The following is a 115343-nucleotide window of genomic DNA, read 5'->3' on the forward strand; positions in this document are numbered from 1 at the left end:
GCTTAGGTCCGCCGTTTCATTGTAACTGTTACAATTTATCTCTATTGAGAGCACCCCGTCGAACTGATACCCGCATGATCACAGGTGTCATCCTGCCACCACGACATGCCGGGGCTACCGAAAGGGCCGCTCTGCTTTGCCGGACGTGAAAATGCCCGACTCCCCAGACAACCCATTTGTTCCGATACGATCATGACACCCGTACGATTCGCCTCCCTCCTGCTTTCCTCACTCCTCTTCTGCACCCCCCTTCCCGCGAAGGAGCGGAAGGGAGAACAAGTCGAGTCTCTGAACGGAAAATGGGATTTCACCACGGACAGCCAGGTAGCCACGAGCGCCTCTGGCACGTGGGACAAAATGGAGGTGCCAGGGAACTGGGATACCACCCCGCAGTACTCCACCTATCGCGGCACCGCCTGGTACCGGCGGGAGTTCACCGTCCCAGCCGAATGGAAGGGCAAACGCGTGCGACTGAAATTTGACTCCGTCTACCACATCGCCGAGGTCACCCTGAACGGCCAGGTGCTGGGCAAGCACGTCGGCGGGTATACGCCGTTCGCCTTTGACGTGACCGACACGGTCCGCTACGGCGGGTCAAATACCCTGCTCGTCAGCGCCGACAACTCCTACAAACGCGGAGCCTGGTGGGCCTGGGGCGGCATCAGCCGTGCTGTGTCGCTCATCGCCAACAACGATGCCCGTATCGTCTGGCAACATATCACAGCCGATCCCAATCTCGCCACGGGCGCAGCCCCGATCGTAATCCAGTACAAGGTCGCAAACTCGAGCGACAAACCACTCGCCGTCGAGTTGGTCTCCCAGATCACCGGCGTATCCATCGCTCCACTCTCCGTCAAAGGCATCGTCCCGGCCAAGGGCGAGACCATCCTCGAAGCACGCGCCGTATTGCCAAAGAAGGACGTGCGGCTCTGGCACTTTGACCATCCCAACCTCTACGCCTGCGAGACGACATTGAGCACCGGGACGACCGTGTTGAATTCCGCCTCGGATCGCTTCGGCATTCGCAAGGTCGAGGTGACCAAGGACGGACTCTTTCTGAACGGCGAGCAGATCCGCGCCGGCGGCTACAATCGCGTCAGCGACAGCAACAAGACCGGAAGCACGGAGCCGGATTCCCTGGTCAAGGGCGACGTCGATTTGATGAAAAAATCAGGAGCCGTGATAGCCCGACTGATGCACGTACCCCTCGCGCCCAACCTGCTCGATTACCTGGATGAAAAGGGCATGTTGATCTTTGGCGAGATCCCGGTGTGGGGAGACAACGATCCCCAAAAGGTCAAAGACAACCCTCGCACCAGGCAGTGGCTGAAGGAAATGATCGAGCGCGATTACAATCACCCATGTATCATCGGATGGAGTCCCGGCAACGAGCTCACCTGGCATATGGACTACATCGCCTCGATGAAGGACTACATCCTTAAGGAACTCGATCCCCACCGTCTCGTCTCCTATGCCAGCTTCACTGCTTCTCGCAAGGAGTACAATCCCACGAATGATCCCGTCTCCGTGGTGGACCTGGCCATGCTGAATACCTATAGCGGCAACCCGGCAAGCTTCGCCGGCGCCGCCGCGGCACTGCGCTCGAAATGGCCCGACAAAGCGCTTTTTTTCTCCGAGTACGGCGACGGCCAGATCGGAGGAGGCTTGGATGCCCGGATCAAGAACATCGATGGCATCTGGGCGGCCATCGCCAAAAACCCGTGGGTCATCGGGGGCGCTCTCTGGACCTTCAACGACTACCGCAGTGACTATAAAGGCACGCCCGCCTCAGGCAACCGGGAGTGGGGCGTCGTGACTGTGGACCGCGAACTCAAGGCCGCCTACTGGCAGATGCGCAGGCTCTACAGCCCGGTTCATTCCATCCGCGCAGACAATGGAGTCCTCACCATCGTTCCCCGGAAACGCTCCGAAATACCCAGCTACACTCTGCGCGGCTATACGGTGCAATGGAAACTGTTGGATGCGGCAGGACAGACGGCCTCACAGGGTTCCCTCCCCGTGCCCGATCTCGCTCCCGACACCCCAGCCTGGACCACTCCGATCCCCGGCGCAAAAAACGCTGCATCCCTCTCAGTCACCCTGGTCACGCCGACCGGATACGACGTCGCAGACTGGAACAGCGCCGAAACCAAACAACCCTAGATTCCAAAAAACGGAATGAAGTCATCCCTCCTGCCAAGTCTCCTTCTTTCGTCGCTCCTCCTGGCGGGCACCGTATTTGCCACAGACAGCGCGGGAGAAAACACCCAGTCCCTCGATGGAAAATGGGACTTCACCACTGATCCGGCCGTCGCGGAAAAGAACACCGGCTCATGGGATACTCTCGAGGTACCAGGGAACTGGGATACACAGCCCGCCTATGCCACTCACAAGGGGAAAGGCTGGTATCAGCGCGAATTCACCGTACCGGCCGATTGGAAAGGCCGTCCGGTGCGCCTTGTCTTCGACGCGGTCTATCATAAGGCCACGGTCACCCTGAACGGACAATCCCTGGGCAGCCACACAGGCGGGTATACTCCCTTTGAATTCGATGTCTCTGACACACTCCACTACGGAGCCGCCAATACACTCCAGGTTTGTGCCGACAACACCTACGCCCGCGGAGCCTGGTGGCCGTGGGGCGGCATCAGCCGGAGCGTTCATCTGGTGGCAGACTCCGATGCCCGCATCGTCTGGCAGCATATCGACGCGGTGCCGGATCTGGTCACGGGATCAGCTTTGCTTTCCATCCGGTACAAGCTTGCCAATACCAGCGATAGTCCGCTCTCCGTAAGCCTCTCCTCGACCGTCGCCGGGACCTCGATCCCGCCGCTGACAGCTTCAGCGACCATCCCGCCCAAGAGTGAAACCATCGTCGAGGCAAGCACAACCCTGCCCAGGGCGGACGTGCGGCTCTGGCACTTCGATCATCCCAACCTCTACACCTTGGGATCCACGCTGCAGGTCGACGACCGCATCCTCCACTCTCTCCGCGCCCGTTTTGGCATCCGCAAAGTCGAAGTCACCAGCGATAGTCTCCTTCTGAATGGGGAAAAAGTCCGGCTCACAGGATTTAACCGCGTCAGCGACAGCAACACGACCGGCAACACCGAGCCGGATGCCCTCGTGAAAAAGGATGTCGACCTGATGAAGCGCGCGGGCGCGACGATGACTCGCATCATGCACTCTCCGCAGGCTCCCAACCTCCTCGATTACCTGGATGAGAAAGGCATGCTGATCATCGCCGAGATCCCGGTGTGGGGGTGGGATGATCCCCAGGTCGTCAAAGACAACCCGCTCACCCGTCAATGGCTCAAGGAAATGATCGAGAGGGACTACAACCACCCTTGCATCATCGGCTGGAGTCCCGGCAACGAAATCAACAATCACTTCAACTACGTGGCCTCCATGAGCGACTATACCCGCCAAAACCTCGACCCTCATCGGCTCTTTGGCTACGTCAGCAACACGGCAAACCGCTCGGGATATACCCCGCAAAATGACCCGGTGACAGTCAGCGACATCGCCTGCATCAATATTTACAGCCGCGCCGGGAAGGATTTTGCAGCGGCAGCGGAATCCGTTCGCGGCAAATGGCCGGATAAACCGGTCTTTTTCACGGAGTACGGCGCGGACCAGATCGGAGGCAAGCTGAGTTCAAAGATTCCCAACCTCGCCGATATCTGGAAAGGCATCGAAAAAAATCCCTACGTCATTGGCGCCTCGCTCTGGACGTTCAACGACTATCGCAGCGGGTACAAAGGCACCCCGGCTTCCGGAAACCGCGAATGGGGCGTCGTCACAGTCGACCGGGAGATCAAGGATGCCTACTGGCAGATCCGCAAGACCTACAGCCCCGTCCGCTCCCTCGAGGTCACCGGCAACACCCTTACCGTCACCCCGCGCTCCAGCGCCGATATCCCCAGCTACACTCTGCGAGGTTACACCATCAAGTGGTCACTCTCGGATCACGCCGGAAAGGTCACCGCGGAAGGCACACTGGACCTGCCCGACCTCGCTCCCGACTCCGCGGCATGGACTGCTCCTCTCCCCGGCGCGGGGGCGGCTGCAAAGGTCACCATCACCTTGATCAGCCCGACCGGCTACGATGTCGATGACTGGACATCGCCCGTCCCTCCCGCCCAGAACTAACTCCCATCGTACCGTGAAAAAAATCCCATACCTGAGATGGTGGATCGCCGTGGCGCTGTTCCTGGCCGCGGTGTTGAATTACATCGACCGCAGCGTGCTCGGGATGCTCGCGCCGACGATTCAGAAAGATCTCGATATCTCGGACCAGGGCTATGCCACGGTGGTGAACTGGTTTCTCGTCGCGTACACCTTTGCCTACCTTTTCTCGGGGCGGCTGGTCGACAAACTTGGTGAGCGGGTCAGCCTCGCACTCTTCGTCGGCTGGTGGTCGATCTCCAATGCCCTCACCGGTTTCGCCCAATCCGTCACCTCGCTATCCATCTTTCGCTGCATGCTCGGGCTTGGTGAAGCCGGCGGCTTCACCGCCTCACCCAAGGCTGTCTCGGAGTGGTTCCCTCCTGCAGAACGCGGCATGGCCATCGGACTTTACAGCCTGGGTGGCGCGGCGGGCGCGACCATCGCGCCAATCCTCGTGGCCGTCGTGGCCACACACTTCGGGTGGCGCTGGGTGTTTGCCGTCACACCTCTCCTGGCTTTGCCCTGGATCGTGCTCTGGCTGTGGCTCTACCGGCGCCCAGCGGAACACCCCCGCATCACGGAGGAGGAGAAGGCGCTCATTACCTCGACGATATCTCCCGATCCCAAGCCAGCGGCGAATGCGCCCAAGTCCTCCATCTGGGGCGAGGTCCTGCGCGAGCCTTTCGTCTGGCGCCTCATGCTTGCCCGCATGCTTACAGACCCGGTCTGGTACTTCATCCAGTTCTGGTTTGCCAAGTATCTCCATGACGTGCGCGGCCTTGACCAGAAAGGCGTCGCCATTCTCTGGGTGGTCTTCCTTGCGGCCGACGCCGGGTTCCTCCTGGGCGGTTTTTTCTCCGGCCGGCTCATTCGCCGCAATGTCGCAGCTCCCGCCTCCCGAGTGTGGCTCATGCTGGTGAGCGCCTGTCTGATGCCGCTGATTTTTCTGATCCCGCAGGTATCCTCGCTCGGCCTGGTGCTGACCATCGCCGCGGTCGCGGCCTATGCTCACACCTCCTGGCTGAGCAATCTCACCTCCCTGGCGGTCGACATTTCGTCCAAGCGCTTCCTCGCCACGGCCTTTGGCGTCATCGCCTGCGGCAGCACGCTGGGCGGTATCATGATGAACCAGGTCGTCGCATGGCTGGTCGGGCATCGTTCCTACAACGACTGCTTTTACATCATGGCTTTCCTACATCCGCTGGCCTTCCTCCTCGTCTTCCAACTACGCAAGCGTCTCCCGGCCTGATTTTGTGAATCGCCTCTTCCTCCCGATACTCCTGGTCCCCGGCCTGCTTTCCCTGGCACCCGCCGTGGAACTCAAGAGTCCGGACGGGCATCTCGTGGCGACCATCGAGACCGACTCCGCCCAAGACCTCGTCTACACAATCAGCCGGGACGGCAAAGTCCTGCTCGCGCCGTCTCGCATCGGCGTCACTATAGAAGGCGTCGACTTGGGAAAGGACGCCACCCTCGGCCAGGAAAAACGCGCCAGCATTGACGATCAATACCCAGTATTTGGCCCCAAGAGCATAGCTCGCAATCGGGCGAATACTCTCGCTCTCAGCATCCGTCACGACGCCAGCGGCCAGAGTTGCACGCTGGAGGCCCGGGCTTTTGATGATGGTTTTGCGTGGAGGATTATCTCCCCAGGCTCGGGCAGCCGCACGGTCCTGGGTGAGGCTTCCTCCTGGGTGCTGCCGGAAAAGAGCATCATCTGGTTCGGAGAACGCAACTCCCCATGGAAGCTGCGCACCTACGCAGGTGAGTTTGTTTCTGCGCCCCTCTCGAAGCTCCCAACAGTCTCTTCACAGGGTCCGGTGCAATGCCCTCCCCTCCTGGCAGAGCTTCCAGACGGTCTCGGCTATATCCTGGTCACCGAGGCTGCCCTTGAGAACTACAGCGGCCTGCGGCTGCGAGCCATCGGTGAATCCACCTTGCAGGCGGACCTGGCCGATGGCCTCAAGGGCTTCCCGATCACGGGAGATCTCGTCACCCCATGGCGGGTGACGATTCTCGCCCGGGATCTCGATGGCCTTGTCAATACGGACATCATTTCCGCCCTGAATCCCCCGCCGGATGCCAGGCTCTTCCGCGACCTCAGCTACATCAAACCGGGCCGGAGCGTCTGGCGATGGTGGAGCAAGGGAACCGGCTCGCCCGATGAGGAACGTGCCATGATCGATGATGCCGCCGCCTTGGGCTTTGAGTATTCCCTCGTCGATGATGGCTGGGCCAAATGGCCGGATGCCTGGAAAAGGATCCGCGAGCTTGCCACCCATGGGAGCAGCCGCAAGGTCGGCCTGTTGATCTGGAAGGACAGCAACGAGATCAGCAATCCCGCCGGTGATTATGCGGCCATGAGGTCATTTCTCGATTCCGCTAAATCCGCCGGGGTGGCGGGAGTGAAGGTCGATTTCTTCAACTCCGAATCCCAGGCGAGCATCGCCTTCCAGCGCCGCCTCCTGGTTCTAGCTGCAGAGCGCAAACTGCTTGTGATCCTTCATGGCATCCAGAAACCCACGGGCGAGTCCCGCACTTTCCCCAATGAAATCACACGGGAAGGCGTGCGTGGCCTCGAGTTGAATCACATGACGGAAGGAATGATCCCGGCGAGCCACAATGCGGCGCTGCCTTTCATCCGTTATGTCGTCGGTCCCGGCGACTACACGCCGCTCGGCTACAGCACGCCTGGCGACACCACGTGGGCGCATCAGTTGACCACCGTCATCACCACCGGCTCGCCGCTCATGGTCATCGCGGAAAATCCCGCCATGCTTTTGCGCGATCCCGCGGTGAGACCAGCCCTCGATGTGCTCAAGGCCATTCCCACCACCTGGGATGAGACGCGAGTCCTGCCACAGAGCCGCATCGGCGAACTCGCCATCCTCGCCCGACGCAAGGGCAGCGACTGGTTCCTCGCCATCCTGGCCGGAGACAGACCCGCCTCTCTCGCCAACCTCGATCTTTCGTTCCTCGGCCATTCCTCCTATCAGGCGGTGATGATCACCAGCCCTTCACAAAAGGCTCTGGAGCGCAAGGAGTGGCAGACCGGCGCGGACACTTCTCCCCTGCCCGCACAACTCGCCTCCAATGACGGACTGGTAATCTGGTTTCGGAAACTCTGAAGCAATTGATCTGATACTCGGCACCGGAAAGCTCCTCACCTTGGGTGCCAGCGAACAGGCACGCCCAGGGTGCCACCATCGCGACCCAACCGGACCGTGCATTTACCAGTTCCTATTTATCCGACGTGTCCACGATCTGGATCGCTGCAAGCGGCGAACGAAAATCCCCACTTTTGTCGCCATTCCAGCCATGATTCACAGTCGTCAGATCAATGTCCCCCGCGAGACCATTGATGATGAGATAGGTGCCGCTGGCTTCTTCCGAAGGCTTCTCGCCATCCAGTTCCGTAGCCTGCTTCAGCCCGGTTTCTGACGGAGCCACGCAGATCGTGTGATTGATGTCATTCACCTTGTAGGTAGAGCGCGAGGGAACCTTCGGCTTTCCGGAAAAGTAAATATATAGATCGAAGGATTTGTACGGGATCCCCTTGAGCTTCACCGTGGCAGGTTTGCCTCCGGAACCGCCATCCAGATAGGTTTTGAGCAGGCGCTCGTCGACAGATTCATCACCGATGAACTTGCCCCAGGTATTGCCCGACGACCATTCCAGCGTCACCGGGATTTTCTTTCCCGCCGAGTCAGTCAGCTCAGTCACGCTGCCGGTAGGATTGGAGAGCGAGTTCCAGCGAATCTGCGGCACCGCACCCGCCGTCTCCTCGGGATAAAGTTCGCCGCGTTCCGAGCCAAACTTCAGACCGACTGAGTCGCCAGCCTGCAGAATTCCGGAAAATGCCACGATGGCGGCCAGGGGAAGAACATGCCGGATGCGCATAAACTACCCCTATACACATCGATATATAATTCAAGTATTTTAAGATCATCCGAAAATTTCCCAAGCCAGATATGACAGTGGTAATCCCGGGCAACCTTGCGACCACCGGCTCGCGTCACTTGCGAGCCATATGCTCACTCGCACAAGGCGATCGACTCGCCGCCTCGGATCGCGACGAGCTGGCCATCGACCTTCAGCCAGACTGTAAGGGCGCTCGGGTTGCTGGCGACCTTGCGATTTGCCGAGATGATGATGCGGCGACGAGCCTCCTCATAATCGAACAACTCGATATTCGTGCAGTACCACACGTCGGCGTGACCGGAGAGCGGCTTGAAGATTCGCTCCAGCCCCGCCCAGTCGTCCCGGTCATGAAACTCAAAGCCGTGCCCCCAGATGTAAAACACACCCGACCACCAAGGGTTGCCCAGCACGGCGGCGAAGCGGTCCGGCACCGAGGGATTCTCGGCGTACTGGTGCGCCGTGGTCGCCCAATCGAGAGGATCGGCGGGAGGGAAGCAGTTGGCATCGTTGCGACAGGTGCGCGAGTAAACAATACCCAGCCCGCGCAGCACCGCGATAACCCGATCATCATAGGTGCCAAAGGGATAAGCCATGCCGCGCACCGGATAGCCGACCAGGTCCTCCAGAGCGATCCGGTCATCCAGCACCTCCCGTGCGATTTGTGAAGCCTCGAGGCGCTCGAGCCAGGGATGAGTCACCGTATGAATCGCCACCTCGTGACCTTGAAACAGCTCGCGGATCTCCGACGCATCGAGATACACCCGTTCGCCCCGGCCTAGTGGCCCCTCCACCGCGGGCTTCCCCGTGCGCTGGAGTTTTCCGGAGTTGATATTGAAAGTCGCCTTCAACCCCCATTCATTGAACGCAGCGACTATCCGGCGATCAAAAGTCTGGCCATCATCAAAACTCGTCGTGAGGGCAATGCGCTTGCCCTCAGGAAATCTGGTTATCTCGACCCGTGCAGGAGGATTCATGGTAAGCGGCGATTCTCCAGCAAGCGCCCCTCGGGTCAACGGAATTCACCACCCGTTCAATAATGAAGATCCTCGCATCTCATGCATTGAGGCTTCCTGGAGAAGCATTGTCCATCCTGCCGCTTGTCTGCTAAGGGTTCGCTCGATCATGCAGCCCAGCACCTTGCCGATTCCGGAGGGTCTCGACATCATCCAGACTCCCCAGTCCGCCATCATTCGCCGCCCCTGGTTCTCCCACGTAGTGTGAATTCTCATCCCGTTCTGCATCTTCTGGAACGGCCTTCTGATTTTCATGTACTCGAGCATGTTGAAGCATGGGAGCGGCGCGTCCCTGCTGCCCATGCTCCTTTTTCGCTCTTTCATGTAGCGATAGGAGTGGGCCTCATGTACCTCGTGATCTGCACGTTCGTTAACAAGACCGACATCGTCCTCGAGTCCTCGTCTCTCACGGTGAAAACCCACCCGCTCCCGTGGCTGGGCAACAAATCTCTGCCAGCTTCCGCCATGACCCGCTTCCTCGTCCGCGAGCGTTTCACTCAGTCGGAGAATTCCACCCGCGTGTCCTACAGCATCTATTATGTCGACCAGACGAATCGCGAGCGGCGTCTTCTCACCGGACTGAAAACCCGCGAGCAGGCCGACTACATCGCCACATCGCTCACACGCTACTACCTGCCCGCGCAGGCAGCCTGAGTGAGAGTCCCTCAATCCGGCTCGCGTCCGGCGTAGCGCGACACCACCGCCAGCAACTCGGGCGGATCGACCGGCTTGGAAAGGAACATGTCAAAACCCGCCAGCATCGCCTTGCGCCGGTCCTCGGACCGGCTGAAAGCAGTCAGCGCGATGGCAGGAATGCGTTCAGCCACACGGTTGCCCGACTCCCGGATGGTCCGCACAAACTCGTAACCATCCATCTCCGGCATCGCGATATCGCTGATGAGCACGTGATACTTTGCCGAACCGAGCAGCGAAAGTGCCGTCGGCCCCGAATGCACCGCCGTCACCTCCGCTCCATACTGCGAGAGGATGCGGCTGACGACCTCGGCGGCATCGGGGTCGTCGTCCACGATCAGCACGTTTTTGCCCTTCAGGCTCGGGCCGTCCCAGGTCGTTCCATCCGGGAAGAAATCAGGAGCATGGCGCTCGTTGCGGGCGGAGCGCAGCTTCGTCATCACCGGAGGCAGGGGCAGCAGGACGCGGAACGTCGCGCCAAGACCCTCGCCCTCGCTTTCCGCGACGACGGAACCACCATGCAGCTCGACGAGGTTTTTCACGATGGCCAGACCGAGTCCCAATCCACCGTACCGCCGCGTGGTCGAGCTATCCTCCTGAGTGAATCTTTCAAAGACGCGGGGCAGGAACTCCGGCTTGATCCCCATGCCGGTATCCCGCACGGAAATCCGCGCATGATCCTGAAGGCAGTCGAGCATGACGTCGACACTTCCCTCCTTGGGGGTGAATTTGATGGCGTTCGTCAGCAGGTTCCAGATCACCTGCTGGAGCCGCGTCGGGTCCCCACGGATTTCCGGCACGTCGGGATCGATGGCCGTGGTGATGGTGATCTGCTTGAGATCGGCGGAAGGCGACACGGACTCGACCGCTGCTGAAATAACCTTCGCCAGATCGAGAATTTGCAGATCGAGCTTAACCCGCCCCATGAGGATGCGGTTCATGTCGAGCATGTCCTCGACCAGTTGGGTCAACGTGCGGGAATTGCGATAAATCACGTCCACGGCGCGCTCGATCGATTGGGCATCGTTCAAGCTGCCGCGCAGGATCTGCGACCAGCCGAGGATGGCGGTCAGCGGCGTGCGGAGTTCATGCGAGAGCGTGGTGAGGAAGTCGTTCTTGATCTGGTTGGCGCGTTCGGCCTCGGAGCGCAGGTGCTTCTCCCGCTCGAGCTGCTCCTCGCGCTCGCGCTCGTGCTGTTTGCGCTCCGAGATATTGCGCAGGATCGTCGAGGCTCCCGCGATACGCCCCGATCCATCGCGAATCGGAGAAATGGTCACCGAGACTTCAAGTAGCTCGCCTTCCTTGGTTCTCCGAATCGTCTCAAAATGGCTGACCTGCTCGCCCTGGCAGATCTTTGCTATGATCTCCTCCTCCTCGCCAATGCGATCCTCCGGGATAATCTTCTTGATCGTATCTCCCACCATCTCCCCCGCAGTGAAGCCCAGGATGCGTTCCGCCGCCGGGTTCCAGCTCGTCACGATGCTTTGCAGATTCTTTCCAATGATCGCGTCATCAGAGGAATTGACGATTGCGGCCAGATAAGCCGCCTGAATTTGCTGATCGCCGTAGTCGGGAATCATTATTCTCCTTGATATCTATGGCGCTTAACGGGCGGAATACAAGCCTGCGGCAGCCTCCTGGCGTCCTTCCAGCCATGAGCTCCCGGCGGCAATACCGGAGCCGTGCGCCATGAATTCCCTCTCCCTCAAGCGGAGCGCTCTCCGTCACCGTCGCTTTCCATCATGTCCTTGAACACCGCCAGATCGCGGGATAGCTGGCTTTCCGGCGACTCTCCGAGGATACCTGCGACCGTCGCACCTGCTCGCCCCGCGGGCGGGTGATACTGGAGCGTGACACGCAAGTGCGTGGATGCACCACCGTTGCGGGATTCAAAACGCACGGTCCCTGCGCTCTCCACCTCCGCCCCCGGCAGCGAACGCCATGCGATCATTTCGCCGGGATGTTCATTGATGATCTCGGCATCCCACTCGACCTTCGTGCCGCCCGGTCCCTCGACCACCCAGTGCGAGCCTTTCTCGCTCGTCTTCTCGACCGAGACGACATGGGGCATGAACTTCGGGAGATTCGAGAGCTTCTTCCAGAAATAGAACAGCTCGCCCGGCGGACGATTCACCTCGATCTCGCGCGTGACCTTGATCCCCTTGTTGCCCGGCACACCGTAGTCATTCATCCAACGGGTATCGACTCCCAACGCGTCATAAAGGTGACAATGCCCCGACGTACCGCGGTAAATCAGCAACCCGCCCACAAGGGCAAGCAGCGCACCCGGAAGCGAGCGTCGCCCGACACCGGCCACGACCAGCGCCGCTCCGCCTGCGATGGAGGCGAGACGTTCCGGCTTCCCGACATTGGCCGGGCATCTCTCGGGTTTGTGAAAAAGTTCCGTGAGTTGCGAGGAGAGACGGGAGAGCGCAGTCATTTCGGCAGGTATTCCGACGGGAATCGCACCTCGCATGGCGCGCGGGTGTGAGAAAAACGGAAATCTCCCGCGGAGGAGAAAAAGGAGGCGCACCGTCGTGTCCGCCCCCCCGGACTTTCACCGGCGGGGCTATCATCCCGTGGCTAATGTGCCGGAGCGGAAACGACGGTGCACCTCGTACAAAAAGGAGTGCCTTGCAGCAAGGCAGGCGGGCCGCTCGACCCGGGAAGGCTGGCAACCTATCACATGGCCCCGCCCATGGCAAGCGGCTTGTGAATTTCCCACTGCCCTGCGCTCCGCTCGATGGACTCTCCCGCTTCGAAATATCTAGAGATAGCCAAGCTCTTTCAGGGCGGCGGCCAGTCGCGTCAGCCGCTCACCGATCCGCTCGCCTTCCCTGGCGAGACAGTCGCGGAAGAGGGCTATGTCTTCATCAAGTTCTGGATTCTCGGTATCGACGGCGATCTCCATTTTTTCGCCCTGGAGGTCGATGCTTCCCACAGCGGGCGCTGCGGGATCGTAGAGTTTTTCAAACCGGTAGGCCTCGTTCATGTATTTCTGCGTTTTGCAGATGAGCAGGGTCAGATCGAGCACCCGATGGAGGGGCAGCTCCTCGGATTGACGGGACCATTTCTCACCTGTGTGCCTCCAGACCTTGGCGGAAATGTCGACTTTCCCCTTTTCATTCCACTGCGCGAGACCAAGCGAAAGACCCTGAGCATCAGTGTCTTTTGCGTACTGTCCGTCCAGGCGATCATAATCCTCCGCTACGAATACGGCTTTGTGCTTCAGGTGCGTCGGAATTTTCATGCCTTCAGTATTCAGTAATTTACTAATTTAGTAAACTACTAATTATTATCTCAGCCCCAAGGTTCCTTTTTCTGAGCTGGTCCAGCACCAGGTCCAGAGGCGACCCTTGGCCGCTTCGAGTCGCCTGACTCTGCTCTCAGGATGAGAGAAGGCCCAGCCAGACGTTTCCGCATTGCGGCGGTCCTCCCCCGTTTGCTACACCCTGCGGATGCGTCTCCTGATTACCGGCGGCTGCGGCTTTATCGGCAGCAACTTCGTTCGCTTCGTGCTGGATCATTACCAGCCCGAGTTTGTCACCAATGTGGACGCACTCACCTACGCGGGTAACCCGGACAATCTCGCCGGGGTCGCCGAGCAGTATAGCGACCGCTACGAGTTTCACCGCGCCGACATCGCCGACCGCGAGGCCGTGGAGGAGATCATGGCCCGGCACAAGTACTTCGCCGTCATCAACTTCGCTGCCGAGACGCACGTCGACCGCAGCATCTCGTCGCCCGGCAATTTCATTCACACCAACGTCGTCGGCACCGAGGTGCTCCTCGAAAGCGCCCGTCGCAATGGGGTGAAGCGCTTCGTCCAGATCTCGACCGACGAGGTCTACGGTTCGCTCGGCCCCGAGGGAGCCTTCACGGAACAGTCGCCCATCGACCCAAGCTCGCCCTACTCCGCCAGCAAGGCCGGGGCCGACCTGCTCGCCCTCGCAGCCTACAAGACCTTTGGCCAGGAGGTGGTCGTCACCCGCTGCTCGAATAACTACGGCCCCTACCAGTTCCCGGAGAAACTCATCCCGCTGATGATCACCAACGCCCTCGCGGACAAGAAGTTGCCCGTCTACGGCGATGGCCTGAACGTACGGGACTGGATCCACGTCGAGGACCATTGCCGCGCCGTCATGGCCGTGCTGCTCGATGGCACGCCGGGCGAGGTTTACAACGTCGGAGCCAGCGCCGAGATGCAGAACATTCAGGTCGTCGAGCTCATCCTCGAGGCCCTCGGCAAGCCCCACGAGCTCATCACTTACGTCGCCGACCGTCTCGGCCACGATCGCCGCTACGCCATCGACTCGTCGAAAATCCAGACCCAGCTCGGGTGGAAGCCCATTCACGCCCCCGAGGCCGGCCTGCGCGAGACCATCCAGTGGTACCTCGACAACCGCCCGTGGTGGGAAAAGCTCCTCGGCCACGCATGAGCCGCATCGCGATCCTCGGCGCCCGGGGTCGCATGGGCGCAGCCTTCGCCCGCCAGTGGGCGCAGCAGCATGACGTCACCGCCCTCGCCCGGCCCGAGCTCGACCTGAGCGATCTGGCCGCGCTGGAGCGGCTGGTGAAATCGCTGGACTACGACATCCTCGTCAACGCCGCCGCCTCGACCAATGTCGACCGCTGCGAGACCGAGCGCGACGAAGCGACCACGGTGAACGCCACCGCCGTCGGCCTCCTCGCCCGCCTCGCCGCCGAGCGGGACGCCCGCCTTATCCACATCAGCACCGATTACGTTTTTGACGGGGAAAAGGACACGCCCTACGTCGAGAGCGACGAGGCGCGGCCCCTCGGCCACTACGGCCAGACGAAGCTCGATGGCGAGCGCCTCGCCCTCGCCGCCTCGCCCCGCCATGTCGTCGCCCGCGTTTCCTGGGTCTTCGGGCCGGATAAGCCCAGTTTCGTCGACATGATCGTCGACCGGGCGCTGAAAAATCCCCGCGTCGAGGCCATCGCCGACAAGATTTCCAGCCCCACCTCCGCCGAGGACAGCGCGGAGTGGCTCGCAGCCTTCTTTGACCCCGCCACCCCCGGCGGGCTGTACCACGCCTGCAACTCCGGCCCCTGCACCTGGCAGGAGTACGGCCAGCATGCCCTTGATTGCGCCCTCCAGACCGGTGCGCCGATTCAGGCTCGCACCGTGGAACCCATTCCCCTAGCCTCCATGTCGGCATTCGTGGCTCCGCGGCCGCGGCAGACGGCCCTGCATACCGGCAAACTCACGTCGGTATTGGGTCGCCCGCCTCGTTCGTGGCAGGATGCGGTTGCCGATTTCATTCAACGAAAATTCCGCTAATGCACCGATTTTACCTTACACCGGATCAATGGAACGCCCCTGCGCCGCAGCTCGACCAGGGCGAATCTCACCACGCCGTCGACGTGCTGCGCCTCGGTGCGGGAGATCGCGTCGTCGTATTTGACGGCCTCGGCTCCGAAGCCACCGCGCAGATCGTCGCCCCCGAGGGCAAGACCATCAAGCTGCGCCTCCTGGCCAAGGCCAAGACCCAGCCGCTGCCCTGCGCCATCACGCTCGGCCAGGCCGTGCCCAAGGGCAAAAACATGGACTTCATCATCCAGAAGGCCGTGGAGCTCGGCGCCGCCCGCATCGCCCCGCTCTTCTCCGATCGCACGGTCGTGCAGCTCGACGCCGCCGACGCGGAAAAGAAGCGCACCAAGTGGCACGAGACCGCCATCGAGGCCTGCAAGCAGTGCGGCCAGAACCGCATCCCCGAGGTGCTCACCCCGCGCACGCCCAAGGCCTTCTTCGAATCCGGCGACAAGTACGACCTCATGCTCATCGCCTCGCTCCAGCCGGACGCGCGGCGAATCAAGGAAGTGCTCGCCGAGGTCAACAAGCCCGCCAACGTGCTCGTGCTCGTCGGCCCGGAGGGAGACTTCACCCCGGCGGAGATTTCCCTGGCCAAGAGCTTCGGCTGCCAGCCTATCACCCTCGGCCCCATCATCCTCCGCACCGAGACCGCCGCGCTCTACTGCCTGAGCGTCCTCGCGCACGAGTTGTTCTAAGGTTCTCAGAACCAAAGGGGGGGAGTGCTCCGGCGCTTCCCCCTTTTTTATTTCCCAGCCGGTCGCGGCTCGCCATAGGCAAACCCGGCCCCGGAGAAGGCAATATACACTTTGCCAAAGACATCCTTGTCGCCGTCCATCGCGTCGATCCAGTCAAAGATGCCCAATGGGTATTGGCCGATCCGGTCCCAGGTTTTCCCGCCATCCGTCGAGCGGTAAATCCCCGTCGCTCCCGCCGCCACGCCCGTCACATAGATCGTGGGATACCCGCCCTCGCTCTCCGGTTTCCCGAGGCCGACATTGAAGGCTTGCTCAATCCCCGGCAGCATCGCCCAGCTTTCCCCGCCATCCTCCGAGCGCCAGAGTCCGCCCACCGGCGGATTTCCCTGGCTGCCCTCGGCAAAGAGCAGATGCTCGGCGTGACCCGGTACGGATTTCAGGATGGAATTCACCCGCCCCATCGGCGGCGATTGCGCGGTCTTTGTGAACGTCGCGCCGCCATCCTCCGAGCGAAAGAACCCCTCGCGCGTGTGGTAGTAGTAAAAGCGATCCGCCGTCACGCGATCCGCGCAGAGCGGCTTCTGCGGGCCGAAGTACCCGCCCGTGCCGGACTCCTTTAGTCCGTCGCCGAGCCGCGCCTGCTGCCACGTCGCGCCGCGATCCTTCGTGAAATACGGCAGCACCTTTTGCACCGGAGCCCAGACCATGCGATCAGGACTCGTGGCGGAAATCGCAAGCGTCCCGTACTCCAGCCCGCTTGGTATCGCCTTTTCCTTCACCGCCGGGAAGAGCGTCCACGTGACGCCGCCATCGGTCGAGAATCCCGCCTCGTTCACATGAGGCTCGAAGCCGAGGTGATTGCGAAACACCGCCGCGATGAACTGCGGATCAGCCGGGCACCAGTCCAGCGACCACGCGCTCATGAAGTACGGCACTGCTCTCTTCGCCGTATACGCATCGGGTTCGTCGAAGCGAAACACGCCCACGTCCCACATCGCGCCGAGCGGCTTACCTCCGGGTGGGGCGATCACGTCATTGCCGCAGGTTTCCTCGATGCCCTCGCTAGCCGCCTGCCAGGCGATATTCGGCGTCGTGAGATCCCGCGCGTGCCACACGCCAAAGCCCTCCGCCAGCCACAGGTCGCCCGTCCCGTCAAAGGCGATCTCGCCCACGCTCAGCCAGTAATTCTCCTGCTTCCCGAGCCATTGGATCGTGGGGCTCTGGTATTGAAATCCATGCGCCGACCACGTCGCGCCCTGGTCCGTCGACGCAAAGAACTGGCCGCCGCTCACGATGAGCGCCAGCCGCTGCGCGTCCCTCGGATCGACCGCGATGCCGTAATACGCCTTGCTCCCGCCTTCCTTCGCCGTCGGAGTGATATCCGACCACGCGCCATCCGGCGACCGCTTCCACACCGCGCCCGCGCGACCGTCGGCATTGTCGTACACGACATAATACGCCCCATCCGGCCCGATCGACGCGTCGCGCACGTTGCCCGTCCCGGCTTGTTCCGCGCTCGCGACATTGGTCCACGTCGCCCCGCCATCCTCACTGCGGAAGACGCCCGCGCGGTTCGACGTGACATAAATCACCCGAGTCCGCTCCGCGCCATCATCCGTCTTCACCGTGCCGCCGGAGGGATCAAAGACGACGGTATTGACTCCATGCGGCTCCGTTCCTTTCGGAATCGCCTCGACCCGCTGCCACGTCGCCCCGGCATCGCTCGTGCGCCAGAGTCCGTCCGAGATCGAGCCAAAGAAAACCACCCGGCTGTCGCGCGGATCGACCGCCAACCGCTCGCCATCGAGCCGTCCCTCGCCATTCGGCTCCATGCCCGCGTGCTGGCTGGCAAAGTTCGTCGCAGCCCAGGTATCGCCGCGATTCGCGCTGCGATAAATCTGCCCGCGAAACGCCATGTACGCCACATCCGGCTCGCCCGGAGCTGCCACCAGGCTGTCCACCCCGCCGTGACATCCATAAGCCACCGCCTCCGCCGGCATGCTGGCATCGGTCACGATTTGCTTCCACGATGAACTCGTGGGTTCCCACCGGTAAGCTCCTGAAACATCCGTGCGCGCAAACACCGGCCCCGCCCCATCCGCCCGCACCTCGATCCCCGTCACCCACCCGCCGCCGCCGATTTTCAGCGGTTTCCAGTCGTACTTGAGATCATCTGCGCCAAGTCGGCCGGACAAAAAGACAAGGAGAAGGAGGACCTTTGCGAAGGAGGAAAAGAGGCGATTCATGGAGAGAGGACAGCGAACCCTGCTGCACCTCCACGGCACCAAACCACGCCGCCCGAGGCAAGAGGATTCCCCCCGGCGAGGGTTTCACGAGGACAGGCCGAGGTATCTCCGAAGAAACGCCAGCACCTCCGGCCGCAGGTCGCGCTGCTTTGGCTGAAGGTCGAAGGAATGCGGCGCATCGGGCACCTCGATATACTCGCACACAATCCCCTTCTCCTGGACGAGGCGGTAAAGATCCCGCGAAATGCCGATGGGAATCGTCCCATCCGCCGTGCCGTGGACAATGAGGATCGGCGGGGTGTGCTCCGAGAGGTGCGTCTTCGGCGAGGCGAGATCGAGATTGCGTGCGGTCTCCTCCGGCGTACCGCCGCGAAAGTGTTCGTGGCCAAACTGTCGCAGATCATGCGTACCGTAAAAGTCGACGATGCAGGCGATGGCATTGTCCTGGTCCCGGTAAAGTCCCGAGCCGTTGAGTTCGGCGACATCCGCCGTCGTGCCGAGCAGCAGCGCCAGATGACCACCCGCCGAGCCACCCATCACCCCGATACGGCGGGGATCGATCCGCCACTCGGCGGCGTGGGCCTTGAGATAGCGGAGGGCCGACTTGCAATCCTCCACGTTCTGCGGCCAGCCGAGCGCCACGGTGCGGGCCTTGCCGTCGGGAAGCTTCTCCACGCGATCGAGAAGGTAGTTGATCGAGAAGGCAGCGATGCCATTCTCCGCCAGGGTCCGGCAAAAGTTCTTTTCACGCGCATCGGCCTTGTCCCCGACCGCCCAGCCTCCGCCGTGAATCACCAGCACGGCCGGGCTATTCGCTGCCTCCCCCGCCGGGAGCCAGGCGTCCATTTTTTCCGCGCGATCCGGCCCCAGGTACGAAATATCGCGCTCGATGCGCACTTCAGAGCTTTGCAAGGAACTGCATGCGGCCCATATGGCGAATGGAGCCCAAGCCAGGAAAGGGAAACGGTTCATCGGCTAGCGACCAAAGTTCGTGACATACTCGGTAAGCATGGGATCAGTAGGTGACAAGAGCTGCACATGCCCGTCGAGGAAGAGCCCGTTGAACTTCCCGTCATGCCGCGCGTCCACCCAGTCAGTGATGCGAGGCCAGGAGGTCGCCCGGAAATAGGCAACCGTATCGCTGGCATCGTCCTGGTTGCTTTTGCCATCAATGAGCAGCAGCGTCGTCGCGGGGCGGCTGTTCCTCACCAACGGCACGGCGTCGGTCATGGAGAAACCTTCGGTATTTATCGCGTAGGTCCGCATCGGCTTGTGGCCGGGGAATGTCTTCACCGCCGCAGGACAGATGAAAAGTTTGTTCTTGCTGGCATTGCGGGCTTCATACGTCGGGTTTTCCATCAACCCCAGTCGGGTCCACCAGGAGGACGCTCCAGTCGGAGCAGGCAACACACCATTATTCTCCAGCGCATACCGCTGCAGGAGCTGAAAGAGATACTTCTGGTTGGCCACGCACCGGGTGACGTCTGCCTGGCCAAAGATACGAGGAGCGGCGGAAAGGATGACCGTCGCCAGGATCGCGACGATCGCGATGCTTCCGAGCAGCTCCAGCAAGGTGAATCCCGACTGCGATCCGCGTTTCATCGTCCGGCCTCCGTGATCACGATGCCCGCAACCGGGAGGTCCGCCTGCCCCGGCGAGGCTGCCAGCGTCCGGAGATGAGAGCCGGGCTGCTCGATGACATTTCCCTCCAGCGTCACTCCGGCGGGCGACTGCAGCCAGATGAGGGCCGAGGGATCGACCCCCTTGTCTTTCCCAAAATCGCTCGGGCGCGACATCGGGCGTACGAACCGGTTGTCCTTGATCAGGACACCCGAGGCTGCCGCCACGAGAATGTTGGGACCTGAGTTGTCCTCGAAGAGATTGTCCTCGACCACGATGTCGCGATGCCCGCCGGGCGCAGGCGTGTAGCCGTTCTCGCGATAGGCAAAGATCGTCAACGCACCAGGATGGCGTAGAGGCCCCGTCTTGCGGTTGGGCGATACGTCGCGAATCGTATTGCCGCGGATCACGACATTGCGGCAATAGTCCGACTCGCTCCACCACGTCATCTCCGGTAGCAACTCAATGGCCGCCCGCGCGGTACGCTCGATGAGATTCCCCTCGATCGTGCCATCGATTGACTTGGGCAGGATGCCTCGGGCGAAACAGTCGCGGATCGTGTTGCCACGGACGACAAAGCCCTTGCCGAGGGTATCCTGGTTCGAGGCGAGCCAGCCCTCCCCCGCAGCCACGGGCCGATCGAGCGTGTACTCGACAAAGAGGTTCTTCTCCATCTTCTGAAAGATCCGGTACATCGCATCGGGCCGGGTCGCAGGGACGAAGCCCGGCACAGGCCGCGCCTGCACCACCCGGGCCTCGCCGACGAACGCGCCCTGCCTGTCGTAAAAGCGATGCAGGTCGCCGGGATTGGCCCCGAGCGGATTGCTCGCCTCGGAGAACCTGCACACCACCATCCGCGTCCCATCGGCCTCGAGGACCAGCGAGTAGTTGCCATGGATCGCAATGGCGTCGTCATCCACTCCCTCAAACAAGCACCCCTCGATCACCGGGCCCTGCCGTACATCGCTACTGTGCAGGCCATCGGCATTGGTCGCGATCAGCGGAGCATCCATGGCTCCAGAAGGTTTCAGGCAATACGTCACCTTGCAATCGCGGTAGACATTCCCACCGTCGCCGCCCATCTCGTGCAGGGCCATTCCCGCCCCTCCCTGGATGGTCACGCCGAGGATCTTCATGCCCGCACAGCGGGAGAGGCGGATGTCGTCGAGCACCGCCCCTCGCCAGGCAAGCCGGTCTCCCGGCTGAATGCGCGGCACGGTCGTCGCGATCTCGCGGGTGTCGATCCGCACGAGGTCCGGCTCGATGTGCTTCATCACATAGGGCGTGGGAGCGCGAAGCTGCGTCTTCCACCGCCCCGTGTCCTTTTCAAACACATTGCTCCAGAAATGGGGGAAAAAGCGCACGTCGTCGATGTCGAGCGGATACCCCGCATCGATCCGCACATCGACATAGCCGCCCGCCGGGTCGATGGCCTCGATGCGCCCCTGGGAAAAACCCGGCGTCTCCCGGCGCAACGTCGCTCCGCGCAAGGTCACGTTGCGGCAGTTCCGGAAAATAATGGCGTGCTGCCCGCGCTCCGCGAAGATCAGCACCGCTCCGGTCGCGTCGATCTCGAGGTCCTTCAACCCGATCAACTCCCAATGGCAACCCTCCTTCCCCTCCGCTACAGGACCACCCGGGATGCGGTAAACGCCTGGCGGGATCACATACCTCGCCTGCCCCTCACCCGCCGCCTTGACGATCTCGCCCAGGATCGCAGACCCATCGCGTGTCACCATCTCCGACTGGCTCGGCGATGGTTCCCTTGCGCTCAGGAGCAAGCGTGGAACGGAGAACCCGGCCACCACCAAAAGGCCGAGAAGGAACAACCAGCCAACAATGCGTTTCATGACAGAGAGGAAGGATAAGCTTATACTAATGAGCCGACCCCGTATCCTCCGCAGGCTTCATGGTAATCGTCCCCAGCGTGAAACCAAACTGCGAGGGCGTCGCAGGTTTGTTATCCGAAAAGCCATAGTGAAGGTATCCGCCCAGCGTCTCCGCCCGGGAGCGGAAATTCAGATTCCGCAGCACCGCCGTGCGCAATCCGTCGGTCAGTTCCACCTCCCACTTGCGCTGCCCGGGAAATGCCGTCACCCGGACTGTATAAACAATTCCCTCGCGCACCGGGATTCCCAGAGGCATCTCGCCAGCCTCCCGGTCATCGCCCTGGCCGTCAAAGGCCGTCCAGAAACCGCCGATTGCCGAGATCAGCCACGTAACGTTGGCACCCGTCCCGACCTGTGCCGCGCTGGCATCAAAGATCGCGTACCGCAGATCCGGTGAAAACCTGTCGAGGCGGACGGCGAAGCTGTATTGCACCGGCCCCTCCAGGGCGAGTTCGTCGCCGCCGTATTGACGGGACAGCGAGGCGTTGCATGCCTGAGCGCTTTCACTTTCTCCTTCCACCCGAAGACTCCCGCTGCCCGAGGGTTCCAGAGGCCCGGGCACGGCCGACACCGAGGTAAAGCGGCACGCCAGGGTCTTCTCCGTCCAGGGTCCCTCCCATCCCCCACCGGCCTTGCCGGGAAAGCCATTGGAGAAATCCTCACGGATCTCACCCATGGCGGAGTGAACCAGCATCAGACAGGCGACGCCGAGCCATCCTGCAAAAACAGTGCGGACTTTCATAGGGGGAGATCCGGGATGCGATTATTTCCGACGGCGCATCAAAAGGATAGCCGCACCGCCGAGTCCCAGCAGCGTCACCATTCCCGGCTCCGGCACCTGCGTGATGGAGATGCCATCGATCGAGGAGGCGAGGCTTGTCGGAGAGGAGGGATCGCTATCCACCGTGCTGAACGTCAGGTAGCCCCCGAGTGAAGCAGCACTGGACCGGAAAGTCGTCGTGCTGCTCGTATAGAGCACCGTACCCGAGGTGTTAGCGATTGAAACGGTAAAGGTCTTGGCTGTCGGATCGGCCAGGATGGAAAAGGCGTACGTCGTGCCCGCCGTCGCTGTCAGCCCGGTGCTGATTTCCGATCCTCCGCCAGCCCCGTTGCCACTGTAGAGATACCAGGTCGATCCATTCAGCGCGACCTCCCACGTCATGTTGGCCCCGGTCGCGGGCTGGGAGGTCGGAGCGTCAAAGATCGTATAGCGCGTCTGGCTGGAGATGACGTCGGCCCGGAAAAGAAACTCAAACTTCACCTGCTGCGTCAGGCTGATGCCCGAGGAATACTGGCGATTCACGGAGGCCTGCGAGTTGGAAACCGACCCCGGCGACGAAGCCGTGATGGACAGGTAGTTGCCCGAGCCAGTCTTCAGCGGCGATGTGTTCGTGACGGTGGCCGCGTAGGTGATGTTGCTCGTCGGGTTGTTCCAGGCTCCCGTCCAGCCTCCACCTGCCTTACCCGCGTAACCGTCGACAGCCGACGTCGTATTTCCGTCAGTAAAGTCTGCAATGACCGCAGCCGATCCGGTGCCGAGAGACCCGGCCCAGACTACTGCCGCAAGAAGAGGGAGGAATATTTTCATGGTAAGCGTGGAATTGAACGAGGCCATCCTCATCCGCGCCCATGAAATTATCAACAATAAAATGAAAGAACATGAAATAACTACACGGATGCCACCGTATCCCCATGCCGGATACGGCCCTCGCGGCTTTGAATGATGCGGGCACTGGAAGGCTCCGCAATCCGCTGGAGGCATACCCGCAGCGCCGCCCTGCCCAGCTCGATCGAGCAGGGATCGTAGCTGGTGAGGATTTTGCCATCCGGCAGCGTCATGACCGAGGCATCGTACCCCGTAATGCTGAAATCCTCGGGCACCCGAAACCCGTACCCGGCACAAAACAGCGCCACCTCCCTGGCGACATTGTCCGTCGCGCAAAGAAGCGCGGTGACCCCGTCCTTCTTCAACTGATTGGCCGTGGTGAGGAAGGCATCCTCCGAGGCCAGCAGCTGGTTGTAGGTCAATACAGGCTGCTCTGCCGGGGAAATGCCCGCATCGATGCAGCCCTGGAGGAATCCGGAAAATCGATCCCGGAAAAACGAGGCCGGATAATGCTCCTCGACCCATGCCATTTTCCGATGCCCGCGAGCCGCCAGAGTGGCCACCAGATCACTGATGCCACGCGCATTAAAGGACTCCGCCAGGTCGACCCTCGTGCCAGGGTATTCCCACTGAAGGCTCACGACGGGCAGGTGAGCCGCCAGCGCAGCGATGTCCAAGGGCGCATGCCGCCCCTGGCTGATGATGATGTCGATCTCCCCGTCTCGCACCGCCTGCGGGAGATTCATCGGGTCGGAGAGCTTGCCCGCCCGCTTGTCCGTGATCTGCTCCACCGTGAGCTGGCAGCCGGTATTGTCCACCTCCGCCGTGATGCCCTGCAGGTGCGAAAGCAACACCTCATTCGGAGGATAAGGCGTCAGGCTGGCGACGAGCAAGAGGATGCGCACCTGCTCGGTCTGGTTGCGCCCCCGTCGCGAACGCCCCTGGTACCCCAGCCGAGCGGCCACCGCTGCGATGCGAGCCCTGGTCTGTGGATGAACCAGACGATCATTCTTCAAGGCTCGGGAGACCGTAGGCGCTGACACACCTGCCTCCCTGGCGATCATTTCGACAGTGACTTTCATGGTTGGAAAATAGGGACACGCGCCTTATGCGCGCAAATCCCCTCCAATAACATGAAAAAACCTGAAAGCAATGAAGGCCTACCCGAAACGCCAGCTCCGCACCCCGCGCTTCCGGATCATCCGAACTCTGGAAGCGAGGACGCTTTCCTCTCCGAGATCGTCCTACCGCAGGATGAAACTCCTTCAAAGACGAGCCTGCGGCTTCAAAAACCTCCCCAACTACCGCTTACGCGTCATCGCCCAATGCGACTAACAAAACCTCAACAAATGACCTCATCCCCATTTTTTGGCGGAGAGCCCATTTCCCAAGATTAAAAAAATCGGGGCGACTGGATTCGAATCCCCGCCCGCATCGCTACGCGAAGCGTTGCGGGCGGGTGCGACCTCACGCAAGGCGTCGCTTCAGGTACGCGCGGCCAAACCCGGTTTTCAACTGCCTTTCCCTTTGCGCAGCTCCTGATTCACTGAGGCAGGCTTCGTAGTAAACCAGTTCAACCGGAAGGCGACTGGACGTTGTCCTGACCTGCCCTCCTTCATGCTCTTTCAGGCGTCTTCTTAAATCGGACGTCGAACCCACGTACAAATCTCCATCCGAACAACGCAGCACGTAGGTAAAATACATTTCCCAAGATTGAAAAATCGGGGCGACTGGATTCGAACCCCTGCCCGCATCGCTACGCGAAGCGTTGCAGGCGGGTGCGACCTCACGCAGGGCGTCGCTTCAGGTAAAAATACATTTCTGAAAGTTAAAAAATCGGGGCGACAGGATTCGAACCTGCGACCTCGTGGTCCCAAACCACGCGCTCTACCAAGCTAAGCTACGCCCCGTAACTGCTGAACCGCCCATACTGTGCATCCCCTCCCCCTCCCCGCAAGCAGATAAACCAGCCGTTTTTCCCCCGCCCCGGCGGGAAATCCCGTTGCCGAAAGGCGGTTCCCCGGCGAAATTCCCGCCATGCTCGCGCTCCTGCTCGTCGCCGCCTCGCTGCTTCCGCTTCCCTCCGGGCTTATCGACAAGGCCTTCCATGGCCGCTCGGGGGCCTACGTGCAGATCGACGTGCAAACCGGGGCGCGGTACGAATCCGACGCGAGGGCCAGCGCGGTCAAGGTCGCCCCGTGCTCGACCTTCAAGATCTGGAACTCCGCCATCGGCCTCCAGCTCGGCCTGGTCGCCAGCCCCGATGCGCCCTTTTGGAAATGGGACGGCGTGAAGCGCGATGTCGCGCCGGGCTGGAACCAGGACCAGACGCTGCGCTCGGCCTTTGCCGTCTCCTGCGTGCCCGCCTACCAGGCCCTCGCCCGCCAGATCGGCAAGGTCCGCATGCAGGAGTGGCTCGACCGCCTCGGCTACGGCGACCGCGACATTTCCTCAGGCGTCGACGTCTTCTGGCTCCCCGCCCCGAATCGCAAGACCATCCTCCTCTCTGCCGTTGAGCAGGCCGAACTCACCGCCCGCCTTGCCAGGGGCGACGTGCCCTTTTCCACCCGCACCCAGGCCGAGCTGAAGGAGGTCATGAAAGTCCAGTCCACCGCCAAAGGCACGCTCTACGGCAAGACGGGCACCGGCACGGATCGCGGCACGCGCATCGGCTGGTTCGTCGGCTACGTGGTGAGCGGCGGAAAGACCAACGCCTTTGCCTGCCGCCTCGAGGGCGATGGTGTGATGGGCACTGATGCCCGCAAAGCCGTGGAGTCGATCCTCGCCGGGCAGGGTCTGCTGTAGCCGCGCAGACTCGGATTGCGACAAGGAGCGCCTACGGTTTGCTCCGAGGAGCGTCGGCGGGTTTGAACGCCTCGCTCACGGACCAGGAATCTTTCCAGGAAATGGTGGGCTTGCCGTCCTGAAACTCCACGGGCAGCCAGATGTAGCGCCCGTCGATGGCGTTGCCGGGGTTCCAGCGGTCGGCCAGGAAGATCACGCCGCCATCCGTTCCCTGGACGGGGAGGAGAAAGGTGCTCTGCGAGCGAAAGGTGGTTTTGTTTTCCTCCTCGGTTCCTCGGCAGGGATTTCCCAACTCCGTCCACGGCCCCATCATGCTGTCAGCCACCGCGGAGCGTGCCGCATTGGGGTCCCAGCCGCTGCAGCCGGAGCTGATGAGGTAATATTTGCCCTCATGCTTTACCACGGCGGGAGCTTCATTGTACTTGTCCGGGAAAATCCGCACATACTCGCCAGCCGGGCGCAAATAGTCCTCGGTGAGCTTTGAGATGTGCAGCGTGCGGTTTTCCTCCGAGGAGAAGATGTGGTAGGCCGTCCCGTCCTCATCGACAAAGAGCGTCATATCGCGAGCCATCTGGCCTCCATCGAGATCCCGTTTCAGGATAAGCTCGGCGGGAAACCATCCCTTCACCTTCCCCGCCAGCTTGTCGTTCTCCTCTGCGGTCAGTTCCCCGCGTTGGGAGACGCCGAAGTTTTGGGGCCATATGCCAGCATTGGGGCGAAAGCTTTCCACAAACTGATAGGGTCCCGTGACCTTGTCCGCCACGGCCACGCCGCTGCGGGCATCGGAGTACCCCTTGTCCTTGCGCTCGAGGTGGAACCACATGACAAATTTGCCGGTCTTCGGGTTGTAGATCACCTTGGGGCGCTCGAGGATGCAGCCCCGGGCGATGTCGTTCGCAGGGTCGTTGGATACGGCAAGGGCGATTCCTTCATCCTTCCAGTTGTGGAGATCGGCGGAGGAGTAGCAATGCACGCCCACCTCGGCCACGTTCCCGCCTGGTCCTGCGATCTTGTGCTCGCCGAACCAATAGTAACGCCCATCGTGAAAAAGGATGCCACCGCCGTGTGCATTGATCGGCACCCCTCTGTCGTCCAGCCACACCGCTCCCGGACGGATAGGCCGATCTTTCGTCTCAGGCGGCGCGGATTCCGCATGGAGCGTCAGCAGGGAAGCGGTGAGAGCGAGGCTGCCTAGGAGGGCGTGGCCGTGCCTGAGCAGTGTGCCAGAGGGATGATTCATAATAGGTTTTTGGCGAAGAGAGCGGAAAGAGACCCGAGCGGCTTTCACGAGGAAGATCACAGGGGTGTTATTTGTCTGACTCGACGATTTGGATCGCACTGATGGGCGAGCGGAAATCCCCGCTGGAGTCGTATTGCCAACCCTTGTTGTCGGTGACGATCTCGAAGTTCCCGACCTGATCCTTGAGCTCCAGATACGTACCGCGCTTCTCCGCGTCGACCTCGCGATCGTACACAGGTTGAGCCTCAAGGAGTCCGTCCTTGGGCGAGCCGGGGATGATCATGATCTCCACACCGTTCACCGTGTAGGTGGAAACTGTCCGGGCCTTGTCTCCCTCGGTAAAGTACACATAGGCCGTGTAGCGCTGATAGGGGATGCCGCTGATGGTGACAGTGGCCGGATGACCACCCGACCCTCCATCGAGATACCCCTTCAGCAGACGCACGATGGCAGCCGCCTGGGGCGCGGGTTTGCCGACCACCAGCGGGGAACTCCACTCCACCTTTGCCGTGGTTTTGTTGCCCTGGGCATCCGTCAGACCTTCCTGGCTGCCCGTCGCACCGGAAAGATTGCACCAGTTTTGCTGCGCCACCACGCCACAGGATTCGTCGGGCGAGAGCTGATTGACCTCACCTCCAAATTTCAGGCCGATCGAGGAACCAGCGAAGACAGCAACTGGAGAAAACGACACCCATAGCGCCACGCCGATAAGGCCGGTGAGGTAAAAGGGGTTCATGGGTTTGTGTGTCGCACGCGGCTTGTTGACGAAACCCGGGAAGGCTGCATTTCGCTTCCGAGGCTCCCTCTCCACCGAATGATTGACGATATTATATCGATTTAAATTATGTCAAATACGGAAAAACGCAGGCCAACAGAAAGGCGTGGACTGCGCTGAATTTCGCATTCACCAATCATTACGACGCATTCATGCCACGATCCCGGCGAGCGGGCGGACCGGTGAGGGAGCGCACACCGGAAATCCCGCCGGGTGATGGAGGGGAAGCCTGTATGCGCGCCTGCCTGGAGAGAAGCGTCTAGTACGCGCGGACCTCGAAGACCCGAGCCTCCGGCACGCCGTGTGTGGCGAGCACCTCTACGCGGAGGGTGGAGCCACGGCGCGGGGAGTCGAGACGATGCACTCGCTTGCGGAGGTAGTTTGCCTCCTCGCTGACGACGACCTCGCCATCGAGATAAACGCGGTAGGCTTTCACCAGCTCGGGCTGCGCGCCGCGCAGGCTCTTGGCTGTGTGATGGTCACTGAGGGAGAGGATGAGCTCGCGCTGGAAACCGGAGTCAAACGTGATGTGAATCTCGCTGACCTCGACGGCCTCGGGAAAGGTGAGGTCGAGCGTAGCCGGCAGTGCGGCGGATTCCCAGCGGTGTGCCTTCCCGTCAGCCCAGGGGCCGAGGTGTTCCGGCAGCTCGCGGGTGATGCCGTCGAGGACGAGAGCTGCTTCGCAGCCCGGCTTCTCGGTCGAGGCCGAGACGGTCGCTCGCTTCGCGAGGTCCGCCGGATCGTTACCAGGGATCGAGGGCAGGTAGGCGTCATCCTTGATGAGTTGCTGCTGGAGCTTGCGTATGCCCTCGCCCTCGGTGAGTTGGTCGAGCGAGACGCCGTCGCGGAGGGCGAGGGCGGCGGCGGTGCCGATGGCCTGCCCCATCACGGCGCAGGTCGCCATCACGCGGGTGCTGGCAAAGGCCACATGGCTCGCGCTCATATTGCGCCCCGCGAAGAGGAGATTGCCGATATTGCGAGAGTAGAGCGAGCGCAATGGGATGGTGTAGATGTGCTTGCCGTGGGTCGGAGTGAAGGGTGGCTCGTCCACGGCGTCGACGCCGGAGGGCGGATGCAGATCGATAGCCCAGCCGCCATAAGCCACGGCATCGGGAAAGATGCGGCCCGAGAGCACATCACCCTGCAGGAGCACGTGCCGGCCCAGAAGGCGACGGCTTTCGCGCTTGCCCGGGATCGCGCCGACCCAGTCGAGCGCCCAGTTGGCGGCCTCGGGATGATGTCCGGAGTTTTTCACGTAATCCCAGATGCCGAGCGCGATACGGAGCAGTTCGTGGCGGATGACTTCGTTGTCCTTGATCGTGTCGAGCTGGCCGCCCCACTCGAACCACCAGTAGCCATACTCAAAACTGTGGATTGGGCGGTGATGGAGCTGATCCTTCGTGAACTTGCGCACCCAGTGGGGTGCGATAAAGGGTTGCGGCGTCGGATACTCGCGACCCGTAATGAGGATCGAGCTCCCGAGCGTCTGCTTGTCGGCCTCGACGGGAGCGAGGCTCTCGCCGTACTCGGCCTGGCTCTCGCGGCCCATGCGCAGATCGGCCCCAGCCTCAAAGCCCAGGCGGGAATCTCCCGAGCAGTCGGCAAAGTACCGGCCTGTGATCTCAAAGATCTCCTCAGTGGAATTGCGCAGCACGGTGACCGAGGCGATCCCGTCACCATCCGCCGTCATCTGGCAGCCGATACAGTCTGAATCCAGCATGAGGGTGATCGCCTTTTCATCGACCACCTTTTCGTAAAGCAGCAGGTCCCACTGCGAGTAGCTGCGGTGGGGATTGCGGTACGCGTCCTCAAGCTTCAGTTCCTCAATGAGTCCCGCCTCCCGTGCACCCGGGCGGCCACCGTGGCAATCCGCTCCCACGATGTGCATCCGGATCTCACTCGACGCATTGCCGCCAAGAACGGAGCGATCCTGCACGAGAATAACCGAGAGGCCGTTGCGAGCCGCCGCGAGTGCGGCGCATACGCCCGCCATGCCGCCACCGACGACGACAAAATCGGCATCGAGCGACTTTTTGACAAACCGGGACGCGCTGGTCCACGCGTCCGCCTGATCGGAGGAAAGAGACATCATGCGAGGATTTATGATCACCCTCTTCGACGACTCAAGGAGTGAGAAGTGTAACAGTTACAATTCTCACTCGTCCTTTACGATTCACACCCGCTTGAGGTGCCAGAGTATGCTGTCAAAGTCCTGCTTGAACGATACAGGCAACCCAAGCTCCATGAGGACATCGCCGGGCCATTCGCCCTCAGGTCCATGGACGACGCGATAACGCGCCGTCGGGTCGAGGCCGCGCAGCTTCAGCGGGAGGTGGAGGAAATTCGGCTCGAAAAAGGCCAGGGTGGCCGTCACCACTGCCTCACCGCGATCGGACGAGACGAGTTCCCAGGCGGCGACATGACTCGTGAAAGGATCGCTTAGGCGATGAAAATCCGCCGTGCGCAGGAGGTGGCGAGTTTCTTTCACGAGCTGGACGAGTTCCGTCATTTCCGAGATTTCCGCCTCTGGCAGGGCGGTGAGGTCGAGCTCAAAGCCAAACTGCCCGGCGAGCGCGACATAGCCCCGCGTTCGCAGCGAGGTGGTGCGAAAGACCTGGTGATTCGGCACGGCGGAAACGTGCGCACCCATCGTGCAGGGTGGGTAGACGAGCGAGGTGCCGTACTGGATCTTCAAGCGCGAGATGGCGTCGGAGTTATCCGAGGTCCACGTCTGCGGCATGTAGTACAGGATACCGGGATCGAAGCGCCCGCCGCCACCCGAGCAGCTCTCGAAGAGGATCTCGGGGAACTCCGTGGTGAGGCGGTCCATGAGCTTGTAAACGCCAAGGATGTGTCGATGCGCCACCTCGCCCTGCTGCTCCGCCGGCCAGCCCGCAGAGCCCACTTCGGTAAGGTGGCGGTTCATGTCCCACTTGATATAGCGGATCGGGGCGCTGTGCAGGATCGTGGCCATCTGGTCGCCGATGGCCTGGACGACCTCGTCGCGGGAGAAATCGAGCACGAGCTGCTGGCGGCCCGGGGTGCGACTGCGGTCGGGCATGTGCAGGCACCAGTCGGGATGCGCGCGATAAAGTTCGCTCTCGGCCGAGATCATCTCCGGCTCGAACCACAGTCCGAAGGACAGCCCCTCGTCATTGATGCGCTTCACCAGCGGAGCGAGGCCGCCGGGGAGTTTCTTTTCATCAACGAACCAGTCGCCGAGTGAGGTGGTGTCGTCGTCGCGCTTGCCGAACCAGCCGTCATCGAGCACGAAGAGCTCGACCCCTGTGCGGGCCGCCACGTGGGCGATGGCGACAAGCTTGTCGGCGGTGAAGTCAAAGTACGTGCCCTCCCAGTTGTTGACCAGCACGGGGCGCTCGCGATCGCGCCAAGCGCCGCGCGCCAGACGTTCCCTGTACAGGTGATGGTACTGGCGGGAAAGACCGCCCAATCCCTCGGCTGAGTAGGCCAGCACGACCTCGGGCGTCTGGAATTCCGCGTCCGGCGCGAGATGCCAGGAAAAGCCCTCCGGGTTGATGCCCGAGACGATGCGGGTGTTGAAGACCTGGTCCACCTCGGCCCCGCCGATATGGCTGCCGCTGTACACGAGACTCACGCCGCGCACCGCGCCCGTGGTTTCCGTGGTGGAGGGGTCCAGCAGGGCGAAGAAGGGATTGTACTGGTGGCTGCTCGCCCCGCGCCGGGAGCCGATGAGCTGCGCACCGGAGTGGAGCGGCTGGCGCTCGATCCAGCGTTCCCGTGCCCAGGCGCCGGGCAGGTGGAGCAGGTCAAAAGCCGATCCACGCAGGTCAGCCGCCATGCTGAGCGCGCGCAGAAGCGTCACCGGGGCCGAGCCGGTATTGCGGATGCGAGCCGACCGAGCCACGACATCGCGTCCCGCAAAAACGGTATACAGCAACGTCACCGCGATGCCCCCGAGTTCATCCCGCAGGTCGACCTCCAGCGTTTCCGCTTCCGAGGCATCCTCGACATACGTGGCCGGGAGCGACGGGAGGGCGGGCTTGCCCGCGGTGATGCGATGCCCCGCGTAAAACAGGCGCAGCCCCTGCGTGCCGTCCGCATGGCGCACATCCAGGGCGGGCAGGCGGAAGTCCCCGGTATTCGCCGTCGGGTACTCCAGTCTCAGCAGGTCGAGACCGATCAGGCCGCCGGAGACCTTGGGATGACCCGGGCTGAAGGCGATGTTGCCTCCATCCAGGAAAGCCGCCATCGCCGCACTCGGAGCTACCGGGCCACCCCAGTGCAGGTGACAGAGGAACCCCTCGTCACTGACGCCGAGGACATACGAGGAGGACGGGCCGCCAAGGAAAAACAGTGGTTTGCCAGCGGGAGATTCGACCAAGGAAATGAGTTTCATAGAAAATCGGAGTATCGGCGTATCGGGAACGCGAGCCATCGACTATCACGAAAATCCCGAAGCCGTGTCGAAAAGAAACCGCTCCGCGACAGCGGCAATCTCTAGCGATTTCCCGCCATCCAGCGCGGAGGGACAAATATGGTCATCGGCACCGCCGGCTCCCCGGTTTCGTGCCTCTGAATCGTGCCGACCAGGTGATCCACCGACCAGCGACCCAGCAGATCGTAGCGCAGGTCGACCCTGCCAAAGCTCGGCGTATCACCATCATCGTCGAGATAAACCATGTTCTCATGCGGGAACCAGTCGAAGAACCCTGGCGGCAGCCCGGATCTCGAGAGGACGATCAGCCCGGCAAATTTCCCGTCCTCGTAGGCTCGCCGGAGCTTCTTCACATCGAGGCCGGCCACGTCAAAAATGAGGCCCGCCGCCGCAGCGGGTCCGTCGGGATGGTGGGAGAGGAAGGCTGCACGGCAGGAACGGTCCGAGCGTTGGTCGTAGCGAAAATCCACCAGCACCGCTATGCGCCCGCCAAACCGACGCTTGGCATGGTGAATCGCCAGCCGAGTGGCTTGGAAATGATCAAATCTCACCCGATGAAACGCCGGGGAATATAATGACCAGCCAATGGAGACGCAGGCAAAGTCCTCGAGATTCAGCCGGAGATGAGATTTTCCCGCCGAACCCGCAGGCGAAAGGATCAGCACGCCACGAATGCCCCTGCTGGACAACATCCTCACCATTGCGGTGGGCGTGTGATCCAACAGAGTGAACTCCGAAACGGAGTAGCCCAGTTCCGCCGCACGACGCAACGCATGCCCTCGCATCACGCCGAACTGCGAGTCCTCACGCCCCATCCAGACGTCGCACCAGATAAACGCCAGATTGCCTTGCATCGTCTCGCCCTGGCTCCGCCGGAAGCTCGACATCAGTTGCCCGACGTATGGATTGAACTCATAGCCTAGGTGATGGGCTGCCGCCTCGACCAGCTTGCGCGTCCGGGCTGTGACCAGGGGTGATCCCCGCAAGGCCCGGGAGACCGTGGCCACGGAGAGCCCGCACTCCTCCGCCAGTAGCCTCATGGAGACCGGACGCTGAGACGAGGGAGGTGGTGTGTTCATACGGACTTTCCCAAGAAAAGAACAAGCCGCTTACTCAGGCGAGGAAGAATCTTCACCTTTCCGGGCATCGGGCTGCATACGCCCCAACCTCGAGGGTGAGAGGCCGAAGACGCGCTTCACTGTACGGGAAAAGGTGGATGCGTCGCTGAAGTTCAGCTCCTCCGCGACCTGCCGGGCGGTTTTTGCCGTGTGGCGTAGCAGGTCGACGGCGTGATTCACCCGCAGCCAGAGCAGATAGCGGTAGGGATTCTGCCGCCCGAAGCGCAGGAACAACCGGCACATATACGCCGGGTCGATGCCGCACACCCGGGCCACATCACTCACCGTGACCAACTCCGCATAGCGCTCCTCCATCGTCTCGCGACAGCGTTGATAGGTGGCATAGGCGAGCGAGGCGCTCTCCCCTTCGGGCGTCATCAGGTCGCCAATCTTGAGGATCAAGTATCGCAAAGTATCCGCACACGCCTCCTCGCGATCCGATCGGTCGCCGAAGCCCATTTCGACCAGATCGTCCCAGACCTCACGGATGCGATCAGGCCGCGTCACCGCACACATCCCGCCAAGCTTCAGCCCGCGACGGGCGAGAAGCTTGCGGGCAGCGGCACCGCGCAGCAGGGCAAAGTACTTCACCATCCCACCCTCTCCCGCCGAGATGCGATGGGGTACGGTGCGGTCGTAGACATAAATCACCCCAGTTCGCAGGGGGAACCGCACCCCAGCCAGTTCCGCCTCACCCTCGCCCTTGGCGACAAACTCCACCGTGAGATGCGAGAAACTGGTGCGGCGGACCTCGTAGTCCGCCCGGCATGCCTCCCACCCCGCCCCCGCGACAACCAGCGGGGTGTCGGAGCGCCCCGGCGGCAGGTGAAATCGCCGGGCGTCGGAGACCTGCCGACTATAGTACAGAGGCTCGGGGGCGGGCATTGCCTCATTGTCAGAGAGCGCGACGGGATGGGAAGTCAAAAATTGCCAACTTTAGGTCAATCGCGGCTCTTCCCCGCCAGCCCGCCGGGTGGTGAGATTTCCCCATGTCTACTCCCTCCCATCCCAAGGTCGGTATCCGCCCCACCATCGACGGCCGCCTCGGCGGCGTGCGCGAGTCCCTCGAGGACCAGACGCGCCTCATGGCGGAATCCGCCGCCAAGCTCATCAGCTCCACCCTGCGCTATACCGACGGCACCCCCGTCGAGTGCGTCATCGCCGATACCTGCATCGGCGGCGTGGCCGAGGCTTCGGCATGCGCGGAAAAATTTGCCCGCGAGGGCGTGAAGGTCTCGCTCACCGTGACGCCCTGCTGGTGTTACGGCTCGGAAACGATGGACATGGACCCGCTCATTCCGAAGGCCGTGTGGGGTTTCAACGGCACCGAGCGCCCCGGCGCGGTCTATCTCGCCGCCGTGCTCGCCGGTCATTCGCAAAAGGGCCTGCCCGCCTTCGGCATCTATGGCCGCGAGGTGCAGGATGGCGGCGACAGCAGCATCCCGGAGGATGTCGCAGGGAAGATTTTGCAATTTGTGCGCGCTGGTCTGGCCGTGGCTCAGATGCGCGGGCGTTCCTACCTGGGAATCGGCGGCGTTTCCATGGGCATCGCGGGTTCCATCGTCGATCAGCCCTTCTTTGAGAAATACCTTGGCATGCGCGTCGAGACCATCGACTCGACGGAGATCCTCCGCCGCATCGACAAGGGCATCTACGACGAGGCCGAGTATGAAAAGGCTCTGGCCTGGGTGAAGGCCAACTGCCCCGAGGGCAAGGATTACAACTCGCCATCCACCACCCGCTCGCGTGAGCAGCTGGACAAGGAATGGGAGAGCAGCGTGAAGATGGCCCTCATCTCCCGCGATCTCATGGTCGGCAACCCGAAGCTGGCCGAGAAGGGATTCCGCGAGGAGGCCCACGGCCACCACGCCATCGCGGCGGGCTTCCAGGGCCAGCGCCAGTGGACGGATTACCAGCCGAACGGCGACTTCCTCGAAGCCATCCTCAACACGTCCTTCGACTGGAACGGCAAGCGCGCCCCGTACATCGTGGCGACGGAGAACGACTGCCTCAACGGCGCGTCGATGCTCTTCGGCCACCTCCTCACCAACACCGCGCAGATCTTTGCCGACGTGCGCACCTACTGGAGCGCGGACGCCGTGAAGCGCGTCACCGGCCACACCCTCTCGGGCGATGCGAAGAACGGCATCCTGCACCTCATCAACTCCGGCCCCGCCGCCCTCGACGGCACCGGCGAGCAGCAGATCGACGGCCAGCCCGCGATGAAGCCCTTCTGGGAAATCTCGCAGGAGGAAATCGATGCCTGCCTGAAGGCCACGACCTGGCATCCCTCCATCACCGAGTATTTCCCCGGCGGCGGATGGTCCACCCGCTTCCGCACCCGAGGCGGCATGCCGACGACAATGTTCCGGCTCAACCTCATCGCCGGTCTCGGCCCCGCCCTGCAAATCGCCGAAGGCGTGACGGTCGATCTGCCGGACGACGTGCACTCCATCCTCGACGAGCGCACGAACCCGACGTGGCCCACCACGTGGTTCGCCCCGCGCCTCACGGGCGAGGGTGCGTTCAGCGATGTCTACAGCGTGATGAACGCCTGGGGCGCCAACCACGGCGCCATCGCCTATGGACACATCGGCAGCGACCTTATTAGTCTCGCCGCCATGCTCCGCATCCCCGTCTACATGCACAACGTCTCGCGCGAGCGCATCTTCCGTCCCAGCACGTGGAATGCCTTCGGTACCGCGGACCTCGAGGCGGCCGACTTCCGAGCCTGCCAGAACTTTGGCCCTCTTTATGCCTGATACCGCCCTCGACTCCCTCCTCGCCCTCTCCCACAGCCTCGGTCGACCCGACCTGCAGCTGGCCATCCTGGGCGAAGGCAATACATCCACCCGGCTCGACGCCGACACCTTCCTGGTGAAGGCGTCCGGCTCCAGCCTGTCGACGCTCACCCCCGACGGTGTGGTGCGGTGCTACTCGGCCCCGCTCCTCGCGCTGCTGGATGCGAAGAACCTCTCCGATACGGACGTGGACAACGCCCTGCTCGAGTCGCGTGTCGACAAGAACGCGCGCAAGCCCTCCGTGGAGGCGCTCTTTCACGCCTACCTGCTGTCGCTTCCGGGTATCAACTTCGTCGGCCACACGCACCCGATCACGGCCAATGCCTTCCTGTGCTCCGACCGGGCGCGGGAGTTTGCCAGCACGCGGCTCTTTCCCGACGAGATCGTTTGCTGCGGGCGCGTCTCGGCCTTCGTGCCGTACACCGACCCGGGGCTCGTGCTCTCACAGGCTATCCGCAAGGAGGTCGAAAGCTTCCGGAAGGATGAGGGGGAACTACCCCGCGTCATCCTGCTGCAGAATCACGGCGTCATCACCCTGGGCGGATCGCCCCAGGCCGTGGAGGCCGCCATGTTCATGTGCGAAAAGGCCGCACGTATCCGAGTGGGAGCCGCTGCCGTGGGAGATGTCGTGACGCTCACGGAACAAGAGGTCAATCGCATCGCGCATCGCCCCGATGAACATCATCGTCGCAAGGCGCTGAATATCTGACTTTGCGCCCGCGAGTCGCAGAGAGGGTGGGCCGAGCGCCCACCCTTACGCGACATTCGAAAGTCCGCTGCGAGATACAAACACACTCTCGCCGCCAAGGAAGGGGAACCACGTTCCCCGGAGATGGCCGGAAAACAAACCCGGCCGAAAAAGAAAAAACTAGCCGAGACGATACACGATCCGGGCCTTGCTCAGATCGTACGGGGACATTTCCAGCTTCACGCGGTCGCCATTGAGGAGACGGATGAAACGCTTGCGCATCTTGCCCGAGATGTGTGCCAGCACGGTGTGCTTGTTGGCCAATTCCACGTGAAACATCGTCCCGGGTAGTACGTTCGTTATCCGTCCTTCAACTTCGATCGCTTTGTCCTGTTGCATAGAGATATACCGCACGGCGAAGAACGCATTCAGGCGACGCAGAATGACCTGCTAGATCGACAGAACAACGGGCAGATGAGTGTTGTTGCCAAAAATCCGCTGTGGAAACTTTCCACGCTACCAACGGAATCTCCCCCGTGCGAACGCACAGCATCCCCCCGATTGTCCGGGAATGCAAACGGAAATGCCCCTAGATCGTGGGATTGTGGTCGCTATGGACCGGATACACCCGGATCCCGTTGATAAAGGTCGTGGTGAAGTCTTTGGCCAGTTCGTCGTAGGGGCGGAGGAAATCCGGGTCCTGAAACAGCTCAATGCTCAGCGCCGCGCTACGCAACATGCCGAGAAACGCTTGAGCGCTCATGCGTGGATTGCTCGCATGAATCAGACCTGCGGCCATCCAGCGAATGAACATTCCCTCCAGCACTGCGACAAACCGTGTGACAAACTGCTCGTAAAACTCCCCTGCCAGTTCATGCCCCTCCAGGGCACTCTGGTAATAAAGCCTGAGAAAGGTCGGGTCGTGGGCCTCGAGAAATCTTTGAGCCACGCCTTGGAGCACGATTTCCACGGGGAGGTCGATCGACTCCGGTGCCTGAAAAAGCTCCAGCGAGACCTCCTCCTCGAGCTTGGCTCGCAGGATGGCGGTGTGCAGGTCGCGCTTGGCCGGGAAATGCCGATAGATCAACGCCTCATTGACTCCGGCGCGACGGGCAATCTCCGCAGTCGTAGTTCCTTTAAATCCCTTGCTGGCAAATAGTTCCTTCGCTGCGCCCAAAATGCGATCACGCGTACGAAGCAGCGGATGGGGAGGATTGTTAAGCACGCTCTCCATCACGAGCATAACCTCGGTATGCACATTTCTACCCGCCGGAAAATAAGGGACTTTCCTATCATGGGGCTTTAGGGGGATACGACATCACAAAGCCTCAAAGCACGAGTCATCGCTCGTCGTCCCTTCTTTCCCTGGGTGATCTTCATGCTTTTTGAGACCTGTTGCCTGACTGCACTAACAGATCATACGTAGAGACGTCGAGACTGGAGAAAGGCTCCATTTCAGCGCCCGGCCTGACGGGGCCGGACACGCCAATCTCCAGGCTGCCTCCCCATTCTCCTTACGTACCACCACCCACCGGAGGGCGGCGTCCAGCCTGCTAGCTGGCTGGTTCCTCGGTCGTAACCGATCCCGCATGGGCTTCCAGTGCCTGCTCGAGCGCACGCCACGAAAGGGTGGCGCACTTCACCCGCTGGGGGAAACGCCGCACGGCGGAAAAAATCTGCAAGTCGCCCAGCGTGTCGTTCGACTCCGGAGCCTCGGGCGCGGTGAGCATGTCCTTGAATCCCTTGAGCAGCGCCTCGGCCTGCGCCTTTTCCTTTTTCTTCACCTTCAGCGTGAGGAGCGAGGCGGAGGCCATGCAGATGGCGCAGCCCTGGCCGGTGAATTTCACGTCCTCGATCTGGTCGCCGTTGAGCTTGAGCGAAAGCTCGATCTCGTCGCCGCACGAGGGATTGTCCCCGCGCACGGTCACCGTCGCATCGGGCAGTGGGCCGAAGTTCCGGGGACGCTTGCTGTGGTCCAGGATCACCTCCTGGTAGAGTTCTTCGAGGTTCATGCGAAAAAGGTCTGCACTTTCTTGAGGATTTCCCCCATCCGTTGAATCTCCTCAATCGTGTTGTAAAAGGCAAAGCTTGCCCGGCTGGAGGCGGGCACGCCGAGCTTGCGCAGTAGCGGCTGGGTACAGTGGTGGCCGCCGCGCAAGGCGAGTCCCTCCTGGTCCGCCATGCTCACGACATCGTGGGCGTGGGCCGACTGGAGGGTAAAAGCGACGAGTCCGGCCCGCTGGTCCAGCGGCCCAAGGATGCGGATGCCGGGGATCTGGCTCAATACCGCCAGTCCTTCCCGGGCGAGAAGCTGGTCGTGTTCCCAGATGCGAGCGCGGCCAATACCGTCGATGTACTCCGCCGCCGCCGCGAGGCCGATCGCCTCCGCGATGGCCGGGGTCCCCGCCTCGAAGCGGTAGGGCGACGGCTTGTATTGGCTTCCCTCAAAGGTGACAGTGGAAATCATCTCGCCGCCGCCATGGAAGGGCGGCATCGCGTCGAGAATCTCCCGGCGGCCATACAGCAAGCCGATACCGGTCGGGCCGCACATCTTGTGCCCCGAGAGCGCGAGAAAGTCGCAGCCAAGCTCCTTCACGTCGAGCGGCAGATGCCCGGCACTCTGAGCGGCGTCGACGAGCACGGTGGCTCCGGCGGCCTTGGCCCGGCGCACGAGCTCGGCGGCGGGATTGATCGTGCCGAGGCTGTTCGAGATATGAACGAAGCTGAAGAGCTTCACCCCGTCGAGGAGCTGATCGAGATTGGAAAGGTCCAGCGTGCCCTCCGGCGTCACCGGGATGAAGCGCAGCTTCACGCCGCGCCGCTGGGCCAGGAGTTGCCACGGCACGATGTTGCTGTGGTGCTCCATCTCGGTCAGCAGGACCACATCGCCGGCCTTCAGGTATTCCTCGCCCCAGGCGCGAGCCACGAGGTTGATGCTCTCGGTGGTGCCGCGGGTGAAAATGATCTCCTCGTCCTGCGCGCCGAGGTAGGCGGCGAGGCGGGCGCGCGCGCCTTCATACCCGGCGGTGGCGCGATTACTCAGTTCATGCAGGCCGCGATGCACATTGGCATTGTCGTGCTCGTAGTAATGCGTCATCGCCTCGATCACGCTCAGCGGCTTCTGCGAAGTCGCCGCGTTGTCGAAATAAATGAGCTTCCTCCCGTTGACCTCCTGGTCCAACACGGGGAAGTCCTTGCGGATTTCCTCCCACGATCTTTCTCCTGCAGCCATTTCGTCACCAATAAACCAGATTCACGGCCCCGCACAAGGTGCGACCCTCGACTGGGCGCAAATCAAGCTTCCCTCTGCCGCCCCGCCTCGCTATCTCGCTGGTATGCAGATCGAGAAGTTGAAAGACGACCAGGCAACCACACTCAAGATCACGGGTGAAATCGACCTGCACGCCTCCCCCGCCCTCCGCGCCGAACTGCGCGACTGCGCCTCCGACAAGGCGCCCGTCCTCCTCATCGACTTTACCGACGTCGAGTACATCGACTCGTCGGGTCTCGCCACCTTCATCGAGTACGTACGCGAGTCCTCCTCATTCGGCGGCAAGATCGCCCTCTTCGGCCTGAAAAAGAAGGTGCGCACCATTTTCGACCTCGTCCGCCTGAACGAGCTCTTCACCATCTCCGACACCCGCGAGGCCGCCCTGGCGGCTCTCGCCTCCAAGTAACCGACCGTGGCCGCGTTGCGCCAATTCCTCACGCTCAACGCCCAGATTCTCTACTGGACCTTTATCGCGCCCTTCGTCGGGAAGCCGCCCGTCCGGATCGACGCGATCTTTCAGCAGATGGTCCGCATGGGCGTGCAGGCTGTCCCCATGGCGGCGCTGACTTCCCTGAGCATCGGCCTGACGCTGGCCATGCAGGGTTCGCATGAGCTGGCCCGCATGGGCGCGACCTCATACGTGCCGGATCTCCTCTCGATCACGCTCCTGCGCGAGCTGGCCCCGCTCCTCACCGGCGTCGTCGTCATCGGCCGCAGCGGCTCGGCCATCACCGCGGAGCTCGGCACCATGAAGGTCTCGGAGGAAATCGAGGCCCTCGAGGTGATGTCGATCAACCCGGTCCGCTTCCTTGTCGCCCCCCGCGTGATCGCCATGATCATCATGCTCCCGTGCCTGGTGGTCTTCAGCAACTACATCGGCTTCGTCGGCGGCTGGATCATCTGCAACTTCGCCCTCGATATCAACACGACGGCCTACATCATGCGCCTCGTCGAGAGCGCCGACATGATGGATCTCATCTCGGGCATGACGAAGAGCTTTGTCTTCGGCTGGCTCATCTCCGTCATTTCCTGCCAGAGCGGCCTGAGCGTTACCGGCGGTGCCGAGGGTGTGGGCCGCTCGACTACGAAATCCGTCGTGCTCTGCATCCTCGTGATGCTCGTCGTGAACGCGCTCCTCACCGGCATGTTTTTCATCATCGAGGGCCCCAAGGGATGAGCGAGACCAAACGCGAGACCGTCATCGAGGTGCGAGACCTTGTCCGCAAGTTCGGCAATCGCACCGTGCTCAACGGCATTTCCTTCACCGTCGAGAAGGGCGACACCATGATCATCATGGGCGGCTCGGGGTGCGGCAAGAGCACGCTGCTGCGACACATCATCGGCTCGCTCCGGCCCACCAGCGGATCGATCAAGATCTTTGGCGACGAGACGACCACCATGTCGCCGCAGGAAATGGAGAAGCTCCGCCTGCGCTTTGGGATGAATTTCCAGTTCGGCGCCCTCCTGCAATCCCTCACCGTCGGCGAAAACGTCGCCCTCCCGCTCATCGAGAACAGCAAGGTCGACCCCGCCATCGTCGATCTCGTGGTGAAGATGAAGCTGGAACTCGTCGGCCTCACCGGCTTTGAAAACCTCAAGCCCGCCGAGATCAGCGGCGGCATGCGCAAGCGCGTCGGCCTCGCCCGCGCCGTCGCTCTCGACCCGGAACTCCTTTTCAGCGACGAGCCGACCTCCGGCCTCGATCCCATCATGACCGCCGTCATCGACCAGCTCACGATGGACCTGACGCGCAAGCTCCACATGACCGCTGTCGTCGTCACCCACGACATGGCCAGCGCCTTCCGCATCGGCACGAAGATGATCGTCCTCGGCGCAGGCAAGCGCGCCGGCATGGTCATCGCCCACGGCACACCGGATGACATCAAGAACAGCCCCGACCCCGAGGTGCAGCAGTTCATCCGCGGCGAACCCGACGGCCCCGTCCCGCTCAAGCTCGCCCCCGAGGATTACATCGACCGCCTCCTCGGCCACGACCGCGACAAGGGCCTGTCGTATTAATCGCTACCGGTCCGTAAACTCGCCGCGTTTTCGGTAGAAATCAGACCGCGAGATGATCATCGCGATGTAGCTCTTCGTCCCGGGAAAATCCATCGCATCCTGCAAATCCTTCGCGTCCGCGGTGGAACCCTGGCCGGAATCTTTCATCCAGCGATGCACCCGACCCCGACCGGCATTGTATTCGGCCAGCGCGAATGGCACCGGGTCATCCTTTTCGGACCAGTGATCCAGAGCGCGACGCAAATACCACGTGCCGACCTCCATGTTGACCTTGGGATCAAAAAGCATCGTCGGGACAAAGCCCTCGACCTTGCCAGCCTTGGCCCAATCCGCCGCCGCCACCTCGGTGATCTGCATGAGGCCGCGCTCGCCCTGGCTGCCCTTCTTCGTGGTGTCAAACCGGCTTTCCTTCCAGATAATCGCCTTGATCAGCTCGGGCGGGATGTTGCGCTGCTTCGAGACCTCGATAATAAGGCCGTCGTATTTGTCATACCGCCCGAGGCTCAGCAGTTCGTGGGCAGTATAGCGCGGGTCGTCGCTCGCCATGCTGATCACTGCAAACGCAGCAACCGCCAGCACCACAACGACAGCCAATATCGTGACAACAACCTTCACGCGTCCAAAGATACCACGCACCCATCCCGTCGCATCAATTCCTTTTAGAAACGCCCCATCCTTGGTTTAACTCCCGGGATGCCGTCCTTCGCCCGCGTACTCCCCGACAAGGCGGGCGACCGTGCCCTCGACTACATCATCCCGCCCCACATGGCGGAGATGGTCGCCCCCGGCTCCCGCGTGAAGGTGCCCCTGCGCGCCCGGCTCCTCCAGGGCACCGTGCTCGAGGTGCTGGAGGACAGCGATGTGCCGGGTCTGAAGGAGATTCACGAGGTCATGGGCGGCCAGCCGCTCATTTTGCCGAAACTCTTCGAGCTGGCCCGGTGGATTTCCGACTACTACTGCTGCTCGCTGGAGGCCGCCATGTCCTGCCTGCTCCCGCAGGTCGTGCGGCAGGCCCAGGTCTCGGCGAAGAAGCGCAACTTTGCCCGCGCCCTGCGCGAGATCACCGACGACGACCTCGAGAAGCTCGCTGCAAAAGCGCCTCGGCAGGCGGACGCTCTGAATGCCGTCCAGCAGGCCGGGAAACCCACCGCCATCACCGAGCTTTGCCAGACCGCCGGGGTAAGCGAGGGCGTCTTTCGCACTCTGGAGGAGAAAGGCTGGATCGCCATCGAGCAGGAGGAAGTCGCCCGCGATCCGCACGCCGGGGATACCTTTATCCCGACGCAGGATCTGGAGTTGAACGAGGAACAGGCCCTCGCTCTGGAAGCCGTGAAGGTCGCAATCGCCTCGCCGACGCCTCCCCGTCCCATCCTGCTTTTCGGCGTGACCGGCAGCGGCAAGACGGAGATTTACCTGCAATCCATCAAGGCCGTCCTCGCCCAGGGCCGCAGCGCGCTCGTGCTCGTACCAGAGATTTCGCTCACGCCGCAGACGGTCGAGCGCTTCAAGGCGCGCTTCGCGGCTCTCCAGCAGGAGGTCGCCGTCCTGCACAGCCATCTCGCCGCCGGGGAACGCCACGACGAGTGGTACAAGGTGCGCAGCGGCAAGGCCAAGATCGTCATCGGAGCGCGCAGCGCCGTCTTTGCCCCTCTGGAATCGCCCGGCATCATCATCGTCGATGAGGAGCACGAAAGCTCCTACAAGCAGGAGGAGACGCCCCGCTACAACGCCCGCGATGTCGCCGTGCTCCGCGCCCAGCGCGAGGGATGCCCCATCGTCCTCGGCAGCGCCACGCCCTCGATCGAGAGCTGGCACAATGTCCAGAATGGCAAGTATCAGCTCGTCCGCCTCGCCCAGCGCGTGGACGACCGCAAGATGCCCGTCATCCGCATCGTGGACATGCGCAAGACGACCAAGGGCGGCGAATCCGCTTTCTCCCCCCCGCTCGTCACCGCCATCGAGAGCCGCCTGAAAAAAGGCGAGCAAACCATCCTCTTTCTCAACCGGCGCGGATTCTCCACCACCATGCTCTGCGAGGTGTGCGGCCATGTCTGCGAATGCCCGAATTGCAGCGTCGCCCTCACCTACCATCGCGACGCCTCCCAGCTCGCCTGCCATATCTGCGGCCACACCGAGCGCGCGCCCAAGGTCTGCCCAGAGTGCCGCGACCCCGGCATCCGCCACGCCGGCATCGGCACCCAGAAGGTCGAGGACATCGTGCGCAAGATTTTCCCCAAGGCCCGCATCGCACGCATGGATGCCGACGCCATGAGCCGCAAGGACGCGTATCGTCTCACTCTCGGCGCCTTCAAGAAGGGCGAGATCGACATCCTCGTCGGCACCCAGATGATCGCCAAGGGCCTGCATTTCCCGAATGTCACGCTGGTGGGCATTATCAATGCCGACCTCGGCCTGCACGTACCGGATTTCCGCGCCGGGGAACGCACCTTCCAGCTCCTCACCCAGGTCGCGGGTCGTGCCGGACGCGGCGAGATGGAGGGAGAGGTGCTCGTGCAATCCTACACGCCGACCAGCCCGTCCATCCAGTTTGCCCGGCACCATGATTTCGAGGGCTTCGTCGAGCAGGAGATGGAGTTCCGCGAGCGCTTCCACTTCCCGCCCTTCTCCCGCATGGTGCTCGTCACCGTGCGCAGCGAGAGTCGCGAAAAGGCGGAGTTCACCACCCAGACCTTCGTCCGCCGCCTCCGCGAGGTCACGCCCGAGGGAATCGCGGTCAGCGAAGCCACCCCCGCCCCGCTGGAAAAGGCCAAGGGCTACTACCGCTTCCAGACCGCCCTGCGCGGCACCTCGACCCGCGCCATGTCCCGAGCCGTCCAGACCGTCCTCCACGCCCTCCCGCTCCCCGAGGACGTCTTCATCGTCGCCGACGTCGACCCGGTGCAACTGATGTAACCGCCTTTATGAAAGCATTCCCCCTGCTCGTCTTTCTCCTCACCCTGGCCTCCCCAATCCACGCCCAACTCGCAGCGCTGGAAACCCTCGTCCGCCAGTCCGACGACATCGCCATTGTCACCGTGGAAGAACCTGCTGAAGGATTTTGGGGTTCGGCTCCTATTAGTAACCAGGATCAGGTTTTCTACTGGCAGGACAGTATCGTCCGCGTCGTCGTGCAGGAAACTCTGAAAGGCGATCTCAAGCCCGGCGCCAAACCGCTGATCAGCCTCCGCATCCCCAACCAGCCAGCTTCTGAGGAAATGACCGCTCCCTACGCCAAGGGAAAAAAGGCTCTGGTCTTCCTACGAGACCGGAGTAAATCCGAAACCCACAGCGGCGCCTCGCTCAACGACGAACCCGTCCAATACCTCACCTTCGATCCGCTCTTTTCCTGGATGTCATACAGCCGTCCGCTGGAACTCGCTACGCGCAGGCTGCTTTTCGGATCAAACGTCTCCCTCCCCGACTAGACAGCCTGGGGATTTCCCGATTCCGGTCGACAAAAAACGGGAGGCCGTTACGGTCCGGCTCATGGCGCATGAGGAACATCATCGCATCAATCGCTCCGGGTGGCTGCGCGCCGCCGTGCTGGGCGCGAATGACGGCATTCTGTCCACCGCCAGCCTCATCGTAGGCGTGGCAGCGGCGAACTCGACCAAGTCCAGCATCCTTCTCGCCGGGGTCGCCGGCCTGGTCGCCGGGGCCATGTCCATGGCGGCCGGGGAGTACGTTTCCGTGAAGTCGCAGGAGGATACCGAGAAGGCCGACCTGAAGATGGAGGCCGACGCCCTCGCCAACGATCCCGAGGAAGAGGAAGCCGAACTCGCCGCCATCTACCGGGATCGCGGACTCGATGAAAATCTCGCCCTCGAGGTTGCCCGCCAGCTGATGAAAAAAGACGCCCTCGGCGCGCATGCTCGCGATGAAATCGGCATCACCGAGGAGCTGAGCGCGCGCCCAATCCAGGCCGCCATGTGGTCGGCCACCGCCTTTGCTTCAGGAGCCATCGTTCCGGTCGTCACCGCCATTCTCGCTCCTGCCGGGATCGTGGTTTGGCTGGTGCCGGCGACCGCCATCACGCTGCTGTGCGCCCTGGGAGCCGTCGCCGCTGCGGCAGGTGGGGCGTCGATATGGCGCGGAGCCTTGCGCGTCTGTTTCTGGGGCAGCTTTGCCATGGGCCTGACGGCTCTGATTGGCAAACTCTTCGGCATCTCAGCGTAGAGCCGCCTCTCCGCGCAGGGAGAAACCTGAAGAAAAATTCAGGTTCCGTTCAGAATCTTTTAAGCATCGGGAGTCATGGTGCGAGGCAGACAAACCTCCCCTATGCATACTCCCTCCGCGTCCGAGTCGTCGGCTCCCGCCGTCCCCCCAAAGCCCCGCAAATTTTACCAGTCGCTCTATTTCCAGGTCATCGTCGCGATCGTCCTGGGCGTGCTGCTGGGCCATTTCTTCCCCGCCACGGGTGAGGCGATGAAGCCCTTTGGCGAAGGCTTCATCAAGCTGATCAAGATGATCATCGCCCCGATCATCTTCTGCACCGTGGTCATTGGTATTGCGGGCATGGAGGACATGAAAAAGGTCGGCAAGACGGGCGGCCTCGCCATGCTTTACTTTGAGATCGTGAGCACGCTGGCCCTGGTGGTCGGCCTCGTCATTGTCAATGTCGTGCGCCCTGGCGCGGGGATGAACATCGACGCCGCCAGCCTCGACACCAAGGCCATCGCACAATTCACCGCCCCGGGCAAGATGGAGGGCACGGTCGACTACATCCTCCACATCATTCCGACCACAGTCTTCGACGCTTTCGCCAAGGGTGAGATCCTCCAAGTGCTGCTCGTATCGGTGCTCTTCGGTTTCGCCCTGCATCGCTTCGGCGGGCGCAGCTCGATCGTCTTTGAACTGATCGAGAAAACCTCGCACGTCCTCTTTGGCATCGTTGGCATCATCATGAAGGTCGCTCCGCTCGGCGCGTTTGGCGCGATGGCTTTCACCATTGGCAAGTACGGTACGGAGTCGCTCTTTTCGCTGGCGAAGCTCATGGGCTCGTTTTACCTCACGTGCCTCATCTTCGTCTTCCTCGTACTCGGCACCATCACGCGTCTGCACGGCTTCAGCATCTGGAAATTCATCAAGTACATCAAAGAGGAGCTCCTCATCGTGCTCGGCACCTCATCGTCGGAATCCGTGCTCCCTCGCATGATGAGCAAACTGGAGAACCTCGGCGTGAAGAAATCCACCGTCGGCCTCGTCATTCCGACCGGGTATTCCTTCAACCTCGACGGCACCGCCATCTACCTGACCATGGCCGCCGTGTTCATCGCCCAGGCCACGAACACCCCGCTCGACCTCACCCACCAGCTCACGCTTCTCGCCGTGCTGCTCCTGACCTCGAAAGGTGCCGCGGGCATCACGGGCAGCGGCTTCATCGTGCTGGCGGCGACGCTTTCCGCCGTGGGTCATGTGCCGGTGGCGGGCATCGCCCTCATCCTTGGCATCGATCGCTTCATGTCCGAGGCCCGCGCGCTGACGAACCTCGTGGGCAATGGCGTCGCCACCGTCATCGTGGGCAAATGGTGCAAGGAGGTTGACGAGACCCGTATGCGCCAGGTCCTCGACTCCGCTTCCCCCGCAGCTGCCACACCGACCGCCCTCCCCGCCGCAAAGGCTCCGGAGGAAAGGCTGGTGGTTTCCCCCGCCAGCTAGCCAGATGCCAGAACCGGGAGCGTTCCGGGTGGAAATTCCCGGAACGCTCTCATTGCTCCCGGCCCGCCAGAGGCTAGAGTATTTCCATCAGACGCATGGCGGCAGCGCGGCCAACCCCAGCAGTCCTCCGATGGGCGATCATCCTCCTCCCGGGAATCGTCCTGTACTTCGCGCCCGTCGCGGAGCTCGCGTCGAACCAGCGCCAGCTCCTGGCGATCTTTGTCTCCACCATCCTCGCCCTCGTCGTGCGGCCCGCGCCCATGGGCGTGGTGGTCCTCATCGCCATGACGCTCATCGCCCTCACGGGCACCCTCCCGCTGTCGCAGGCGCTATCAGGCTTCTCCAGCCCGACGGTCTGGCTCATCTTTTCCGCCTTTCTCTTTGCCCAGGCGGTCACGCAGACCCGGCTGGGCCTGCGTATCGCCTATTTCTTCATCAGCCGCCTCGGCAGCACGGCACTCTCGCTCGGGTACGCCGCCGCGGCATCGAATCTCGTGCTCTCGCCCTTCGTGCCCTCGGATACCGCGCGCGGCGGCATCGTCGCCCCCATCCTGCGCAATGTCGCCCAGGTGCTCGGCTCGGAGCCCGGCCCGACCTCGCGGCGCATCGGTGCGTATCTCACGCTGGTCGGGTTTCATACGAACTACCTCGCCTCCGTGCTCTTCCTCACCAGCATGGTGGGCAATCCGCTCATCGCAAAGTTCGCCCTCGACATCGCCGGGGTCGAGCTGACCTGGATGAAATGGGCTCTCGCCACCTGCGTTCCCGGCATCGTCTCCTTCGCCCTCATTCCGTGGATATTGTATAACCTCACCCCTCCGCAGCTTCAGGAGACGGGCCACGCGCAGGCCTTTGCCCGGGGAAAGCTCGACGAACTCGGCCCGCTCAGCCGCCAGGAGATCACGCTGCTCGTCATCCTTTTCCTCGTCATCCTCGGCTGGATCACCTCACCCTGGCACGGCGCGGGCAATACGGTCGTCGCCCTCACCGGCGTCTCCGCCCTGCTGCTCACGCAGGTCTTGAAGTGGGATGAACTCCTCGGCAACCGCCGCGCCTGGGAGGTGCTGGTGTGGTTCGCGCCTCTGCTCATGATGGCCGACGAGATGAGTTGGCAGGGGACGTTCAAGGTGCTCTTCGACGATGCCTTTGGCCATCTCGCAGGCTGGCCGTGGCCCTTTGCCATGGCGGTGCTGGCGCTGCTGTACTTTTACGCGCACTACGGCTTCGCCAGCCTCACGGCGCAGATTTCCGCACTCTACCCGGCCTTTCTCGGTGCAGCCGTCGTCCTCGGCGTACCGCCCGCCCTCGCCGCCTGGACGCTTGCCGTCTTGTCCAATCTCAACGCCGGACTCACCCACTACAGCACAGGCTGCGCGCCCGTCTACTTCACCGGAGCCTACGTCTCGCAGAGTACATGGTGGAGCGTCGGCTTCATCATCTCGGTGGTGAATCTCGCCATCTGGATGGGCATCGGCCCGCTCTGGTGGAATCTCGTGATCTTGCGTTAGGTCGGCCTAGAAAATATGCTCCAGGGCTAATCCACCGCCTGCTCGCGCTCGCTCGGTCGGTCGGCCACACGCGGCGCACCGCCGAGCGGCACCTCGCACACCACGCGCAGGCCCCCTTTTCGCTCGCCTGCCCCGGCATGGATCGCTCCGCCATGCATCGCCATCACGCTCCGGCAGATTGCCAGTCCCAACCCGGAACCCGACCCGCGCTCTGCTGCATCGTCGAGCCGCACAAATCGCTCAAATATCCGCTCCCGCTCCACCTCTGGCACCCCCGGCCCCTCGTCCTCCACGGTCAGCCGCCACGCATCGAGAGTGAATTCCGAGTCGAGCGTCACCAGCGATCCACGACCGGAATACCGAAAGGCGTTTGTCAGCAAATTCAGCAATGCCTGGCGCATCCACTGCGCGTCAAACGCCACCTCCCCCTCCGGCTCGATGTGCGCGCGGAACTGCACCCCGGCCTGCTCGGCCAGCAGTGCGGCATCTTCCGTCAATTCATCGAGAAACTCCCGCGGATTGCGCCGCAGCAGCCGTGGCCGGATCGCCTGCGCCTCGGCCCGGGAGAGAAACAGCAGGTCCTCGATGATGTGCTGCATGCGGTTGATCTCCGCCAACTGCTCCTGCACGGCCTCCTCCTGCTCCGCGCCGAGGCGTCCGTCGCTTAGCAACTTCTCCGCCTGGAGACGCAGCAGGGACAACGGGGTCTTGAGCTCATGCGAAGCCTCAGCGCTGAACCGCCGCACCTCCTCAAAAGCCGTCTCCAACCGGTCAAACATTTCGTTGAGCAGCTCCGCCAGCGACGCGATCTCATCCTGCGAGTCGCCGACCGGAATGCGCTCGCTCAGGTTGTCGAGGCGGATGCGGTTGGCCGTCTCCTGGATCGTCCGTACCGGCCGCAGCGCCGCACGGCTCAGCGCCATGCCACTGATCAGGCTGATGAGCAGCACGAGACAGACAAGAACGAGGCTGATCTCCGCATACCCCAGCATCACCTGCCGCACTGGCTCCAGCGGCACCGCCACCTTCACCGTCGCGCCGTCTTTTTGAAAGACTCCCACGCGATGCCGCCCGAGCGTACCGATCGTTACCGTATTGCCTAACTCCGGCAATACCGTCACTCCCAGCGCCGCCGAACGGTAAAGCACAGCGCCACCTGCATCGCGCACCTCGACGAGGAAGCCCGGCGACTCCGCCCCCGGCCGGGGCAGCGAACCTCCGGCCACCAGGCGGTGAAACTCTGCCGCGTTCTGCAAATCCACGCCGCGCACGAGGTGGCGGTTCAACAGGAAATACCCCGCCGCGAGGAGACCGAAGAGCGTTACCGTGGAGACAAGGGAATACCACAGCGCGAGGCGGGCTCCCAGCGTTCTCATAGGAGCTGATACCCCACGCCGCGTTGTGTCTTAAAGAGCGGCTCGCCGCCGGGCGTTTCCAGCTTCGCCCGGAGCTTGCTCATGTAGACATCGAGGAGATTGGTATCCACGTCGTAGTTTGACTCCCAGATCTTCTCGCAGATCAGCGTGCGAGTGAGCGTGCGCCCTGGGTTGCGCAGGAAGGTCTCGAGCAGCGCAAACTCGCGGTTCGTCAGGTCGAGCGGCCTGCCGTGCAGCGACACCGCGCGGCCCACGAGGTCCATGCGTAGCGGCCCATGCTCCAGCACCGTATCCTTTGATGCCGACTGCCGCCTCAGCAGCGAGCGGACGCGGGCGAGGAGTTCCTCCAGGCTGAAGGGCTTGGCCAGATAATCATCCGCGCCGAGGTCGAGCCCCCGGATGCGATCCTGCACCGCATCGCGCGCGCTTAGGATGAGCACGGGTTCGTTGAATCCCGCCCGCCGCCATTCCCGCAGCAAATCCAGCCCGTCACCATCCGGCAGTCCGAGATCGAGAATGATCGCATCCTGCGCAGCCTCCGCCAGCGCATCCCGCGCCTCCGCGCATGTACGAACCCACGTCGTCGTGTAGCCATGCTCGGCGATGGCCTTTTTCAGGAACCGCCCGAGCCGCTCCTGGTCTTCAACAATCAAGATTTTCACGATGGGGAACGCCTCAAAATGTCCCCCCTTTTCCCCCGATTCGCTAGGAAAAAGTCAGGCTACCGGGATTCGAAAGGATCTATAAGTCGCAAGCCTTCCACCCATCGAAAATCTTCCACGTTACGGGTCACCAGCTCGCATCCGGCCTCGATAGCAGTCCCTGCAACGAGGGAATCGCCAAGTCCCATTTTCCGCCTCTGTCGCAGAGCTATTGCTCGATCAGTGATTTCAGTCGTAATGGGTATGACAAGCAGGGCATCCAAAAAACCAGCAAGATCACGCCTTTCATCTTCTTTTAGCAGATGATACCCGAGAACCTCCACCCGCGATATCTGCGAAACGGCCAACGGCTCAGTTTCCAGCCACTCTCTCAGCCATTCATTTTCAGAGAGGGTCGCGTAAATGATGATGTTGCTATCGAGCAACCTCATTACTCCCGCCCGGGCAAAGTACGATCCTGGCGGTTTTCACGCTCCCAATTCGCCGGGTTTGCGATGCTGGAAACTCCCCCACGCGCAGAAATCTTTCTCAGGAAATCGATCGCGTGCGCGGAAGGCTTCGCCTCAGTCACTTTGGTCAGAGTCGCCACGATCATGACCTTGCCGTGCCGCAATTCCTCGGGCAACGGGAGATGCACGCTGCCATCGGCGTCGACATCGAGTATCGCCTGAATCGTGCTCATCCTTTCTTATATATCACTATATACGGGAGTCAGCAAGCCCGCCGGGCAATCCACAGCACGCCATAAAGGCCTCCGACTCATTTCCGAGCCTTTGCTCAAGGGAATCCCGGCCTTGACGCCCGGGAGGGAATCCGCCACAGGAAGCGATATGCAGCTCCACACTGTATTCTCTCTCGCGGCCGCCATCGGCCTTCTCACCGCCCTCCCCGCTTCAGCCGCCGATGTAAAAGGTGCGAAAGACCCCGATTTTCTCAAACGCATCACCGGGTCGGAGATCATCTGGTACGGGTTTGCGAAGTTTGACGAGATGCCGATAGCGCTGGAGAAGGTGCAGTTTGACTACGGCACCTCCGCCTTCAAGGACACCAAGAAGCAGGTCGTCGAGGGCCAGCGCACTACGATCTACTACAAGCTCCCCGGCGACGCCTCCACCCTCGAGGCGGTGCGTCAATACCAGGAGCTGCTTGGCGAGGCAGGTTACAAGACGCTCTTCACCGCCGCCGATGACAACCTCGACGACGGGTACAACCGATTCGTCGCCCAGATCTTCCCGCAAGCCAAGAAAACCGAAGGCCTCCAGTACCTGCATGAGTTCAACCACAGCCAGCAGCGGTACGCCGCTCTGGAGGGTACGGGACCGAATGGTGCGCCGATTTACATCAGCCTCTACGCTTTCCTCATCAAGGACGGCTCGGGCAGCGGGTACAGCACCCTGGCCAAGGAGCACGATATCCAGAAGGGCAACTGCATCCTCCGCGTCGACGTCCTCCAGACCAAACCGATGGACCAGCGCATGTCCGTAGTGAAGGCCGCCGAGATCGAGCAGACCATCGCCAAGACCGGCCGCATTGCCATCTACGGCGTGTACTTCGACACCGACAAGGCCGACATCAAGCCGGAATCCGACGCCGCCCTCACCGAAATGGCCACCGCCATCAACGCCGCGCCCGGCAAGAAATTCCTCATCGTCGGCCACACTGACAACCAGGGCGCTCTCGACCACAACCAGGAGCTCTCCAAGCGCCGCGCCGCCTCCGTCGCCGCTGCTCTCGCGGCAAAATACAACGTCCCCGCCTCTGCGATCATCCCCGTGGGCGTCGGCATGGCTGCCCCCGTCGCACCAAATACCGACGACGCGGGGCGCGCCAAGAACCGCCGCGTCGAGATCGTCGCTATGTGAGACCGCCCGTCCGGGCGTGCCACTGATCCCGCCGCACAACGAAGCAGCGGGAAGACTGAGCTACCTCCTGCGGAATCAGCTGATCCGCCTGAAGTGACTCCGTGATGTTACTCTTCCCCGGCGAACCCCGGGAGGATGACCGGCGGCTTCAGGCGCGCGCCATGCGGCGGCGATAGGCGGCAAAGACCAGCAATCCCCCTCCTGCAAGAAGCCCGAGCGTCGTCGGCTCCGGCACTGCTGTGGTGCTGAGATTGTCGATCGCAACGCCTCCACTCACCTGAAAGTAAATGTATGCCGTGCTGTCGCCAGCGATGGCGGGATTGTTGAAAGTCTGGGAGGCACTCGCCAGCAGCGAGCCGACCGTGCCGTCCGATGAAGCGCTGTTGAGCGTCCCCGTTACTGAGAAATTGTTGGACCCGAGATAAGAGACCGTAAGTTCGTAAAAGTACCAGTTTGTCGTCGTGGGCAAACCACCCGCTACCGGACTGACTTTCCATTCGGACTCACCTGATCCACTGTAGCTGGAAATGCCCATCTCGCCGCCATTCGCGCCCCCGCTCGTCACGTTGATGATCGGATAGTAAACACTGCCTCCATTGCCCGGCTGTCCATCCGTCAACAGCGGTACAGGCTCAGTTGTCACTCCCAGAGTCGGATTATTATTGGCATTTCCCTTGTAGTAAAAACTGACCTGCCAAGTATCGAGATTCCCCGAAAATGGCGTATTCAGGGTGAAAATTTGCCAAGGGCCATTCTCATAGTCCGTTGCCGAGATATCGAGGCAACCCGAGTTATTCAATCCACCCGTTCCGCTCTGGATCGTCAGCCCCGACTGCGCCGAGGAAAAATTTCCCGTCAGTTGTCCCGGCGTGTTGAAGTCGAAAAGCACCGCCCCATAAGACGCACCCACCACGGCAAATATCCCCAAAACGGCAACAACAGACTTCATGAGCGGGGCAGGGAATCTGAACTCTTTTCGGCCAGCAAGATTAAATCCTGCTCACAACATACATTGATACGCAGTCTCAATACGAAATTCGCAGTATATCCTTGACCCCCGCCTCACAACTTACCTTAACGCGCACGCGGCAAAGTCTATGACATGCCATCCGGCAGATGGACAGGCTGGCCTCTTCCGCGCCGGAGACGGTCTTTATCCGAAAAAATGATCAGGCCTCCCGCTTAACCTGCACCCTCCACCGTGAACACCCCCTCGCAACTCACGGGAAAATTCACCGACCGCGCGATGAAGCATACCTCGTGGATGCGCCCATGTATTGCCTGAGCCTTCTCCAGATCCGCCCCGGCGCGCACGGTGATGCGCGGGCGCAGCGTGGCGGAGACAAATCTCCCCGCACCTCCCGGCCCCGCTTCGCCCACACCCTCCGGCTCATCCTCATAGGCTAGCACGCCGATGCCGGCATCGGCGGCGTAGTGCAGATACCAGAGCATGTGGCAGGCGGAGAGTGCGGAAAGCAGCAGGTCCTCCGGGTTCATTTTCCCAGGATCGCCGCCGAGCAGCGGGTCGTTTGAACACGGGATCACCGTCTTGCCCGGCACTGCGATATCCCACGTGCGGTCGTACCCGCGATAGGTCGCCGTCCCGTCGCCCCGGTTGCCCGTCCAGACGATGCGCGAGGTGTAGCTATGCCCCATGCCTACTTGCCCGGCGTCGCCGCCAGCGGCGTGAAGGCCTGTGCGGGCTCAAGGTGCTTCGACGCATCGCCTGCGTAGAATTTTCCGCCCGTGAGCAGAAGGCGCTTCACCCCCGCCCCGGCGGAGAAATCGAGCTTCGTCAGGTCGATCCAGAAGGTATTCGGAACCGTCGCGGCGTCGTAATAGTATGTCAGGTGTTTGCTATCGGATACGGTCCGCCAGATGGTCGAGGCGATGTTGGGTTCGCCCGGGGTGGTGAGGCCTAGCGGTACGCTGACAGACCGGATCACGCTCATCATGGAGGCCACGCCCTGCACCGAGAGATCCTCACCCGGCACGGCCTTGATGAAGTTCTTGTCGATGCCGCGCGGGACGGAATTGATGCCGAAGGACGCTCGGGCAAAACGATCCGCCGCACGCGCAGTGCCGGGGAGGAAGTTGGTTCCTCCCACGCCGCTCCAATACTTCTCGATAGCGAGCTGCTGCGAGTACTCGGGCGAGTTGGTCATCACGGTGTACTGCGGGCCATGGTGGATCACGAGCTTGCCGTCGATGTACTCAAAGATGGCTGAGTCGCCCGTGGCGTCGGTGAGGGCGAGATGCCCGGTGGCGGGCGATCCGTCCGGCAGCTTCGGGGCGATGATGCGAAAGGGTTCCTTCTCCAGCGCCGCCACCGCCTCGGCGACCGTGGCATAGTTATCGAGGACGTACTGCGCCCACATGGAGATGCACATCGACGGCTTGTCCCCCACCGCGCCGTAGTCGGACTCCGCGAGGTAGAGCGTGTTGGCGACCAGCCCCTTTTCATTGATGCCGTCGACCGTGGCGATCTCATAGATCGTCGTGATCACGCTCCCGTACCTTGACTCCCAGGTGATCGATCCCGGCCCCGCCGCGCCATCACGCTTCATTCCGCGAGGGAAGACCCACAGGTTATTCTCGATCTCCTCCATCCAGTCCATCGATCGACCGGTCAGGACCGTTCCGTCATCGAGTTTGAGCACAGCGCGCGTACAGGCCGCAACCGGCGAAGCACTGGCTGCAAAACCCAGGCACGCCGCGAACAGGAGGGGGAAACTCTTCATTCCCCGATAGGAGCACGAACAGCCCGCTGGCTCAAGCTATAGCCCGGCGTCGTGACCCGTAGCCGAGAGGAAATCGACTCCCTCCGGCTCGTCCGTAGGGCGCAATTCCAGCCGGAAAACGGAACCACCGCCGTCATTGGGGAAACAGGAGATCGTTCCATTCAGGAGCTTCGCCAAGCGTGCCGCGATGAATAGCCCGAGACCATTGCTCGGCTCCCCGGCTGTCGGCAGATTCCCGGTGCGCTGAAATTTCTGAAAGAGATAAGGCGCCGCCTCTCCCGGGATGCCCGGGCCGGCATCCCGCACATCGATGCGGCACGCGCCATCCTCCCTCCGCCAGGCGATGCGCACAGTCGACCCCGGCGGCGAATACTTGATGGCATTGCTCAGGAGATTTTCCACCACCCGCAGGCACAGTACGGGATCGGTCGGCCAGAGCTCCTCCGTCCCGGAGCTTTCGATGACGATATCCGACCCTTTCTCCGCAGCCGAGGCGCCGAGGCTGTCCCGGGCGGCGAGGAGGAGTTCGCCGATGCGGGTCGGGCGAAACACAGGGACCTTTGCCCCTTGCTCGAGTTCGTGCGTCTCGAGCATGTCACCGACGAGCTCGACGAGATTGCTCAGCGCCTTGTCGCACTCCGCGACGACTTCGCGATAGGGCTCGCTCCGCCACTCTGGCTTCGTCCCCAGGATGCGAAACAGGCTGCGGATGTTCAGCAGCGGACCCTTGATGTCGTGGGCGGCCAGGAGCATCACCTCGTTCAGGTCCTCCGTCACCTTGAGTAGCCCCTCATTGGCCCGCCGCAAGGCCCGGCTGCGCAGGAAGGACTGCCAGTCCTTCGAAAAAAGCGTCCATGCCGCGATAACCGCCAGCACCAGGCTGTCGGTGCCGAGGAAGAGCGCCATGGCGGAGACGCCCTCGGGGCCTGCCGATGTCCACAGCTCCGCCAGATAGACGGCATGAGTCGCTCCGAGCAGGATGAGAAAATCCAGCGGCGGCAGGCGAAACAGCATGGCCGGAATCAGCAGGCCCAGGACGTAAACCGGATTATTCGGATACGTCCCCAGTGTGCTGAAGTAATACCCCGTCATCGAGACAAGGCAATACGCGTAGTAGGCCCGGACCACCCACAATCGCGTCCGGAGAAAGCCCGTCGTCTTTCTCAGCACCAGCGCCAGTGACAGGGAGATGATTCCCAGCCCGATGTCAAAGAGCGCCCAGGAGGTCATCTCGGGCAGCCGCGTGTAAATCAGGTTATACACCAGTCCGCCAATGCTGATGGGCAGATAGATGCCCGCGACCCACGCCATGCGGGTCAGGTTGCCGGGCGTGATCTCCTCGAGGAACTGCCTGTGGCTCTCGCGGGAGGCTTTTCCCCAGCTATGGGCGATCGTTTTCAAGGCTGCTGCCCGCTTGAGGATTCGCTCTCGCAATATGCTTCGGCACTACGCACCAGCTCGACGCCAGAGAGCAGATGGAGCTTTTGCTTGATGCGCTCGCGAACGGTCTGCACCGCCTCCAGGCTCACACCCAGCCGGGCGGCGATCTGCGCGGTGTCGTACCCCTCGCCCAAGAGGCGAAAAACATGCAGTTGCTGGATGGACAGTCCGTCCAGTCCCTCGGAGTTTCTCTCTCCTCCGCCGGCCTCGTCGATGAGGAGCTGGAGCACACTCTCACTGGCAAACAACCCACCGGCCGCCACCTTGCGCAGGGCTTCCAGCAGTTGCTCGTGCGGCGCGCTTTTCATTACATAACCCTTCGCGCCCAGCCGGAAAGCCCGCAACCCGTGCCGCGTCTCATCGAGGCTGGAATAAATCACGACCCGCGCCGCGGGAGCCACCCGCAGGATGCCCGGCAGCAGGTCCAGGCCACTCCGCCCGTCAAGCAGCAGGTCGAGTATGACGAGATCTGGCAGCTGGCGTTCCACCCAGGCGAGCAGTGGATGTCCCGGCTTTGGAGTTTCGCACAATTCAAAATCCGCGCAGTCCGACAGCATCGTCTTCACCGCGAGTAATACAATCGGATGATCATCCAGCAACAGGACCTTGCGCCGTGTTTCGGGAGAGCGCTGCATACCTGACAAATACGGGAGAATGCGCCTCCCGTCAGCCGTGAATTTCGGAGGAAATGGCCTCCAAAATCAGTCCGAATTACGGAGAAATGCCTGCTATTGCCTCGCACCCCCATCATTCCGCCTGACCCTGCACCTGCCCGGCATATCGCCAGTCGGGCCGTTTCCGAGGAATTTCCTCGCCGGGGGAAAATCCGGGTATTAGGTAGCGACAGCTTGCACCTCGAAAATCCAGATCCCGGCACGGTTTACGATGTCGCCATCGTCGGCGCAGGTCCGGCGGGCAGCACCGCCGCGCGCCTCCTCGCCGAGGGCGGCGCCCGTGTGGCGCTCATCGATAAAGCCGCCCTGCCGCGCTACAAGACCTGCGGCGGCGGGGTACTCGGGCGTGCGTACCGCCGGCTGCCCGACATCGCGCACTGCGCCGTTGAGCGTGAATTTCGCACCATCGCGCTGAACTTCCTGGATGGCGGCCCGACCCTCTCAGCCACACGGAAAGAACCGCTTGTTCACATGACCATGCGGCCGGAACTCGACCACCGCCTCGCCCTCGCCGCCCGCGACGCGGGAGCCGAGCTCGTGGAGTCGTGCCCCATCCGGTGCATCACGGAACATGCCGATGGGGTCACCTTGGAAAGCGACACGCACCACTTTCATGCACGCTTTGTCATCGGGGCCGATGGCATCCACAGCGTGGTGGCCAAGGCTGGCGGATGGTCCGACCTGCCGCATCTCGCCCCGGCGCTGGAGTGGGAAGTAACGGTGGCTCCAGAAGACTTTGCCCGCATCCAGGGCGACGCGCGGTTTGACTTCGACGTCATCGAGTCGGGTTATGCCTGGGTCTTCCCGAAGCACGACCACCTTTCCATTGGCATCCTGAGCGTAACGCCACGCTACCGCGATCTCCAAAAAAGGCTCGAGGAATACATGTCCCGCCTCGCCTTGGGAGACATCGTAAAGATCGATCGCCACGGCTGGCTCATTCCCCTCGCACCGCGCCGGGAACCTCTCGCTCGCGGTCGCATCCTCCTCGTCGGCGACGCCGCCGGACTCGTCGATCCCATCACCGCCGAGGGCATTTCGAATTCCCTCCTCAGCGGCCAGCTTGCCGCGACCGCCCTCTTGGAATCTCAATTCGATCCCAACGCCGTAGCGGATCGCTACTTAAGCCTCCTGCGTCCAGCCGTTCTCAATGAACTCCGCGCCGCCCGTCTTCTCGCCAGATTTCTTTACAAGCATGCGGGTCTGCGCCGGTGGGCCTTCCGCCGCCACGGCCAGCGCCTCGTCGATTTCGTTGCAGACATTGCAGCGGGCGACCGCGGGTATTGCGAAACTTTGCTAAAGTCAGCGAGCTATCTGAAGCTGCTAAGACGTTGAGGCAAGTCCCCCCTTACGGGACCACTCCCTTGCACCACCGGTCGTTTTGCGCCGCCTTTGCAGAAGATAAAACCTCCATGCACCGGCCCGCCTTAGGACGCACGCGTCCATTCCGACCGGTTCATTGGAGCGCCATCCTGCACCTTAACCCAATAGACGATTCGAGCGCGCTATATCGCCGACCGCCATTCGGATGTCTAGGACTGTCTTGTCGCTCGTAACAGCAGGCAGCCGGGAATACTACGAGACTCCCGGCGCTACCTCCGGCTTTCCAATCCTGCCGCAGAGCCTAGCTCTGAGCCGCGTTGCGTCGGCGCATGGCCCACCCCGCCAAAGCCAATCCACCCAGTCCGAGAAGAACCATCGAGGAAGGCTCCGGCACAGCTCCAGCAGTGCCGAGGCTCCACTCCAGTGTGGCGTTTCCAAAAACGTCTCCACCATTGAGGGGGCCGGTCTGCATGCCAATAAAGGTATCGCTGCCGATCGAAGTCGAGCCCCAGAAATCCTGCGAGGGGAACAAATAGGCCGGAGTCTGCTCAGAGGCCTTGAGGAGCTCGAGGAAGTAAGGGTTCACCAACGTGCCATCTGCCGCCTGCTGTTCCATCCAGGCTACGAGGTCCGTGCCGGTCAGGTTTCCCGCACGACCGCCTGCGATCTGGGCGCCCGCAGTCAGGATCTCAAAGTTATAGTTATCCTGCCCTGCCACCCACGGCACATAACCCGCCCAAGTGGGGAGCTGGGCGTTGTTCACGAAATTGGGAGTAAAGACCACCCCCGATGCCACTGCGTTGTAAAGCGCGTACCAAAGGTTCGGCCCATTGGAACCCAGATTGGTGACCCAGGCGGGAGTTGTCGTGAGCGCATTGGGCGATGACGTCCAGATACCGTTCAGCATTCCCTCGTTTTGGGAGATGCTGTAGGTGGCTCCCCCGGCATTGGTAACGGAGTTCCAAACCACGGAGTAGGAAGCTGTCGGGGACGGAGTACCTCCGTAAACCGTAAAGTCCGTCAGCGTCATTGTATAATTATTGTTGTTATCCTTGGAGAAGTTCACGTAGGCCGACCACATATTTCCGGAGGTCGTTCCGTCCGGCGACGTGATCTGCTGGGTGGAGGCCATGCGAAAACCTGCGCTTGTCCAGTTCGGCCCGGTGGCCGGAGAACCCGACACCCAGGCAGGCGCTGTCGACGATTTTGTGATCACCGAGTCCAGTGCTTCGGTAAAGCTCGTGATGGTCGAAGCGTCGATGTTTCCAGGGGCGGCCGAATTTTTGGTGATCCACCGTACGGGATTCGTAGCTCCCGGGTACGACATATTCTGGGAGAATCCGCCGTTCGAGGTCCCCAGCCAGGCATACCGCGACTGAGAGGCATAGCTGGCGATCTTACTGGCGACGGTGGCGGACGAAACACCGGTTTTCCCACCATAGGTCACCGTCGTCGGAGCAGGGCTCAGCGTTCCATTGGCCTGGACCTTCATCTGCGTGGAGAAATCCCAGCTATCGATCCAGCTGAGATCGAGAGTCCCCGGGTTACCGCCACTGAAGCTCCACTCAAAATAGTTGTTGGGAGACGTATTCAGAGAGCTGGAAGTCGGCGCGACTCCGCCCGGGCTGAGCACTGCGTACATGCGGGTACCGCCATCGGCAGCGTACAGACGCAACGCACCGTCCGTGATCGTGCTCAGCTGCACCGCCGTTCCATAGGTGCCTGCGCTCGAGTTCCCAGTGACGTAACTTGAGCCAGATTTGTAGTCGAACTGGAAATTGGAGAGCAGCCAGATATCAGACGTCTGAACATTGGCTCCATAATACTCGCCCGGCCCAAAGTTATTCGTGACCGTCAGGTCGTAGTAGGACTGAGCGAAAGCACCCGACCCAGCCAGCAATGCCGCAGCCGCGACTGCATAGGACCATTTGGTTCGGCGGTTGCCTGCGCGAGCGATAGGCTGGTTCACTTGAGTTGAGCGACAAACATGCATTTTCATCTCCCTATTTGCCCATTGAAAGCTTGGCAAGGAACAAATGCTCACAAAACCGACTTCTCGCGGACCCAAAAATTACCTAACAACATTTACCATTCCCGCACTTCTCTCGCCGGGCGCTCCGCCCACGGCCATCACCGTTCCCGTCTGAGCGCCTGGAGCCTTCCACCGCCACCGCCAGCGCCTCACCGATTTCGTCGCCGGCATCGCCATGGGCGACCGCATGCATTGCGAGACTTTGCTTAGCCCGGAAACTTATCTGAAACTGCTGCGCGCGTAAGGCCATACAAATCGTCCAGCCCGGTCGTCCTTACGAGACTTCACTCAGTTCCATGCGCTCCGCTCCGCAATTCCAGCAAATGTCGAAGCCTCCGGGCACCGACTAGCCACACGAGCCACACGTTCGTTCCGGCAGATGCGCTGGAGTGCCATCCCTCATCTCAAGGATCAGCGCAACAGCGCGGTCGTAGTCCCCGTCATTCACCGCGCAGAGCAAGGGAAAGAAAATCCCGCTCGGCATCTCGACGCCCGTCGTGTTCGTCACCTGATTCCGCACATACGTCAGGATTCCCGCATTATCGAGGACGGATTGAAAATACCCCACCCGGGCAGGCTCACGGTCGGTGAAGACGGCTTTCATAAGCCAAGCATACCTTATAAATGATCGCCAGGCACGCAAATCCGGTATGCGCAAGTTTTTCCGACGTTCCGCTCCTTAACTCTCACCAACTCCGGGACATCCCTGCGCTGCCCCCTAAGGATAATTAACTCGTCCGGATCGTCGTTTGATCTCGATCAATTGATCTCCGAAGCCTGGCTACGCTTTCAACATATAGAAAAACGCCCAAAAAAGCGCCGGCACAAATGACAATGCGAAGAGGAGGATGCCCATCGTCCACAGACCGCCCTTGTCCTTGGGCAGCAGGACGCACTTCTCCGGTTTGCCCGGACCAAAGTAGAGAGGCAAAACCCGACCTGCGGGAAACTTCTCACACGTGCGCTTCGCTCGTGCTAAGCTCCCCGCGAAGCTCAAACCACCGAATTGAATCTTCCGACCTCGCAAGGCCTTTCGCTCGTGTTCGAATTCGTAGATGATCTCTGGCGAGAAGACACGTCCGGTCATTGTTCCGGAGTTTGTTCTACTTCCAACCACCCTGCTGCTAACGATGGTTGCCGAGGCGGATTCCCAGCGCTTCGCCATCAGGAAGCCCCTCCATTCGATCAAGTAGCAGATCCAGAAGATCGCGAGCATTCCTGCCGCAATAATCGCGAGGATAAGCAGGGATAATTCCATACCGTTCGCCCCGGACTTCAGGCCGCCTTCAACCTCTCGGCGAACGGCGTAATGACTGGGTAGGTGGGCGTTTCCCGCTCCAGCTTGCGCAGGTCGTAATGGCTTTGCAGGTTCAGCCAGAACTTCGCCGTCGTCCCAAGGTATGCACCGAGCCGCAGAGCCATGTCGGGCGAGATCGCCCGCGTCCCGGCGAGAATTTGTCCGATGGCCGTCGCGCTCACGTGAATATCCTTGGCGATCCGGTACGGCGTGATCCCCAGCGGAACAAGAAATTCCTCCCGCAGGATTTCCCCCGGCGTGACCAGAGGGAGCAGCTTTTCTTTTTTCGTGTTCATGTTTGGTTTCCCTCTCAGGACTTAATGGTAATCCACGATTTCCACCTCCGATGGACCATTTGAGGTCCATCGAAAACAGATTCGCCACTGCTGATTGATCCGAATGCGGTGCTGCCCCTTCCGGTCGCCCTTGAGAGCTTCGAGCTGATTTCCCGGCGGCACGCGAAGATCAGTCAACTCCGCCGCAGCCTCCAGCATCGTCAGCTTTCGCGACATAATCGGCTGAATATTTGCCGGCAGTTTCCGGGAGTATCTCCCCTCGAAGACCTTTTGGGTTTCCTTGCAGGCGAAACTCAGAATCATTCAACGCTGGATATTAACGAATCGCGTTAATATCGTCAACCATTACTACTCGGTACGCGTCCTACCCCATCAACACCCGCCTGCGCTCCTCCGGGCTCAGTAGTCCGCATGCGGTGGTTTTACCAAAAAGGCGGTAGCGGTTGTCGGCGACGAGCTTGTAGACGAAATTGCGAAGGGCGCACGGGATGAGAAAGCCGATCTTCGTTAACGACCATGGAAACCCGAGGTCGGCCCAGACGTTAAGCGACACGTCGCTGTAGGTATACGAGCGCCCGCCCTTGAGCAGCACGATGGTGCCGGTGGGCGGCTCGGGGATGCGGGTCTCGGCGAGGAGACGCGCGGAGGTCTCAGAGTGATTCGGGATCAGGACAAACAGCCCCTCGCGGTCGGCGCGAATGACCGTGCGGGCGAAGCGGTTGCACAGCACGCACTCCGCGTCGATGAGGAGCACGCCGCCATGGGGGCCGAGAGCCCGCGAGACGGCTTCCGCGAAAGTCGCCTGCGGCCTAGAGCCGGTCGAGGAGTTTTTGGTGGATGCCATCGAAGCCGCCGTTGCTGAAGACCACCACAACGTCGCCCTCCTGCGCCAGCGGCGCAAGTTTCGCCACGATGTCGTCGGCGGTTGGCTCGTAAAAGGCGGGCTTCCCCTGCGCGGCGATGTCGGCCACGACCTTCTCCGGATTCAGCCGGTCGGCCTCCGGGAGCTGGTCGAGGCGTGCGACGCGAGCGATGAAGACCCCGTCGGCATCGACGAAGGCCTGCGGCAGGGCGTCCTGAAACACCGCGCGGCGCGTGGTATTTGACCGGGGCTCAAAGATGGCCCACAGCCGCGCGCTGCCGTAGCGCTCGCGCAGTCCGGCCAGCGTCTGCCTGATGGCGGTCGGATGATGTCCGAAATCGTCGATCACCGTGATCCCGCGCGTGATGCCGCGCACCTCCTGGCGGCGCTTGATGCCATTGAAAGTAGCCAGCGCCTCCTGGATTTGCGGCACCGGAATGCCGTAGAAATGAGCCGCCGAGGCCGCCATGGCCGCGTTGCGGATATTGAAGTCGCCGATGAGCGGGATCTGGAACTTCGCGCCGAAGAGTTCGAAGAACGACTCGCCGCCCTTCTGGTGCGGGTTGGCGATGTGGTTGCCCGCGTTGGGCGAGAAGCCGACCTCCACGATGGGCGCGGGGCATTTGCTCGCGACATCGAGGCAGTTCGCATCGTCGCCATTAACCAGCACCATGCCGTTGCCCGGCACGATGTTGAGCAGCCGGCGGAAGCTCGTCTTGATCTCGTCGAGATCCTTGTAGATGTCGGCGTGGTCAAACTCGATGTTGTTCACGATCACCAGCTCGGGGAGGTAGTGGATGAACTTTGAGCGCTTGTCGAAAAATGCCGTGTCGTACTCGTCGCCCTCGAGGATGAAGTACTTCGAGTCGCGCAGCTTCGACCCCTGGCCGAGATTGGCCGGGATGCCGCCGATGAGGTAGCTGGGCTCCTGCCCCGTGCTCTCAAAGATCCATGTGAGCATCGACGTGGTCGTCGTCTTGCCGTGCGTCCCGGTGACCACGAGATTGTGGCGACCGCGCAGGAAGAACTGCTTCAGCGTCTCGGGCAGCGAGAGGTAATACAGCTTGCGGTTCAGCACGGCCTCGACGGCGGCGTTGCCGCGCGTCATGGCGTTGCCGACCACGATCACATCCGCCGCCGGGATGTCCTCGGGGCGGAAGCCCTTGGTGATCGTGATACCCTTGCCCTCCAGGAAGGTGGACATGGGCGGGTAGACGTTGTCGTCCTGCCCGGTGATGATATAGCCCCGGTCGCGCATCGCGGCCGCCACGGCGCCCATGGCGGTGCCACAGATGCCGAGGAAATGAACATGCTGATGTTGCTGCATGAAGGGAGAGGGTACGACGCGCGCGCTCGGGGAATGTCGGGAGACGTCTTAGTAAACGTCCTTGCGGTAACGCTTGGCCTTCTTGAATTCCTCGATGTACTCCTTGGCCTGCTCGGGCGTCTTGCCGCCCGCTTTTTCCACGATGGTGTGGAGAGCCGCCTCGACATCCTTGGCCATGTTCTTGGCATCGCCGCAGACGTAGAAGTACCCGCCCGCCTCGAGCCACTCGTAAATCTCGGCGGCGTTCTCGATGAGGCGATGCTGGACGTAAATCTTCTCGGCCTGGTCGCGGGAGAAGGCGGTGGTGAGCTTCGTCAGTACGCCCGACTCCTGGTATTTCTCAAATTCCTCGCGGTAGAAGAAATCCGTCGCGGCATGCTGCTCGCCGAAGAAGAGCCAGTTCTTGCCCGTCGCACCCGTGGCGGCGCGCTCCTGGAGAAAGGCCCGGAACGGCGCGATGCCGGTGCCGGGGCCGACCATGATGACCGGGGCATTCAGATCCTCGGGCACGCGGAAGTGCTTCGCCGTGTGGGTGAAAACCGGCAGTCCGGCCTCGGAACGCTCTGCGAGGAAGGTCGAGCAGACCCCCTTGCGGAGGCGGTCGCTGCCCTTGGAATTGTAGCGCACGACGGCGACCGTGAGGTGCACGGCTTCGCCAACCGCCTTTTGCGACGAGGCGATGGAGTACAGGCGCGGCTGGAGCTTGCGCAGGACCTTGACGAATTCCTCCGGCGTGAACTTCGCTGCCGGGAACTCCTCGAGCACGTCGAGGATGTCGCGGCCCCAGAGGTAGTCGTCGAGCGAGGCCTTCTGGCCGGGATCGAGCAGGTCATTGAGAAAGGCGGCGGACTCGTCCTTGAGCGGCACGGCCTGGAGGATTTGCTTGGCCGGCTCCGTGATGACGTAGTCCTTCGTGAGCGCCTGGCGGATCGTGACGGTCTGGCCGTCGGGATTGGTCACCTGTTCGTCGCCGCTGAAGCCCTGGTTCGCCAGGATCAGCTCGACCAGTTCCGGGTCGTTCGTGGCAAACACGCCAAGCGAATCGCCCACCTCGTAGGTGAGTCCAGAACCCTCGAGCGAAATCTCAAAATGGCGGGTGTCTTTATTTGAGCCTTCAGCAGTAAGGCGTTGGTTGACCGTCAGTTTGGCAGGGAATGGGTTTTTGCGGGAGTACCCCGAGGCGGATTCCGTGGACATGGGTGTGGAGTAAATGGGAAGGTTTCCGCTCATGCAAGCGTTCAACGTGCCAAGACGAGGAACGAAATGGGATTTCCGGGGTTAAATCCCTTCATTGTGATCCCGTAAAGTTCTGCTAGTATCATGCTTCAAATGCTCAGCGTCGTAGTCAATGGCTTCTGGGTGGCCTTCATGGCCTCCGGGGCGTTGGGTGTTATCTCGATAGCTTCGCCGCACTCCGGTTTTGCCATCCTCTCGGCACTCGTGGCTGTCATGCTTTTCCTCGGCTCCTTCCCCATGCTCGCCCTCGTGCTGGCGACCGAACTGGTGCCGAAGCGGATCGTCCTCCCGATGCTCGGCTATCTCTGGGCGGGCGTCTACGTCTCTCTCTGGCCCTTCCCAGATCATGTCGTACCGTGGGTTTCCGGCGTATCGAACGTGCTCCAGGTCCTCCTCGGTCTCTTCCTTGCGTGGAAATTCCGCGCTCCCGGGCATACATGGAAAGCCCCCTTCGCCGCGCGCGAGGGCCGGTTTTTCCGCTGGCAGTACACGCTCATCGGGTGGTTCACCCTCCAGGCGGCGAGCCTTGTGGCGCTGGTGGCGATCTTTTTCGAAACCTCCGCGCTCATCAGTGCGACTACGGGCGGGTACGTGCGCCTGCGGCCCAATGGCCTGTATCTGGTCGAGCGGCAGTTCCGGGAAGGCGATCGCGAGGTGCGTCTCTCCGGCATGATGCACATCGCCACGGAGGAATTTTACGACGAGGTGCTCCCCAAGGCCGATCCGAAGCACCCCTCCGTCGTCCTGCTCGAGGGCGTGACTGACGACAAAAACCTCCTCGACGACAACCACCTCGACTACACGCGCGTCGCCCGGCTCTTCCAGCTCACCGCGCAAAGCGAGAGCACGTTTTCCCGCAAGGCTTACGCTCGCGCCAAGCTCCACAGTCACTCGAAAGAGGAGTCCCCCGGCGAAGCGGAAGAGTGGGGTAATGACAACTTCGCCAGCCATGAGTACCGCCACGCCGATGTCGACATCAGCAACCTGCGGCCCAAGACCATCGCCTACATCATCACGCTTTCCCGACTGATGGATGCCCCCACATGGCGCGATGTCCTGGCGGAACTCCAGAATCCCTCGTCGCCGATCAACGACTCCGACGCCCAGGCGCAGGTGTGGGACGACATCCTGCACGCCCGCAACCGCCGGCTCATCGCGGAGATTCAGTCCGCCCTTCCCGACTTCCAGCGCATCATCGTCCCCTGGGGCGCAGCTCATCTCTCGGAGATCGAGCGCTGGCTCAAGGGCCAGCACTTCGTCCAAAGCGGCGAAGTCGAGCGCCGCGCGCTGAAGTTTTTCTAGCAGCAAAAAAAGCGAGCCGCGCCTCGTGGACACGGCCCGCCGGGAAAATCCCTCGTCTCTGGCGTTATTGTTGGCGAGCTCCCGTTACGGAATCACCTCGCCTGCGATGAGATCGTCGAGCGTCTGGCGCTGGCGGATCACCGCGGATTTCCCGCCATCGACCAGCACCTCGGGCAGGAGCGGGCGCGAATTGTAGTTCGATGACATCACAAACCCATAGGCGCCCGAGCTCATGAGCGCGATGCGTTCGCCCTGGGCGAGCGTCGGCACCGTGCGGTCCTGGGCGAAGAAATCGCCGCTCTCGCAGACCGGACCTACGACATCCATCGGCTCGGGCTCGCTGGCGTTCTTCTTCAGCGGCACGATCTCGTGATAGCCCTCGTACAGCGCGGGACGGATGAGGTCGTTCATCGCCGCGTCGACGACGGTGAAGGTCTTGGCCGGGGTCTTCTTCACATACTGCACCGTGCTCAGGAGCACACCCGCGTTACCGACCATGAACCGGCCGGGTTCGAAAAGAATTCGCAAACCGAGCGGCTGGAGGATCGGCACGATCGCGGCGGCGTAGGCCTCCGGCGTGATGCGCTTCGGGTGGTCGACGAATTCCCACCAGGCGGGATCGCCGCTGGCCAGAGCCTCGTCATAGACGATGCCGACACCGCCGCCGATGCTGAAAAACTGGATCTTGTACGTGTCGCGCAAGTGCTCGACCAGCGGCACCAGCTTGGCCGCCGCCTCGGCGAAGGGCGCGGGGTCGAGAATTTGCGACCCGATATGCGTCTGCACACCGCGCAGGATGAGGTTGGGCAAGGTGGCCGCGTGAGCGTAAACCTCCGCCGCGCGGTCGAGACCGACGCCGAACTTGTTCTGGCTCTTGCCGGTCGAGATGTACTTGTGGGTGTTGGCGTCCACGTTGGGATTCACGCGCACGGCGACCGGGGCCTTCACGCCGAGGCGTCCCGCCACGTCATTGATGCGTTCGAGTTCCGGTTCGCTCTCGACGTTGAAGGAATACACGCCGGCTTGGATAGCGTATTCGATTTCCTGCTCCGTCTTGCCCACCCCGGCGAAGGTGCACTTGCCCGGATCGCCCCCCGCCTTTTGCACACGGAAGAGCTCGCCGCCGGAGACGATGTCAAACCCGGCTCCTTCCTTGCGCAGGAGGTCCAGGATGGCGAGGTTGGAGTTGGCCTTGACGGCGTAGCAGATGAGGTGGTCGAGCGGCTTGAGCGCCTCGTCGAGGCGGCGGAAATTCTGCCGGATCGTCTCACTGGAATACACATAGGCCGGAGTCCCGACCTCGTCGGCGATCTTCTCCAGGCTCACGCCCTCACAAAAGAGGGACTGGTCACGATACGAAAAGGAATGCACCGATGGAAAATGCGGTGGCCGCCCGCGCGTGTCAACGTTGGCGAAGTCGGAAGTTGGAAACCGGAAGTCGGAAGTTTTCGCCGCTTCGACTTTTCAGCATCATGTCCGCCATGGCCATTTTGAAGGACGGAACACCATCCCCCTAGAAATAGGGACCATTCGCCATCAGAGGAGAAGGACATCGGCAGATGCGGGATCGAACTCATCTTCCATGACTTCAAACCTGAGCGTGAATTCACTCTGAGGAGAGTAGTCTCGACCAACCGTTGCGCTTTCTCCAAGACTTATCGCGGGAACCCTCTTCTCGATCAGATCAGCCAGATTCGCCAACTGAGTGAGAGATCCCCAAATGCCGTCCCCTTTGATCAGAGCTTCGTTCCAGGTGACGATTTTCAGATACCCGTATGGTCCGTAATGGCGATGCTCGGAGATTCGGGAATTCCTGGGATTTGCAGCGTACTCCCGCAGCAGGCGGGGGAAATTCCGTAATCCGCGCTGGGAACCCACAAACCTCCAGGTCTTGTCCGCCTTCAGCACTTCGTAAAAGAAGCCGAGTTGCCTCCACTCGGTTGCAGTCTGGCGATTGGTTTCGGGAGACGGAGACATGCCTGCTAAAGGGTGTCTAGATCAACGCCCGCATGATGAAATCGTTCAAACGTTCCCGCCGGGAGTGAAATCCCGGCGGAAGCTGAATGAACTTTCCTAGCTCTGGATTTGCACCTGGGTCTGCGCGCTCTCGTCCATCCAGTAGCAGTATGTTTTCGTCGCTGCGCCGGAGATTTCGTTGAGGCGGGCCTGGGTCTGGTCGAGGAACTGGTGGAGTCCCTGCTGAAAGACCGACTCGATGGTGGTGTAGCCGAGGTTGGACTTCAGCATGCCCGAGAGCCGTTCGGCTTCGTTGCTGAAGTGCGCCCCATCGCATCCGGAAATGCGGTGCAGCGCCGCGTCGACCTGATCCACGCAGAACCGGATCGAGCGAGGGAACTCATCATGCAGGATGAGGAACTCCGCGACCTGCCAACCCGAGACGTGGCCGACGTTGATCTTGAAGTACGCCTCCATCGCGCTGCACGACCGCAGCACGGCCATCCACTGTGTCACGTCGACATGACCGCCCACCTGCTCGCCGGAGGGCAGCAGGATGTGGTATTTGATGTCGAGCACACGGGTGGTGGAGTCGGCCCGCTCGAGGTATTTCCCGAGCTGGAGGAAATCCCACCCCTCGCCATGCGTCATCGTCGCATCCGTGGTTCCCTGGAACCCGTGCAGGATGTCGACCAGACGACGGTAGAAGTCGATCGGACTGTCTTGGAAATCATGCCGTCCGCCTCCATCGCGCAGATAGAGATACGTGCGGTTGAGCTGCTCCCACATCTCGCTGGAGATCTGCTCGCGCACGGTGCGGGCATTTTCGCGGGCGTTGCCGATGCACGAAACGATGGAGCTGGGGTTCTTTTTATCGAAGGTGACAAACTCCATCACAGCGTCGGCGGTGATGGTGTCGTAAGACTTGATGAAAAGCTCCTGGTCCTCCAGCGTGGCGAGCACAGGCTGCCAGTGGCGCTGAATCGCCTCGGGACTGGAATCCTCCAGATCGAGGAGCAGTTGCATGTTGACATCCAGGATGCGGGCGCTGGTCTCGGCTCGCTCAATGTAGCGGCTGAGCCAGTAACAGGAATCTGCGACGCGGCTTAGCATGACTTAATCCTCCTCCTCACCGTCGAGCACCCAGGTGTCCTTGCTGCCTCCGCCCTGGCTGGAATTCACCACCAGCGAACCCTTGCGCAGGGCCACTCGGGTGAGACCTCCGGGGATGATGCTCGTCTTCTCGCCCGAGATGATGTACGGGCGCAGGTCGATGTGCCGGCCCTCGACCGCACCGTCGCAGTAGGACGGCGAGCGCGAGAGGTTGATGACGGGCTGGGCGACATACCCGCGCGGATCGGCGATGATCGCAGCGCGGAACTTCTCGACCTGCTCCTTCGTGGCGTGCGGGCCGATGAGCATGCCGTAACCCCCGCTTTCGTTGGCGGCCTTGACCACCAGCTTCTCGAGGTTGTCCAGCACGTACTTTCGGTCGGTGTCGTCCGACGTGAGGTAGGTGTCGACATTCGGCAGGATCGGGTCCTCGCCGAGGTAAAATTTGATCATCCTGGGCACGTAGTAGTACGTCACCTTGTCATCGGCCACGCCGGTGCCGATGCTGTTGGCCAGCGCCACGTACCCTTTGCTGTACGCCTCGACGAGGCCGGGGACGCCGAGCACGGAATCCTTGCGGAACACGGTCGGATCGAGGAAATCGTCGTCGATGCGGCGGTAGATCACGTCGACCTGCTTGAGGCCCTTCGTGGTCTTCATGTAGACCCGCGAGTTTTGCACCACGAGGTCATTACCCGTCACGATCTCGATGCCCATCGAGCGGGCAAGGAAGGAATGCTCAAAGTACGCCGAGTTATAAATACCCGGCGTGAGCACGACCACGGTCGGGTCGGGATTGCCGCCCGGCGCGCAATAGCGCAGCGCCGCCAGCAGATCCTGCGCGTACCGGTCGACGGGACGCACCGCGTATTTGCTGAAAAGCTTGGGGAAGACGCGCTTCATCGCCTGGCGATTTTCCAGCACGTAGGAAACGCCGGAGGGACACCGGCCATTGTCTTCGAGAACGGTGTAGTTGCCCTGGCGGTCGCGGATGAGGTCGGTGCCGCAAACGTGAATGTAGATGTTGCGCGGCACGTCGAAGCCCATGAACTCGGGTCGGAAATGCTTCGCGCTGTTCACGATCTCAGAGGGAATGAGACCCTCCTTCACGATGCGCTGGTCGTGGTACACATCGTGCAGGAACATGTTCAGAGCCGTAAGGCGCTGCACGAGGCCACGCTCGACATGATCCCATTCCTTGCCCGGGATGATGCGGGGGATCAGGTCGAAGGGAAAAATCCGCTCCGTCCCCTCGTCGCCCGAATACACGGTAAAGGTGATGCCTTGATTCAGATACGACTTTTCCGCGAGCGCGCACTTGCGCTCAAACTCGTCCACTTCCATCTCCTGGAAGCGTTGATAGAGGAGATCGTAATGAGGCCGCACCTGCCCAGGTGCGGAGAACATCTCGTCAAAAAAGTCACCGACTTCGTAATCCTTGAACAGCCCTTTCATCAACTCGCAGTCCTTTAGTGCCACGGAAGCGGGTTTTTGCAAGTGCAAAGCAGGTTTCCGCTCATGCAACATTTTCCAGGCACACGCGGAGACGAGAGGGGAATACGTAACTCGTTCATCATGCGAGAATACTAGCAGTTCTCAGGCCATGATTCGAATAGCTGTCAAACCGGGGCCGAAAAGACGCGATTGCGCCGGAATTTCGACCCGCAGGGAAAGGAGAGAAACGCGCGAGCGGCGCCTCAGGCGGCAAGCTTCGGCGTGGCCTCAAACTCCGTCACCCACTCAGCGGACTTGCCGGCGAACTTCGGATAAAGGAAACGCGCCGCGATCGTCTTGATGCGCGTGATGCCGTAGGCCTTGCGCAGGCCTGCCTTGCGAAGACGCAGGAGCGATGCGCCGAGGAGTCCGCTTCCCATGCTGCGGCTACGGTACTCGTGGAGCACGCACGGGCCGGTGACGAGGTGATTTTCGGCGGTCTCGTCGAGGTTCAGCACAGAACAGCCAATGATACGGTTGCCGTATTGCAGGACGATGCAGGAGGGCGTCTCCTTGTCTTCAAAGGCCTTCTCAACCTGACCCGTGAGTTTGGCGAGGAGGGGCTTGTGAATATCCGCCCAACCCGTGTCCATAGAGAACGAGCTGGCAATAACCTTGAGGACGGCAGCCTCCTCTTCCTTGGTGGCGTCTCGCACCACCAAGGGAGAGGGGATTTCGTCTGCGTTCTGCGGGACTCCGGAGAGATCCCACTCAAATCTTAACCAATGTGAAGCCATGCAAATAAAAGCTACGATGCGTCGGAGTCCCGGCGGCATACCCACCAGACTCCTCCAAGCACCGCACTAGATAGGAACATGAAGGCCCAAAGATCCATGAAGGGCGGAGGGTGCCGCATTTACACGGCAAGTCAACAGAATTTCGTTTCTCCGATAGGCCTCTCAGTCCCAAACCCGAGAGAAAACCGCGCCCACCTCGTCATTGCGGCGGGCGGCAGAACCGTTACAGTGCTGCGCTGCCCATGAGCGACTTTGTCTATCCCAAGACGTACGACGTGATCGTCCTCGGAGCCGGCCATGCCGGGATCGAGGCCGCGCTCGCTGCGTCTCGGCTGGGATGCGAGACGCTCCTGCTCACGCAAAATGCCGACACGGTCGGCCAGATGTCGTGCAATCCCGCCATCGGCGGCCTCGCCAAGGGCCACATGGTCCGCGAGATCGACGCTCTCGGCGGCGTGATGGGTATCAACACCGACGCGACGGGCATCCAGTTCCGCATGCTCAATGCCCGCAAGGGCCCCAGCGTGCGCGCCCCCCGCGCCCAGGCCGACAAGAAGGCCTACCAGTTTCGCCTCAAGGCCATCCTCGAGCGACAGCCCCGGCTCGACCTAAAGCAGGGCAACGCCACCAGCCTCATCGCGGAGGATGGCGTCGTCACCGGCGTGGAGACGAATCTCGGGCTGCGCTTCAATGGCCGCTCGGTCGTCGTGACCACCGGCACCTTCATGCGCGGGCTGCTTCACGTAGGGCTACGTAATCAGACCGGAGGCCGTATGGGCGACACGGTCTCGACCCTGAGCGACAGCCTGCGCGACCTCGGGTTTGAAGTCGGGCGCTTCAAGACCGGCACGCCCTGCCGCCTGCTCGCCAAGAGCATCGACCTGACGAAATGCGAGCGCCAGGACGGCGACGAACCCTCCCCGGTCTTCAGCTACCTCGCCGACACCATCGAGCGCGGCCCGGATGACATTTTCACCCTCAATGGCTGGAAGGATGGCCGCCTCGATGTGCGCCAGATCCCGTGCTGGATCACGCACACGAATGAGACGACGCATGAAATCATTCGCGCCAATCTCGACAAATCGCCCCTCTACGCGGGCGTGATCGAGGGCGTCGGCCCCCGGTATTGCCCCAGCATCGAGGACAAGGTGGTGAAGTTCGCCGAAAAGGACGCCCACCAGCTCTTTCTGGAACCCGAGGGCCGCCAGACCGACGAGATTTACGTCAACGGCATCTCAACCAGCCTGCCCTTTGAAGTGCAGTACCGCTTCATCCGCAGTGTGCGCGGGCTGGAGAATGCCGAGATCCTGCGCCCCGGCTACGCGGTCGAGTACGACTACTGCCCGCCCACCCAGCTCCACACCACACTGGAGACGAAGCGCTTCAGCGGCCTGTACTTTGCCGGACAGATCAATGGCACCTCAGGCTACGAGGAAGCCGCCGCACAGGGCCTCATGGCCGGCGCAAATGCCGCACTGAAGGTCCTCGGCCAGCCCGCCTTTGTCCTGGGCCGCCACGAGGCCTACATCGGCGTGCTCATCGACGACCTCGTCACCCGCGGCACGCCGGAGCCGTACCGGATGTTCACCAGCCGCGCGGAGCACCGGCTCCTCCTGCGCCAGGACAATGCCGACCTCCGCCTCACCGGCAAAGCCATCGCCCTCGGCCTCGCCTGCCCCGAGCGCGCCCGTCGTTTCCAGCAGAAGACGGAGCAAATCTCCGCCCTCCGCGCCCTCGCCCTCACCACCCGGCTGGAAGGCGTCTCGCTGGAAACCTGGCTCAAACGCCCCGAAGGCGAACCCCACAAGCTCCCCGCCGATCTCTACTCGCAATTCCCCGCCGAGGTGTGGGACTGCGTGGAGATCGACATCAAGTACGAGGGCTACATCCGCCGCGAGGAGGACCGCATCGCCCGCACCGTCCGCCAAGAGGGAAAAACCATCCCCGCCGGTATCGACTACGCCGCCATCAATGGCCTCCGCGCCGAAGCCGTCCAGAAGCTCACCAAGATCCGCCCCGAGACCCTCGGCCAAGCTGCCCGCATCTCCGGCGTCACCCCCGCCGACGTCGCCCTCCTCAGCGTCTGGGTCGCGCGCGGCGATCTGTCCAAAGTGAGCGAGGGGTAGGAAAATGACCGCGATCAGAGCGGACTTTCCGTATCGGATCGTCTTCCCCGCAAGGCAGGAGTTTCGGCCCGGAAAGTTGTCGCTGTACACCCAGACCTCTGAACCGAGGGCTGAATACCGGCCATCCCCATGAAATCTCTCTCCACGCTCCTAGCTCGATAGAAATCGGAGAGATATCGTTGTCAGCAGTCAAGATTCTCTCTTGACACCAGGGAATTTCATTAGCTATCGCTTATAGCACATTTTGAGCTACAAGCGCATCCCCCAGCGATGAATTCCGATGGACAGTGATTTTTGGAAGGCATCTCCCGAGCGCACAATCAAGTCCCCCGCCCACTCCAGCCTGAACTGACATTATGAAGCTACTTGTATTAGCCACGCAAATCAGCGTCACCACACTATTGGTATTGGGTGGTGTAGAGTCCACCCGGGCGGAGGCGATAGTCGCAGATACGTTTGCACTCAATGCCTCAGGGCGAACTCCGGGGGCAGAACTGAATGGTTTGGCTGCGGAAACAGGATCCGATACATGGAACAGCAACGCGAGGTTTGGCCCGACGGGCGGCGTCACCGTGGGACAGTCTGGCGCGGATGCGTATGGATTAATTTCCCTTCCGGCGACCGAGACAACGCTCACGGTTGAAGCAGCCGTTGTCACAGCGACCTCGGGCTGGGTTTCGGTCGGCTTTCAAAAAAACAGCTCCAAATCAAACTGGTACGATCCCGCCAACAGCCTTCTGTTTGCATTGCTGGAACCCAATGGAAGGTGGCAACTCAAAAGCTCGGGAGCCACTCTGCTGGCTTCCGGGACATTGACGGATTTCGAGCCCGGCAACGTGTATAAACTGGAACTCAGATACAATCCCGCGTCCGGCACGGCCAGCGTGTTCATCAACGATATCAATGTCTCCGGCGAACGGGCGGCGCAATTGACCGATCTCATCGGATCGGCCGGATTCTTCTTCTACGGAAACGGCGCCGCCACGACCGCCGCTTCATTACGAGATTTCTCCGTCAGCTCCCTGCCTTGATCTTTTCTCGCTGCATCCAAAAAAAACACGCCCTTATTAAATAGCACATTTTGTGATATTTTAAATTATTGCAGACAAACCGAAAACCAAGACCACGAAAACCAATGAAAACCCACCCCCGAATTGTACGAACAGGAGTTTCGATGTTGCTGATACTTTGCAGTATCGGACTAATGCATGCCCAAACGCTGATATCGGACTCGTTTGATCTGAATGGAACGACCCGAACAGCAGGTGGAAACCTGAATGGACTGCCTCCCGAGGTTGGCTCCGGCACATGGTACAGCAACGCAAAGTTTGGAGCCGATGGAGGGGCGACCGTCGCAAACACTGGGGTTGATTCCTTCGGGTTGATTTCCTTCACCAATCCGGGGACCACGCTGACGGCACAAGCAAGCGTGATCACGGTGACGTCGGGCTGGATATCTGTCGGCTTCCAACACAGCAGCACAAACTCGAACTGGTTTGATTCCTCGAATAGCCTTCTCTTCGGTCTCCTGACTCCTACCGGCGGATGGCAGTTGAAAAACGGGGCGACGCTTGTCGCATCGGGAACGTTGTCCAACTTTACCAGCACAAATCCCTACACTCTTGAGCTGGTATACAATCCTACGACGGCCATCGCCGGCTTGCTCATCAACGGTATCAATGTGTCGGGAAACCGGTCCGTGACGTTATCGAAATCGATAGGTTCCTCCGGATTCTTCATCTATGGGAACGGCTCCGCCACGACCAGCGCTCTGGCCACGGATTTCTCCGTTGTCGCCGTGCCCGAACCTTCTCCGAAGCTCCTCGTTATGATGGGTCTGCTATTGGGAATGCTCATTTTGCGGAGAGGCAGCTTCCGGAGCTAGACCTGCCGATTACGGAACCCGGTCGATTTTCCTGGAAGGAAGGACTCTGGGTGAAGCGTCCGGTCGGACAAATAAATCGAAAGGGAGATACTGTATGAAGAGGAGATTTGCCGCGGCATGCCTGTCGCCAGTGCTATTACTCGTCCTGTCGGCGTGCGGAGATAAGCAAAATCCACGATTTCATGCTGCTGACCCCCAGATGAACGCCGTGGAGCTGCAGTCCTACATTTCCGAGGCCTATCGGGCGGGGCAGAAGCGAGTCGTAATTCCGCGTGGCGAGTACAGGCTGGCCAAACTTCCTGATGATGAAGCGTGTCTCTTCTTTAGGGGACTCGAGGACTTCGAGATCGACGCCACGAATGTGACGTTCCTCATTTGCGGAAAGGCTCAGAGCATCCGGCTGGAGCGGTGCCGGAATGTTACCTTGAAAGGTGGAGTATTTCGGCATGAGATCCCCCCTTTTTCCCAAGGTCGCATCGAGCATGTTGATCAGGGGCGCAGGTGGTTTGATGTGAGAATTGACACGGGCTACCTGCAGGACATCGATAACCCGCAGTATTTTTTCCGTCCGGGAACGCCTAAATTTGTCAACATATTCGACCCAAATACCCGTGAACTAAAGCCCGGCCTGGATGATTTGTTCTTCTCCGAGGTGCAGAGAATCAAGGCCGGGTGGTTCCGGTTCGTTTTCGCAAAGCCTCTGGCCCAGAGATTCCAGATTAAGGAGGGGGATCTAGCCAGCTGGCGGGGAGTCGTGGCGCCGGATCTGTTCCTTATCGAGTGCGAGGGATTGCAGGTAACTGACATGGTGATCCAGAGCGGATCGGGCTTTGTGATCTATGAAGCCGGAGGCAATGGCGGCAATGTTTACCGCCGATGCCGCATCGAGCGCGGACCCGCCCCCAAAGGCGGCACGGAACGTCCGCTTTTTTCCGCAAATGCCGATGGATTTCACAGCGTCAGCGTGAGACGGGGACCCCAGCTGGTAGATTGCCGGTTCGAGCATATGAATGACGACTGCATAGCGATTCATGGGGTATCCTATCTGGTACTCGAGGCCGATGATAGGACACTGACCGTGGCGGCGGCTCCACAGTCGCATCCTTACTATAGCGAGGCGGGAGATACTCTGCGTATCTATGACGAGAATGGCGCTTCCGTGGATGAGTCAAAAATCATCTCCATCACCCCGTCGCCCGGCTACAAGATCACTCAGGATCTGAGTTCGTTCAGTCAATATGAGAACGAACGGAAGTCCGGCACACTCAAGGTATACACGGTGGTGCTGGACAAGGCTTGTCCAGCGCGTTTCCCGTGGTTTGCCGTAAATGCGGACACTCAGGGCAGCGGATTCGCCATTCGTAACTGCCGGGTAGGATTCAATCGCCCCAGAGGGATGCTGATTCAGGCCGGAGACGGGATCATCGAGGGCTGCACCGTGGAAGGCAGCGCGATCGGCGGGATCATCGTTGCTCCCGACATGCACTTCTGGGCCGAGGGAGATTATGCCCGCAACCTGATGATCCGGGACAACGTGCTGAGAAATGTGGGGATATGGACGCAGATCGGAGCTGTCAATATCAGTTGCTGGTGGGGTCGCGGATATGATCGTTTCACGCCGGCCGGAGGCCATCAGAATGTCACCGTCTCCGGAAACATCTTTGAGAACAATGACGGTCTGAACGTATTGGTGTCATCCGCCACAAATGTTTCGATCACAAACAACCGATTTATCTCCCCAGGAAAAAACCTTGAACCCTACCCTTTCAATGCCCCGGAAGGAGCCCTGGGATGGATCGTAAATAGCCGCAATATTACAGTGGAAGGCAATGCAATCATCAATCCGGGGGCGTACCTGAAGTCCGAGTTCGTTTTCTCTCCGCCACCGGCCAATCCTCCCATGAACCATGAGCAATAGAGCTGATATTGCCCCATCCATGCGGCTCTCCTCCGGGGCGTTTACCCTTGCGGAGTTGCTGGTCGTCATCGCTCTCGTCGGCGTGATTGCTTCCCTCCTGATATCAAGCCTGCAAAAGTACCGGAAGACTGCCAATGCCGCGCAATGCATCAACAACATGCGCACGATCGCGGGTGGCGTCATCATGTATACAGGGGACAATGAAGGACGGTTCCCTCCCTATATCACAGCCGCCAATGGTCAGCCCTGGAGCATGTATCGATCCTGGGATTACGTCATCAAACCCTATCTGGAGATGGCCTCCGAGCGCCCGGGCAAGTTGTTCAAATGCCCATCGGACCCGCGACCATATATCGACGCCAACGGAAACTACGCGCGGAGCTACTCGTTGAGCGCGTTTTACACCTCGACCAGCAGCTGGCCTCCTCCGGGCAGCGGCCTTATCTCCATCGACACCAGCGAGGGCGTGCCGACGCCGGTGCGCAGGATCGCACAAGTATCCCGGCCCACCAAATGCATCATGTTGTCAGAATGGTGCTCTGATCCCAACGGGCAGACTCTCGCCAATTACCAAAATCAACTGCCATACAGCGCCCTGACCAGCATCTGGATATGGAAGGGGCAGGAACCCGTTCTCTCAAACAAGAAGACCATCCATGACCCCATGATCAACTATGCTTTTGTCGACGGACACGTGGAAGCCTTGCGACTTTCCGATATCACGGATAATTTTTCTATATCGGGTAATACTCTGTGGACGGCGGTCACCCAGTAAAAAGCCTCCGTACGCAGACATGGAACAATCACACAGAAAATGACGTCTGTCACAGCATGCTCGGCAAATGATGCAAACATGGCCCCAACAGCCTCAGTATAAAAAGGTCGCGGAGGTTCTGCGAGAGCGAATCCTGCATGGGGATTACATAGTCAACGAGATCCCATCGCTGCGCAGACTCGCCTCCAAAATGGGCGTGAGCCATATCGTCGCACGCAAGGCGGTGGAGGCGCTCATCAAAGACGATCTGCTGGTCCAGTATCCGAATGGTCGACTGATGCCCAAGGTGCCTCGTCATCGGGCCGGACGCGAGGGGTTGCGCGTGGCTTTTCTCGCTCCGGCCTTTGATTCGCAATACATGTCCATGGTGCGACTCGGCGCCCAGATCGTCGCTGCCGAAAGCAGCTCCTTATTGCGCCCGATGGATTATGTCCATTGGAATGATCTCGTCATTGAGGAAGCGCTGAACAGCTTCGATGGCGTCATTCTCCTGGCCTCGACGGAGGAAATCCCTCCCAATGTGCTGGACGCTTTATCCGAGGCGTCGACATGCTTGATGACCGTGGATTACGACCTGACGGCCAGGGGCATTCCGTGTCTTTCCCTGTTTCGCGCCTCAAATATCCGGCACCTTCTGGACCATCTACAGTCTCTCGGACATCATCATGTGGATTGCCTCAACACCCAGCCCATTTGCCAGGAAACGGCAGCCCGGATCGAGTTTTGGCGACAGGGGACGCAGGAGCGGAAAATGCAGGGCAGCCTGATCAACGATCCGGTTCGGTCCTATGAACGGCCCATCGTTCGCGCTTATGAGGTCGTAAGCCGGCGACTGGATAACGGTGAAACGTTCGGCACGGCCGTCTTCTGTCCCAATGAATCCACAGCCAATGGTGCGATGAGGGCATTCTCGGAACATGGGCTTGAGGTTGGCAGGGACATCTCAGTCTGCGCCGTAGGAGATTTCGGCGGAGCGAGATACTCAACACCATCTCTCACGTCTTTGCAGATGCCCGATGTTGCCGCGCTGCTGCGGCCCTGCTTCGAATGGATAAAGTCGAAAAAACAAAAATGGTCAGGCCCATTGCTGGTTAAACCGCAAGAAACCGTTCTCTTTATAGGGGAATCCACCGGCAAGGCGTTCAGCTCCGGCAATTGAGTGGCAGGAACTACCGGATTCTGTCAGCAATCCCTGACCAAACCCCGAAGCTCCCCTCGACCCCGCTCGCGCTCGGAGAGATGACCGATCAATAATCCGCATCAGTTATGGCTGACCCTCTCCCAAGACGCTTCGCCACACCAAAATAGCGATCGGAGTTATCAAAGCCGCCCACATTGCCGGAATCAGTGCCAGGAGATCCGGTCGAATGTTATACCCCGCCGAATAAGCATGAAGATTCCACCAGCTCGCTCCCTCCACAGGCAGGCACTCGCGGCAAGCGAGCCCCAATCGTAAGGCGTCGATCCCGCACGGAGACAAAGTAGCCCGAGTCCCGCCAGCACCACAACCAGCGGACCTAACAGTGCGCCCCACATAGTCATGGTTACAACATTCTGCCTTCTCGCCGCTAGCAGAAGCTCCGGTTCCCAACTTACGGCGTATCGTGTTTACCTTCTGCCAACTGTTGCAAACGTGCTCCCAGCAGCAGTTGCATCCTGAGAATATCCTTCGATTCCTCCGGGCTGGTCGCTCTCTTCATCTTGTCGGAGAGAATATGCAGCGCGTACCAGATCCGCATTTTCTCAGGAGCGTCTTTCAGCATGAAATCTCGCAGTTCCTTGTCCGCGCGATCAGCCACCGAAAGCACCTCGTTATCCACTGCTGACAACGGCACCAGGGTACCGTCCGGCAGACGAGCGCCGGCAATCCCGACTACATGACCGAAATTGACGGAACCCGAGATAATCCGTGCCGCCAGCACGTCCGCCGACTCCCCGGCCAGGCACATTCCCGTCGCGAGCCATAGAGCCCAAACAAGGAGTCTTTTCATGCATCCAGAGGCTCGAACGAAAGAAGCCTCATTTCTTCGAAACCTTCAGCACAAAGCCGCGCTTGTAGGTCGAGGGATCGTATTCCGCGCCGTCAGGCTTGCGGCCATCGAGGTCGACAAACAGGGGATAGACCCCCTCGGATATGGTTTCCGGCAATGGCGGATTGAATGTCGCTTTAAATCGCCGCCCGCTGGTCGAGATGGTCATGGTTCCGCCGGTTTGGCTGGAAACGCTGATCTTGTAATTTTCGCCCTCTGGTCCGGCCAGGATGACGAAGTTTCCCGTCGGATCTTTCGACCAATCAATCTGATTGGCAAAGAGTCCTTCGCCAACATTGCCACCCTCGATGGGGCAGATATCGAGCGTGTAGGTCCCCGGCGGCAAGGCCACGCGTGTCGACCAGCCGTGCACATCCAGAAAGGAAGCCAGCTCCGCCGTCGTGATTTCATGGGCATTCACCCCGGAGACGACTCCCGCCAGACCAACCAGAGCGGCGCAGACCGGAGAAATAAAGTTTCGCATGATGTTTCGTCAGCTTTGCTTAGTCGTATCAGAACGGCTCACCAATGTCCGCGCATTTCGCGTTCGACTTCCCGTGTTGGGGATTTTTGCACTGCTTCTTTTGAGCCGATTGCGCTTAACTTTAAGATCGTTCTCCAGAACACACCGCAACACTGAATCATTCACCGGAAACAGAGCCGCGTTTGCATACTGTCTCTTCTCCGTTTATTTCCCGGGACCCAGAGCCGCACACGCTCTGACCGGCAAACTCCTCATCCATCTCCAAACCAAACTCCCAGAATAACTTGGCCATGAAGACTTCCCTCCTTCTCACCGCGTCGCTCCTCGCTGGCGGACACGTCCTGGCTGGTCGAGACCCCGGTTCTCTGACGGAAATCGCAAAGCTGAAGGCTGCGCTTCAGGCCGTCCCTGCCATCACAGCAGTCTCCTCGACGACCTACGAAATGTTTCCAGGCTATTACGTAGTGAACCGTGTCACACCCCAGGAGTGCCCGGGACACACCATAAAAAAGAGAGTGGTTTTTTCCGGGTCCATGTTTCGGGTGGAAACAAACATGGTTTCAAAAAATGGCGACCTCCTGATGGACGACGAACTCGCGTACAACAATCGCACCACCCAGAGGCTGGATCGCATGCGGAGACTTACCTCCACCTGGCAAACGCCTAATGAAGTCTTTGATTCTAGCCCGTCTGCAATGGATCAATTTGCCTTCCTCGCGGGCTTCGTCCCCGGCAGACCGCTTTCGATCAAGCTGGAGGATTTGAAATCCGACGCTGTGTGGAACCAGTTGATGGCCAGGGCGCGCTTTCTCGGCCCTCGCAAGGTAGCGGGCCAGGATGTCGTGCGGTTTGAGATCCGCGATGCGTTTGATCCGATAGGAAACATTTCCTGCCGCTATGAAGTCGACTTGTCCCCGGCGCATGGGTATTTCCCGCTCCGATGGGCTGCATTTACCACACATGGCCAGTGTTTTTGGGAGTATCGGGTGACAGAGTTTGGCCAGGCTTCCCACGGGAATGCTTCCTATTTTTATCCCCTCAAGGCGGAAGGACGACAGCCCGGCGTGAATGGGCAACGGGATAATCCGCTTTTTACCTTCACCGGGAGTTCCGAGCTGTTCCAGATTGATCCCGTGTCCGAAGACCTCTTCACCATCAAGCCATCACCCGTCCGATAAATCCCAAAATGGAGACGAAATAGAGTTTCCCCAAACTCCGCCGGGAAAACGGCTCCATTATTTCGGAACGGGAATCTGCTCAAAGGTCACGTATGGCGCGAAGTTCACCGACTTGTTGGCGACGAGACCGGGAGCCAGTTGCAGAGCGTGCGCACGCACGACGCCGTCATTATCGTTAACGGCAAGGTTCAGACGGAATCCATCGCGCATGATCTGATCCGTCAGACCGAGTTCCTTGCGGGGCATGCGGACAGTGTACACCCGGCTCTCGCCTCGCTTTTCCACGTCGACGCGAATCTTGTCGGAGCAATCCTGCCACCCCGAGGGAGTCGCCCATGAGGCAACGAGAGGACGCCCCTGATTGTCCTCGGAGAAGCCAAGTTCCCAACTGCCCTTTTGCTCGGGCAGGACGAGCACGCACTGGACACTGTCACCCCTCCACATGTCGGCCGCCGCGCCTTCTTGGAAGTGCTTGTCGTCCGTAACTGCGATTTTCATGACGAGATCATCCGTCTCAGCCCTGAGCCAGACTTGGGCGCTCAGGTCGGAGGCATCCTTCCACCGATGCGCAACCATGTGGGGATCGGCCTCGATGAAGGACACAAGCTGATCGCGGCGGTCGAGCGTGATGTCGGGCGCACGGCCGGTGGCATCCGCCGGTACCGAGATCGTTCCATAATGGACGGGAATGAGAATACGCCCCGAGTACGGCAGGCCGGAGAAGGCGTAATTCACCCGCAGCTTTCCATCGCGGCCAAACTGATAGTTTTCACCCTCTGGCAGCTTCACAACGACGGTCGAGAGAGCCCGGCTTCCCGCCGGAATGGACAGCTCCGGCGCAGCGGATCGCCGCACCGACATAGTACCCGGCACAGCCCAGTCGGTCTTTACGGTAACAGGGTTTTGCGAAGGGTTGAAAAACTCGCACTCCACAGCAACCTCCGCTCCAGGCCTGCCAAAGAAGGCACGGGGCGGACCAGCAAGGCGGCCCACCACCTCAATGGTCTGAGCGCCCTCGGCCAGGAGATACTGCGGCGTACGCCCAGAACTCACCACGGCAAGATCTCCGGCGAGCGAGAGCGGGAATGAGTTGCCATTGATGTCGACGAGGCTCGCTCGCGCTGCTCCCGGCATGCGGAGGAGGATCTGCTCATTCTGGCTGCCATCGTCTTCGTTCCAAAAAACGAGTAGTTTTTCCGCGTTGTCGCCATGCAGGAAGAACCAGCGATTCTCCCCGGCGTCGAGCTGCCTCAGGTACGGGCGCGGCACCATTAGCCGGGCGAGCGTATTGAAGGCGATATAGGCGGGCTTTGGCTCCATGGCTCGCGTAAGGAGGCCGAAGTGGTGCTCCGGATCGGTGGGATCGACACCATCATTGCGCAAGTCGTACCAGAAATACCCGACAGCTCCTCGCGCCCGGGCAAATGTTGCCTTCTTCACGAGAGCCTCCGCCTGAGCCTTTTCGGTTCCGTAAAGTGAATGCTCCGCAGTTTCATTGAAGATGATAGGCGGGACGGGGGCGGGAAGCTTTGCCCGGAAGTCCGCATAAACCCCATCGACCACCTGGGCAAAACGATCAAAGGGGCCATGCTCATGCACCGCATGCATATCCATCTGCGGGCCGAGGGTCATCATCGCTCGCTCCTGCAAGTCGGGGTTCTTTTTGCGAGACGGATGATTGAGGAGCGTGGCAAATCCACCGCTCATCACCACATTTTCCGGGTCGACTGCCTTTAGCTCCTCGCGAGCAGCGCGGAAGAGCGAAAGATATTCCTCGGTCGTTCCCCGCCAGAAGCCCTCGAGGTCAGGTTCATTCCAGATCTCCCAGAGATGAATGCGCCCGCGGAATCTCTCGGCATAGGCCTTTACAAATGTCCGCCATGCCTGCATGTCGGGAGCGGCACGGTTCCAATCCAGCCAGTCCGCGCTCTTCTGTTTCTCGGGAGGAGCCGCCCACCGGGTCGTATAGGCCAGCAGGATCTCGATCTGCATATGCTGCTTTTCGGCGGCCGTGACGATCTCGTCGATCACCTCCCATTTCCACTGCTCGGCGGAATCCGGCTGAATGCTTTCCCAGCCCACGCCGTTTCTCATCACCTTGCAGCCGATGAATCCAGCCGAGGCGATTTCTCTCTGCCGTTCCTCGGAGGAGACGCGGGAGGAATGCGCGCAGACGCCCAGCAGGAAATCCGGCTTCGTGTCATTGGGGCCTGCCGGTTCCAGATAGCCGAAGAGGACTTTCTTTTTCACCTCACCATCGGCCGTCCCCGTCACTGCATATTCCACACTCCACGCCCCCATCTCACGTCCCTGCAGGGACCAGGGGATCCTGGTTTCCTCGCCAGAGGAAAGCGACACGCGCTGTCGCACCTTTTCCTCAACACCCGAGGGAGAAACGAATCTGGCCGAAAACTCCGTGTCAACGGCTCCCGGTCCTTCGTTTTTCACGAGGAAGCCAAAGTCACCAGCCGTTGCCGGGGTAACCACCGGCCAATCCCTATCCCATGGGATTGAAACTCTCAAAGAGGCGTTGAGGGTTCCCGCCATAAGTAAACCAAGGAGAAACCCGGCAAGTGGAACGAAGCGCATTCCCTTCATAAAACGATACATAGGATCGACCAACGAGATTAGTCCGACACCCTAGTCGCCGAAATGTCGTCAAAGAGAAGAGTACCGCCATCGGTCTTCCAGTCCTTTAAACCGGCGCCAAACCCCAGAAACCTGACCGGGAAATCCATGGCACCATCAACCCTCTCACCCCAGGATTTGGAGCCGTCCGGGAGTGGTGCATTCGTATCGACACGCCACTTAAGCTCCGTCCAGCCCGGTTCTCCCGCATTCACAATCGGCGTCGTATACTGAAAGGTCTCATTGCCGGAGTCGACGACCCGGATGGCAAGCGCCTGGATCTCCGGCGGACACTGCTCAACATTCACCTTTGCCGTGATCTCGTAAATTCCCGGCTCTCGGAACAAAATCGCTCCCGGCGTGGCGAGATTTGCTGCCACATGGCTGCCGGAATGCGCCTCCCAGGAAAGCTTCATCACGTGATTTCCCGCCTTCGCCGCATCCTCCACAATCTCGCACTTCGTCTCCTCCACGGCGTTCCCCTCGACCGCCACCGCTGGGCCCGATTCAAAATCCTCTGGAAGCTCCTGTGCAAACGCCGCTCCTGAACAAAGCACGGTGGATAACAAGGCCAATCTGAAAGAAGATCGGCTCCAGGCACGGCAGCACGGAATAAAACAAAACGGTGTTTTCATAATAAGGGGAAAAAGAAACTCGGGGGCCGGCCGGCTCATGCGACGTCACGGCGCCACCAAACCACCTCGCTTCATCGGATGAAGGATGGTCCCTCCGCCCCGCGGGTTCAACTCAAACGCCGGATCATCGACACAAAGTGTATCTATACGCTTTTCACTGGAGGCAACGGCCCATCTCTCCAAGCCGCCCGCCACTTTTCAAGACATTCCGAGGGAGAATCGATCCTTGCGTAGTGTCAACCTCCGTTCCCCACCCTCAAGGTTAGCGCCCCAGATGCTGAAGAGCATTGCGCCATGGCATGCTGGAAACCCGTACAAGGCCATCAAACGGATGATTCAGCTCCAGCACGAGATAAATAGCCACCGAGATCGCGCATGCACCGACAAACATCACGGTGATCGCGGTCATATTGCGCGGAGCAAAGAGGCCAAAGCTGATGAAAAGGAGTGTGAGCCAAAAGACAAGAATGACCACCAGGGGGTGGGGTAGGATGTTGTGCGTTTCTTCAATCATCAGCCACCGCGACTGGGCAAGACTTGCGGAAATCTGCTGAGCTTGGGAAAACATGCCTCGATGGGCATCGGTATCTGGTTCGATGGCGTTCAGCTTGTCCTGAACGCTTTCCATCGCATTCTTGCGCTCAACAGCCTGGAGGCCCGGTTCTCCGATCTTTTCGTCGGGCCATACGGCATTGATATCGGACGCAACGGTGCAGCGCAATTGTTCACGGACGGGCCCGGTCTCCGGGCCATATCGAGCCAGAGTGCGGTCGAGGAAAATGATATTGGCGCTCGCCTGCACGATGCCGGTGTTGATTGCGTCGAATGAGCTTTTTGCCGAGCTGACCAAAAGTCCAAGCACCAGCGCCGTCAGCGTGGCTACGATACCAGCGCATAATTTGACGAGATCCTGCGTCTCTTTCGAGAGGTGATGATCGGGCAGCATATATTGCAGCCTCATGCCAAGCAGAGCGCCCCCGAATATGGAGATCACACTGAGTACGCCGACAAGATAGGGATTCATTGGAACGTGGAGCACGCCATCTACCGTTCCCGCTTCGACAAGCAAAGTACTATTTGCATGCCAGACCCAACCCTCGCTGCTCTGGACGCAGGGCTTTCCCACCGACATAGCATCGAAAACCCGTTTCTAACACGCGCTTACTGCATCGCACCCACCGGTTCACGATTCGGAAGATTGGGGCGATAGGTGTCTCGATAAAGGCCTATCTTCTCAAAGGGAATAGGCTGAAATCCCGGCACCTTCTCAAGCAGCAAAGAGCCCTTGCGGAGCGTGTAGTTGCCTGATTTCGCATTCCCAAACCCGAGATCGACTGGCTTTTCGGGCGTGCCGGCAAGATATTCAAACCCCTTGTACACCGGAGGCTTTGCCAGGGATGGTTCGCCTGTTGTGTTCACGACGAGATTGGAAGCGATACGGACTCGGTCCAGCATCCCGAGGACCACGGAGTCGAGCTCGCACACATCGTCCGTACAATTGACAAAGACATTTCGCTCAAAGGAGTCATAGAGTGGCAACTGAGGATCCTCCCGCATGATGGAGGCAAGATGAGGGTACCTCTCGCTCCATGGAGGCTGCGTATAGTTGAGCGCCTTTGCCTTCGCTTCCAGAGCCCAACTGGGATCGACCGGATTGCTCCATTGGATCCGGGTCACGCCCCTTCCATCGAGATGCATCCCCATGGAGCAATCGATAACAAGATTGTTCGAAACTGCGTTGTCCCGTCCGCCTCCGACGAATATCGCCATTCCGGCGCGGACAAGAATATTCCCCTCGATCGTATCGCCGGAGTCGCAATCATCGAGATAGATGCCCATGGTAATACGAGAATCCCCCGCTCCCAGATCGTGGATGAAATTATGCCGGATGACGTTGCCCTGGGTCGTCCAGTCGCGACCGGTATACAATGCACTGGCATCGTTTGACTCCAGGACCACACGCGAGATCTCATTCCACTCGATCAAGTGTTCATTGCCAGTGTAGAGAATCGCATTATGCGGAGCTTCGCGAATAAGGTTATGCTTGGCGACCTGTCCGCACCCTTCGATGACGATTCCTGCCGCGTAGGTACGCTTAAAGAGTCCATAGGAGTGAATGTGGTTATTCACCGCGAGGTTGTTCGCGGGCTCTAGTGTCTTGCGGTTTCCGCCGCTCATCACGATGCCTCCTGCACCGAGATCAGACAGATCGCAGGATCGGATCACATTGTCCTTTCCAGAAACGGTAACGCCGGTCCCGGCGACATTTGCAATCACGCATCCCGCCAGTTCGATATTCCGGCTCTGGTCGATGGCGACTCCATGAGCATGCGTGTACTCGAAACGTATTCCCTCAAACTTGATGTACGCTGCATTCCGTATCCGGAGCAGAGGACTCGTCATCGTGGCCAGCACTGGCCCGCCCTGATCCAGAGAGCGGGGTGGATAGAAATACAGCACCCGCGACTTGCGATCCACATACCACTCTCCCGGGGCATCCAGCTCCTCCAGGACATTGAAGGCAAAAAAGCGGCGCTCCTTCTTTCCACCCCAATTTCCCGCCATGATCCCGAACTCGTGGGGCGCAGCCAACGTGATCACCCCATCATCCTTTCCATATCCCGCCACGCGTATCACCTGCTCCGCCCAGTCATGCGTCCAGTAGCCCATCAGCCAGACGCCGTCCGCAAGGCTCCATCGTCCCACTCTGGGGTCGTCGCAGACAAACGCTCCGGGGTGCAGCTTCTGAGCATGAGGGTCCGGCGACTCTGCTTTGGGCAGCCCATTGTCCACGACCTTGGAAAAGACGCTCCATCCTCCGTTGGCCGCATCCACATTGGGCCAGCGCGCCAGAGGCATCTGTCGGCCGTCAAAGTATAGCCATGGAGCAGGAGGCATGCCGACGAAGGCATCTGGATAGGCTGGCAGCGGCACTTCTGCCGGCAGTTGGCAACACACGATCTTTTCGCGCACCGAAGGGTCGAGTCGAGCGAGAATGCCTTCATCCCGAACAGGTTGAAATGAGACTCCGGACAGGATCAGCCCACCAAAGACACGCGCTGCCCCCTGCTTTTCCGCCCGATAGATGACAGGCGCTCCGGAGACACCACCGTCTCCAGCCTCCAGTTCGAACGTCGCCTCGAGCCGATAATCACCCGGAGCAAGCAGCACCGTGACGGATTCCCCAGGTGAGAGCTTTCCCGCCTTCCTCTCATTGCGGATCCAGTCGCGGGCCTGCACCGGACTCTGGAACGGAGCACCTCGCGAGCCATCTCCGCCGGGGCTGGAGGTCGCCGAGACAAAGATCTCGCGGCCAGCTGCGAGACAGGGAGTCAACTCCGCCAGGACCCAGACAGCTGCAAACAAGGAAATGTACGCGTTTTTCATTCAGGGAAGCTCATTCCAAGGAATGAGAGATAATCATCATCCATTTGGATCACTCCATCAACTCCCTCGTCGGGTGACGTGATTGCAAATGTACCACCCATCGGCAACGACTCGACGCGATGTGGTGACGGCTCCGCCAGCGGGGCAAGCCAGGACCATCGCTTCCGAGATCGCCGCCAGGAAGAGACTCGCGCTCAAGGACTCTGTACCGTCACTCTGCATTCGGTGTGTCAGGGGGAGGTGGCCTTTGCGTCCGTCACGGAGTTGATCGACAGGACCTTCTGAGGCTGAACAATGCCCCCGATCCAGGCAGATCCATCGTTGAAAAAAAGCAAAACCGCTTCCCATCGTGATTGGCGGAAAGCGGTTTTGAGAACGTGGTGGTTCTACTCAGTCTTGGCCGGAACCGGGGATGCAGCAGGGCTGGCAGTCGGTGCAGCCGGACCAGGTTCCACTCCCTGGGGAAGCTTGTAGCCATCCAGGTCGGAAGCGAGGTCCTTGCGCTGCCAGGCTCTCACGTAGTCGATGATGAAGTCATCCGGCATCATCGAATCATCGATGCCATTGTTATCCCAGCCTCCCGTCACGTTTGTGAACATGATGTCGGAAGGCACATTGGATATACGTGGTGTTTCCCAGCGGAGGACTTCACGACCATTCGCGTAAAAGACAGCCAGTCCCGGCAGCCAGAGCAGACCGGAGGTAACATAGCCATCCTTGTCGGGCTGGTAGTAGATCGTCTGGCTGCCCGTTTGCTGGTGACCTTTCCCGTATCCGTCCCAATGCAAAGCGATATTGAACCGATAACGCCCCCAGCGACCCAGGTGCTCCATGATGTCAAACTCCATGCCGCTATTGCCGGTATCCGCCCGCTTCCATTGCGGTCCCGCGGCGAGTCCGCGATCGGGCATGAGCCAAAAGGCAGGCCACATGCCAGGACCCTTCGTCAGCTTCATGCGAGCCTCAAAGTATCCGTACCGCTGCACCCACTTACCATACGTATCGAGGAAGCCCGTTGCATAATCCGTCTTCTTCCCGGATGGATCGTCATTGTGAAAGCCGGTCTTCTTTTCGTAGCGCAGCTTGGCCACGCCGTCCTCGACGATCACGTTATCCTTGCTGAAGTGGCTTCGCTTGTCCCAGTAATTCTCGGTGTAAACATTCCACGTGCGGTAATCGATACCCTTGTCGAAATTCTCGTCGAACGTCATCACCCAGTCGCCTTCCACGGGCGGACGCTTGCCGACCCAGTCCGGGATCGGGCGCTGCGAGAGCTGCCCGGCCACGACCGACTTGATCGTCACTGACTGCTTTTTGTCAGAGCCATCCACGGAAAACACGATGCTGCCGACACTATCACTGGTGAAACCGGTCCCCGTGCCCTTGACGCCATTCCAGCTCGTCTTGGTGGAGTCCTTGATGCCGAGCCAGGGGACAGCGGGTTCGAAAGGCACCTCGACCACTCCGGATGCTCCGGGCGCCACGACCTCCGACTCGATCACATCCGTCGCTCCGCCATTGCTGCTCGCCTTGACGCGGAGGCGCACGGGTTGATCGCCTGTATTGACAAATTTGACCTCCACGCCATACGCATCGACCAGCGTCCAGCGCCCGATCTCGGGCTTGAGCAGAGCCCACTTTGCCGCCGTGCCTGCAGGAAACTCAATCGCGATCCCATCCGTCGATGGCGCAACGACCGCTCCCTCCTTGCCCTCTGTCTGACTTTCCTTGAGCGTCACACTCTTGTCATAGATCACGCCATTGACCGGCTTCACTCGCACATTCTCCGGCTTTACCGGCGGAGCATCTCCTGTCTTTCCCCCGGCCACGATTGAGTCGATGCGGATCTTTTGCTCCTCGCTCGACTTGTTGCAAAAGACCACCACCTTGGAAATCGCCGACTGGTTGAGCTTGGTCGCAGGCTTTCCACCATAGGCATAGCCAAAATACACTTTCGCGTTGGCGGTCTCCCCCGGCTTCACCGTGACCGACTCTGTATTGGAACCCCACTCGCCACCAGCAGACTGGCCATCAATTCGAAGCGCGCACATGGACGGTTTGGTACCGAGATTGGTAAAGGTTGCCTCCACCCAGCCAAAGGCGGAAAGATCCCACGCATCCTCCGGCTTGAAGTGCACTCCCGGGTATTGCTCATTTCCCACGGCGATGGTCATCAATGCTCCCTTGCCATCGGGGCTCATTGTCACCTGGGAACTGCTGGGAGCAAATCTTTCCATATCGACATCGGTCTGCCCTTCCGGGAGCAGGAGAGACTTCGTCGGCCCGGCAGCTGGTTCATCGGCGGCAGGCAGTGGGGTGGAGAATGCTGCGGCTAGACAGCATGCGATAAGCATGGAGCGTTTCATAAGATAAACAGGGATTGAAGACTTCCCGTTAAGGAAGCGTGGGCGCTGGCACTGGTTCAGCGTCAAGTTCTGTGACTACTACGGCATCGAGCCCATCCTGGTCGGCCCGGCGAAAGTTGATGATTGCGCGAATGAGATCATCCGCTTTGTACACGCCCGGTGCACTCATGGTATTTTGCAATGTAAACGTCTTCTGTGTTCTCAGGTTCGTCAACATGCATACACTCGCCCACTCGGAGGGTCTCCCCATGTTGACCAGCGTCATCGAGAGCTGAAGGGGATCGGATTTCCCGTCCTTGAACCCCAGCTCCGCCTCGGGAATACCTGCCTCTGTGCCACCCGTGATCTGGGTCTGGTCGGAGTGCTTTGACAGGCCTAGACGATAGCCTCCCATCTCCGGAGATCGCGAAAATGTGACAATGAATGGCACATTATTCATGCCTGCCGGCAGGAACAAGGCCCATCCGAGTCCGATCAGCGCTCCTTTGCCGGTGGCACCGGATTGCTTGAGAAAGAAATTCGCGGTGAATGTCGCAGGCATTCCCTCCGAGATGCGGTCCCGCCCCCCGGCGATCAGCGAATCTGCAAGAAATGCATACGCCAGCGCATGAGTGCCGCCCGTGTTGGGCGTGAGCAGCAAACCGACGCCTGGTTGAATGACGAAGTCTCCATTGGCAGGAGACTGGACGGCCACCTTCCAGCCATTGTTCTTCTCCAGCGACCCCGCGACAAACTCCGACGGCGGCGTCACGAAGTTCACCGGATACGGATCAGCATTGACTACTCCAGCAAAAACCAGGGCAGACAGTACCGTGCACAGTATGGGGGAGGGATTCGACATGGGGGGAGATTAGCTCGGGCTATCGTACTCCAGGAAGTAGCGCTGGCTCCGGGGATTCCATGGAAAACTCCGGCAACTCCGTGCGCTCACCATCCCATTTGACATAAAGCGAGTCGCCATTGGTTTCCATCAGTCGCTGGAACCAGTAAGCCGACTCCTTCGGGATACGCTGTTGCGTCGCATAGTCGACATACACGAGGCCAAAGCGATGCTTGTATCCCTCGGCCCACTCAAAGTTATCGAGGATCGACCAATGGAAATACCCGCGCACATCCACGCCATCCGCCACCGCGCGATCGAGCTGGCGGAGATAGCGATTCAGAAAATCAATGCGCGCGTGATCACGCACGCGTCCATCGAGATCCACCCAGTCATTGAGCGAAAGGCCGTTCTCTGTCACGACGATCGGGAGCTTGTAGCGCTCAGCCAGGAACTTGGGCCCCCAATACAGAGACTCAGGAGTGACATTCCAACCAAAGTGGGTGTGCGCTCCGCCCTGCCCCGGCTGCACGATCTCGATGCGACCGTCTTCACCTGCCCGCACTTTTGTGCTCGAGTAGATATTGCAGCCGTAAAAATCCAGCGGCTGACAGATCGTCTCCATGTCACCCGGGCGGACCGTGGGTGCATTACTGCCATAAGCCTTTAAACCCGCCTCGGGGTAATGCCCGAGAACGATCGGATCGGCAAACCAGGTGTTATTCCAGAGATTGTCAGGATACACCTCGGCCATTCCCCGCATCGCCGCGTCGGCATCCGCCGCGGAGTCCGTGGCTGGATGAAAAATGCAACCCACCGGCGCAAACCCAACGATCGGTTTCCGCTTGGCGCGCTCCCGGATCACCTGCACGGAACGCCCATGAGCCAGCATGGAGTTGTGCACTGCCAGGAGAACCTCCTTCATTCCCAGTTTCAGCCCAGGAGCATGCTCGCCGGTCAGATGCCCCATGCCGAGGAAGCACTGTGGCTCGTTCAGCGTCATCCAGTGGGAGACACGATCCGACAGACGGTCGACCACGAGGCGCGTATACTCTTCAAACCAGGCTGGACTATCATCATTCAGCCATCCGCCCTGGAGGAACAGCTCATACGGATAGTCCCAGTGAAAAAGTGTCAGCCACGGCTGCAAGCCTGCGTCGAGCATGCAATCAACCAGGCGATCATAGAAATCCAGACCCTTGGCATTGGGCTGACCCACGCCGGACGGAATGACACGCGGCCAGGAGATGGAAAAGCGATAGGCGTCAAAGCCCAGGCTCTGCATCAGCCGGATATCCTCCTCATACCTGTGAAAGTGATCACAGGCCTCCTTCCCCGTTCCCCCGGCCCAGATTCGCCCCGGTTGCGAAGTCATCATGTCCCAGACGGAAAGGCCTTTTCCCTCCGTATTCCAGGCACCTTCTATCTGGTAGGCGGCAGCAGCAGCTCCCCAAGTAAAGGAAGCCGGAAAAGAAGAGCGGGATGGGAACATGGGAAAAACGATTTAGGTTCGTCCTCAACTTAGCCGGTTTCCCTGCTCTTTATAGGGCTGTTCCTGACAATTCTATTGCCATTATCCGACCTCCAGACATGCAGATTGCGCCCACCGGGCCGTTTGTTATCCTCTGGGTGCAGTTTCGCCCGCTGATCACGTACCATCCTGGATTCCTCCCCTATGACTTTTCCCGAGCGTTTTGTGTGGGGCGCCTCCACCTCCGCCTACCAGATAGAAGGTGCCTGGAATACGGAGGGAAAAGGCCTTTCCATCTGGGACATGTACACTCGCAACGGAGAGCACGTGCGGGATGGCCACTCCGGGCGAGAGGCTTGCGATCATTACCACCGTGGCACGGAAGACATCGCGCTCTTTTCGCAAATTGGCATCAACGCCTATCGCTTTTCCATCTCCTGGCCGCGTGTCATTCCCGCCGGGATCGGCTCGGTCAATAGAAAGGGCCTCGATTTCTACGATCGGCTCGTCGACAACCTTCTCGCCGCAGGCATCACCCCATGGGTGACTCTCTTCCACTGGGATCTCCCGTATGCACTCTTCCTTCACGGAGGATGGCTCAGCCCGGACAGTCCTGCGTGGTTCGAGGAGTATGTCACCGCGGTCGTGCGCAGGCTCTCAGATCGCGTGCAGCACTGGGTGACACTCTCCGACCCCCAATGCTTTATCGGCATGGGCTACGGCACAGGGGAGCACGCCCCCGGGCTGAGGCTGGACCTTCCCGAGATCCTTCTCGCCAGTCATCATGCCCTGCTCGCACATGGAAAGTCCGTCCAGGCGATCCGCGCCCATGCCCGTACCCCAGCCTCGATCTGCTGGTCGCCTTCAGCCACCATTTTCTATCCCTATACGGACTCTCCAGCTGACACCGAGGCCGCACGTAAAGCGACCTTCTCCGTCTTCCCGGAAGCAATCTGGAACAACACCTGGCTGAGCGATCCCGTAGTGTTTGGCCGGTATCCCGAGGACGGCCTGCGCGCCTATGGCGCTGCCGTGCCCAAGATTCGCAGCAAGGACATGGAGACCATCCATCAACCCATCGACATCTACGGCTGCAACATCTTTCAGGGCACCCCGGTAAAAGCCGGACCCGACGGCCTGCCCATGGCTGCTCCGTTTGCGCCCGGCCACGCAGAGACCGCATGCTCATGGAAACAAACTCCCGAGGCGATCTACTGGGGCCTGCGTTTCCTCAACAAACACTATCAATTGCCCGTGGTCATTACGAAGAATGGCATCGCCAGTGCCGACAGCCTGAGCCTCGACGGAAAGGTCCACGACGCCGCTCGTGTCGACTTCCTGAACAGCCACCTCCTCCAGGTGCGTCGCGCCCTCCAGGATGGCATCGACGTGCGAGGGTATTTCTATTGGTCGGCAATGGACAATTTTGAGTGGCAAAACGGCTATTCCCGTCGCTTCGGTCTTATTTACGTCGACCACAGTACCCAGCGGCGCAGCCTGAAAGAGTCGGCCATCATGTATCGCTCGGTAATCACCTCAAACGGTGGAGAACTTGACACCTTTCTCCCAGCTAATGACGAGCAAATGCCCTTTCTCGTGAAGGAGGCCATTCGATACATCCAGGACAACCTCGCAACTCAATTCACCATCCGCGAACTGGCCACCACCCTGCGCTGCCACCCGGATTACCTTGGCCGGAAGTTCAAGCAGCATACCGGCGTGGAGCTCGGTCTCTACATCCGACGCGCGCGAGTCGACCAGGCGAGGGAACTACTGAAGGATCACCACAAGACCATCGACGATATCGCGGAAGACTGTGGTTTCACCGACAGAATCCACTTTGCCAAGGTCTTTAAGAAGTTGACGGGAGACACCCCAGGCAAATACCGCCGCATCTTGAATACGCCAGCCACTTCATCACCCCTCTGGGCAAATCTGAAAGCCAAGGACCTTCCCCCTCTACCGGCATAGTCTCACGGAGGTGAGAGGTTTCGGTCGGCGAAGGCATGGCCCCAAGGCGCGATTTATCGCCAAATGCAAAAGGCGCGAGTTGCCTCGCGCCTTTCCATTTTGATCACTGACAGCGTCCCCTCACGCCATTGATCATGAATCCCTTAGTCGCGGCGCCGACGGCGAGCGAAGAACGTAACCATCAAACCCGCACCGAGCAGGGCAAAGGTCGTCGGCTCCGGAACCACCGAAAAGGTCAGGCTCCCGGCATTCAGACCAAAGGTACCAGTGAGTCCGTTGGTCAGATTGGTGTAGGAAAAATCACTCACCGAGAATCCCGAACTGCTGCCAAAGGTCATGAGCGTATAGGTATTCCCCGCCGCACCGCTGCCAAGGAAGTCAAAGGCAAAGACCGATCCGCTTTGTTTCGTCAGGATGCCCGATCCGAGCGCGAGGCGATCAGAGGTGGCCGACGAGCCCTGACCCCCGACATTGCTCAGATCAAACTTCATCTGCGCAAACGCACCGCTGGTTTCACCATTCCAGCTCAGGTTAGTGGCCGTCAACGTTCCAATACCTCCATCACCCGGAGCAATCGCACCACCTGCAAACACCGTAAAGACGCCCGCCATGGAAGGCGAGTTACCGCCAAGTGTACCACCACTATTTACCGTAACATTGCTAGTGGACGATTTGGAACCATTGATCAGCATGGTTCCGGCATTGACTATGATGCCAACACCGTTGGAACCGGTGATATTTCCATCGAAGACAAGAGTCCCAGTTCCCGCCTTCGTAACATCCCACCCGGAATTACCACTCCACGCGTTTTTGAAAGTGACCCTCGTATTGTTGTTTACGGTCCAAGTCCTAGCCCCACCAACACTGACGGTACCAGTTCCAGCGAAGGTCAAATTTCCCTTTCCCGTGGTATCTCCTTCAGTTGCACCGAATCGAAATCCAAAATTACCCGATCCAAAAGCCAAGGTGTTATTTATTGTCCGGGAATTATTATCTGTCGACAAAAGAGCAGAGCCGCCATTCATCGTCAGCGTGCCGGTCCCCAACCCATTGTTAAGACCAGTGCCTAGCGCTACCGTTCCGGCGCCAATCGTAGTCCCTCCCGTAAAGGTATTATTACCATTTAGGACAAGTGTACTTACTCCGCTGGTCTTCGATATTTTTCCAGATCCCGTAATGTTTCCGTTTATCGTAATGACAGATGTCGCCGTATTCGCAGCATTCAAGGTCGATGATGCCGCTACCAAACTGATATTGTTGTTCCCAATCGCGTTCGTAGTCCAGACGTCCAGGGTACCGCCATTCACGGTCACGCTGCTGAGCGACGAGTTAGCCCCGGAGAGCGTCAGCGTTCCAGCATTGACCACCACGCTACCCAGCGAAGAGTTGGCTCCGGAGAGCGTCAAAGCACCAGCATTAACCACCGCATTCGAGAAGACATTAGTGCCGGCAAGAGTCATCGCTCCAGCACCCACAGTGACAGTTCCCGTGAAGGTATTGTTTCCAGAAAGGGTAACCGTTCCGGAACCAGCTTTCGCGAGCCCCTGATTTCCGGCCACTGGAGCCAAGATCGTAGCGGAGGAATTATCCACAGTGATCGTCGGGGTCCCAGCGGAGGTCTGCAATGTCAATACCTGCGACGCCAGGCGATTCACCGTCCAGGTATTGTAGGCCGTAGGACTCAGCGCGGTATCACCAAAATAGAGATTACCGACGGTAATATCCTCGGTCAGCGTGACCGTCCGGTTTGCAGTAATGTCGATGGTGTTAAAATACGCGCTGGCACCTGTTCCCGAGGCAACGGTTCCGCCCTGCCATGGGTTCCCGTCCTGAGTGTTCCAGTTCCCGTTCCCATTCAATATCCACGTTCCATCCGTCGCCAGAGCCTGGGATGAACCAACAGCAAGAGATCCAATCAGCGAGAGCGCAGCTATTCCTCGAGAAAGCGCAGAAAATGGTATAGTCATACGACGTGGGGAGGGAGGATTCATATGCAGTCACTCTACTCCAAATCCCTCAACCGCATAGGCTCACATCCGATCCAATATATGCGTTTTTCCGACATTTCCGTTTTCCGATAACCGCCCCCTCTCCGCAGCTTTCAACCGACCAGAGAAACGGAGCCAAACCCAGCGCGGATGCCGCTCCCAGGAAATTTTCACAACATACAAAACATGGGTCTTCTAGAGACGCGCGCGCGTTTAAGACATTTTGCGCACGCTAAGAAAAAGGTAGAATATTTTCCCTAAGCGGATATTTACCAAATGTGCTATCGGTTATTTCGATAGCAGACCTCACCGCCTTCCCCGCGCGTCGCGACCGAAGGCATTCAAGACAATGTTCCGCCCATTCCTTTCAACCCCTATGAAGACTACCCGACGTTTTTCATGCCCTCCGGGAGCGATCCTGCCCGCTCTCTTCATCGCCATCGGCATCCCGCTTCTCCCTGCCGAAAACATATCCCCCGAGCAGATCCAGGCTCTCCAGACGGATGCAAAAGCCGCCAGCGAAGCAATCTCCCAGGTGGCTCAAAAGACCGACAATGATGACGTCAAAAAAGACGCCCAAACCGCTGGCGATGCCGTAGGGCGCATCATTGCCGAGCTCGACAAACACGCCGCCAACGCGACCGCCAGCACAGACATCTATGACGGCGGCAAGAAATACCCGCCGATCGCCAACGTCTCCATCAAGAGCTTCAATGTGCCTACCGGCTCCACCGAGATCCATGTGCCGGTCACCATGGACAAGCCCAGCGCCAACACGGTGATCGCCTACGTGCGCGTGTTCAACGGCCAGGGAGGCCGAGCCATGCCCGACGCAACAAAGCCGGTCATTTTCCGACCAGGCGATCAGCTCACGAAGACAGTAAGCTTTGATGTCTCCGGCATGAGCGAGGGAAACAATGTGAAGGCCATTCAGCCCTCCGTCCCCGATGGCGCCAATCGCCAGGGCGGTGAAATCCTCATCACGGCGGCAGCCGACGCGACCAACGAACCGATCGAAGACACCAGCCGCCAGCCGCTCAAGTTTGAGCCTCTCGGGACACTCTCCTACTCCGGCACGGGCGAAACCATACAATATGACGACAAGGGAGGACCAAACACCTTTTCCACCGCCCTGTCGCATGGCCGCACCCAGGTAGGCAATGGCGAGACCGGCTATTACGGCACGGTCGACATGGGAGGCCTCAGCCGCACCAGCGAGGGGCTCGTCCTCTCCTCACGCCGTTTGGACAAGCCCATGGAGGTCGGCGCTCCTGCGATGTACTACCCTTTCCTCGCCACGATGCTCTCTGGCCACAAGATGCCGGAGACCTGGTTCAAATACGGCAGTGTCGAATGGGTGGTCAAGATGCCCAACCGCAAGGGTTCGTGGCCAGCCCTGTGGCTGGTGCCCACCGGCGGATGGCCCCCGGAAATCGATGTCTATGAAGGATTTGGCTACAATGGCTCCTGGAAGTTTGATTCCGATCTCTCGACAAACCTCCATGGTGGAAAAAACACCATCCGCACCTTCACCCGCCCCGCAATGAACATGAAAATGCGCACTTTCGGGCTGGAGGACACCCTTGATAGTGACTTCCACACCTTCGCCGTCACGGTCACGGAGGAATGGATCACCATGTTCATCGATGGCGTGGAAACCATGCGTTATGCCAATCCATTCAAGGGCCAGACATGGTATCCGCTCACCAATGTCGCCGTAAAAGCAGACCCCAAGTCTGATTACTCTGACGGATCAGGCGACATGATCCTGCGAACGCTCAAGGTCTGGCGCGCCGAGTAGCTGAATCCCCCTTGTTACCGGGAGTCAAAAGCTCTCAGAGCCAATATACCGGGCCGTTCTCCACGATCTTTTCGGGGGGAACGGCCTGTTTCATCAGGGAGGAATGGACCTTTGAGCAGGCGTTGCAAAATCCGCCTGAAGGAGCGATAATTCAGGACGCGCCGATGCAATCTCGCCCCCGGGATCTCCGCACCTCCAAGGAATACCGCATTCTTCCCGCAGCATGGAAAGTACGTCATACCTCCCATCGCCCGCAAAAAAGTGGCGAATTTCTGATCTTCAGGGGGCAAATGTCTGGAAACCGCATAATTTTAGTCAGATTTCCGCTAACAGCTTCACCAAAAGCGACCTATTGTTAGCAGTATCACCCCTAACGCGATCTGCCCGACAATATGTTCGCAAAATCCCTCCCCAATTTCTCGAAGTCCGCCAAGGCATTCAGCCTCATTGAGGTCGTGCTCGCTCTCGGCATCGTTTCGTTTGCCATGATGGCCGTCGTCGGCACCCTGCCGGTCGGCCTCAGGTCGTCCCAGCAATCCCGCAGCCAGATCGCCGCAGCCAATATCGCCCGCCAGATCCAGGGCGACCTGCAACAGATCTCCTTTCAGAACACCAGCACCGATGCCCTGACGATCGAGAAGCTGCCTAACAATCCCTTTTACTTCAGTCAGGACGGCACTCGCTCGGAGGAACGCGATGCTTACTATGTCGCCAACTTCACGCTGAACCAGGTCACCGCACCGGGTCTCTCCGTGAACTCCTCCAACGCCCGTAGCGTGAAGGTAAGCATTACCTATCCCGCCGGTGTCGCCCAGGCCAATCGCCAGGAGGTCGTGTACTCGCTCCTGCTGGCGAAGCAAAAGAACGACTAGCGCTGAAGCGCATGCCCTACAGCACCCCCATTGTCGCGACCCGCAAGGCGTCCGCCTTCACTCTTGTGGAGTTACTGGCGGCCACTGCGGTCTTCATCGTGCTCCTGGGCATCATCCTCGCCGTCACCAACTCGATCTCCGCCACGATCCGCCATGCGACATCGGGCATCGAGGCGCAGTCGGCATCACGCACCGGATTTGACCTGATGAACCGTTATCTCTCCCAGGCGACGTTGAATCCCTACTGGGACTATGACAACCCCCTCGCGCCCACGGTCTATCTGCGTCAGTCAGATCTCCAGTTCATCATCCGGCAAAACAAGCAAAAGGCATCCTATGGCCAGGAGGTGTATTTCGTCACACCCGAGGCTTACTCAAAGGACTCCACCCTGCGGGCCACCCGCGGACTGATGAATGCCTGCAGCGCATTTGTCCGGTTCGGCAGCAGCAAGGACTTTCAGCCCTCTGGCGTGGGCAATGAGAAATTCCGTTATCGGTTGATGTTTGGACTGCAACCTACCGAAGACCTCAGCGTCTTCAACAAGCCCGCTCGCACCAGCAACCAGACTGAATCCGCCTATCGCGCCGCGATCCAGCAGTATTGGAATGCCGCGGCATGGCTGACGCCGATCAGCGACTCCGATTCGAAGCCTGCAGTGACTCCCCTCATCGACAACGTCATCGCACTCATCGTCTGGCCGCGACTCTCCTCCGCCGAGGATGCAACCGGACAGGAATTGACGACCGACTATTCCTACAACTCGCAGGACAACGCCATGACGATCCCGCAGCCGATCACAGCGAATCAACTGCCTCCCGTCATCGACATCACCATGATCGTCATCAGCGAAGCCTCGGCCGCCCGCCTGGACCGGGGATCCTCAACCGCACCGCAGGAGATCGAGTCTGCGCTGGCTGGGAAGTTTACCCAGGTCGAGAAATACCAGGACGACATTGCCCAGGTTTCCAAGGCTCTCTCGGACAAGGGAATAGAATTCAAAATCTTCAGCACGGCGCTGCCGCTTCGTGAGTCCAAGTGGAGCCGATCCCAATGAGCCGCCCATCCTGCAATCTCGGGTACGGTCAGGCGTTCTCCCTCGTCGAGCTCCTCGTGGTGATGGCCATCATCGGGCTGCTCGCGGTGATCACCGTGCCCGCGATGTCTTCGCTCATGCAGAGCAGCGACCTGACCCGCGGCGGCCAGTTGGTCGCCGATCAGGTGAACCTCGGCCGCCAGACCGCATCTTCACAAAACACCGTCGTCGAGTTACGTTTCATCAAGATCGCCGGCCGCAAGGGGTACGCTGCCGCCCAGCTTTGGCGGCCCGACGACAGCGGGCAGATGATCCCCTCGCGTCGCATCGTCACCCTGCCGCAAAGCGTCACCATCGCGGATAATTCGCTTTCCTCCGCCATGACCGACCTGGCCTCGGGCACCATGACCGTCGGCGGAGCCTCGACGGCCTACCGTGCACTGCAGATCAGGCCGTCCGGGGAGATCACCCCCATCGTCGCAATGAGCAATCTTGTCTTTACCGTCATCCCGGAGGTCTTCGCGGACAAACAGGATATGCCTGCCAATTATTTCATGGTCCAGATCAATCCCGTAACTGGCATACCCCTCGTCTATCGCCCATGAAACGGTCGCTCGACTTTCCATCATCCCCCGCAGCATTCCGTACGGCACGGGGCTCCGCGCTCATCGCCGTCCTCGCCATCATCGTCCTCCTCGGTGCGCTGGTAACGATTTTCCTCGTCCGTACGGGCACGGAACGCTCGGCCTCAGCCAGCTATGATGCTGCTGCCAGCACCCGCCTCCTGGCCGAATCTGCTGTGAATCTCGTCCAGGCTACGATCAACGAGGCCACCACAGGCACCGGCTCATCAACCTGGGCCTCGCAGCCTGGTGCCGTGCGGGTTTTCGACGACGCGGGCAATCTCACCAAGATCTACCGCCTCTACTCGAGCACGACCATGTCGACGGCAACCAGCAGCGGCTCCATCCTCGCCAACGACATTCCTCCCGTAAACTGGGCCAGCCAGCCAGCCGTCTGGGTCGACCTGAACAAACCCGTCACCATTTCAGGTTTTGGCAATACCAAGTCTCTCAGCTTTCCCATTCTCGACCCTCGCGATCCCAAGAGTCCCGGCTCAGCCACAAATCCCAGCGTCCTCTCGACCCTCGATGGATTCTCCATCAGCGGCGCTCCCGGTGCCACCCAGCTCCAGCCTGCCCCGATGCCCGTACGCTGGATGTACATGCTGCGCGATGGCACGATGGTCACTCCCTCCTCTCCATCCGGATCGACCGTGACCATCTCCGGAGCCACGAAGGAAAATCCCATTGTCGGGCGCGTCGCCTTCTGGACCGATGACGAAACGACCAAGGTAAACGTCAATACCGCCTCCGGCAGCATCGGCAAATGGAATGGCACCGCCGCCTTGGCTGCACCGTGGGATGTCCCTCGTTTTCGCATGCTGGACGACGTCAACCTGTTCTCCCGCAACCAGCCGGTGCAGGGCGAGTATCAGCGCTACCCCGGGCACCCTGCGACCACCGACCTCTCGAAGATCTTCACCGCGCTCGGCATGCCCATCGGTGATTATCCGAACACGCAAACCGCCGCCGCCACCTCGTCAAGTTTCTTCAGCCTCCTGCCCCGCTATGATGACCAGTACGGGTCAAAGGGAGGAACAGTCGATACCACAAAGTCCAACACTCCCACTACGATCACTGCCAAGAACGACCGCCTCTATACTTCTCCGGGCGAGATGTTATTCCGCCCCGATCGCACCCAGAACCCCGGGAGCGGCGCTTCTGTGACCCAGCAGCAGGTCGAGACCGGCAAGTTTCTGCTCACCAGTCACAGCCGCGCTCCGGAGACAACGCTCTTTGGCACACCGCGAATTGCGGTCTGGCCGATTGACTCGGAGTACGGAGCCAATCCCACCCCTACGAACAACACGAAGCTCGTCACTCCCTTCGACAAGCTCATCGCTTTCTGCTCATCGACCGGAATCGGCTCGGCCATCAAGCAATACTATATCCAGCGTCACGACTCCACCAGCCCAACCAACGACTGGTCGCAAATCACTCGCAATCGCCAGCTTTACAGCTACCTCCAAAGTCTGACAGGGCGGAATATCCCGGGCTTCGGCGGAACCTTCTTGCAGAAATACAGCTATCCCAACGAAAGGGACCAGATCCTCACCGAGATGGTGGACTATATCCGCTCCACAAATGTCTATGACCACTCGGTCAAGGACGCCAGCTCGAGCAACCCGACCGTGCGATTCACTCCGCCGATTACTACTGCCGTCTCCGGCGGCGGACAGGTCGTCCCGCTGCGTATTGGCGCGACCCAGGGGCTCGGCCGCATGTACACCATCTCGGAAGTCGCGCTGCTCCTGATCAGCACCGCCGATGGAAACGGCGATCCGAGTAATGAGTATGACCCCCGCACCAGAAGCAACAACATCACCGACAAACCCAACCCCACTCTGGCCGACACCTACGATGGCACGAAAATCCTGCTGAATCCCGGTGAAAAACGCCTCCAGGCGATGATCCTCATCGAGCTCAACTCCCCCATGCTCGGCTTTGACACGATGATGCCCGACGTCAGCATCAACATCCGCGACCTGAACAATGTGAAGTTCACGACGTCCGCCGGGTTAGTCAAAAGCCCGTTTCCCTCAGGCGATCTCCTGACCGAAGGCCCCGCCACGCGTTACAATGACATCATCCAGATGGGCGGCCTGAATGGCTTTCAGTATTTCATGTCCCGCGTCGACTGGAACGGAACCAATTATCGCCGCAACGGCTGGAGCAATTCTTCCACCTCGTATCTTCCTTACCGCTTCGTCAGCAACCCCTTCACTGTTCCGACAGCCGCCGACGGCAGCGGCACGGTCACCCTCAGCACCAGCGGGAATTTCGTTGCCGAGATCATGGTCAAGGCCAAGGGCACCAGCACGCGCCGCGTGGTCCAGACCTTCCAGATCTCCTTCCCCTCCATCACCCTGCCACTGCCTGACCTGATCCAGACCACCACCGCTGGCTCCAACACTATGGGGGATTGGTGGGGATTTGATAAACGCATCGAATGGGCCCCACAGAGCCCCGGGTCCACCACAGCCGCAGGCAAAGGTGCCGTCATCCGCACTGATGCCACGGGCATCCCCGACAGCTCGACGGCGGGCGGCTACAGATCGGACGTCGTCCGCAGCCTCGCTGCCAAGGATGGCGATGTCCGACTGATCATGGCCAAGGAGACCGTCACGGCTGACGGCACCAAGGACATGGTCACCACGCCGGGCTACAGCTCCGGGGCAAAGCTGGCCCATACGCTCATGCAGGCCAAGGCATCCAATCTCGTGCCGGGCGTCAATCTCAGCGGCAAGCTGGTATCGGGAGCAGATTACGAACCGGCCTGGACTCCCAAGGTGCCAAGCACGTCAACGCCCGCTGCAGACTGGGATTGGGACACCGGCCTCCCTGGCTCACGGGATGGCGCCTACGCCAACAAGCCCGATGAGGGCAACATTTACACTAGCTCGGGAGCAGCGCCCTACTACAACGGCGAACAACAGTCCAACAGCACCAGTTCGAGCGTCGCCAGCTACTTCACGGCCAATCGCATCATCCCTTCGCCGGTCATGTTTGGCTCGCTGCCGACGGGCGTACAGGAAGGCGTCCCATGGCGCACGCTTCTCTTCCGTCCACAAGCCAGCCGCCCCCGCGATCCATCAGGTCCGAAGGACCATTTGCTGCTGGATCTCTTCACCATGCCGGTCGTGGAGCCTTATGCGATTAGCGAACCCTTCTCCACCGCAGGCAAGGTCAACATGAACTACCAGATCGTGCCGTTCACCTATATCGATCGCAGCACCGGCGTGCGCGCAGTACTGGGCTCCGAACTCATGGCCCGAGTGCCCAAGGCAGCTGCTCAGAAAAATGGCAACCAGACGGGGCACAATTACTATAAGATGCCGTTTGGTTCCGTCCCCGGCGCCAACGCACAGCCTCCCAGCGGCCCAGCGCTCGGCAGGCTCCCGCTGAACCTGAGCGACAGCAATGGCTCCCTCCGTCAGTTTAAAGAGAAGTTCGCCCAATGGGACATCTTCCGCTCGCCGTCGGAGATCTGCGACATCTACCTCGTCCCGCAAGGTTACTCCTGGGCCTCCAACTCAGTTGCCGATGCTGGATGGTACGGAGATGACTTTGCCCTCGTAGGCGACAATGTCCGGGAGCGTCCCTACGCCGACATCTATCCACGCCTCACCACCAAATCGAATACCTTCACCGTCCACTACACCGTCCAGGCTCTGAAGAATCCTCCGGCCAATGCTCCGGATAAATGGACCGAGGGCAAAGGCCAGGTCGTGGGAGAGCTCCGTGGATCGGTCACACTCGAGAGATTCCTCGACCCCGCCAATACCAATATCCCCGACTACGCCGCCAACCCCTCGGCGCCTAATCTCGACAACTACTATCAGTGGCGCGTGCTGGAGAATTCCACCTTCTCGCCCTGAGGCACGCACTCTCTCTCCGCACCCCAACCTCCCCGGGACCGGGGCTCTCCACGCCTCTTCAACGGTGTCGCTACTACTTCAACGCATTGATTCCCGCCCATTCGCCCTCGATTCTTGGGATGCCTATTACGGCGAAACTCTCTTAAGCGCTTGGTCTCCAAATGAGATATCACTTGGGCCTATGTCCATAATTTACCATAAGCAGCGACCACATCAACATGCCTTCCGCCTCAATTAGGAAACCGTAGCGACCCGCCAAAACATTACCGCCACCAGAGCACTCATCACGGAAAGGTGAACAATGGCGTCCTAGTATCCGGCACGAGTTGAAAGCCATTGAGGCAGACATTTCCTCCGTTTTTTGTCGTCCGGATTTCGATCGTCCCAGTGGCAGACGACATGACCTTGAGCGTCACATAGGCGACTCCTGCCCCATCGCTAAGTTTCCGGCTCGTTCCGGCAACCTCTCCCGTTACCGTGGCGCCGCCACTCACCGAAAACGGGGTGCTCCCATCGTAAAGTCCCGCCCCGTACAAGACGAGATCGTACACACGGTTGGGAACCAGCCCCGAGAGAGCAGAGACAATCGCGCCGCTTCCCGTCGAGGAATATTGATACGAACTCAGGTACGACATCATCAGCGAAGCAGTCGCCGCATCGTAGGGATTCCAATACTGGCTCGTCTGCTGGTCAGCGAAGCTCGATGAAGTCCAGGTCATCTGCACCGAGGTCTGCCCGCCGAGGACATTGGTGAGCGTCTGCGGGACCGGCTGGGAGGCCTGCGTGCTCGCGCCCCATTGGTCCCCCGCCCTCCCCAGCACGGCAGCCCCGGCCTGGACCCTGCTGCCCCAGTGAAAGCTGACCAGCCCGCCAGCCGCGACCTGAAGATCATAGTCCTCAATGATCGAGCGAAAGACATGGTAAGCCTCCTTTTTGGTCCCTCCGAGGCCGGTCACAAGTCCAAAATATGCCTGCTCGGCCTGGACTCCTGCGGATTTGCCGGCATACAGGGACGTCTCGTTAAGCAACTCGTAAACGATGATGGCCTTGACGGTTGGCACCGTGGCGAGGTCGGCGATCTCATCCTCCAACTCCTGCGCCTGGAGCGCCCAATCCTGGCTTGCCCCCGGATTCGTTCGCGAAGTCGCCGAGCCGCCGACAAATCCGGAGCCCGGGATGTTTTGCGACCGCCCGCACTCCGTGATCCAGATGTCCATCGGCACTGCGGGATTTGATTTCTGCGGGAATTCGTTAAGGCATTGCACCGGTGACTTGCCATAGCTGGGGCTGCCAGCATCGGTAATGATCGCGGTAAAGTCCCCGTAGCTCGGCGTATACCAGTGCCAGGACAGAATATCCCAGGGAACGGGCTGGGTACCGTTGGCATTCTTGATCTTGGTCAGTAGTCCCCAATGGCGGTACGCCGTGCCGGGACTCAACAGGGCGGGGGTAATGGTCGTGAGGCCGGACTGCCGGGCCGTGGAGTAGGCGGCCTTCAGGCCGTCGCAGGCCCCATTAAGCGCCGCCCGTATCCGTTCAAACCCGTTGGCGGCCTTGTCTGTGTACTGCGAGGGAGACGAACCGTCTCCCGATATATTGACCAATCCCCAGTTCTCCATTTCGTTCCCGAGCTCCCAGTAAGGCAACTTGTATCCCTTGGAGATCGCGTAGTTTGCCCAGGTCGTGGCGATCACGTAATTCTCGGCATAGACATCGGCGTAAACGGTCGATCCATTGGCGCCCAGGGAAGTCACCGGAATGACGGGCAGCACAAGCACACCAGCGGCCTGCGCCGCCGGAACGATGTTATCCATCAGAGCAGGATAAGGCTTTGGGCTGTACTCGAATGAGCAGCGATAAATGTCGCAGCCCAGATCCTGAAGGAGGCCTATCTGCTCGGTCCGGGCAGAGGCCGTCCAGTTCTGATAATCCGAAAAGGTCGGATGTCCGCACACTCCCCACACGATGCTTGCCATACCGGACGACCGGCAGATGGCAGGCCAGGCGAGAAGCCAAACCACGAAAACCACGAGAACAATCCGACGGTCGGTCGCGCGCGACGGCCATCCCTGCGAAGACGTTGGGGAGAACATTGGAGGGGAGTGATTTGCGGGTGAGCTATTTTGTCATGAGTTTATCATCAGGATTGGAAAACGGGCTGGAGAGAGCGCCCTCCCAGGGCGCTTGGACTGTTCCTTCGCGCGATCTGGAGAAAAATATGGCTCACTGCTCCAACCGCGCATCGGCCATCATTTCTTCACGAAGCGCACGTCCGCAAGGGCCACGCCTGTCTCTTGCACGCCGGTCCCCGTGATGGCTACGGACTGGATGACAAGGCCGTCGGCGACCGCGAGATCGGCTGGGAAGGCCAGATTATCTACGAGCGCGGCGCCGTTGACGAAGACACTCCATGTCTTGGCGTCGAGGTCGAAGGTCATTACAAACTCGCAAGGCATGTCTGGTTCATACTGAACCGGCTCGCCGCCTGCGTCGCGGTCGGCGGCGCGAATATATCCTTTGTCGGTGAAGGTTACCCGTAGCGGGGCGCGATCCGGAGGCAGCTTCCCGGTGACTGGTTTGCCTTGTGACGACACCAGCGAGACCGTCGCGCTCGCGCCATGAAACTTCTCGCTCAATGGGATCAGCTTCCAGCTAAGTTCGTACGCGCCTGATGTCAACTTGAGCTTTTCGAGGTTCCAAATGAGGCTGGCCCATGCCGGATACTGCGGATTGGCCTTGAGCACGCCTGTTTGTATGATGAGGAAGGGCGGCTTCCATCCAGACATCTCCTCGGTCGCCAGAGTGATGCGGGTTTCTCCCGACTGAATCTTTATCTCGGTAGGAGCTGACAATGGCAGAGCCGCCGCAGAGTCCGGCGCGGGAACCGTCGCTGTCGCAGCATCCGGTGAGGCGAACTTCGCCGCGATAATCTCCTCAGCGCCCGCGCTTCCGGCCATCGCCCAAACCATCGCCCAGAGTGCAATCGTGATTTTCATCGCCGGATTATTGCATCACAACATCGCGAAACTGAGCCTTACCCGACTGGGAGCCCCCCTTTTTCTGGGCGATGAAGTACACCTGCGTGATCGGGAAATGGAGAACCTTGTCGCCCTTGCCGCCAAAAATCAGGCCTGCCTTTTCGGCGAGATCAATACGGTATTCCTGCCACTGCCCCTCATCTGTGTAGGCAAACTGGTATTGGTGAGTCTGGTTGGTCTTGTCCACCAGCCGGATGCCTACAATGAGCGGAGTATCCGCCTTGAACTTGAAACGTATCTCGGTCGGGCCTTCCTCGACCCGGACATTGCCCACTCCCGCGACATAGAGCCCGCCCTGCGTGAAATCGTACTCCAGGTTGGCAATGGCTGCGCCGCCCTCCTCATCCACCGAAAAGGAGCCCAATGCTCCGGGGGGAAACTCCGTTCCCCCGGAGAATCTCCACGAGTTCCCCTCCGCCAGGAGATCAACATCACCCGCACACCCAATGCGGGCCGCCGCAAAGACCAAGGCAGCAAACAGAACGATTCTTTTCATAAGATGTGAGTCAGGATTCGATAATCAATGCCACCGGAGAGTCGGTCACGGTCATCTTCTTGAGCATGACGCGGCCATCCTTGTTTACAAATGAGACATCCCTCGTCTCACCAGTCAGGAAGTCATACGCCTTGACCGCCTGAGCCGGCTTGTCCGTGCTTATCTCCACGTCTGCCACGGCAGGCTGCAAGTCGCCACCCGCCCGCTCGGAGGCCCATACCAGCGTGGTCTTCCTCCCATCGCCCGCGATAAAGGGATAGGCCAATACCTTCCCGCCCGCCTCGATCCTGCTGCCATCCCAGACGACAGGACTATAGTCGGCATGGGTCGTGACAGGAAATACCGAGACTCCGGCTGCCGGGTCGGCCTGGAACGGAGCCATATAGTGATTGAATCGGGACACAGCGTCGTAGGACGGCTTGGGTTTCAGCTTGATATCCAGCAATCCAAAGTTGTGCTCGGCATTGTGCTCGTCGGTTCCATTGTCGCGAAAGTTGTACACAAAGAGCATGTCGGTACCGACCCCGAGGGCCTCGGCCATCCGACGGAGCAGGTATTTCGCTTGTGCGTCACGAGTCAGGCCGGCAAAGAGGTTTCCATTCTTGGTCTCCTGATAGCTCGGCCAGCCAAACTCGGTATGCCAGATCGCCTTGGGACCATGAAACTTCGCGGACTGCTCCCGCATCATCTTCTCCTGCGACACAAAGGTTCCGCGCTCATCAGCCGTGGCAACCCCGTCCCGCTGGAGGATGCCATCCTTGCTCGCATACGGTACATATTCCGCCGTCATGCGCGGGCTGTAGGGATGGTCGGTGATCGCGTCGACCACGGGCGAGATTCCCATCTCAAGCTGACGAAATGTCACCGGGGGCACTCCACCCAGCCCCAGCACTTTCACCTCGGGATTTGCCGCCTTGATGGCGGGCGCGGCGGTATTCAGCAGCTGCACGTACTTCGGTACCCATTTGCTCACGGAGCCGTCTTTTTCCACTCCGTTCCATGTGCCTCCGTAATGTTTGCTGAAGCCAAAGTTGTGCGGCTCGTTCAGGATCTCTATCGCCTGCACCTTGCCCCGGGTCTCGCGGGCAAACCAGGCGGCGGCCCTTGCATAAGCCTCGGCGTCGTAGATATCCGGCGAGTAGAGTTTATTCGATCCGTTGAAGATCGCGAGGATCTTCAACCCAGCCGCATTCAGGTTGTCGATGGTCTTGCGATAGCTGTCGGGCATGACATAGACACCCTTTTCCTTTTCGATGCTCGACCAGTAGAAATCCTCGCGCGCCCAGGTAAACCCGGCCTCCGCGATCATCCTTGGTATTTCCGGTTCCTTGTACCACCCATTGCTGAAGTGGACGCACACCCCGACCTGAGGATGCCCCTCCGGCTGTTCAGACTGGGCCGGGAGCGAATGGAGGAACAGGCCGCCTGCCAGCGAAGTCGCAGCCATGAAGGAGAGATGACGTTTCATAAAATTCACCATGTGTCCGTGCGGAAAGGAGCCAGCGGAAGGCCCGTCGCATTCACAAGCACGAGTCCCTGCGGGTTATTGGTCCAGGCGTACCGGACCGCCTCGGGCTTCCCGACGGAAGGCGACGAGACCACGATCGTGTCACCCTCCAGCTGCGCCGTCGCCTCCCGAAAGACACGATCGCTGCCAGCGACCTGGAATCCCCCGATCTCCATACCCGGCGCCTTCAACTGCGGCCCGCCGGGCGCATCACGAAAATGCAGCGTCACCTTGCCGTCAAAGTCCGCGCGATCAAATACCGGTCCCGAGTCGGCGACATTCGCGTCTCCATAGACACGATGGAAGGCAATACGCGCCAGCCGGGAGGCGACCTCCTCCTTGTTGGCAGGATGGATTTCCTTCCCGTCACCGATGTCCACCGTCACCGCCTGACCCGTATTGGGGAGTGAAAGCGTCCGCGCCTGCGCCTCGCGCAGCCCCGGCCAGTTGGCATCAGCTCCGATATTGTAGTTGGGCAATTGAACCCATAAGAACGGAACATCCCCCTGTGCGAAAAGGCGGCGCCATCCCGTAATCAATGAAGGAAACAGCGTCTGGTACTCCGTCGGCCGCTTCACGTTATTTTCCCCCTGATACCAGATGATACCGCGAATCGAATAGGGCACGAGCGGATGAATCATCGCGTTATAAAGACCCGAGGGGACATACTGGCTGCCCGGCCCGCCGCTCGGTGGCGTCGGAGCCGGTTTCTTGAATTCCGCTCCGGATGATTTCGCCGCTTCCTTTTCTGCCTCCCAAACCGCCTTTGCCTCCTCGAACTTTTTCCTCCTGGCCGGAAACTCTGCCAGAGCCTCCTGCCAGCGCCGCTTCACCTCGGGCCCAGCCGGATCGGCGGCGAGGGACGCCTCGTCCATCCAGGCCTCTATCGAGGTGCCTCCATACGAGCTATTAATGATGCCGATCGGTACGTTGAGCTTCTCGTGCAGCTTTTGAGCAAAATGATAGCCGAGCTCCGTAAACCCGCCTGCGCTTCCAGCCACACAGAGACTCCACGCGCCTTTCAGGCTGTCAGCAGGTGCGTCGCTCGCCACCGTGCGAACCTTGAAAAAGCGGATTTCCGGGGAATCCGCCTTCGCCGCCAGTTCCTTGCCCCGTGGCGTCCAGAACAAGGCCATGTCCATGTTGGACTGGCCTGCGGCAAGCCATACCTCACCAACAAGGATGTCCTTGAGAGCGATCGTATTCTTTCCCGATACCGTCAGTCTCCCGGATTCGCTTGAGACAGGCAGGCTTTGCAAAGCCACACTCCACTTTCCATCGGCTCCGGCTGTCGTCGATGCCGAGCGCTCGATGCCCGGAGCCTCAAATCTGACATTCACCTGCTCGCCAGGATCAGCCTTGCCCCAGACCGCCACAGGCTTTCCCTGCTGAAAAACCGCTCGATCTGTAAACGGCGACGCCAGCGCGACATCGGCGCTTGCCGCACCCAATCCCGCCAGCGAGATCGATAGATAGAGAAGTATTCGAGGGAGAGCCATAGGAGAGATGAGGGACTCTCGTCCGCCTTGGCGGGAAAGCCAAGGGCGCAACGAGCCGGGCGGGCTGCGGACACCCACGGGAGCCCGCCTCCTTTGCCCTTAGGAAAAACTTACAATGCGCGAATCACTAGACCGAGCGGGATTTGCCCCGGCGGAAGACCGTCACGAGGATCAATCCCACCCCGGCCAGCGCCCAGGCCGAAGGCTCGGGAACGGCGGTGATCACCAGATTGCCCGTAGCTTCGCTAAACTGATAGGTCACGCCACCCGAGGTCTTTTCCCAAAGGTTTCCACCGGCATCCGTAAAGTCGACGACGGAGAATGTGGAGCTGAAGGTCTCTGTCAGAGTATCGACATTCACAATGTTCCAGGTATTCCCCAACGCAATCGCAGCGCCGGTGAGGTCAAAGACGAAGTCGCCATCCAGCGTAAGGGTGCCAGTTCCAGAAATCTGGTTGCTTGCGCCATTGGCTCCGATCTTGAAGGCCAGTCGTGCATTATCTGACAAGCTCAAGGTTCCCGCGCTGACCACGGTATTGCCTGTGTAGGTATTCGCACCGTACAACGTAATCGTACCGGCACCGGCTTTCGTCAGCCCGTAGGCACTCCCTCCATCGCCGATCACGCCTCTCACGATCAAGTTCTGGAAGCTGTTCACGCTGACGGTGCGACTCCCGCTCAGCGTCACGGCTCCCGACCCGAGCCGCTGGGCGCCGTTAGAGGTTCCGACGGTGAAATCCCCGGCCCAGACCTGGGCATTGTTGTTGACGGTCACCGTATCCGCGATGGTCAGGGTGCCTCCATTGATCGTGAAAGTTCCCGTGCCCAAGGCATTGGCGTGACGTATCGAGAGCGCACCCGCATTCAAAGTCACTCCACCGTCGAAGGAGTTATTGCCGGAAAGAATGAGCTGACCAGCTCCGGACTTGATAATGCCAAAGGAGCTCGCTCCATCAGAGATTGCACCCTTGACCCACAGGCTGTTGGTCGAGTTGTTATTAGTAAAAGTCGAGCTGGCCTGCAGCTCGATGGCGCTGTCCACACTCACACTGCCCCGGCTCATTGTCCCGTAGGCATATTGGGAAGCCGTGATACCCCCCGCCCCGAGATTGATGGTTCCGCCCGTGATGATCGTCGCTGCGTTGGGAGCTGCAGCGTTGGCCGAGCTTTGAAAGACAAGACCGTTGGCAGATTGCGTTCCGCTCACCGTCACCGTGTAGGCGCTATTTCCACTCGTAGCGCTTGGGCCCGCCGAAAAATACGCATCATCGGAAGACGTCAGCGAAGAAACAAACGTCCCCGAACCTCCCGCAGAATCCGTATTCCAGAAACTATCCGTGCCCCATGTCCCAGTCGGAGCGCTTCCCGCCCCCGCCGTCGTGCCATTTGCATCCCAGTAATAGGGAGTCGCCTGGGCTGCTCCAAGGCAGACACCCAGAATGGCGGCTGCCAGCGCGCCAACTCTCCGATTTGCGATCCTCGCAGCATGCCGTGGGATGACTCGATCTGAAGTTTGCCAGTTTTTCATTTTTGAAGGGATGGGATTGGAGTGAGGGGGATGGAGAGAAACTCTTCTCCGCGCACTATCGTGACATGCGAACATTCAATCAAGATTATTTTATGCAAAATGAATGATTTTCATCATATTTTTACCGTTCTAGATAAAAGTTAGGCAATACTGCCCCCGCGAATCGCGGATTTTCGATGTTTCA

At 60.3% G+C, this 115343-nt stretch carries 98 protein-coding genes and 1 tRNA gene (1 of these 99 running past the window's edge); 36 read left to right on the top strand and 63 right to left on the bottom strand.

Going from position 1 to position 115343, the window contains the following annotated elements; all coding sequences use genetic code 11:
* The 5 genes from TSACC_RS15865 to TSACC_RS15885 form a co-directional block, all read left to right on the top strand.
* Positions 1-25 carry the end of an alpha-L-fucosidase gene (locus TSACC_RS15865; protein WP_084400532.1) on the top strand. 1631 nt of this gene lie to the left of the window's left edge, so the window shows 25 of its 1656 coding nt (coding positions 1632-1656); its start codon lies beyond the left edge, outside the window; the stop codon is at positions 23-25.
* Positions 26-192: 167 nt separating this feature from the next.
* Positions 193-2163 (top strand): glycoside hydrolase family 2 protein, encoded by a 1971-nt coding sequence (locus tag TSACC_RS15870; protein ID WP_075080202.1) that lies wholly within the window; start codon positions 193-195, stop codon positions 2161-2163.
* A gap of 15 nt (positions 2164-2178) precedes the next feature.
* Positions 2179-4152, top strand: coding sequence for a glycoside hydrolase family 2 protein (locus TSACC_RS15875; RefSeq protein ID WP_075080203.1), 1974 nt, complete (start codon positions 2179-2181; stop codon positions 4150-4152).
* A gap of 13 nt (positions 4153-4165) precedes the next feature.
* Complete coding sequence (locus TSACC_RS15880; protein WP_075080204.1) at positions 4166-5419, top strand: MFS transporter; 1254 nt, start codon at positions 4166-4168, stop codon at positions 5417-5419.
* 4 nt (positions 5420-5423) lie between these two features.
* Entirely contained in the window at positions 5424-7298 is a 1875-nt protein-coding gene (locus tag TSACC_RS15885) for a glycoside hydrolase family 97 protein (RefSeq protein ID WP_084400534.1), read from the top strand.
* Between the two features lie 112 nt (positions 7299-7410).
* On the opposite strand, the gene TSACC_RS15890 is transcribed toward TSACC_RS15885, so the two are convergent.
* Positions 7411-8070, bottom strand: coding sequence for a hypothetical protein (locus tag TSACC_RS15890; protein WP_075080205.1), 660 nt, complete (start codon positions 8068-8070; stop codon positions 7411-7413).
* Positions 8071-8204: 134 nt separating this feature from the next.
* The gene (locus TSACC_RS15895) at positions 8205-9065 is read right to left on the bottom strand and encodes a polysaccharide deacetylase family protein (protein ID WP_075080206.1); all 861 of its coding nucleotides are present in this window, start codon (positions 9063-9065) and stop codon (positions 8205-8207) included.
* A gap of 384 nt (positions 9066-9449) precedes the next feature.
* On the opposite strand from TSACC_RS15895, the gene TSACC_RS15905 reads away from it, so the two are divergent.
* The gene (locus tag TSACC_RS15905) at positions 9450-9758 is read left to right on the top strand and encodes a hypothetical protein (RefSeq protein ID WP_075080208.1); all 309 of its coding nucleotides are present in this window, start codon (positions 9450-9452) and stop codon (positions 9756-9758) included.
* Positions 9759-9769: 11 nt separating this feature from the next.
* Here the strand turns inward: TSACC_RS15905 and TSACC_RS15910 are convergent, their stop codons facing one another.
* The 3 genes from TSACC_RS15910 to TSACC_RS15920 form a co-directional block, all read right to left on the bottom strand.
* On the bottom strand, positions 9770-11377 hold the full coding sequence (locus tag TSACC_RS15910; RefSeq protein ID WP_075080209.1) for a hybrid sensor histidine kinase/response regulator: 1608 nt from the start codon (positions 11375-11377) through the stop codon (positions 9770-9772).
* Between the two features lie 125 nt (positions 11378-11502).
* Positions 11503-12237 carry an SRPBCC family protein gene (locus TSACC_RS15915; protein WP_075080210.1) on the bottom strand — a complete coding sequence of 245 codons (735 nt, stop codon included), beginning with the start codon at positions 12235-12237 and terminating at the stop codon, positions 11503-11505.
* A gap of 327 nt (positions 12238-12564) precedes the next feature.
* A complete protein-coding gene (locus TSACC_RS15920; RefSeq protein WP_075080211.1) occupies positions 12565-13047 on the bottom strand; it encodes a DUF6530 family protein in 483 nt (160 codons plus the stop codon).
* 208 nt (positions 13048-13255) lie between these two features.
* Here TSACC_RS15920 and rfbB point away from each other — a divergent pair, with 208 nt between their 5' ends.
* From rfbB to TSACC_RS15935, 3 genes are read left to right on the top strand one after another with little or no spacing between them, the layout of a single operon-like run.
* Positions 13256-14236 (top strand): dTDP-glucose 4,6-dehydratase, encoded by a 981-nt coding sequence (rfbB, locus tag TSACC_RS15925; RefSeq protein ID WP_075080212.1) that lies wholly within the window; start codon positions 13256-13258, stop codon positions 14234-14236.
* On the top strand, positions 14233-15102 hold the full coding sequence (rfbD, locus tag TSACC_RS15930; protein WP_075080213.1) for a dTDP-4-dehydrorhamnose reductase: 870 nt from the start codon (positions 14233-14235) through the stop codon (positions 15100-15102). The genes rfbB and rfbD overlap by 4 nt, the downstream gene beginning before the upstream one ends.
* Positions 15102-15830, top strand: a complete 729-nt coding sequence (locus tag TSACC_RS15935; protein WP_075080214.1) for a 16S rRNA (uracil(1498)-N(3))-methyltransferase — start codon at positions 15102-15104, stop codon at positions 15828-15830. The genes rfbD and TSACC_RS15935 overlap by 1 nt, the downstream gene beginning before the upstream one ends.
* Before the next feature lie 47 nt (positions 15831-15877).
* Here the strand turns inward: TSACC_RS15935 and TSACC_RS15940 are convergent, their stop codons facing one another.
* The 9 genes from TSACC_RS15940 to TSACC_RS15985 all read right to left on the bottom strand — a co-directional run bounded on the left by TSACC_RS15940 (position 15878) and on the right by TSACC_RS15985 (position 25101).
* Complete coding sequence (locus TSACC_RS15940; protein ID WP_075080215.1) at positions 15878-18076, bottom strand: WD40/YVTN/BNR-like repeat-containing protein; 2199 nt, start codon at positions 18074-18076, stop codon at positions 15878-15880.
* Between the two features lie 84 nt (positions 18077-18160).
* A complete protein-coding gene (locus TSACC_RS15945) occupies positions 18161-19048 on the bottom strand; it encodes an alpha/beta hydrolase (RefSeq protein ID WP_075080216.1) in 888 nt (295 codons plus the stop codon).
* Positions 19049-19051: 3 nt separating this feature from the next.
* Entirely contained in the window at positions 19052-19678 is a 627-nt protein-coding gene (locus tag TSACC_RS15950; RefSeq protein WP_075080217.1) for a prepilin-type N-terminal cleavage/methylation domain-containing protein, read from the bottom strand.
* Positions 19675-21546 (bottom strand): right-handed parallel beta-helix repeat-containing protein, encoded by a 1872-nt coding sequence (locus TSACC_RS15955; protein WP_153811477.1) that lies wholly within the window; start codon positions 21544-21546, stop codon positions 19675-19677. The genes TSACC_RS15950 and TSACC_RS15955 overlap by 4 nt, the downstream gene beginning before the upstream one ends.
* Before the next feature lie 25 nt (positions 21547-21571).
* Positions 21572-22327, bottom strand: a complete 756-nt coding sequence (locus TSACC_RS15960; protein ID WP_075080219.1) for a hypothetical protein — start codon at positions 22325-22327, stop codon at positions 21572-21574.
* A 21-nt stretch (positions 22328-22348) separates the two neighbouring features.
* Positions 22349-23173: a PEP-CTERM sorting domain-containing protein gene (locus tag TSACC_RS15965; protein ID WP_169809674.1), complete on the bottom strand. Its 825-nt coding sequence runs from the start codon at positions 23171-23173 to the stop codon at positions 22349-22351.
* Positions 23174-23253: 80 nt separating this feature from the next.
* Positions 23254-24273: a LacI family DNA-binding transcriptional regulator gene (locus TSACC_RS15970; protein ID WP_075080221.1), complete on the bottom strand. Its 1020-nt coding sequence runs from the start codon at positions 24271-24273 to the stop codon at positions 23254-23256.
* A gap of 385 nt (positions 24274-24658) precedes the next feature.
* On the bottom strand, positions 24659-24895 hold the full coding sequence (locus TSACC_RS22780; protein ID WP_075080223.1) for a GIY-YIG nuclease family protein: 237 nt from the start codon (positions 24893-24895) through the stop codon (positions 24659-24661).
* Between the two features lie 132 nt (positions 24896-25027).
* A tRNA-Pro gene (locus TSACC_RS15985) sits at positions 25028-25101 on the bottom strand.
* Positions 25102-25228: 127 nt separating this feature from the next.
* On the opposite strand from TSACC_RS15985, the gene TSACC_RS15990 reads away from it, so the two are divergent.
* Positions 25229-25996, top strand: coding sequence for a penicillin-binding transpeptidase domain-containing protein (locus tag TSACC_RS15990; RefSeq protein WP_075080224.1), 768 nt, complete (start codon positions 25229-25231; stop codon positions 25994-25996).
* A 31-nt stretch (positions 25997-26027) separates the two neighbouring features.
* Here the strand turns inward: TSACC_RS15990 and TSACC_RS15995 are convergent, their stop codons facing one another.
* The 6 genes from TSACC_RS15995 to TSACC_RS16020 form a co-directional block, all read right to left on the bottom strand.
* Complete coding sequence (locus TSACC_RS15995; protein ID WP_075080225.1) at positions 26028-27236, bottom strand: glycoside hydrolase family 43 protein; 1209 nt, start codon at positions 27234-27236, stop codon at positions 26028-26030.
* Between the two features lie 67 nt (positions 27237-27303).
* On the bottom strand, positions 27304-27972 hold the full coding sequence (locus TSACC_RS16000; protein ID WP_075080226.1) for a hypothetical protein: 669 nt from the start codon (positions 27970-27972) through the stop codon (positions 27304-27306).
* 298 nt (positions 27973-28270) lie between these two features.
* On the bottom strand, positions 28271-30103 hold the full coding sequence (locus TSACC_RS16005; RefSeq protein WP_202815983.1) for an FAD-dependent oxidoreductase: 1833 nt from the start codon (positions 30101-30103) through the stop codon (positions 28271-28273).
* Between the two features lie 81 nt (positions 30104-30184).
* Positions 30185-32389: an alpha-galactosidase gene (locus tag TSACC_RS16010; protein ID WP_084400632.1), complete on the bottom strand. Its 2205-nt coding sequence runs from the start codon at positions 32387-32389 to the stop codon at positions 30185-30187.
* Positions 32390-32490: 101 nt separating this feature from the next.
* Positions 32491-33507, bottom strand: a complete 1017-nt coding sequence (locus TSACC_RS16015; RefSeq protein WP_075080228.1) for a LacI family DNA-binding transcriptional regulator — start codon at positions 33505-33507, stop codon at positions 32491-32493.
* 30 nt (positions 33508-33537) lie between these two features.
* A complete protein-coding gene (locus TSACC_RS16020) occupies positions 33538-34470 on the bottom strand; it encodes an AraC family transcriptional regulator (RefSeq protein WP_153811478.1) in 933 nt (310 codons plus the stop codon).
* A 65-nt stretch (positions 34471-34535) separates the two neighbouring features.
* Between TSACC_RS16020 and TSACC_RS16025 the strand changes: the two genes are divergently transcribed.
* Positions 34536-36308, top strand: a complete 1773-nt coding sequence (locus tag TSACC_RS16025) for an L-fucose isomerase (RefSeq protein ID WP_075080230.1) — start codon at positions 34536-34538, stop codon at positions 36306-36308.
* A complete protein-coding gene (locus tag TSACC_RS16030; protein ID WP_075080231.1) occupies positions 36301-37056 on the top strand; it encodes a class II aldolase/adducin family protein in 756 nt (251 codons plus the stop codon). The genes TSACC_RS16025 and TSACC_RS16030 overlap by 8 nt, the downstream gene beginning before the upstream one ends.
* Before the next feature lie 159 nt (positions 37057-37215).
* Here the strand turns inward: TSACC_RS16030 and infA are convergent, their stop codons facing one another.
* The 4 genes from infA to TSACC_RS16050 all read right to left on the bottom strand — a co-directional run bounded on the left by infA (position 37216) and on the right by TSACC_RS16050 (position 40267).
* A complete protein-coding gene (infA, locus tag TSACC_RS16035) occupies positions 37216-37434 on the bottom strand; it encodes a translation initiation factor IF-1 (RefSeq protein ID WP_075080232.1) in 219 nt (72 codons plus the stop codon).
* 190 nt (positions 37435-37624) lie between these two features.
* Positions 37625-38293, bottom strand: a complete 669-nt coding sequence (locus TSACC_RS16040) for a TetR/AcrR family transcriptional regulator (protein ID WP_153811479.1) — start codon at positions 38291-38293, stop codon at positions 37625-37627.
* A gap of 295 nt (positions 38294-38588) precedes the next feature.
* Entirely contained in the window at positions 38589-39047 is a 459-nt protein-coding gene (gene sufU, locus TSACC_RS16045; protein WP_075080233.1) for a Fe-S cluster assembly sulfur transfer protein SufU, read from the bottom strand.
* On the bottom strand, positions 39044-40267 hold the full coding sequence (locus tag TSACC_RS16050) for a SufS family cysteine desulfurase (protein ID WP_075080234.1): 1224 nt from the start codon (positions 40265-40267) through the stop codon (positions 39044-39046). The genes sufU and TSACC_RS16050 overlap by 4 nt, the downstream gene beginning before the upstream one ends.
* Positions 40268-40370: 103 nt before the next feature.
* On the opposite strand from TSACC_RS16050, the gene TSACC_RS22155 reads away from it, so the two are divergent.
* The 3 genes from TSACC_RS22155 to TSACC_RS16065 are packed head-to-tail and all read left to right on the top strand — an operon-like array spanning position 40371 to position 42325.
* Positions 40371-40712, top strand: coding sequence for an STAS domain-containing protein (locus TSACC_RS22155; protein WP_075080235.1), 342 nt, complete (start codon positions 40371-40373; stop codon positions 40710-40712).
* Between the two features lie 6 nt (positions 40713-40718).
* The gene (locus TSACC_RS16060; protein WP_075080236.1) at positions 40719-41483 is read left to right on the top strand and encodes an MlaE family ABC transporter permease; all 765 of its coding nucleotides are present in this window, start codon (positions 40719-40721) and stop codon (positions 41481-41483) included.
* Positions 41480-42325 carry an ABC transporter ATP-binding protein gene (locus TSACC_RS16065; RefSeq protein WP_075080237.1) on the top strand — a complete coding sequence of 282 codons (846 nt, stop codon included), beginning with the start codon at positions 41480-41482 and terminating at the stop codon, positions 42323-42325. Before TSACC_RS16060 ends, TSACC_RS16065 begins: the two co-directional genes overlap by 4 nt.
* Positions 42326-42328: 3 nt before the next feature.
* Here the strand turns inward: TSACC_RS16065 and TSACC_RS16070 are convergent, their stop codons facing one another.
* The gene (locus TSACC_RS16070) at positions 42329-42940 is read right to left on the bottom strand and encodes a lytic transglycosylase domain-containing protein (RefSeq protein ID WP_153811480.1); all 612 of its coding nucleotides are present in this window, start codon (positions 42938-42940) and stop codon (positions 42329-42331) included.
* A 78-nt stretch (positions 42941-43018) separates the two neighbouring features.
* Here TSACC_RS16070 and priA point away from each other — a divergent pair, with 78 nt between their 5' ends.
* From priA to TSACC_RS16095, 5 genes are all read left to right on the top strand, one after another.
* Positions 43019-45238 carry a replication restart helicase PriA gene (gene priA, locus TSACC_RS16075; protein ID WP_075080239.1) on the top strand — a complete coding sequence of 740 codons (2220 nt, stop codon included), beginning with the start codon at positions 43019-43021 and terminating at the stop codon, positions 45236-45238.
* A gap of 8 nt (positions 45239-45246) precedes the next feature.
* Entirely contained in the window at positions 45247-45750 is a 504-nt protein-coding gene (locus tag TSACC_RS16080) for a hypothetical protein (RefSeq protein WP_075080240.1), read from the top strand.
* 61 nt (positions 45751-45811) lie between these two features.
* Positions 45812-46501, top strand: coding sequence for a VIT1/CCC1 transporter family protein (locus TSACC_RS16085; RefSeq protein ID WP_075080241.1), 690 nt, complete (start codon positions 45812-45814; stop codon positions 46499-46501).
* 102 nt (positions 46502-46603) lie between these two features.
* Entirely contained in the window at positions 46604-47983 is a 1380-nt protein-coding gene (locus TSACC_RS16090; RefSeq protein ID WP_075080242.1) for a dicarboxylate/amino acid:cation symporter, read from the top strand.
* A gap of 95 nt (positions 47984-48078) precedes the next feature.
* A complete protein-coding gene (locus TSACC_RS16095) occupies positions 48079-49491 on the top strand; it encodes a DASS family sodium-coupled anion symporter (RefSeq protein WP_075080243.1) in 1413 nt (470 codons plus the stop codon).
* A 26-nt stretch (positions 49492-49517) separates the two neighbouring features.
* Here the strand turns inward: TSACC_RS16095 and TSACC_RS16100 are convergent, their stop codons facing one another.
* Genes TSACC_RS16100 through TSACC_RS16115 form a run of 4 tightly spaced genes read right to left on the bottom strand, consistent with a single transcriptional unit; the run spans position 49518 to position 52211 of the window.
* Positions 49518-50867 carry a HAMP domain-containing sensor histidine kinase gene (locus tag TSACC_RS16100; protein ID WP_075080244.1) on the bottom strand — a complete coding sequence of 450 codons (1350 nt, stop codon included), beginning with the start codon at positions 50865-50867 and terminating at the stop codon, positions 49518-49520.
* On the bottom strand, positions 50864-51529 hold the full coding sequence (locus tag TSACC_RS16105; protein WP_075080245.1) for a response regulator transcription factor: 666 nt from the start codon (positions 51527-51529) through the stop codon (positions 50864-50866). Before TSACC_RS16105 ends, TSACC_RS16100 begins: the two co-directional genes overlap by 4 nt.
* 59 nt (positions 51530-51588) lie before the next feature.
* Positions 51589-51960 (bottom strand): type II toxin-antitoxin system VapC family toxin, encoded by a 372-nt coding sequence (locus TSACC_RS16110; RefSeq protein ID WP_075080246.1) that lies wholly within the window; start codon positions 51958-51960, stop codon positions 51589-51591.
* Positions 51960-52211, bottom strand: coding sequence for a hypothetical protein (locus TSACC_RS16115; RefSeq protein ID WP_075080247.1), 252 nt, complete (start codon positions 52209-52211; stop codon positions 51960-51962). The genes TSACC_RS16110 and TSACC_RS16115 overlap by 1 nt, the downstream gene beginning before the upstream one ends.
* Before the next feature lie 148 nt (positions 52212-52359).
* On the opposite strand from TSACC_RS16115, the gene TSACC_RS16120 reads away from it, so the two are divergent.
* Positions 52360-53391, top strand: a complete 1032-nt coding sequence (locus TSACC_RS16120; RefSeq protein WP_075080248.1) for an OmpA family protein — start codon at positions 52360-52362, stop codon at positions 53389-53391.
* 148 nt (positions 53392-53539) lie between these two features.
* Here TSACC_RS16120 and TSACC_RS22300 read toward each other — a convergent pair whose 3' ends face one another.
* The 5 genes from TSACC_RS22300 to TSACC_RS16145 form a co-directional block, all read right to left on the bottom strand.
* Positions 53540-54340 (bottom strand): PEP-CTERM sorting domain-containing protein, encoded by an 801-nt coding sequence (locus TSACC_RS22300; RefSeq protein WP_075080249.1) that lies wholly within the window; start codon positions 54338-54340, stop codon positions 53540-53542.
* A 233-nt stretch (positions 54341-54573) separates the two neighbouring features.
* Positions 54574-55047, bottom strand: a complete 474-nt coding sequence (locus TSACC_RS16130) for an OsmC family protein (RefSeq protein WP_075080250.1) — start codon at positions 55045-55047, stop codon at positions 54574-54576.
* Positions 55048-55049: 2 nt separating this feature from the next.
* Positions 55050-56132: a linear amide C-N hydrolase gene (locus TSACC_RS16135; protein ID WP_075080251.1), complete on the bottom strand. Its 1083-nt coding sequence runs from the start codon at positions 56130-56132 to the stop codon at positions 55050-55052.
* A gap of 36 nt (positions 56133-56168) precedes the next feature.
* Entirely contained in the window at positions 56169-57533 is a 1365-nt protein-coding gene (locus tag TSACC_RS16140) for a sensor histidine kinase (protein WP_075080252.1), read from the bottom strand.
* The gene (locus tag TSACC_RS16145) at positions 57530-58207 is read right to left on the bottom strand and encodes a response regulator (protein WP_075080253.1); all 678 of its coding nucleotides are present in this window, start codon (positions 58205-58207) and stop codon (positions 57530-57532) included. The genes TSACC_RS16140 and TSACC_RS16145 overlap by 4 nt, the downstream gene beginning before the upstream one ends.
* A 96-nt stretch (positions 58208-58303) precedes the next feature.
* On the opposite strand from TSACC_RS16145, the gene TSACC_RS16150 reads away from it, so the two are divergent.
* Entirely contained in the window at positions 58304-59581 is a 1278-nt protein-coding gene (locus TSACC_RS16150) for a geranylgeranyl reductase family protein (protein WP_169809675.1), read from the top strand.
* A gap of 289 nt (positions 59582-59870) precedes the next feature.
* Here the strand turns inward: TSACC_RS16150 and TSACC_RS16155 are convergent, their stop codons facing one another.
* The 8 genes from TSACC_RS16155 to TSACC_RS16190 form a co-directional block, all read right to left on the bottom strand.
* Positions 59871-61538, bottom strand: coding sequence for a PEP-CTERM sorting domain-containing protein (locus TSACC_RS16155; protein ID WP_075080255.1), 1668 nt, complete (start codon positions 61536-61538; stop codon positions 59871-59873).
* Positions 61539-61947: 409 nt separating this feature from the next.
* On the bottom strand, positions 61948-62205 hold the full coding sequence (locus TSACC_RS16160) for a putative signal transducing protein (RefSeq protein WP_075080256.1): 258 nt from the start codon (positions 62203-62205) through the stop codon (positions 61948-61950).
* Positions 62206-62382: 177 nt separating this feature from the next.
* The gene (locus tag TSACC_RS16165) at positions 62383-62859 is read right to left on the bottom strand and encodes a DUF3592 domain-containing protein (protein ID WP_075080257.1); all 477 of its coding nucleotides are present in this window, start codon (positions 62857-62859) and stop codon (positions 62383-62385) included.
* A gap of 17 nt (positions 62860-62876) precedes the next feature.
* A complete protein-coding gene (locus tag TSACC_RS16170) occupies positions 62877-63194 on the bottom strand; it encodes a HigA family addiction module antitoxin (RefSeq protein WP_075080258.1) in 318 nt (105 codons plus the stop codon).
* A gap of 21 nt (positions 63195-63215) precedes the next feature.
* Positions 63216-63497: a type II toxin-antitoxin system RelE/ParE family toxin gene (locus tag TSACC_RS16175; RefSeq protein WP_075080259.1), complete on the bottom strand. Its 282-nt coding sequence runs from the start codon at positions 63495-63497 to the stop codon at positions 63216-63218.
* Between the two features lie 61 nt (positions 63498-63558).
* The gene (locus tag TSACC_RS16180; RefSeq protein ID WP_084400541.1) at positions 63559-64038 is read right to left on the bottom strand and encodes a thiol-disulfide oxidoreductase DCC family protein; all 480 of its coding nucleotides are present in this window, start codon (positions 64036-64038) and stop codon (positions 63559-63561) included.
* Positions 64004-65383: a UDP-N-acetylmuramate:L-alanyl-gamma-D-glutamyl-meso-diaminopimelate ligase gene (gene mpl, locus TSACC_RS16185; protein WP_075080260.1), complete on the bottom strand. Its 1380-nt coding sequence runs from the start codon at positions 65381-65383 to the stop codon at positions 64004-64006. Before mpl ends, TSACC_RS16180 begins: the two co-directional genes overlap by 35 nt.
* Positions 65384-65431: 48 nt before the next feature.
* Complete coding sequence (locus TSACC_RS16190) at positions 65432-66580, bottom strand: sulfite reductase subunit alpha (RefSeq protein ID WP_075080261.1); 1149 nt, start codon at positions 66578-66580, stop codon at positions 65432-65434.
* A gap of 132 nt (positions 66581-66712) precedes the next feature.
* Here TSACC_RS16190 and TSACC_RS16195 point away from each other — a divergent pair, with 132 nt between their 5' ends.
* A complete protein-coding gene (locus TSACC_RS16195; protein ID WP_075080262.1) occupies positions 66713-67921 on the top strand; it encodes a hypothetical protein in 1209 nt (402 codons plus the stop codon).
* 84 nt (positions 67922-68005) lie between these two features.
* On the opposite strand, the gene lysA is transcribed toward TSACC_RS16195, so the two are convergent.
* The 5 genes from lysA to TSACC_RS16220 form a co-directional block, all read right to left on the bottom strand.
* Entirely contained in the window at positions 68006-69292 is a 1287-nt protein-coding gene (lysA, locus tag TSACC_RS16200) for a diaminopimelate decarboxylase (RefSeq protein ID WP_075080263.1), read from the bottom strand.
* Between the two features lie 165 nt (positions 69293-69457).
* Entirely contained in the window at positions 69458-69898 is a 441-nt protein-coding gene (locus TSACC_RS16205) for a hypothetical protein (RefSeq protein WP_075080264.1), read from the bottom strand.
* A 96-nt stretch (positions 69899-69994) separates the two neighbouring features.
* Positions 69995-70990, bottom strand: coding sequence for an alpha-E domain-containing protein (locus TSACC_RS16210; protein ID WP_075080265.1), 996 nt, complete (start codon positions 70988-70990; stop codon positions 69995-69997).
* Between the two features lie 3 nt (positions 70991-70993).
* Positions 70994-72445: a circularly permuted type 2 ATP-grasp protein gene (locus TSACC_RS16215; RefSeq protein WP_075080266.1), complete on the bottom strand. Its 1452-nt coding sequence runs from the start codon at positions 72443-72445 to the stop codon at positions 70994-70996.
* 242 nt (positions 72446-72687) lie between these two features.
* Positions 72688-73221 carry a GNAT family N-acetyltransferase gene (locus tag TSACC_RS16220; protein WP_153811482.1) on the bottom strand — a complete coding sequence of 178 codons (534 nt, stop codon included), beginning with the start codon at positions 73219-73221 and terminating at the stop codon, positions 72688-72690.
* 242 nt (positions 73222-73463) lie between these two features.
* Here TSACC_RS16220 and mnmG point away from each other — a divergent pair, with 242 nt between their 5' ends.
* The 6 genes from mnmG to TSACC_RS16250 all read left to right on the top strand — a co-directional run bounded on the left by mnmG (position 73464) and on the right by TSACC_RS16250 (position 81084).
* Positions 73464-75347: a tRNA uridine-5-carboxymethylaminomethyl(34) synthesis enzyme MnmG gene (gene mnmG, locus TSACC_RS16225; RefSeq protein WP_075080268.1), complete on the top strand. Its 1884-nt coding sequence runs from the start codon at positions 73464-73466 to the stop codon at positions 75345-75347.
* 356 nt (positions 75348-75703) lie between these two features.
* Positions 75704-76378: a hypothetical protein gene (locus tag TSACC_RS16230; RefSeq protein WP_153811483.1), complete on the top strand. Its 675-nt coding sequence runs from the start codon at positions 75704-75706 to the stop codon at positions 76376-76378.
* 173 nt (positions 76379-76551) lie between these two features.
* The gene (locus tag TSACC_RS16235) at positions 76552-77232 is read left to right on the top strand and encodes a hypothetical protein (RefSeq protein WP_075080270.1); all 681 of its coding nucleotides are present in this window, start codon (positions 76552-76554) and stop codon (positions 77230-77232) included.
* Between the two features lie 199 nt (positions 77233-77431).
* A complete protein-coding gene (locus TSACC_RS16240) occupies positions 77432-79150 on the top strand; it encodes a right-handed parallel beta-helix repeat-containing protein (RefSeq protein ID WP_075080271.1) in 1719 nt (572 codons plus the stop codon).
* A gap of 19 nt (positions 79151-79169) precedes the next feature.
* On the top strand, positions 79170-79925 hold the full coding sequence (locus TSACC_RS16245; protein WP_075080272.1) for a DUF1559 family PulG-like putative transporter: 756 nt from the start codon (positions 79170-79172) through the stop codon (positions 79923-79925).
* Positions 79926-79992: 67 nt separating this feature from the next.
* Positions 79993-81084, top strand: a complete 1092-nt coding sequence (locus TSACC_RS16250) for a substrate-binding domain-containing protein (RefSeq protein WP_075080273.1) — start codon at positions 79993-79995, stop codon at positions 81082-81084.
* Positions 81085-81517: 433 nt separating this feature from the next.
* Here TSACC_RS16250 and TSACC_RS16255 read toward each other — a convergent pair whose 3' ends face one another.
* Together TSACC_RS16255 and TSACC_RS16260 are read right to left on the bottom strand one after the other, a co-directional pair.
* Complete coding sequence (locus TSACC_RS16255; protein ID WP_075080274.1) at positions 81518-81916, bottom strand: hypothetical protein; 399 nt, start codon at positions 81914-81916, stop codon at positions 81518-81520.
* A 28-nt stretch (positions 81917-81944) separates the two neighbouring features.
* Positions 81945-82439 (bottom strand): hypothetical protein, encoded by a 495-nt coding sequence (locus TSACC_RS16260; RefSeq protein WP_075080275.1) that lies wholly within the window; start codon positions 82437-82439, stop codon positions 81945-81947.
* Between the two features lie 290 nt (positions 82440-82729).
* Between TSACC_RS16260 and TSACC_RS16265 the strand changes: the two genes are divergently transcribed.
* The gene (locus TSACC_RS16265; protein WP_075080276.1) at positions 82730-83617 is read left to right on the top strand and encodes a hypothetical protein; all 888 of its coding nucleotides are present in this window, start codon (positions 82730-82732) and stop codon (positions 83615-83617) included.
* 57 nt (positions 83618-83674) lie between these two features.
* On the opposite strand, the gene TSACC_RS16270 is transcribed toward TSACC_RS16265, so the two are convergent.
* The 7 genes from TSACC_RS16270 to TSACC_RS16300 form a co-directional block, all read right to left on the bottom strand.
* Complete coding sequence (locus TSACC_RS16270) at positions 83675-86104, bottom strand: GH39 family glycosyl hydrolase (RefSeq protein ID WP_075080277.1); 2430 nt, start codon at positions 86102-86104, stop codon at positions 83675-83677.
* Between the two features lie 140 nt (positions 86105-86244).
* Positions 86245-86739, bottom strand: coding sequence for a hypothetical protein (locus tag TSACC_RS16275; protein WP_075080278.1), 495 nt, complete (start codon positions 86737-86739; stop codon positions 86245-86247).
* 403 nt (positions 86740-87142) lie between these two features.
* Positions 87143-87904 carry a bestrophin-like domain gene (locus TSACC_RS16280; protein ID WP_075080279.1) on the bottom strand — a complete coding sequence of 254 codons (762 nt, stop codon included), beginning with the start codon at positions 87902-87904 and terminating at the stop codon, positions 87143-87145.
* Positions 87905-88041: 137 nt separating this feature from the next.
* Positions 88042-90267 (bottom strand): right-handed parallel beta-helix repeat-containing protein, encoded by a 2226-nt coding sequence (locus TSACC_RS16285; RefSeq protein ID WP_075080280.1) that lies wholly within the window; start codon positions 90265-90267, stop codon positions 88042-88044.
* A gap of 386 nt (positions 90268-90653) precedes the next feature.
* Positions 90654-92633 (bottom strand): family 16 glycosylhydrolase, encoded by a 1980-nt coding sequence (locus tag TSACC_RS16290; RefSeq protein ID WP_075080281.1) that lies wholly within the window; start codon positions 92631-92633, stop codon positions 90654-90656.
* A gap of 28 nt (positions 92634-92661) precedes the next feature.
* Positions 92662-93474: a hypothetical protein gene (locus tag TSACC_RS16295; protein WP_075080282.1), complete on the bottom strand. Its 813-nt coding sequence runs from the start codon at positions 93472-93474 to the stop codon at positions 92662-92664.
* Positions 93475-93493: 19 nt separating this feature from the next.
* Entirely contained in the window at positions 93494-94945 is a 1452-nt protein-coding gene (locus TSACC_RS16300) for a GH1 family beta-glucosidase (RefSeq protein WP_075080283.1), read from the bottom strand.
* 183 nt (positions 94946-95128) lie between these two features.
* Here TSACC_RS16300 and TSACC_RS16305 point away from each other — a divergent pair, with 183 nt between their 5' ends.
* On the top strand, positions 95129-96895 hold the full coding sequence (locus TSACC_RS16305; RefSeq protein WP_075080284.1) for a GH1 family beta-glucosidase: 1767 nt from the start codon (positions 95129-95131) through the stop codon (positions 96893-96895).
* A 143-nt stretch (positions 96896-97038) separates the two neighbouring features.
* Here the strand turns inward: TSACC_RS16305 and TSACC_RS16310 are convergent, their stop codons facing one another.
* Positions 97039-98862 (bottom strand): beta strand repeat-containing protein, encoded by a 1824-nt coding sequence (locus TSACC_RS16310; RefSeq protein WP_169809678.1) that lies wholly within the window; start codon positions 98860-98862, stop codon positions 97039-97041.
* Positions 98863-99259: 397 nt separating this feature from the next.
* Here TSACC_RS16310 and TSACC_RS16315 point away from each other — a divergent pair, with 397 nt between their 5' ends.
* The 5 genes from TSACC_RS16315 (at position 99260) to vccA (ending at position 107091) form a co-directional block, all read left to right on the top strand.
* The gene (locus TSACC_RS16315; protein ID WP_169809679.1) at positions 99260-100684 is read left to right on the top strand and encodes a glycoside hydrolase family 16 protein; all 1425 of its coding nucleotides are present in this window, start codon (positions 99260-99262) and stop codon (positions 100682-100684) included.
* A 392-nt stretch (positions 100685-101076) separates the two neighbouring features.
* Complete coding sequence (gene vccB, locus TSACC_RS16320) at positions 101077-101556, top strand: Verru_Chthon cassette protein B (RefSeq protein ID WP_075080286.1); 480 nt, start codon at positions 101077-101079, stop codon at positions 101554-101556.
* A gap of 11 nt (positions 101557-101567) precedes the next feature.
* Positions 101568-102611, top strand: coding sequence for a hypothetical protein (locus tag TSACC_RS16325; RefSeq protein ID WP_075080287.1), 1044 nt, complete (start codon positions 101568-101570; stop codon positions 102609-102611).
* On the top strand, positions 102608-103195 hold the full coding sequence (vccD, locus tag TSACC_RS16330; RefSeq protein WP_075080288.1) for a Verru_Chthon cassette protein D: 588 nt from the start codon (positions 102608-102610) through the stop codon (positions 103193-103195). The genes TSACC_RS16325 and vccD overlap by 4 nt, the downstream gene beginning before the upstream one ends.
* Positions 103192-107091: a Verru_Chthon cassette protein A gene (gene vccA / locus TSACC_RS16335; protein ID WP_075080289.1), complete on the top strand. Its 3900-nt coding sequence runs from the start codon at positions 103192-103194 to the stop codon at positions 107089-107091. The genes vccD and vccA overlap by 4 nt, the downstream gene beginning before the upstream one ends.
* Before the next feature lie 284 nt (positions 107092-107375).
* On the opposite strand, the gene TSACC_RS16340 is transcribed toward vccA, so the two are convergent.
* The 6 genes from TSACC_RS16340 to TSACC_RS16365 form a co-directional block, all read right to left on the bottom strand.
* A complete protein-coding gene (locus TSACC_RS16340) occupies positions 107376-109112 on the bottom strand; it encodes a hypothetical protein (RefSeq protein WP_153811485.1) in 1737 nt (578 codons plus the stop codon).
* Between the two features lie 228 nt (positions 109113-109340).
* On the bottom strand, positions 109341-110087 hold the full coding sequence (locus TSACC_RS16345) for a hypothetical protein (RefSeq protein WP_075080291.1): 747 nt from the start codon (positions 110085-110087) through the stop codon (positions 109341-109343).
* A gap of 7 nt (positions 110088-110094) precedes the next feature.
* Positions 110095-110625 (bottom strand): hypothetical protein, encoded by a 531-nt coding sequence (locus tag TSACC_RS16350; RefSeq protein ID WP_075080292.1) that lies wholly within the window; start codon positions 110623-110625, stop codon positions 110095-110097.
* Between the two features lie 10 nt (positions 110626-110635).
* Positions 110636-112093 (bottom strand): hypothetical protein, encoded by a 1458-nt coding sequence (locus TSACC_RS16355; RefSeq protein WP_153811486.1) that lies wholly within the window; start codon positions 112091-112093, stop codon positions 110636-110638.
* 5 nt (positions 112094-112098) lie between these two features.
* Positions 112099-113631 (bottom strand): sialate O-acetylesterase, encoded by a 1533-nt coding sequence (locus TSACC_RS16360; protein ID WP_075080294.1) that lies wholly within the window; start codon positions 113629-113631, stop codon positions 112099-112101.
* A 127-nt stretch (positions 113632-113758) separates the two neighbouring features.
* On the bottom strand, positions 113759-115159 hold the full coding sequence (locus TSACC_RS16365) for an autotransporter-associated beta strand repeat-containing protein (RefSeq protein ID WP_169809681.1): 1401 nt from the start codon (positions 115157-115159) through the stop codon (positions 113759-113761).
* Positions 115160-115343 lie beyond the last annotated feature (184 nt).

The sequence above is a fragment of the Terrimicrobium sacchariphilum genome (genome assembly GCF_001613545.1).
Lineage (GTDB): Bacteria > Verrucomicrobiota > Verrucomicrobiia > Chthoniobacterales > Terrimicrobiaceae > Terrimicrobium > Terrimicrobium sacchariphilum.

Excerpts from the sequence above, each read along its gene's own strand:
- TSACC_RS15870 (WP_075080202.1), top strand. The coding sequence starts at position 193 with ATGACACCCGTACGATTCGCCTCCCTCCTGCTTTCCTCACTCCTCTTC.
- TSACC_RS15875 (WP_075080203.1), top strand. The coding sequence starts at position 2,179 with ATGAAGTCATCCCTCCTGCCAAGTCTCCTTCTTTCGTCGCTCCTCCTG.
- TSACC_RS15890 (WP_075080205.1), bottom strand. The coding sequence starts at position 8,070 with ATGCGCATCCGGCATGTTCTTCCCCTGGCCGCCATCGTGGCATTTTCC.
- TSACC_RS15895 (WP_075080206.1), bottom strand. The coding sequence starts at position 9,065 with ATGAATCCTCCTGCACGGGTCGAGATAACCAGATTTCCTGAGGGCAAG.
- TSACC_RS15905 (WP_075080208.1), top strand. The coding sequence starts at position 9,450 with ATGTACCTCGTGATCTGCACGTTCGTTAACAAGACCGACATCGTCCTC.
- TSACC_RS15910 (WP_075080209.1), bottom strand. The coding sequence starts at position 11,377 with ATGATTCCCGACTACGGCGATCAGCAAATTCAGGCGGCTTATCTGGCC.
- TSACC_RS15915 (WP_075080210.1), bottom strand. The coding sequence starts at position 12,237 with ATGACTGCGCTCTCCCGTCTCTCCTCGCAACTCACGGAACTTTTTCAC.
- TSACC_RS15920 (WP_075080211.1), bottom strand. The coding sequence starts at position 13,047 with ATGAAAATTCCGACGCACCTGAAGCACAAAGCCGTATTCGTAGCGGAG.
- rfbB (WP_075080212.1), top strand. The coding sequence starts at position 13,256 with ATGCGTCTCCTGATTACCGGCGGCTGCGGCTTTATCGGCAGCAACTTC.
- rfbD (WP_075080213.1), top strand. The coding sequence starts at position 14,233 with ATGAGCCGCATCGCGATCCTCGGCGCCCGGGGTCGCATGGGCGCAGCC.
- TSACC_RS15935 (WP_075080214.1), top strand. The coding sequence starts at position 15,102 with ATGCACCGATTTTACCTTACACCGGATCAATGGAACGCCCCTGCGCCG.
- TSACC_RS15940 (WP_075080215.1), bottom strand. The coding sequence starts at position 18,076 with ATGAATCGCCTCTTTTCCTCCTTCGCAAAGGTCCTCCTTCTCCTTGTC.
- TSACC_RS15945 (WP_075080216.1), bottom strand. The coding sequence starts at position 19,048 with ATGAACCGTTTCCCTTTCCTGGCTTGGGCTCCATTCGCCATATGGGCC.
- TSACC_RS15950 (WP_075080217.1), bottom strand. The coding sequence starts at position 19,678 with ATGAAACGCGGATCGCAGTCGGGATTCACCTTGCTGGAGCTGCTCGGA.
- TSACC_RS15955 (WP_153811477.1), bottom strand. The coding sequence starts at position 21,546 with ATGAAACGCATTGTTGGCTGGTTGTTCCTTCTCGGCCTTTTGGTGGTG.
- TSACC_RS15960 (WP_075080219.1), bottom strand. The coding sequence starts at position 22,327 with ATGAAAGTCCGCACTGTTTTTGCAGGATGGCTCGGCGTCGCCTGTCTG.
- TSACC_RS15965 (WP_169809674.1), bottom strand. The coding sequence starts at position 23,173 with ATGAAAATATTCCTCCCTCTTCTTGCGGCAGTAGTCTGGGCCGGGTCT.
- TSACC_RS15970 (WP_075080221.1), bottom strand. The coding sequence starts at position 24,273 with ATGAAAGTCACTGTCGAAATGATCGCCAGGGAGGCAGGTGTGTCAGCG.
- TSACC_RS22780 (WP_075080223.1), bottom strand. The coding sequence starts at position 24,895 with ATGTATTTTACCTACGTGCTGCGTTGTTCGGATGGAGATTTGTACGTG.
- TSACC_RS15990 (WP_075080224.1), top strand. The coding sequence starts at position 25,229 with ATGCTCGCGCTCCTGCTCGTCGCCGCCTCGCTGCTTCCGCTTCCCTCC.
- TSACC_RS15995 (WP_075080225.1), bottom strand. The coding sequence starts at position 27,236 with ATGAATCATCCCTCTGGCACACTGCTCAGGCACGGCCACGCCCTCCTA.
- TSACC_RS16000 (WP_075080226.1), bottom strand. The coding sequence starts at position 27,972 with ATGAACCCCTTTTACCTCACCGGCCTTATCGGCGTGGCGCTATGGGTG.
- TSACC_RS16005 (WP_202815983.1), bottom strand. The coding sequence starts at position 30,103 with ATGATGTCTCTTTCCTCCGATCAGGCGGACGCGTGGACCAGCGCGTCC.
- TSACC_RS16010 (WP_084400632.1), bottom strand. The coding sequence starts at position 32,389 with ATGAAACTCATTTCCTTGGTCGAATCTCCCGCTGGCAAACCACTGTTT.
- TSACC_RS16015 (WP_075080228.1), bottom strand. The coding sequence starts at position 33,507 with ATGAACACACCACCTCCCTCGTCTCAGCGTCCGGTCTCCATGAGGCTA.
- TSACC_RS16025 (WP_075080230.1), top strand. The coding sequence starts at position 34,536 with ATGTCTACTCCCTCCCATCCCAAGGTCGGTATCCGCCCCACCATCGAC.
- TSACC_RS16030 (WP_075080231.1), top strand. The coding sequence starts at position 36,301 with ATGCCTGATACCGCCCTCGACTCCCTCCTCGCCCTCTCCCACAGCCTC.
- infA (WP_075080232.1), bottom strand. The coding sequence starts at position 37,434 with ATGCAACAGGACAAAGCGATCGAAGTTGAAGGACGGATAACGAACGTA.
- sufU (WP_075080233.1), bottom strand. The coding sequence starts at position 39,047 with ATGAACCTCGAAGAACTCTACCAGGAGGTGATCCTGGACCACAGCAAG.
- TSACC_RS16050 (WP_075080234.1), bottom strand. The coding sequence starts at position 40,267 with ATGGCTGCAGGAGAAAGATCGTGGGAGGAAATCCGCAAGGACTTCCCC.
- TSACC_RS22155 (WP_075080235.1), top strand. The coding sequence starts at position 40,371 with ATGCAGATCGAGAAGTTGAAAGACGACCAGGCAACCACACTCAAGATC.
- TSACC_RS16065 (WP_075080237.1), top strand. The coding sequence starts at position 41,480 with ATGAGCGAGACCAAACGCGAGACCGTCATCGAGGTGCGAGACCTTGTC.
- priA (WP_075080239.1), top strand. The coding sequence starts at position 43,019 with ATGCCGTCCTTCGCCCGCGTACTCCCCGACAAGGCGGGCGACCGTGCC.
- TSACC_RS16080 (WP_075080240.1), top strand. The coding sequence starts at position 45,247 with ATGAAAGCATTCCCCCTGCTCGTCTTTCTCCTCACCCTGGCCTCCCCA.
- TSACC_RS16085 (WP_075080241.1), top strand. The coding sequence starts at position 45,812 with ATGGCGCATGAGGAACATCATCGCATCAATCGCTCCGGGTGGCTGCGC.
- TSACC_RS16090 (WP_075080242.1), top strand. The coding sequence starts at position 46,604 with ATGCATACTCCCTCCGCGTCCGAGTCGTCGGCTCCCGCCGTCCCCCCA.
- TSACC_RS16095 (WP_075080243.1), top strand. The coding sequence starts at position 48,079 with ATGGCGGCAGCGCGGCCAACCCCAGCAGTCCTCCGATGGGCGATCATC.
- TSACC_RS16100 (WP_075080244.1), bottom strand. The coding sequence starts at position 50,867 with ATGAGAACGCTGGGAGCCCGCCTCGCGCTGTGGTATTCCCTTGTCTCC.
- TSACC_RS16110 (WP_075080246.1), bottom strand. The coding sequence starts at position 51,960 with ATGAGGTTGCTCGATAGCAACATCATCATTTACGCGACCCTCTCTGAA.
- TSACC_RS16115 (WP_075080247.1), bottom strand. The coding sequence starts at position 52,211 with ATGAGCACGATTCAGGCGATACTCGATGTCGACGCCGATGGCAGCGTG.
- TSACC_RS16120 (WP_075080248.1), top strand. The coding sequence starts at position 52,360 with ATGCAGCTCCACACTGTATTCTCTCTCGCGGCCGCCATCGGCCTTCTC.
- TSACC_RS22300 (WP_075080249.1), bottom strand. The coding sequence starts at position 54,340 with ATGAAGTCTGTTGTTGCCGTTTTGGGGATATTTGCCGTGGTGGGTGCG.
- TSACC_RS16130 (WP_075080250.1), bottom strand. The coding sequence starts at position 55,047 with ATGGGGCATAGCTACACCTCGCGCATCGTCTGGACGGGCAACCGGGGC.
- TSACC_RS16135 (WP_075080251.1), bottom strand. The coding sequence starts at position 56,132 with ATGAAGAGTTTCCCCCTCCTGTTCGCGGCGTGCCTGGGTTTTGCAGCC.
- TSACC_RS16145 (WP_075080253.1), bottom strand. The coding sequence starts at position 58,207 with ATGCAGCGCTCTCCCGAAACACGGCGCAAGGTCCTGTTGCTGGATGAT.
- TSACC_RS16160 (WP_075080256.1), bottom strand. The coding sequence starts at position 62,205 with ATGAAAGCCGTCTTCACCGACCGTGAGCCTGCCCGGGTGGGGTATTTT.
- TSACC_RS16165 (WP_075080257.1), bottom strand. The coding sequence starts at position 62,859 with ATGGAATTATCCCTGCTTATCCTCGCGATTATTGCGGCAGGAATGCTC.
- TSACC_RS16170 (WP_075080258.1), bottom strand. The coding sequence starts at position 63,194 with ATGAACACGAAAAAAGAAAAGCTGCTCCCTCTGGTCACGCCGGGGGAA.
- TSACC_RS16175 (WP_075080259.1), bottom strand. The coding sequence starts at position 63,497 with ATGATTCTGAGTTTCGCCTGCAAGGAAACCCAAAAGGTCTTCGAGGGG.
- TSACC_RS16180 (WP_084400541.1), bottom strand. The coding sequence starts at position 64,038 with ATGGCATCCACCAAAAACTCCTCGACCGGCTCTAGGCCGCAGGCGACT.
- mpl (WP_075080260.1), bottom strand. The coding sequence starts at position 65,383 with ATGCAGCAACATCAGCATGTTCATTTCCTCGGCATCTGTGGCACCGCC.
- TSACC_RS16190 (WP_075080261.1), bottom strand. The coding sequence starts at position 66,580 with ATGTCCACGGAATCCGCCTCGGGGTACTCCCGCAAAAACCCATTCCCT.
- TSACC_RS16195 (WP_075080262.1), top strand. The coding sequence starts at position 66,713 with ATGCTCAGCGTCGTAGTCAATGGCTTCTGGGTGGCCTTCATGGCCTCC.
- TSACC_RS16205 (WP_075080264.1), bottom strand. The coding sequence starts at position 69,898 with ATGTCTCCGTCTCCCGAAACCAATCGCCAGACTGCAACCGAGTGGAGG.
- TSACC_RS16210 (WP_075080265.1), bottom strand. The coding sequence starts at position 70,990 with ATGCTAAGCCGCGTCGCAGATTCCTGTTACTGGCTCAGCCGCTACATT.
- TSACC_RS16215 (WP_075080266.1), bottom strand. The coding sequence starts at position 72,445 with ATGAAAGGGCTGTTCAAGGATTACGAAGTCGGTGACTTTTTTGACGAG.
- TSACC_RS16220 (WP_153811482.1), bottom strand. The coding sequence starts at position 73,221 with ATGGCTTCACATTGGTTAAGATTTGAGTGGGATCTCTCCGGAGTCCCG.
- mnmG (WP_075080268.1), top strand. The coding sequence starts at position 73,464 with ATGAGCGACTTTGTCTATCCCAAGACGTACGACGTGATCGTCCTCGGA.
- TSACC_RS16230 (WP_153811483.1), top strand. The coding sequence starts at position 75,704 with ATGAAGCTACTTGTATTAGCCACGCAAATCAGCGTCACCACACTATTG.
- TSACC_RS16235 (WP_075080270.1), top strand. The coding sequence starts at position 76,552 with ATGCATGCCCAAACGCTGATATCGGACTCGTTTGATCTGAATGGAACG.
- TSACC_RS16240 (WP_075080271.1), top strand. The coding sequence starts at position 77,432 with ATGAACGCCGTGGAGCTGCAGTCCTACATTTCCGAGGCCTATCGGGCG.
- TSACC_RS16245 (WP_075080272.1), top strand. The coding sequence starts at position 79,170 with ATGCGGCTCTCCTCCGGGGCGTTTACCCTTGCGGAGTTGCTGGTCGTC.
- TSACC_RS16250 (WP_075080273.1), top strand. The coding sequence starts at position 79,993 with ATGATGCAAACATGGCCCCAACAGCCTCAGTATAAAAAGGTCGCGGAG.
- TSACC_RS16255 (WP_075080274.1), bottom strand. The coding sequence starts at position 81,916 with ATGAAAAGACTCCTTGTTTGGGCTCTATGGCTCGCGACGGGAATGTGC.
- TSACC_RS16260 (WP_075080275.1), bottom strand. The coding sequence starts at position 82,439 with ATGCGAAACTTTATTTCTCCGGTCTGCGCCGCTCTGGTTGGTCTGGCG.
- TSACC_RS16265 (WP_075080276.1), top strand. The coding sequence starts at position 82,730 with ATGAAGACTTCCCTCCTTCTCACCGCGTCGCTCCTCGCTGGCGGACAC.
- TSACC_RS16280 (WP_075080279.1), bottom strand. The coding sequence starts at position 87,904 with ATGAATCCCTATCTTGTCGGCGTACTCAGTGTGATCTCCATATTCGGG.
- TSACC_RS16285 (WP_075080280.1), bottom strand. The coding sequence starts at position 90,267 with ATGAAAAACGCGTACATTTCCTTGTTTGCAGCTGTCTGGGTCCTGGCG.
- TSACC_RS16290 (WP_075080281.1), bottom strand. The coding sequence starts at position 92,633 with ATGAAACGCTCCATGCTTATCGCATGCTGTCTAGCCGCAGCATTCTCC.
- TSACC_RS16295 (WP_075080282.1), bottom strand. The coding sequence starts at position 93,474 with ATGTCGAATCCCTCCCCCATACTGTGCACGGTACTGTCTGCCCTGGTT.
- TSACC_RS16300 (WP_075080283.1), bottom strand. The coding sequence starts at position 94,945 with ATGTTCCCATCCCGCTCTTCTTTTCCGGCTTCCTTTACTTGGGGAGCT.
- TSACC_RS16305 (WP_075080284.1), top strand. The coding sequence starts at position 95,129 with ATGACTTTTCCCGAGCGTTTTGTGTGGGGCGCCTCCACCTCCGCCTAC.
- TSACC_RS16310 (WP_169809678.1), bottom strand. The coding sequence starts at position 98,862 with ATGACTATACCATTTTCTGCGCTTTCTCGAGGAATAGCTGCGCTCTCG.
- TSACC_RS16315 (WP_169809679.1), top strand. The coding sequence starts at position 99,260 with ATGAAGACTACCCGACGTTTTTCATGCCCTCCGGGAGCGATCCTGCCC.
- vccB (WP_075080286.1), top strand. The coding sequence starts at position 101,077 with ATGTTCGCAAAATCCCTCCCCAATTTCTCGAAGTCCGCCAAGGCATTC.
- TSACC_RS16325 (WP_075080287.1), top strand. The coding sequence starts at position 101,568 with ATGCCCTACAGCACCCCCATTGTCGCGACCCGCAAGGCGTCCGCCTTC.
- vccD (WP_075080288.1), top strand. The coding sequence starts at position 102,608 with ATGAGCCGCCCATCCTGCAATCTCGGGTACGGTCAGGCGTTCTCCCTC.
- vccA (WP_075080289.1), top strand. The coding sequence starts at position 103,192 with ATGAAACGGTCGCTCGACTTTCCATCATCCCCCGCAGCATTCCGTACG.
- TSACC_RS16345 (WP_075080291.1), bottom strand. The coding sequence starts at position 110,087 with ATGAAAATCACGATTGCACTCTGGGCGATGGTTTGGGCGATGGCCGGA.
- TSACC_RS16350 (WP_075080292.1), bottom strand. The coding sequence starts at position 110,625 with ATGAAAAGAATCGTTCTGTTTGCTGCCTTGGTCTTTGCGGCGGCCCGC.
- TSACC_RS16355 (WP_153811486.1), bottom strand. The coding sequence starts at position 112,093 with ATGAAACGTCATCTCTCCTTCATGGCTGCGACTTCGCTGGCAGGCGGC.
- TSACC_RS16360 (WP_075080294.1), bottom strand. The coding sequence starts at position 113,631 with ATGGCTCTCCCTCGAATACTTCTCTATCTATCGATCTCGCTGGCGGGA.
- TSACC_RS16365 (WP_169809681.1), bottom strand. The coding sequence starts at position 115,159 with ATGAAAAACTGGCAAACTTCAGATCGAGTCATCCCACGGCATGCTGCG.